The following is a 114,307-nucleotide window of genomic DNA, read 5'->3' as shown; positions in this document are numbered from 1 at the left end:
AGCTGGCTGGCCTGAATACCGATCGTTTCAGTACAGTCCCCCTTTCTCCAGCCGATCCTCAGCAATGGCTCAGTATTGCTGAAGAAAATAACTTTGAGCTTCAGGCGCAGCGCATTGGCCTGGAGATCGCCCGCATCGACATCGACCGGGCTCGCGCAGGTCACTTACCGACAGTCAGCCTGGAAGCCAATTTAAATAGCAGCAAAACCCGTGGTTACTTCGACAATACCTTTACCGACCGTGGCACCGGCCCCAGACAAGACAGCAGCTCCATTGGTGTCACACTGAGCGTGCCACTCTACAGCGGTGGCGCCATCAACGCCGGTGTCAATGTGGCCCAGGCCAACTTTGTCGAAACCAGCGAGCTGGTCGAGCAAACCTACCGCAGCACTGTGCGCCAGGTCCGCAGTTCCTTTAACAATGTGCGTGCGACCAAATCCTCCATTCGGGCCCTTGAGCAAGCCGTGGTCTCGGCAGAAAGCGCGCTTAAAGCCACCGAAGCCGGTTTTGAAGTCGGTACCCGCACCATTGTCGATGTGCTGCAAAGCACCCGCAACCTGTTCGATGCCCGCCGCAACCTGTCGCGGGCTCGTTACGATTACATTTTATCGGTGCTTGATCTGAAGCTGGCATCCGGCAATCTAACCGAGCAGGATCTGGTGGACATCAACCGCGCGCTAAGCAGTTAAAGCTGTTCGCAGGCATCGCCCAAAGCGATGCCTGCTGCATTCCCTTCCTTGCCTTTTGTCTGAAGCTTTTTTTCCGTTACAATAGCCTTTTCCCCCTGATGTATGAGGTTCCGGTGGTTAAAGCCCCGCAGTTTCAATGGTCTTTTTTGCATCCACGCTACTGGCCGATCTGGCTCGGCTGTGCTTTGCTCTGGCTGATCAGCTGGTTGCCCTACCCGGTGCTGATGAAGCTGGGAGATGGCATTGGTCTGCTGCTGTTAAAATTGCTGAAATCCAGGGCCAAAGTCGCCAGACGCAATCTGGAGCTGTGCTTCCCGGATAAAACAGCCACCGAGCGGGAAGCCTTGCTGCGAGCTAATTTTAAGGAAAGCGGCCGCGCTTTGTTTGATACCATCATTGCCTGGTGGTGGCCAGCCTGGCGACTGCAACGTTTTGGCGTCGTCAAAGGTTTTGAGCACATTCAGGCGGCGCGTGATGCGGGCCAGGGTGTGCTGTTGCTGGCATCGCACATGTTGCACCTGGAAACCGCAGGCCGGATTTTTGGCTTTAAGCTGCCAAGCGTTGGCTTTTACCGCCCCCACAACAATCCCTTGATGGATTGGCTGCAATACCGCGGGCGCATTAAGGCCAACAAATACATGATTGGCAAACGCGAAGTGAAAGCACTGCTGCAGGCGCTGGATCAAGGCGAAGTCTGTTTCTACCTGCCAGATCAGGATTATGGCCGCAAGAAAGCCGAATTTGTGCCGTTTTTTGCGGTCAAAGAAACGGCAACCACCACGGGAACCTTGTTGTTTGCCGCCGGCGCCAATTGTCAGGTGATCCCGGTTTACACCCGGCGACTCCCCGGCTTCAAAGGCTATGAAGTGGAGTGCCTGCCAGCACTGGAGAACTTTCCGTCCGGCGATGATGCGGCCGATGTCCGCCGCGTTAATGCCTGGGTGGAGCAAGCTGTACTGCGGGCTCCGGAACAGTACATGTGGCTGCACCGCCGTTTTAAAACCCGTCCGGACCCGGACTCACCTGGCCTTTACTGAGGAGCATGCCAGATGGCAAAGAAAAAAAGCAACTCTAGCTGGTTTTGGTTCCGCAACCTGTTGCTCTTGGTGGTGCTGTCAGGCGTAGTATTTCTGCTGCTGTTTCGCCCATCCACCTTTCAGTTTGATAGTACCCAGCGTAACCCGGCGGCCGAAGGCTTTACCAGCTTTTACGAGCGGATCCGTGGCACCTTGGCCGATCTGGAGCTCAGTGACTTTGTGATTAGTCTGCCCGATACCAGCGGGCGCCTGACCCAGCAGCTGGAGCAACGCTCACGCCAGGTTTCCCCGTTGGCAGAAAACTGGCAGGGACAACACCGGGACCGGCGCTTTCGGGCCGGCGACACCGTTAAAACCAAGCTGGAAGAATACAGCCAGGCGGAAGGTTTGGAACTTTACTGGACGCTGCCACGTGATTACGTCGTCAAACACTATTTTCAAACCGATGGCAGCCTGACTGCCGCAGTCAAAGAGATTTCCGCGGCTATCGCTCCCAACTTCCCCAGCCCGATCCTGAGTTACCTCTGTCCAAATGAGCGGGCTTTGGTGATCACCGATCAGCCCAACAGCTACCTGCACCAGAACTGCCAGCGGCTTTAGAGCACAGCCTGCCAGGTTCGCTGCACAGCGGCTCTGGCTTCGGCCAGGCCCGCCAACTCCGGCGGCAGCACCGGTTGCAAGGTCAGCCGATGCTGTACCGCCCGCATCAGCTGATACGCCTGCTGCAACCGTGCCACCTCGTCCATCGGCAGCAGCCCGGCTTGACCAAGCTGCTCCAGAATACGAATGTTGTCGCTGTACTGATACAGCGACGGGTGCGCCGCAGCATGCGCCAAAACCAAATACTGGCTGATAAACTCCAAATCAATCAGTCCACCACTGGCGTGCTTGAGCTGTTCATCGTCCGAGCCATGATGCTGCCGCAGCTTATCCCGCATGGCCAGCACATCCTGCTGCAATGCCTGCAGATCCCGCGGCCGGCTTAAAATGGCAGCCCGGATCTGACGAAAACGCTCCGCAATAGCAGTGTCGCCGTACACCAAACGGGCACGAACCAATGCCTGATGCTCCCAGGTCCAGGCCTCATTGGCCAGATAATCCTGATAGGTATCGGCATGGATCGCCAGCAAGCCGGCGTTGCCAGAAGGCCGCAGCCGCGTATCGACATCGTACAACACACCACTGGCGGTGCGGGTGGTACACAAATGCAAAATCCGCTGCACCAGTTTCAGATAAAACTGGCGGGAGTCGATGGCTTTCTCGCCCGAGGTCGCAGCCAGGCTGTCGCAGTGATGGATAAACACCAGATCCAGATCCGAGCCATAGCCCAGCTCCAATCCCCCCATTTTGCCATAGGCGATGACGGCAAAGCCTTTGTCACTGCCGACGGCGAGCCCCGCCGGGTAACCATACCGTGCCACCATTTGCTGCCAGGCCAGCTCGACGACTTGTTCCATAATGGCTTCAGCCAGCCAGGTCAGGTGATCGCTCACCTGCATCACTGGCAAGGCACCACTGATGTCGGCTGCAGCAATGCGCAGTTGCTGGGCCTGTTTGTGTTGCCGCAGGCTTTCCATCAACAGCTCCAGATCGTCCTCTGGCACCCGCAGCAAACGCTGCCGCACCCGGTCCTGATAATCTGCTTTGGTCTGCACCTGGTACAGTTGTGCCGGATCAATCAGTTCATCCAGCAAAATCGGATAACGCGCCAGCTGCTCGGTCAGCCACTGGCTTTGGCTGCACAGCAGCACCAGCTGCTGCAAAGCGGGTGGATTTTCAAACAACAGCTCCAGATAAGCAGTCCGGGTCATAATGCTGCGAAATACCAACAAGATACGCTGCAACACCGGCACCCCGGCTTGATTGGACGCCAGCAAATGCAGCACTTGCGGAATAAGCCGGGCCAGATAATCCCGCCCTCGCGGGCCCACCGCCCGCTTTTGCGACTCCTGGCGAAAAGCAAGCACCAGCTCAACCAGTTGGCCGGCTTGCTCGGCGGCCAACCAGTCCACCTGCTCAGTCAGCTCGGCCGGACTTTGGTCACTGTCCCACAGCAGCTTGCCCACCAAAAGCTCATCGGGCTCGGCACTGTCTTCCGGCTCGATGACCTGCAAAAACTCCTGATGGATCCGCGCCATGCAATCACTGATTTGCTGCCGCAGCGCCGCCCAGTCGTGCTGATTGAGCATTTGCAACAAGCGTTGTTGCTGCTCAGGGGCATCCGGCAGTGTTTGGGTTTGCTGATCGTCCATGCCCTGCAGCAATTGCTCAATCCGGCGTAAAAACAGATAGTCTTCGCCAAGCTGCTTTTGCTGCGCTTCGGTTAAGAGCCCATGCTCTGTCAGCAAAGGCAAAGCCTGCAAAATTGAAGGAGTTTGCAGCTGAGGAATGCGCCCGCCCCGGATCAGCTGCAGCGTCTGAACGATAAACTCCACCTCGCGGATCCCACCGGCACCCAGCTTAATGTTGTCGCTGCGGTTGCGGCGACGGTTTTCCTGCTCAATCAGCTGTTTCATCCGGCGCAGCGATTCGATGGCCGAAAAATCAATGTAACGTCGATAAACAAAAGGTCGCAACAGCTGAGTCAATTCCTTGCTGTAATGGCCATCAGGGTTCATCACCCGGGCTTTGAGCATGGCGTAACGCTCCCAGTCCCGTCCCTGCTCCTGGTAATAGTCCTCCATGGCGGCAAAACTCAGCACCAGAGGCCCACTGTCACCAAAAGGACGCAGCCGCATATCCACCCGGTAGGCAAAGCCATCGGCAGTAGCCTGATGCAGAGCCGCAATCAGCTTTTGCGCCAGCTTGATAAAGAATTGATGGTGCTCGGTACTGCGCCGCCCTCCTTGAGTTTCGCCATTGAAGGGGTAGGTAAAAATCAGATCGATGTCCGACGAAAAATTCAGCTCTTTGCCACCCAGCTTACCCATGCCCAACACCAGCAGTGGCATTGGTTGCCCCTGAGCGTCCAGCGGCGTGCCCCATTGAGGCGTCAACTGCTGATAAGCCCAGTTGCAAGCACTTTGGATGCAGCACTCTGCAAGGGCGGAGACTTCACGTAAGGATTGGGGTAAAGGTTTTACTGCCAGCAAGTCTGCCGCCAACAGCAGCGCCAGACTGCGATGCCGAAACAAGCGAAGGGCTTGAAAGACCTGGGCTTCCTCCTGCTCGGTCAAGGCAGACAGCGGATCGGTCAGATCCAGAGGAGCAGCCAGTGTCGCATCCTCCAACAGATGCATCAGCTCAGGCTGCTGCTGCACACAGCGGCTGAAAAACGGGCTGCACTGGCAGAGCCAGCACAGGCGTTGCTGCTGCGCCTGCGTCAAGGCGCTATAGCCCGGCAACTGCTGGCACAGCTCCAGCACCCGGCTCTCGCTACTCATACCGACGCTGTCGTATCCAGCAACTGCTCGGACAGTGCCAACAGCAACAAATTGTAATCAGAGCCAAAGAACAGCTGCTGATCGGCCTTGCTTTGTGCAGCTTTTGCCGACAACTGAGTGCAGATAGGCTGCCAACGCTGCAAGGTTGGAACCGTTTTTAGCCATTGCGCCAGCCGGTTTAGTGCCAACGACACGGTCAGCATGGCATCCGGGCTTCCATCTTGCAGGTAGCAAGCTTCATTATGCTGCACTAAACGCAGCAACAGCGCCGGACTGGCTTCGGGTGGTAAAGCTTTGACTTGCAGAGGAGTATTGCCGCTCAGCCGGTAGCCCCGCTCGGCTTTGGATTGAATGCCAAGTCGCAGCGGTAAAGCCGTTACCAGTTGACGGGCCAGCGCAAACACGGCGGCAACTTGTCCTGACTTAAGCTCCAGCTCCAATTCACAGATGGTTGCTTGCTGCTGGGCGGTCTGAATATGGCCTTCATCCTGCACCAGCTCAACCAAAGTGCCATCCTGCAGTGTCAGCAGCCAGGGTTGGCGGCAAAAGTCAGTGCGAAACAGCTCAGTCAATTGCTGCTGCAACACCGGTAAATCGGTCGACTCAGGCCAGATGTCGGCTGGAAAGTCAGCCAGTTGCGGCACCAGTTGACTGGCAACCACATTGTATTCCTGTCGCGCATGCAAGGCGCCATGCTGTTTGCCTGCCAATTTAATGGTGTGTTCAATCTGACCATCCTGCTGCCGGCTGCGTAGCCCCATGCCATGTTTTTGAAACCAATGATCCGGGGTGTCGTAATAGCCATTTAACAGGTGCAGGGCGGCTGAGGGCTGCAGCGCTGCAACCATAGGTTGCAGCAGCGCCTCCAGCCCTTTGACGGGGCCCGACCGCAGTAAAAACTTTAATTCAATTTCCATCGCCATCGTTGTCTTCCCGCCAACTTTGATGCTGTTACCTTAAAATAACCACGGCAGTGCAACAAGTCTTTTCCCACCAGACTTGTCAATTCCGCCACAACTCCCTATCATCCTGATACAACCGCTGAAAATCAGACTCCATCACGGGATACCCATGTTCAGAACCATCACCAGCTGCTTTGCATTCCTCTTGAGTGTAGCTTTCTTTTTTCCATCGCACAGCGCGGCCGAAACGGCCGAGCCCGCTTTTATCAGTGACGCTTTGTTTGTCTATGTGCATTCGGGCCCGAGCAATCAGTTCCGCATCATTGGTACTGTCAATGCTGGCGATGCGGTGCAGCGGCTGGACAGAGACAGCGACACTGGTTATGTGCAAATCCAGTTTGATGGCAACCGCCGTGGCTGGCTGCCTGGTCAGTATGTATCCGATCAACCGGGCTTGGCCGTGCAAATGCAGCAATTGAATGAGCAATTGGCCAATCAGCAAACCGAGCTGAACCAACTGCAACAACAAAATGAGCAGCTCAGCAACGAGCTGGCCAGCCGAACGGACGATTACAGTCGGGTTCGGGAGCAACTGCAAGTCGCTAACAATGCCTATGAGCAACTGAAACGCCAGGTCGACGCCAGCCAAAACAGCGTTTGGCAAAATCCGAAAGTACTGGGCGCTGCCATTCTTGGCTTTGGGCTGCTGCTGGGGCTGCTGCTGCCGCTGCTGATCCCCAAGCGCAAGCAAAGTGATCGCTGGATGTAACCAGCTGAAGTAACATAAACAAAGGGCCATCCGGCCCTTTGTTCGTACTACAACTGCTCGTTGGCTTTCAGTGGCAAGCCATCGTCTTTTTTGACCTGCTCAATCACCACATAGGTATGATTTTTAATCACACCTGGCAAGTCGACGATTTCTGCCAAAATGATGCGGTAAGCATCCATATTGGGCAGCCGCAGCTTGAGCAGGTAATCAAACCCTCCGGCGACCATATGGCACTCCACCACATGGGGGATTTTCAGCACATCGTCCTTGAAACGGTCAAATACATCGCTGGTGGTGTTATCCAGAGTGATCTGAATAAAAACGGTGGTGCCAAAGCCTAACCGGCTGGCGTTGAGCTGAGCCCCATAACGCTCAATGTAGCCTTCTTGCTCCAGCCGTTTGACCCGATCGATGCAAGGACTGGCACTTAAATTCACCCGCCTGGCCAGCTCTACGTTGGAAATCCGCCCTTCCCGCTGCAGGGTTTCCAATATATTCATATCGATACGATCAAGGGGTCGGGCTTTGACCATGGACTGGGCTCGCAGTTGATTTTGGGTGGTTATGCAATTTTTGCCGAATTATATACCCAAGTAACCTTCAGATGCGAGCTTCAGAGCCTCAGGTTTTTTGACTGCAAAGCACCCGACTCGCTACTTACTGTATTTTTGATACCACTTGCGGCAAACTACTGTTAATTTAGCGTTACTAAGCTACACTAAAGCGGAAGCGTATCAGTTTGAGGTACCCAGAGGTTATGGCGTTACAGGAAGTATCTTTGCAGCAATTGCAACCAGGTGATTTTGTAGTGCGCGTGAGCCAACAGACCGGCTCTGTCCTAATCAAAGAAGCTGGGCTGGTACGCAGTCAAAAAACCATTGAGCTGCTGCGTAAAAAAGGCGTGTTGCAGGTCTGGATTGATCCTGAGCTGGCGGACCCTAGCCTGCGATCATCCCTGTCCGACGATGATCAGCCTGCAGAGCATTCATCATCCGATGAAAGCAAACAACCACGAACTGACTTTGCTGCCGAGCTTCCAAAAGCCGAGCGTACCTTGCAGCAGCTGCAACGCAAACAGCATCGCTTGCTGGAAAGCTGTCGGCGGCAAGATCCCATTGATCTGGCACTGGTACAAGAGGTGAGCTGTGGTCTGGCTGACTCAGTGAGCCGCAATCAGGATGTGCTGCTGTGCCTTAGCCGAATTGCGCAAAGCAGTGACAATCTGCTGCAACACGCCATTCATTGCGCTGTCTACATTGCTGCCTTCGGCCATCATTTGCAGCTACCCAAAGGGCAAATCCAGGATCTGATCATGGCAGCACTGCTGCACGATCTGGGAAAAGTGACGCTGGGCGATGACTGCAGCGATGCCAGGGCCATTCCAACCAGCCTTAAGCTGCTGGCAGAGATGCAGCGCCTGCCAGCAGAGCTCACATTATGGGTCGCTCAGCACTGTGCCCATATGGACGGCAGTGGTCATCCGGCAGGCTTGCATGGTCAACAGCTGCATCTGGGCAGCCGGATCCTGGCCATCGTCAATCAGTACGACAAGCTGTCGCACCCCGCAGAGCATAAGCCGGTTAACCCTCAACTGGCCAGTAAACGACTGCTGGAGAAAACACCCCACCAGTTGGATAACGAGCTGACCCAGCGTTTTATTCGCTGCATCGGCATCTACCCACCCGGCAGCGTGGTCAAATTGCACAGCGGTAAATTAGGCCTGGTATTGGAAAACAATCCGAAAAAGCCCACTCAGCCCAAAGTGAAAATTTTCTATCACAGCCAGCATCAACACCATTTGCCAATGAAAGTGCTCGATTTAGCTAAGCATCAAGAGGAAAGTATCGACTACTGCATCGATCTGGAGCAGTACGGCCTGCAAGCAGCAAATTACCTCTAATGGCCAGGCCCTAGCCCGGCCACTCGCTAAGCGCTGCCATGCTGAACTCCAGTTGGCGGTAACGCAAGACCACATGGTTCTGGTGGATCTCGACCAATTGAATATCGGTGGTAAGCCACTGACCTTGTTGCAAGGTACGCCCATTCACCTTGACCCAACGCCTCGATGGCATAGTGGCAAACACATGGGCTTCAAAACGCATCGGCGGCAATTGCCGCTGTACCTGAGGTGCCAACTCGGTAATATCACGGGCCGGTGCGTCGTGCACCCGGACCTGACTGCGGCCAGAGCCTTCTTGCTCCAGCTCATCCATTGCCTGGGCAAATCGCTGCTGCAACTCCGCCGAGACCTCGGTATCTTCCAGCTCATCCAACGATGGCATCGCTGGTTGCGCTGGCCTGGTCACTGGCTCAGCAGCGACTTGGACTGTTTCAGTCTCTGGCATGGCTCTGACGGGATCCACCGACTCAACTGTCGTTGCTTGCTCTTGCGCTTGCAGTTGCGCTGACTCTGCCGGCTTCAGCTCGGTGGTTAGCGCAGCCAGAATTTGCTGCTGACTGGCCAGCTCAGGCTGGGTACTTGCCGTCTGCTCTGCTTTGGCTTCAATCACTGGCTGTTGTTGACTGCCCAACCAGTAACCTGCAGCCAGTGCCACAGCAAGCAAACTTGCACCGGCCAATACGCCCAACCAAAACACAGCCGACCGACTGGCTGCAGGCGCACTGCTGATTGCTTGTTGCTGTTTTAACGCATCCATCAAAATGGACATCCAATACTCCTGAAAAAAGCGAAACCAAGGGGCTGCTGCTTAAACCTTAATGGAGCCAGCGCGCCAATAGATACCCCAAAGCGGCCATTAAAGGGACCAAAGCCAATAACCAAAGCCAGACACCGGGCTGTACCAACTGAGCAGAGGCGACACTGGCAGGCAAAACTTCTTTCGCCGCCTGCTGCACCTCCGCTTTACCGACCAGCGGTTTTTGCCTGGCATAAGCGGCCAACATGGCTCTATCGGCCAACAGGTTCAGCAAACGCGGGATCCCCTGACTGCGCTGGTACAATTGACGCCTGGCAGCTGCATCAAACACCGGCCTTTCCGAGCCGGCAATCTTAAGGCGATACGCCAGGTACTGCTGCACTTCCGCTTCGGTGAGTGGCATCAGATGATACCGCGCTGTGATGCGTTGCGCCAGCTGACGTAAATCCGAGCGCTGCAAGAGTTGTTGCAACTCGGGCTGCCCAATCAAAATCACTTGCAACAACTTTTGGCTGTTGGTTTCCAGGTTGGTCAGTAGCCGCAGCTGCTCCAGCACCACCGGCTGCAAATGCTGGGCTTCATCAATAATCAGCAAGGTTTGCTTGCCCTGCTGGTGGTTTTTCAGCAAACGATTTTTAATTTTATCGCCCAGCATTTTCAGACTGGCGTCCGATTTTTTGTAGCGGATGCGCAGCTCGTCGCAAATGGTCGCCAACAGCTCCAGCTCCGACAAAGTTGGGTTGAGAATAAAAGCCAACTCAGTCGTTTCATCCAATTCCTGCAACAAAGCACGGGAAACGGTGGTTTTGCCAGTCCCCACCTCACCGGTCAACAACACAAAACCGCCTGCATCGCCAAGGCCATAGCGAAGATGTGCCAGAGCCTCGGCGTGACGCCCACTCAGGTAGAGGAAGTCCGGGTTTGGAGCAATCGAAAAAGGCTGGCTGTGCAGGCCAAAAAAGCCGGTGTACATGCGCGCTTCCTGTGCTAATCGCTGAAAAGTTTCAGTGGATGGGTATAATGGCAAAAAAACACTCAAGGTAAAAGCCTGTGCAGATATATCTTGTTGGCGGTGCTGTTCGCGATGAATTGCTTGCTTACCCCTTTCATGAGCGGGATTGGGTGGTGGTGGGCGCGCACCCGCAACAACTGCTGGATTTAGGCTACCAGCAAGTAGGCAAAGACTTCCCGGTTTTTTTGCACCCCAAAACCAAAGAAGAATATGCGCTGGCCCGTACCGAACGCAAACAAGGCTCGGGGTACACCGGCTTTGTGACTTACGCGGCGCCCGATGTCACGCTGGAGCAGGATTTAGCCCGGCGTGATCTGACCATCAATGCCATCGCCAAAGCCGAGGATGGCAGCCTGGTCGACCCTTATGGCGGCGTGGCGGATCTGAAAGCACGGCTGCTGCGCCATGTCTCACCGGCTTTTGCTGAAGATCCGCTCCGGGTACTGCGAGTGGCCCGTTTTTATGCCCGCTATTACCACCTGGGTTTTCAAGTGGCCGACGACACCCTTGCCCTGATGCAGCAACTGAGTGACAGCGGTGAGCTGCAGGCATTAAGCGCAGAGCGCGTCTGGCAGGAACTCAGTAAAGCGCTCAGCACCCAGCACCCGGAAGCCTTTATTGAATTGCTAAGACGCTGCGGTGCTTTAAAGCAGCTGATGCCAGAGATCGATGCCCTTTGGGGTGTGCCCCAGCCAGCCAAATGGCACCCGGAAATTGATACCGGTGTGCATACCTTGCTGGTACTGCAGCATGCAGCACAACTGTCCGAGCGTATCGACATTCGTTTTGCTGCCCTGGTGCATGATTTGGGTAAAGGCGTTAGCCCGCCAGAGCACTGGCCCTCGCATCATGGCCATGAGCACACTGGCTTACCGCTGATCCGTCAGCTGTGTCAGCGTTTAAAAGTCCCGAACGATTGCCGGGATCTGGCGCTCTTGGTCTGCCAGTACCATCAACTGATCCATCGAGCGACAGAGCTCAAAGCCAGCACCGTGTTAAAACTGTTTGATGGCATTGACCTCTGGCGCAAACCCGAGCGACTGGATGCCATTATCCGCTGCTGTATCGCCGATTTACGCGGCCGTACCGGCTTTGAAAAGGCCGACTACCCGGGCGAGCAGTTATTACCGAAGCTCGCCGCCGCCGCTCAGGCCGTTGATATCAAAGCTCTGATTCAGCCAGGTATGAAAGGCGATGCCATCAAGCAAGCACTGCAGCAGGCACGGTTGGAGGCGATTCAGCAGGCAAAGCGCCTACAGAGTATGGATTGATACCGATCGGCTGCAATGTCGAAAAGGGCTCTGCACAGCACAACCCCAGCATAAAAACAATAAATTTGCATTTTTGCATCATAAAGTCTAACTTTTGGCTAGGATACCACTCGAACAGCAAGGACGACAACGCATGGCACAGACCCCAGTCTCAACCATCAACGAGCCGCTGCAGCTGGCCAGAGAGCTGCTAGAGCATACCGGCCGCAACCTGTTTCTAACCGGCAAAGCCGGGACCGGCAAGACCAGCTTTCTGCGTGAGCTGAAGCAGCACTCGCCCAAACGCATGGTGGTGACGGCGCCTACCGGCGTGGCTGCGGTGAATGCCGGTGGTGTTACCCTGCACTCATTCTTTCAGTTGCCCTTTGGTCCCTGGCTGCCGGGCAGCAGCTTGGTGCAACCACAGCGCTTTAGTCAGGAAAAAATCAATCTGCTCCGTAGTCTGAACCTGTTGGTCATTGATGAAATCAGTATGGTCCGGGCCGATACGCTGGATGCGGTCGATGCCGTGCTTAGACGTTACCGGCGCAACAACCAGCCTTTTGGCGGGGTGCAATTGCTGATGATTGGCGATCTGCATCAGCTGGCGCCGGTGGTCAAAGCGCAGGATTGGGAGCTGCTAAAAAGCAGCTACGACAACGGCTACTTTTTCTCAAGCAAGGCGCTGCAACAAACGCCCTGGCTGACCATTGAATTGCAGCGGGTCTACCGCCAGTCCGATCCGCGCTTTATTGAGCTGCTGAACAAAGTGCGCGACAACCAGTTGGATGAAGCCACCCTCGCCCTGCTAAACAGCCGCTATCAACCCGACTTTCAACCCGCATCGGGGGAAGATTACATTACCCTGACCACCCACAATCACAGTGCCGATGCCATCAATGAGCAGCAATTGGCCAGGCTGCCAGGGCCCGGACTGGAGTTTACCGCCGTGATTGAAGGCGATTATCCGTCGCAAAACTATCCGGTCGCCGAAACACTGCTGCTAAAAGTAGGGGCTCAGGTGATGTTTATGCGAAATGATAATGCCGAGCAGCGCTATTACAACGGCAAAACCGGTGTCATTACCCAACTGGATAAAGAGTCGGTATCGGTGCGCTGCCCCGGCGAAGCGCAAGATATTCAGCTGTCGCCCGTCAGCTGGGAAAATATCAAGTATGGCTTGGACAAGGCATCAGGCGCTATCCAAGAGCAGGTGATTGGCAGCTTTAAGCAGATCCCACTGCGACTTGCCTGGGCGGTCACCATTCACAAGAGTCAGGGCCTGACGTTCGAGCGGGCTATCATCGACGGCGAAGCGGCCTTCTCCCATGGCCAGATCTATGTCGCCCTCAGTCGCTGCAAACGCTTTGACGGCCTGGTATTAAAGACGCCGCTCTCGGCACGCTCTGTGCTGACCGACCAGGCCGTCAGCCAGTTTAGCCGAGAGCAAGCGCTGCCAGACCAAGCTCAGGTGCAGCAGGCCAAAATTGACTACCAGCAAGCGCTGCTACTGGATGCATTCGACTTTAGCCAATTGGGCCACCAACTTAGGAGCCTCAGTACTCTGCTGCACCAGCAGCAGTCACTGATCCGCAGCAGCAGCGCCGACCAGCTGGCGGCTATCCGCCAGCGTCTGGATACGGAGGTGCTGGCGGTAGCCAGCAGCTTTGAGCGTCAACTCAAGTCGCTCTTCCATCCGCAGCAGGAGCCACAGCAGCAAGCCCCCCTGCTGGAGCGACTGAACAAGGCCGGCGATTATTTCAAGGATAAGCTCTCTGCCTTGCAAGCCTGGCTGGATGCATTTGCTTTTGACACGGACAACCAGGCCATCCGCAAACAACTGACCAAAACCATCGAGCAGCTGCGCCAGCAGCTTGCCATCAAACAGGCAGCACTTCACTGCATGCAGCAGGGCTTTACCAGCAGCCACTACCTGGATGCCGTGGCGCGGGCACAAATCGATACCAGCAATCAAAATGCAGCCAAAAAAGCCGTCGCAAAGATTGAGCTTGATGATCTACAACACCCAGAGCTGTTTGAGGCGCTCAAGCGTTGGCGCGCTGACAAGGCCAGCAGCGAGCAGGTGGCGCACTTTCGAGTTCTGCATCAACAGGTGCTGCTGCATATTGCCAATGCCCTGCCAGGCAACAAGCCCGCCTTGCTGGCCCTGCCCAAAGTAGGCCCTGCTACGGTGGAGAAATACGGCGATGCACTGCTGCAGCTGGTGGCCGATTATTGCCAACAGCAGGATCTGCAGCCCAACCTGGCGACAGCCAACCCCACCAAAGCCACGGCGCGCAGCAACAAAGTTGATAGCCGACTGGAGAGCTTTACTTTGTTTAAGCAGGGGCTCAGCCTGGAGCAGATTGCCGAGCGTCGCGGCCTGGTCCGGGGCACCATCGAAAACCATCTGGCGCATTACGTGGCACAGGGAGAGCTGGAGCTGACCGAGCTGGTCTCAGCGGATAAGCTAGCCGCCGTTCGCCAGGCAGCTGAACGGCTGGGAGCAGATAGCCTGAAGGTCCTGAAAGAAGAACTTGGCGAGCAGTACTCCTACGGCGAGATTAAACTGGCTTTGCTGGCCTGATAGCGAGCTTAACTGCCATGCAGCGTCAGCACCAAGCTTCTGCCGCTGGCGTGATCGCGGTGTTCGCCCAGATAAATACCCTGCCAGGTGCCTAAATTCAACCGCCCTGCCGTCACTGGCACCGTCACACTGCTGCCGAGCAAACTGGCTTTCAGGTGGGCCGGCATATCGTCCGGGCCTTCGTCTGTATGTTGGTAGTAAGGCTCGTTTTCCGGCACCGCCCGATTGAAAAAGCGCTCAAAATCGCCGCGCACGGTCGGATCGGCATTTTCATTGATGGTCAGCGACGCCGAGCTGTGTTTAATAAACACATGCAGCAGCCCCTGCTGCACCATCGTCAATTCCGGTAGCGCACGGATAACATCCTGCGTGATCAAATGAAAGCCACGCCGATACGGGGATAACCGAAGCTCTCGTTGAATGTAGTGCATTATTGTGTTGCCTATGGTAACTAGCTGGTTCGATTTTAAGTCAAAAAAAGACCTGCCGCGGCAGGTCTTTTTAGGATTGCAGGTGCTGATTACACCGCTTGCTGAATAATCACATTATCCGCTTTTTTGGTGTACTGCGGCATTTTGTGGAAGTTCAGGTAGCGGTAAGTATCGGCCGCTGTCGCATCAATCTGCTTGGCGTACTCCAGGTACTCGGCAACGGTTGGCAGACGACCAATGATGGAGCTGACCGCAGCCAGTTCGGCCGAGGCGAGGTAGACGTTTGCGCCCTGACCCAAGCGGTTCGGGAAGTTCCGGGTAGAAGTAGAGACCACGGTGGAGTTCTCAGCCACCCGTGCCTGGTTGCCCATACACAGCGAGCAACCTGGCATTTCGGTGCGGGCACCGACTTTGCCGTAGATGCTGTAATAGCCTTCATCGGTCAGCTGCGCCTGGTCCATCTTGGTTGGCGGAGCAATCCACAAACGGGTTGGCAGCTGGCCTTTGTGTTTGTCCAGCAGCTTACCGGCGGCGCGGAAGTGACCGATGTTGGTCATGCAGGAGCCGATAAAGACTTCATCAATCTTATCGCCAGCCACTTCCGACAACAGACGGGCATCGTCCGGATCGTTCGGTGCACAGAGGATCGGCTCTTTGATTTCGCTCAGGTCGATTTCAATCACTTCGCTGTACTCGGCATCGGCATCGGCTTCCATCAGCTCTGGCTTGGCCAGCCATTCCTGCATCGCCTGAATACGACGCTCGATGGTGCGGCGATCGCCATAGCCTTCGGCAATCATCCACTTCAGCATTACAATATTGGACTCAAGGTACTCAGCAATGGAAGCTTCCGACAGCTTGATGGTACAACCGGCAGCAGAGCGCTCGGCCGAGGCATCGGACAGCTCAAACGCCTGCTCAACAGTCAGGTTCGGCAAGCCTTCGATTTCCAGAATACGGCCAGAGAAGATGTTCTTCTTGCCTTTTTTCTCCACCGTCAGCAAACCTTGCTGAATGGCGTAGTACGGGATCGCATGCACCAGGTCACGCAGGGTAATACCCGGCTGCATCTCACCTTTAAAGCGCACCAGCACCGACTCTGGCATATCCAGCGGCATCACGCCGGTTGCCGCAGCAAAAGCGACCAAACCAGAACCTGCCGGGAAAGAAATACCGATCGGGAAGCGGGTGTGTGAATCACCACCGGTACCGACGGTATCAGGCATCAGCATGCGGTTTAACCAGGAGTGGATAATGCCATCGGCCGGACGCAGGGACACACCGCCACGGTTCATAATAAAATCAGGCAGGGTGTGGTGGGTATCGACATCGACCGGCTTTGGATAGGCGGCGGTATGGCAGAACGACTGCATTACCAGATCGGCCGAGAAACCGAGACAGGCCAGATCTTTTAGCTCGTCACGGGTCATCGGGCCAGTGGTATCCTGGGAGCCGACCGTAGTCATCTTAGGCTCGCAGTAAGTACCAGGACGCACACCCGCCACGCCACAGGCTTTACCCACCATTTTCTGCGCCAGAGTGAAGCCTTTACCACTGTCGTCTTTGGCACTTGGGCGACGGAACACCGTGGATGGTTCCAGCTTCAGAAACTCACGGGCACGGTCGGTTAAACCACGGCCAATGATCAGTGGAATACGGCCGCCAGCCTGCACTTCATCCAGCAACACTTCGGTCGCCAGGCTGAATTCAGCCACCACCTCGTCACTGTCATGACGGCACACTTTGCCCTGATACGGATAGATATCAATCACATCACCCATGTTCAGGTTGGAGACATCCACTTCAATCGGCAGCGCGCCAGAGTCTTCCATGGTGTTGAAGAAAATCGGTGCAATCTTGCCACCCAGTACGAAACCACCACCGCGCTTGTTGGGCACGTAGGGGATGTCGTCGCCCATAAACCACAGCACCGAGTTGGTGGCAGATTTACGCGACGAGCCGGTACCGACCACATCGCCGACATAGGCTAATGGGAAACCTTTTTCTTTCAGGGCTTCCAATTGCTTGATCGGGCCACGCACGCCCTGCTCATCCGGCTCAATGCCTTCACGGCTGTTTTTCAGCATCGCCAGCGCGTGCAGTGGGATATCCGGCCGTGACCAGGCATCCGGTGCCGGTGACAGGTCGTCGGTGTTGGTTTCACCGGTGACTTTAAACACCGTCAGGGTAATCTTTTCTGCCAGCGCTGGTTTGGCTTTGAACCATTCGGCTTCGGCCCAGGATTCCACCACTTGCTTGGCAAAGGCATTGCCCGCATCGGCCTTTTCGGTCACATCGTGGAAAGCATCAAAAATCAGCAGCGTGTGTGACAGGGCTTTGGCAGCCAAAGGCGCCAAGGTCGCATGATCCAGCAGACTGACCAAAGGCTCAATGTTGTAACCGCCCATCATGGTGCCCAGCAGTTCGGTAGCACGCTCCGGGGTCACTAAAGGACATTGGGTCTCACCTTTGGCAACCGCGGCTAAAAAGCCGGCTTTGACATAAGCCGCCTCGTCCACGCCTGGTGGAATACGGTTTTCCAGCAAATCGACCAGAAAGGCTTCTTCGCCCTGAGGTGGGTTTTTCAGCAGCTCGACTAAGGCCGCCACTTGTTCGGCATTCAGCGGCTTGGCCGGGATGCCTTCTGCCGCGCGCTCGGCGACGTGATCACGATATTCTTGTAGCACTGTAGTGTCCTCTTGGTCGTTGGTGACGCTTAGCGGCTCTGTGCTGGGATGCACTGCCGGCAAGCGCCGACTCTGGAATTGTACCTGCGTGATTATAAGAAATTACGTGCCGGAAAAACATTGGCCTGTGGTCGCATCCGGTTATAACCGGTATAAACCGGCTGAATAAAATGGTAAGACCAGTTGAATGTCAAACAGGCAATATCGGCACGCAAACAGGCAGCCGCACTGCGACTGCCTGTTAACCGGTGGAAGTATAACAGAAAATGATTACCAGATCTTGACGCGCTCTTCCTCCGGTAAATACATAGCATCGCCTGGCTGCACATCAAAGGCCTGGTAAAACTCCGGAATATTCGGCAGCACACCAATCACCCGGTAGTAGGGGGGTGAGTGCGGCCCGGTGCTTAACTGACGGCGCAGGGCTTCTTCGCGGAAATTGGCACGCCAAATCTGCGCCCAACCAATAAAGAAACGCTGCAAGCCGGTAAAGCCATCCAACACCGGAGCTTCTTCGCCGCCAAGCGACAACTTATAAGCGCGCAGTGCCACCGTCATGCCGCCCAGATCGCCAATGTTCTCACCTAGCGCCACATCGCCATCGACAAAAACACCAGGGAAAGGCTCAAACTGGCTGTACTGGGCACTTAAACGGGCACCCAGTTGCTGGAAGCGCTCCAGGTCTTCGGCAGTCCACCAGTCGCGCAGATTGCCATCGCCATCGTACTTAGCGCCCTGATCGTCAAAACCATGACCAATTTCATGGCCAATCACAGCGCCTATGGCACCGTAATTGACCGCATCATCGGCATTCATATCGAAGAAAGGCGGTTGCAAAATCGCAGCCGGAAAGACAATTTCGTTCATCACCGGGTTGTAGTAAGCATTGACGGTTTGCGGGGTCATAAACCATTCGTGACGCTGGATAGGGCCACCCAGTTTACCGACCATCTGATCATAAGCCCGCTGACTGGCCCGAATGCTGTTGCCGACCAGATCACCGGCTTTAATGGTCAAATCCGAGTAATCCTGCCACTTATCCGGATAGCCAATTTTGGTGGTAAAGGTGCTGAGCTTTGCCAGTGCTGCCTCTTTGGTGGCATCCGACATCCATTCCAGCTCTTTGATCGACTCGCCAAACGCCAGCAGCACGTTCTCAACCAGCTCCTCCATCCGCGCTTTGGCCGCTTCGTTAAAGTGCCGCTCGACATAGAGCTGCCCGACCAGCTCGCCCAACACAGAGTTGGTGGTATCTACTGCACGGCGCCAGCGCGGTTGTTGCTCTTCGACCCCTTGCAAGGTCTGGCTGTAAAAGGCAAAACGGCGATCGGCCACGGTTTCGCTCAGTTGCGGGGCAAAGCTGTGGATGGTGCGGTAGGTCAGATAGGCCTGCCAGGTTGCCAGGTCGGTGCTGGCAATGATGTCCGACAAGCCCGAGAAGTAGGATGGCTGTGCCACAATCACATCTTGCTCGGCGGGTACACCAAACACAGTGGCGTAAGCCGCCCAATCAAAATTGCCAAACAAGGCACTGAGCTCTGCCGGTGTTTTCTTGTTGTAGGTTTTGTCAGCGTTGCGGCTGTCCAGCCGGGTCCAGTGGTGCTCGGCCAGTGCATGCTCCAGAGCCAGGATCTGTTCAGCTGCGTCAGTCGAGTCAGCTACGCCGGCCAGTGCCAACATATCTGCGACATAGTCCTGATATGCGGCTTTTAACCGCAATGAATCGTCATCCTCGTTGAAGTAATAATCGCGATCCGGCAAGCCCAGCCCGCCCTGAAACAAATAGACCGCGTACTGCGTCGACTCACGGGCATCGTTGTTGACGTACCAGCCAAACAAGCCCGCCACGCCATCGCGCTGCAATTCCGCTTGGACCTGACCGAGCTGTTCGGTCGATTCCATGGCAGCGATACGCTGAAGCAAAGGCTGAATGGGCTCAATGCCCAGCAGATTCAGCTTATCCTGATCCATAAAGCTGTTGTAGAAGCTGGCCAGCTTGTGCTCATTGGAGCCTTCAACCAAATCGGTACGGGCCGCTACCTCTTCAATAATATCCAGCACTGCCTGCTGGGCTTGCTGATGCAAGATATCGAAAGAGCCGATGCGGGAGCGATCGGCCGGGATGGGGTTGTTCTCAATCCAGTTGCCATTGACGGCGTAATAAAAGTCATCCTGAAAGCGTACGCTGCTGTCAAAGTTTTCCAACTCCACACCCGAGGTCAATGCCACCTCCGCCGGGGCTGTTTGCGCAGACGTTGGGGATGACGAGGGTTGTTCCGTTTGGCTTTGACGGTTATCGCAGGCCGTGAGGCCGAGGGCCATCGCGACACTCACAGCCAAGACACTGAGTTTTTTCATGGTGAAATCCTTGATGGCTAAAAATGCATCCCAGCATAGTACGAAGCTGCTGCAAGCAGTGCAAATCTGTTTTGTAACAAAAGCTGACAACAGCCTGACAACCTTGTCAGCATTGCCTGACAGGTAATGCTCCGTTACAGTACAAGCTGGATAAAAAGCATCGACCGATGCACTTAGAATGAGAACACAACCACCATGAATCCAACACACCCGGCCCTGCCCCGGCCTACCCCTTTGCACCGCTGGCTGGTGCTGCTGTTTGTTAGCCTGGCGATGTTTGGCAATTACTATGTCTACGACTCGCTTGGCCCGGTAATTGACTTGCTGCAAAGCGATCTGGGCTTTAGCAATCAGCAAACCGGCTTTTTAATCTCCATCTACAACCTGGGAGCCATCGTCGCTCTGCTGATTGGCGGTATTATTATCGACCGCTACGGCACCAAACGTGCTTTGCTGCTGTTTGCCAGCATTTGTTTGGTTGGCGCCATTGTCACCGCCATCAGCCCCCGCTACGAAATCATTGCCAGTGGCCGCTTGCTGCTGGGTCTTGGCTCCGAGCCTTTGATTGTGGCTGCCACCACGGTGCTGGCCAAGTGGTTTAAAGGCAAAGAGCTGAGTTTTGCTTTTGGCATCAATTTATCGCTATCCCGTTTAGGCTCGGCTTCGGCCGATTGGTCGACCAGCTTTGCCAGCCCGCTGTACAGCAACTGGCAAGATCCCTTGTGGCTGGCGACCGCCTTCGCCGGTATTTCGGTGACGGCTGCCATGCTGTATTGGCTGCAGGAAAAACGCTGTGAAGGACGCTTTGATCTGGGCGCCACTGGCCAGACCGATAAACTGAAGTTCAAAGAGTTGTTCTTATTCGGTCAGCGCTACTGGTTTATTGTGGCACTCTGCGTGGTGTTTTACTCCACCATTTTCCCGTTCCGTACCTTTGCCATTATGTACTTTCAGGAAGCCCATGGCCTGGCGCGAGAGGCGGCCGGTATGCTCAACAGCATGATGATGGTATCGGCTATTATCGCCACCCCGCTGTTCGGTTTGCTAATCGATAAAGTTGGCCGGCGCGGTCTTTTTATGACGGTTGGCTGTTTGTTGATGCTGCCGCTGTTTCTGGCGGTCACCTACCTGCCGGCCGGCGTGCCGGTGATGGTGTTTGGCAGCAGCATTCCACTGACCTTGTTGCTGGTGATGCTGCTGCTAGGCTGCGTCTTTTCGCTGGTACCAGCAGCAATGTGGCCTTCGGTGGCATACACCGTTGATCAGCGCCGCTTAGGCACCGCCTACGCCACCATGACCTTGTGCCAGCAAATCGGCTGGTCCATCGTGCCCCCGGTGATTGGTTATCTGAATGATCTGAATCAAGCCAGTGCCGACAATGTCGCCGGTTATGCGCCTGGCATGTGGTTTTACACCGGCCTTGCCGTCACCGGCCTGGTGTTTGCGCTGTTGTTGTGGCGCCATGAAAACAAACCGATGGCTGCACCGGGGCATCATCAGGAAACCGCCGCCGAGCACCAGCATCCGGGCTAAAAGGGATGAAAATAACCAGCAGGCTTTGCCTGCTGGTTAACCATTCAGTACCAAAGCAGCCAGCAAGCCCAACAGGCCGCCAAAGAAACCACCCCACACCACCAGCCAGCCCAGGTGCTCTTTGATCATCTGTTGCAGCATCTGCTTCACCAGCTCAGGCGTGAGTTCATCCAGCCGGGCCTCGACAATGGTTTCAATGTGCTGCTGAATTTGCTGCATCTGCTCTGGGCGCTCCAACTGCAATAAGACCTGCTGCTGGAAGGCATCGGAGTCAGCAATCTCGGTCAGAGCAGCTTTGAGTTCTTGTATAAAGGGCTCACGCAGTGGCAGCAGCACCTTTTTGCCACCCACCATCATCAGCATGGAGCCAAAGGAGGACTCTTCCACCACCTTTAACAGCGCATCAAAAGCAGGATCCAGCTCCACCTGCTCGATGACCGGGCCAAGCTCCAGCTTCATCGGCTCGCCGTATTCATCTTGCTGATGCAAAAAGCGGTCGATGTTGTCGCTGCTAAAAAACTGTGTCATCAACAGCTGCTGCAGGCTTTGTTTGAGCTGCTCAAAGCGGACCGGGATCACGCCGGAGCCATAAAGGCCGGGTACTTTTTCAAACAACATATGCACCGCCAGCCAGTTGGTCAAACCGCCGGACAAGGCAAATAAGCCGGTGGTGAGCAACCAGGGCTGCGCCAGGCCAAAACCAGCGATAGTCAATGCCAGTGCCACGCCATTGGTGAGCATACTTTTGTTCATGCAAAACTCCTTCACTTCGAGCAACTAAGCAACTAGTGGCGCTGATCCTGCCAGCGTCCCCATTGATAATAAAGCCACTGGCCAAGCCGGCGCCAGCGGGCCATCGGAAAGCGCCTCAATGGCTGGCGGTAGCACGGCAAATCCGGAATGGATTGCCCCATCGCAAGCTCCGCCAGCCGTTGCCCGGCCAGCGCAGAAAACGACAAGCCACTGCCGCAATAGCCAGCGGCGTAACTGACACCGGCATAGCGACTGTCCTTTGGCGCCTGATGCAGGTGCGGTAGATCGTCCAGCGACACCGCCACCCAACCGCTCCACTGATAATCAACGGCAATGCCAGCCAGAGCCGGAAAACTGCGCTGCAAAGCGCTTAGTAAAGCCTTGGTGTAACGGGGTTTATCGGCATGTCGGCCCTGAATAGCCCCGCGGCCACCAAACAACAAACGGCCATCCGGCAATAAGCGGTAGTAGTATTTCAGCGATCGGGTATCCATCACAATGGGCTGACCACGAAAACCACAAGCCTTTCGCTCAGCCTCCGTCAGCGGCCGGGTGACAAGGATGCTGCTGAGTACCGGCAGGATGCGCCCATTGAGCAGCGGATGAAAATCTTTCGGCGTATAGCCATTGGTGGCGATCAGCACTTTTTTGGCCGTTACCGAGCCTTGAGGGGTTTGCAACCGGTGCTGGCCTAGAAGCTGCTGCCAACCCAGCACGGGTGAGCCGCCATAGAGGGTCGCACCGGCCTGCTCAGCCAACTGGCTGTAACCCAGCGCCAGTTGCAGCGGGTTGACCCCAAAGCAGTCCGGGTCGAGCAAAGCACCACAGGCCTGCTGATCAGCCAGATGCTCTTGCTGCAACTCGGCCTGGCTCAGGCATTGCAATCGTTCCCCAAAATGCTGATTGAGTAGCTGTTGCTGCTGTTCAAATACAGCTAAAAAGCGCGGCTGATGCGCCAGTTTGTAGTACCCAGGCGGCTGAGCCTGACAAGCGATCGCACCCTGTTGGCAAAGTGCCGCCACTTGCTCAAAAGCCAGCCGGTATTCGCGGTAACAGGCCTGAGCCGTTTTCAGGCCAAAGCGCTCGGTCAGCTGCACCGCCCCGAGCCGGCCGGAGCCTTTTAGTACAAAGCCGGCGTTACGTCCGCTGCAGCCCCAACCGGGCTGGTGCGCCTCCAACACCACCACCTGCTGTGAAAAGCGCTCGGCCAGCACCCGGGCAGCATTCAGGCCAGTATAACCAGCCCCTATTACCACCACATCGGCAGTGCAGTCGTGCTGCAAAGCCGGATAACCAGGCCCGGCTTGCTGCTGCCCTGCCCAGTAAGATGTCGGGTAAGGGACATTGCAACCGGGTGTCTTATCCAGCAAGGGGTCGTACATCGGGCCTTAGCCGGCGAACCAGGTTAAAAAGATCACCAGGCCAATGCCCAGTGCCAACCGGTAAATGACAAAGGGCAGCATGCCCATCCGGCTGATGATTTTTAAAAACAAATGAATGCACACCAGTGCACTGAAAAAGGACAGCAGCATGCCCAAACCAAGCGCTGGAATATCGTAAATCTCCGGGTTTTTTATCAACTTGCTGGTTTGATAGAGCCCTATCAGCACAATGATCGGAATCGACATTAAGAACGAAAAACGGGCGGCACTGGCGCGATCCAGCCCCATCATCAGGCCGGCCGTCATGGTCACACCAGAGCGTGAGGTGCCCGGAATCAGCGACACGGCCTGGGCCACCCCAATCACCAGCACCTGGCGCCAGCTTAAATGCATCACATCGGTTTGCTGTTTGGCGGTTCGGTCGGCGTACCAGAGCAAGCTACCAAAAATCAGCGTGGTGCAGGCGATCACCCAGGGCGAACGCAGTACCGTTTCAATCAGGCCGGCGAACAGCAAGCCGGCCAAACCCGCCGGTATGGTGGCCACAATCAGCATCCAGCCCAGAGTGCCATGGGTGCTTTGTTGCCCCCGTAGGGAGTGCATCCAGCCCACCAAAATCCGCCCCACATCGCGACGAAAATACAGCACTACTGCAGCCAGGGTGCCGACATGCACCGCCACATCAAAGGCAACGCCTTGATCCTCCCAGCCCAAAATGGCCGAGGGCAAGATCAAATGTGCCGAGGAAGATATAGGAAGAAATTCAGTAATGCCCTGAATAATCGATAAAATAAGAATTTCGATGGTACTCACTTAGCTTTCACTCCATGAAAAAGGCACCGTCCACAACTTTTGCTGTTTCGGGTAGTCTTGCCATAATTGACGATACGTCAGGCCACTGGGTGGGTGGATCTGCTCTGGAACCAGCTCTGCCAGCGGCAACAATACAAAGGCATTTTTGGTGATTTCATCACGTGGAAGTTCAATCGGCTGCTGGCACATCATCTGATCGTAGGTCAGCAAGTCCAAATCCAGCGTCCGGCCGGAAAAACGTGCCACATCGCGTTTGCGGCCATGACGATCTTCAATGGCTTTAAACAACTCAACGCAGGCTTCAACCGATAACTCGGTGTTGGCGCCCACCACCAGGTTGTAAAAGGGATCGCCGTCAAAACCAACCGCTTCACTTTCGTAGACAGAGGATACCTGCAAGGCGCCAAAGGCGGCTTTGAGCTCTGCAATGGCGGCCCGGATGTGTTTTTCCCGTTCGATATTGCTGCCAATGCTGATCAGTATCAAGGCCATCAGCTGGCCTCCCGCACAATGCGCACACCGACGGTTTCGGCGGTGGGTACCGCACCGGGTTTGCTTACGCTGACCTGCACACGGTCGGTAACAAAGTTTTGCAACAACAAGGCCGCCACCCGCTCAGCCACAGTTTCGATCAGCTCAATGGGTTCGCGCTGCACCAGCTCGGTCACCTGGGTCGCTATCACACTGTAATCCAGCGCCTGACGGATATCGTCACTGGCAGCAGCCTGACGGGTATCGCACTGCAGCTCCAAATCCAACTCCAGCCGCTGCTGAATGGATTTTTCCCATTCGTACACACCAATCACCGTATCGATGCACAACTTTTTAATAAAAACAGTATCCATCAGTTCATTCCACTGCAGGTTCAGGGTAAGATGCGAAGACAGGCCGATTGGATAGGTTGTCACCACCTTGACCAGGCGACGCCGATCTTAACGTAAAAATCCAGGCTGAGGAACCGCATTGATGACACCCTTGATCCTGACTCTGATGCTGCTGGCGTATTTGCTGGGATCCATCTCGTCGGCGGTGCTGATTAGCAAGCTGTTTCGCTTGCCCGATCCCAGAACCACTGGATCCAACAACCCCGGTGCCACCAATGTGCTGCGCAGCGGCGGTAAGCTGCCAGCAGCACTGGTGCTGTTGTTTGATATTTTAAAAGGCACCATTCCGGTCTGGGGATCCTACTTTTTGGGCGTGGAGCCCCTTTACCTGGGGCTGATTGGTATTTGCGCCTGCCTGGGCCACATCTACCCGCTGTTTTTTGGTTTTAAAGGGGGGAAGGCGGTAGCCACCGCCCTTGGCACCATGATGCCGATAGGGCTGGATTTAACCGGCCTGTTGCTGGCCAGCTGGGTGCTGGTGCTGGCCATTACCGGCTACTCGTCGTTGGCCGCCATTATTACCGTCGGCCTGGCGCCGGTCTTTACCTGGTTTATCAAGCCGATGTACACCCTGCCGGTGCTGATGCTCAGCGTATTGATTATTGCCCGCCATCATCAGAATATTGCCCGGCTTTTACGTGGTACTGAAAGCCGGGTTTGGGATAAAGATAAAAATCTGAAAGAATAGCCCGGCTTACAGAGCTGACAGCTGCTCCATCGGCCAACGCGGTTGCACCGCAATCGCCAGATCCTGCTGCTGCCCAGCCAGCAAACGTTGATGACCGGCAAAGGCAATCATGGCACCATTGTCGGTGCAAAACTCTTTCCGCGGATAAAAAACGGCACCGCCGCGTTTTTTCAACAAAGCAGCCAGCTGTTCACGCAGCGAACTATTGGCACTGACACCACCGGCCACCACCAAACGACTCAGACCCGTTTGCTCCAGCGCCCGCTCGCACTTGGCGACCAGAGTATCCACCACCGCTTGTTGAAATGAAGCCGCGATATCGGCCCGGCTTTGCGCATCGCTGCCAGCTTTGGCAATGACTTGTGAGGCCGCGGTTTTCAGGCCACTGAAACTAAAGTCCAGTCCGGGCCTGTCCAGCATGGGCCGCGGAAAACGGTGCGCCGCCGGGTTGCCTGCAACCGCCATTTTGGCCAGCAAAGGTCCACCGGGGTAATCCAGCCCCATTAATTTGGCTGTTTTATCAAAGGCTTCACCGGCGGCATCGTCGATGGACTCGCCCAACAGTTGGTACTGGCCAATGCCGGCCACCGCCACCAGTTGGGTGTGGCCACCGGATACCAGCAAGGCTAAAAAAGGAAAGGCCGGCGGCTCAGCTTCCAGCATCGGTGCCAGCAAGTGGCCTTCCATATGATGCACGCCGATAGCCGGTTTTTGCCAGGCAAAGGCTAGACTACGGCCAATGGAGGCACCTACCAGCAAGGCACCGGCCAGGCCGGGTCCTGCGGTATAGGCCACGCCTTCAATATCAGCGGCATTGCTGTTGGCTTCTTTTAGCGCAGCTCGGATCAACGGCAGGGTTTTACGCACATGGTCACGCGATGCCAGCTCCGGTACCACCCCGCCGTAATCGGCATGCAACTTGACCTGGCTGTACAGCTGATGGCTTAATAAGCCCAGTTTGGTGTCGTAAATGGCAATGCCTGTTTCATCACAGGACGTCTCAATTCCCAGTACCCGCATCGTTACCTCCGGCCGAAAACCCGCGAATTGTACTGGGATCCGAGCTAAATCACCAGCGATCCACAGAATCCCTTTACAAGCCCCCTGGCTTTTGAGTAAAATGCCGCACCATTTTTAATCGTATTGGTCGCTGACTGACCGGATAAACCGAGGTGAGAATTTAATGCCTGTTGTTAAAGTAAAAGAAAACGAACCCTTTGACGTAGCTCTGCGTCGTTTCAAGCGCTCTTGTGAAAAAGCCGGTATCCTGGCTGACGTGCGCGCAAAAGAATTCTACGAGAAGCCTACCTGGATTCGTAAGCTCAAGAAAGCGGCAGCGGTTAAACGCCATGCCAAGAAGCTTTCTCGCGAAAATGCACGCCGCATCCGTCTGTACTAATCTGTACTAGACCGAAGCGCTGCAACTGCGTTTTATTGCCCGGCATGCAGCGGCTGTGCAAGCAGCTCACAAAGCAATAAAGCGTCATACTGTCGACCGGCTGTGAATACGGCCGGCACAGACAACAGCCTGGCTGACCACACCGTGCTTTTGGCACGGTTTGTCTTTTTCTGAGCAAAGTGAAACTATCCAGTGGCAGGACAGATCCCGCGACAGTTTATTGATGATTTGCTGGCTCGAACCGACATCGTCGAGCTGATTGATCAGCGTGTGCCTTTGAAAAAAAAAGGCCGCAATCATTCGGCTTGCTGCCCTTTTCATAACGAAAAAACGCCCTCCTTCACTGTCAGTCAGGACAAACAGTTTTACCATTGTTTTGGCTGTGGCGCCCATGGCAATGCCATTACCTTCTTAATGGAATACGAGCAACTGGAGTTTCCGGAGGCCATTGAAGAACTGGCGGCCATGCACCATCTGGAAGTGCCGCGTGAAGGTGGTGGCCCGGCCCGGCCCACAGGTCAGGCCGATGACTATCAGTTGATGCAAAAAGCCAGCACCCTCTGGCAACAACAATTGCAGCAAGGCCCAGCCAGTGCAGAAGCACAGGCCTACCTGAAGCGGCGCGGTTTAAGTCCGGCCACAGTGCAAAAATTTGGCATCGGGGTCGCGCCAGATAGCTGGGATTTCTTGCTGCGTCAGCTTGGCTCGGACAAAAAGACACGCGATCAGTTGTTTGAACTCAAGCTCACCAACCGCAATGACCAGGGCCGCGAGTACGATTTTTTCCGTCATCGTTTGATGTTTCCCATTCGCGATCGCCGTGGTCGGGTCATCGCCTTTGGCGGTCGGGTGTTTGATGACGGCACGCCCAAATACCTGAACTCGCCGGAAACCCGGCTGTTTCATAAAGGGCGTGAGCTCTATGGGTTGTTCGAAGCCCGTCAGCAGCAAGAACGGCTGGATCAGGTACTGGTGGTTGAAGGCTACATGGATGTGGTGGCTTTGTCGGAGCAAGGCATCGATTTTGCCGTGGCAAGCCTCGGCACCGCCACCACCAGCGATCACATGCAAACCCTGTTTCGTTACTGCCGCTCGGTAGTCTGCTGTTACGATGGCGATCGGGCCGGTCGCGATGCAGCCTGGCGTGCCTTGCAAAATGCCTTGCCACAACTAAAAGATGGGGTGGAGCTCAAGTTCGTATTTTTACCCGATGGCGAAGATCCGGACAGCATGGTGCAGCAAGAAGGCAAAACCGCTTTTTTACAGCGCATCGCCAACGCCAGCAGTTTGCAACAGTACTTTTTTGAACACTTGCTGTCGCTGCACGATGTCCGCAGCGATGCCGGCAAGTCGGCCTTGCTGGCAGAGGGCAAAGCCTTGCTGGGCCAGATCCCCAGCGAATTTTATCGCGAACAGCTCAGCGATAAGCTGCACAACCTGATAGGCAAAGCCAAGGCGCCAACAGCGGCCCCAGCCAAAGGCAGCAGCGCACGCTTTTTGCCAAAAGCTCAGGCGATGACACCGATGCGCCGCGCCATTGCTTTGCTGTTGCAATACCCGATGCTGGCCAACGCCATTGTGCAAGCCAGGGATTTGGCTGGCGCCAGTTTGCCCGGTATTGAGTTGCTGCTGGCCCTGCAACAAAAAATCATCGACAGCCCAGGCATCCGCACCGCGCAATTGTTGGAGCACTGGCGCGATAGCCCAGAGTACACAATACTCAATAAGCTGGCAGTCTGGGATCCGCAACTGGAGCCAGAGCAAATTGAACCAGAGTTTATCGACACCTTTGCAGCGATTGAAGATCAATACCTGCAACAGCGACTGGAAGCGCTGGAACGTACCGCCAAGCTGCAAAAGCTGACCCCGGCTGAGCAGCAAGAATACCTGTTGTTGTTAACCGCGCTGAAAAGCAGAAAACCGCGAACGGCCCCCAGCTAATTGCTGGCTAGAAATGCCGCAGTTTGCTATAATTGAAAGTTCGCAATTCGTTTAATCATTAACTTGAGTGGAAGAACAGCCTCTATGGAGCAAAGTCCTCAGTCGCAACTCAAACTCCTAATCTTGAAAGGTAAAGAGCAAGGGTACCTCACCTTTGCCGAAGTCAATGACCACCTTCCACAAGACATTATCGACTCGGAGCAAATTGAAGATATCATCCGCATGATCAACGACATGGGGATTCAGGTGTTTGAATCTGCCCCCGATGCCGATGATTTGATTATGGCGGATGCTGCCGCCGATGACGATGCAGCAGAAGAAGCCGCCCAAGCCTTGGTCAGCGTCGACAAAGAACTGGGCCGTACCACCGATCCGGTGCGGATGTACATGCGGGAAATGGGCACCGTCGAGCTGTTGACCCGCGACGGCGAAATTGAAATCGCCAAACGCATTGAAGACGGCATCAATCAGGTGCAAACCTCGGTCGCCGAGTACCCCGAAGCCATCACTTACCTGCTGGAATTATGGGACAAATACGAAGCCGACCAAATGCGACTGAGCGATATCGTTACCGCTTTTGTCGATCCGAATGAGCTGGAAGAAGCGCCGGTCATCGGCACCAACATTGGTTCGGATGTGCCAGAGTCCAACAACGATGACGACGATGACAGCGACGATGACGACGACAGCGATGACTCCGATGATGGCGACAGCGGTCCGGATCCGGAGGTTGCACGGGTCAAATTTGCTGAGCTACGCGATCAGTACGACATCACCCGCAACTCCATTGTTAACAATGGCCGTGAGCACGCCACCACCAAAGAAGAAATTCTGAAGCTGAGCGAAGTGTTCCGCTGCTTCCGTCTGGTACCGAAGCAATTTGACCGCCTGGTCAAAAACATGCGGGAAATGATGGATCGGGTGCGGGTGCAAGAACGCTTGATCATGAAACACAGCGTCGAGCACGCCAAAATGCCCAAGAAGGCCTTCGTTAAAGCCTTTACTGGCAATGAAACCTCTTCGGCCTGGATCGACGCTGAAATTGCAGCCAAGAAACCACACTCTGAGAAACTTGCTGATTTCAAAGATGATTTATTCCGCTGCATTGAAAAGCTGAAAAAAGTCGAAGAAGAAACCGGCCTTAGCATCGCCAAAATCAAAGACATCAACCGTCGGATGTCGATTGGTGAAGCCAAAGCACGCCGGGCCAAGAAAGAAATGGTCGAGGCCAACCTGCGTCTGGTTATCTCGATTGCCAAGAAATACACCAACCGTGGTTTGCAATTCCTTGATTTGATCCAGGAAGGCAACATCGGTCTGATGAAAGCGGTGGATAAGTTTGAATACCGTCGTGGCTACAAGTTTTCCACCTACGCCACCTGGTGGATCCGTCAGGCCATTACCCGTTCGATTGCCGATCAGGCCCGCACCATCCGTATTCCAGTGCACATGATCGAAACCATCAACAAGCTGAACCGGATCTCCCGGCAGATGCTGCAGGAAATGGGCCGCGAACCGACACCGGAAGAATTGTCCGAGCGCATGCAAATGCCGGAAGACAAAATCCGCAAGGTGCTGAAAATCGCCAAAGAGCCGATTTCAATGGAAACTCCGATCGGTGATGATGAAGATTCGCATCTGGGCGACTTTATCGAGGATACCAGCGGCGAATCGCCACTGGACTCAGCCACCATGGAAAGCCTGAAAAACGCCACCAACGAAGTACTGGCCGGCCTCACCGCCCGTGAAGCCAAGGTTCTTCGGATGCGGTTTGGCATCGATATGAACACCGATCACACCCTGGAAGAAGTCGGCAAGCAGTTCGACGTCACCCGGGAGCGGATCCGGCAGATCGAAGCCAAGGCGTTGCGCAAACTGCGCCACCCATCGCGCTCGGAAGTGCTAAAAAGCTTCCTCGACGAGTAAATACCAAAAGGCGCCTCCCCGGCGCCTTTTACTTAGCAAGATCTCCGATTAGAAAGTAGCGGCAACCCGAACCGAATCATCGACTTTATCCAGAGCAACATAGCCAATAATATTGGGGTTATTCGCAACCAAGGCCATCACTTCAGACTCGGAGCTCACCTCTTTGGGTGGGGTGCCTTTGCCGGTGAACACCAAACGAGACCAATAGGCTTTAATCTGACTGGAAGAACGCCCCAGCACCACCTCATCAAACTGTCCCTTTAGTGGATGTGCATCTGTCAGGTTAAGCGGTACGAGAGGAACACCGGCAATCTCCCCTGCACGCCCCATAAACAAACGGGACACTTCATCCTGCCCCAGTTCAAGGCTCTGAGAAGGGTGGACAATCACCGCCAGGTTGGCATAAACCGAAAGGTGTGTAAGCAGCAGTAGCACCAGGCTAAGATACTTCAACATAGATACCTCCAAGAACCATCAGAAAACCAAATTGTAATTGGCGCTCAACAAGGTTGAAGAGCCAACGAATTCAAACTCAGAGCGATCTGAGAATCGGTTAACCTGCAATTTAAACGCGCTGGATGAGGTGATGTCATAACGTAGGGTTGCAGACAAATCAATAAAGCGTTCATTCTCGTACCCACTGCTGGTCGATTTCTCCCAAAAGCGTGCATAGTTGACAAAGGGTGTCCAGGCACCAAAGCGCCGCCCGACGCCAAAACTCATGGCCGGAGCCGGTACCCGCAGATCCTCATCACGGCTTTTACGGATGTTGGTATTGAACTCCGATAAAATCAGCCAGTCGTTAAAGTCAGCATTCAGCGCCAGGCCGAAAACTTGCTGTTTATCAGCGGGACTTAAGAAGTCAGCGGAGTCCGGTCTGTCGGTAATACTGTTGTCCGATTGCAAGTACACCACTCGGGCAGTAAACCAGTTTCTGGTCACTTCCAGATCCGCTCCAAGAATATTTCGCCAACGGATGTCCTGTGCTACCTCATCGTAAATTCGGGCAAAGCCGGATTTCTTCACCTTGGCATTGCCGACAAAGGCACTGGCCTGAATCTCCCAGTCCCGGTGAAAGCTGGAGTAGCGCAGGCTGGCACCGTCGTAATTGCTGGCTTCCCAACCATACAATGCCTGCGTTGGACGAGCCCAGATATAGGCCAATCCTACATCCTGAAAATCTGAATAGTAATAGAGGGGGATCCGCTTTCTACCCAATTGCAGCGTCCAATCGTTGCTGAGGTCATAACTGAGATAGAGCCACTCCAGATTCACGCTGGAGTCAGCTCCTCTGGCAACAGCCTGAGCTGTTAAAGAAAGACCAGGCTGAAATCGGGCAGTCCCCTGCAGCCCCAAGCGGCTGTCTTGCTTCCAACCAATTTCACCTCGCTCATACAAGCCAGCCGTATTAAAGTCGGTAATAAAACAAGGGCAATCAAAGCCCTCATAACCATACCGCTGCTCTTTGCTGTCGATAATGGCCCCAACACCCACCGTTACAAAACCACCGTACTGAAAATCCACAGCCTGCACTGGTGATACCAGCATCAACATTGGCGTCAAACAGAGTAGTCGCTTCACCATAATGCCCACCTTTATTAGACAGTTATCAAATAAAGTGTAGCCGCAGCTGGTAAAGCCGCCAGCTTAACAAAGACATTTATTAACAATTAGACGGGTATGATGCCGAAAAAATCGGCAATCACATGCAACTGGACACAATCGCCGGATGACAAGGCTCGCAAAACTTTCTATACTGCAAGCCGTTTTTGCGTGGCAAAAGCGCTTTGTGTGGCCCTATAGCTCAGTTGGTTAGAGCACTCGACTCATAATCGATCGGTCGCTGGTTCGAGTCCAGCTGGGGCCACCATTTCTCCGGTTCATTGCCGCACTCTCCCCTTACAAACCATCACTGTCACTCAAGCCCTTCTGTCTGTTAGCACTGGCTTTGACTTCTATAGTGCTGGTATGCTGCTCAGTAGTTTCGTTCTCAACCATAAAAACTTTATGAAAATCATCGCTAAAAGCCTGGCCAAGGGTCTGGCCATTATTCTGCCCATTGTCATTACCATCGAGCTGATCCGCTGGCTGCTGGTGACCATTGAGTCCAGGCTGGCCCCGCTGCTGGAGCTGGTGTTACCGACTAGCTGGTATCTGCCAGGCATGGCGATTGCCGCCTTTGTGCTGCTGTGTGTGGTGATTGGCTTCAGCGCACGCTGGCGTGGTTTTGACTGGTTGTGGCAGTTGCCCGGCAAGCTGCTGCTCAAACTGCCAGGTACCAAACAAATCTACGGCATGCTGCAGGATTTGATGGATGTGATGTCGGGTAAAAACTTTGCCGATGAGTCGGTGGTGATGGTCAAGCTGCCGGGCACGGATATAGAGCTGATTGGAATTGTGACCAAAAAAGGTGGCATTGATGGCGATCGCATGTCCTCTTTAATGAATGACGAACAACTGGCGGTGTTTATCCCAATGGCCTACAACGTCGGCGGCTACACCATCATCGTGCCACGCAGCTGTACCCGGAATCTGGAGATGAAACCAGCCGAAGCGCTGCAGCTGGTGTTAAGCGGTGGCCTGGGTTCGAATGGCAGCAGTAAGAAGTCCTAAGCATCCTTTAAAAAGCGCTGCCGGATAGCCCCGCTGACGGCGGTCAGTGGCACGATGATGCTAAGCTCATAGGCCTGGCCAAAATCCTCATCCAGTGCAGTATCATCAAACCAGATGCCGTTGCCCACACTTAAATACGACTGCAAAATGGGCGGCAGACGGCAGCCATAGGGTTTGAGCAGTTGCTGCAGGTGCCGGATACGCCCGTCTGGGCCCAACTCTACCCAGCCGCGGCACTCCAGCGTGTGTGCTGCCGCGTAATTCAGGCCAGTTTTTGCCATCATCATCGGCTCTGGCGGGGGATACAACTGCTGGCAAAACTGCACCATGCAGGCAATGGCTTGCTGGCCCAGGCTTTGATAGAGCGAAACATTACCAAAAAAGAACTGCAGCTGCGGGTGGATGCGGGCCAAGGCACCCAGCCCGGCCCATAACGCAAAGAAACCCAGGGTACGGGCCTTAGCACTGGTATTGACCACCGAGCGGCCCAGTTCGATGCCATAGGGCAACACCTGGCTGCAAAAAGCCTTGCTGTAATCAAACAGCTGGCTGGTACGCAGCAAGGCATGGCCATGCTGAGCTGCTTGCCAGCCTAACTGGTAGCGGTAAATGGCCACTAACTCCAACCTGGCCGGATCCCATACCAGCAACTGGTGATAGGCATGCTCGCCATAATCCAGTGCATCCAGATCACGCGCCATATTACGGCCGGCACCGGCACTGCGAAACATCAATTCGCGTAAACGGCCAATCTCCAGCATGGTCACTGGGATCCTGTCTGCCTGAGCGCTGAATACCAGCAAACCGCGAATGCTGGCAATGGGCTTTAACTGTGCCAGCTCCTGTGCAATCAACTCAGCCGGCTCGGCGGCTGCAACTGGGCTTAGCATCGGCATCGGGTTCCTCCTGATAAATAGTGGGTAGTTGATAGCAACGGCGTTTCAACCAAGCGATACGCTGCCGATCGGTATCGGCCAGAGCGTCCAGCTCAACGGCATGCATCGGAATATCGACATACAGCCGTGGTGTGCGATTGGCGGGCTTTAGCATTTCCCGCACCAGCAACAGCATTTCCAGATTGGCCTGGATGCCCAGTCTGGTTCGCAGCCAGGCCAACCTATAGAACCAAGTCGAATTCTGACTTTGCAGATGCAGCACGGTCAGGCTGCGCTGCTGCCGCCTGGCCAATGTCACCGTCAATTTGGCCCAGTTGCCATCGTCCAACTGACCTTTGCCGCTCTTTCTGGCGGTACGACCAGCCGGAAAAATCAACAGGGGTGCGTCGCTGGCAAAAGCAGCCTGCACCCATGGCAGCGCATCTTTAGGCTTAGCAAATACCGGGATCGACACCATGCGCCCGGCCAGCTGCTGCACTTCGGTCAGCGCTTCGTTGGCCAGCACCTGCAAATTTGGATAGCGCTTTTGCAACACACTGAGCAGCAGCAAACCATCAATGCCGCCGGTGGGGTGGTTGCAGACAAATACCGGCCGACTGCTGCTCACAGGCCAGCGGCAGGCAATGATGTCCGGGCGAAGCCGCAGGCACTGCAGCGCCACATCGCAAAAGCGCTCGGCAGGCTGCTGATTCAAAGGCTGCAGCCCCTGATTGAATGGTTTTTCCGCCAACAGCCAGCGCAGTAACGCCCACTGCCAACCGGTGAGCTGGTCAGCCAGCGCCGGGCTGTAACGGCGAACCAAAGCCTCTGCATCCAACCGGCTGCTAAAGGAGAGTTCTGCCAGCAACAGCTTACGCAGTGGCAGCTCCAGACAATGGCTGTCACCAGCCTGATGCATGGACGGATGCCCATCCCAATACTGCATGCGGATGCTGCCCGCTTCGATGGTCACTTGCGTCATGCTGACCGTTTGCACCTGGCTGCGCTGCATGGCGATGCCGCTAAAAGCGCCGAAAGGTGCGGCTTTACGATGCAATCGCTGCAGGGTTTGCAGGGACGGCGAGCGGGCCATCACCCGTTGCCAGTGCCAGGCTCTGAGCCTTGGGATCAGCCCGGATAAAGCACTGGAGCTGGATAAAGGCGAGCTTGGTGCCAGTTGCTGGCGAAGCTGGCTGCCATCCCAATGCCACAGCAGCGGCTCCTGTTGCCCAACAAAGAGCAGCAAGCGAAAAGGTGCATAGCAGCCTAGTTGCTCTGGCTGCAACATAGCATCCAGCGCCTGCCAATCAAGGCTGTGCGCCAGTGCCTTTAGCAGCAACCCCCGACTGCGGCGAATGCCAGCTGCCGGCTGATAAGCGGCGGCATAATCGTTGAGCAGGCAAAAGACCTGGCCCCGGTCGTTGGCGGCCACCCAGCTGCCACCACCGTCTGGATCGATGGGCATGATGGCGTCCACACCCTGCTGGCTAATACGCTGGGGTGCATGCGCCCGGGCGCGGTTTTTTCGCTCATCCCGGTTGAACAGGATATGCAGCTGTCCTTGCTGGTACCACCAGCTTAGGGTGCACATCGTTTGTAATACTCCCGGGTCGAGCTATGTACGCCGGCTTCTGTGGGCCAGCTGTAGCCCCAGGGCTCCAGCAACGCATGGATCAAGGCCAGATGATGCACCGCATGACTGGCAACAAAATCCAGCTCACGTTGCAAGCTGGTGTAGGTGGTGCCTTCGGCAAATTGATAGCTCAGCTGGGTATCCAGCTCATCGGCTTCCAGGCACTGCAGCCAGGTTTGCAAGCGTTCTATCCAGTGCAGCGCTTTTCGCGGATCGCTTTGTGCGCCTTCATCGCGCAGCCGCAGCCGGTAATCCAGCTGATGACTGTCGGATGCCAGCCACAGCTGCTGATAATGGTCCAGCACATGACGGATATGCTTACCGACTGAAGGCTCACCGGGCCAGTCTTTGACCTGCCGGTAATGTTCAGGCTGCACCTGCCGTAGAATAAGACGGATTAAGTCCAACTGATGCAGGTTTTGTTCAATCACCGTCATGCGATTCTGTCCTTTGAATGGTTAAATCGTTTAGCCGCTGTTTGGCGGCGCTGTAGCTGGCGACCGAGAAGGGCACCAGATAATTAAGCAGGGCCAGTCCAAAGCGCCAGGGCGCTTCTCCGGTAATAGCATCCCATTGATTGATCAGGTTCAGCAAAGTCCCTACTACCAGCGCCACCTTGATGGCATTTTTGCACACATCGGGGTGGCGCAGTTGTTTCAGCAAGGCTGTCATCAGCGTTCAAACCTTACCAACTGCTCCAGCGGGATATGCGATACCGACTCTTCAATCAACCGTTTAATTAATAGCTTATCCGCTTTAGGTTGCAGTTGTTCGGCCGAAGCTTTGCGACCGGTCGGTTTGACCGTCCAGTGGTCGTGCTCAGCACACAACGCCATCTCGCTGTGACAGACACCACAAGCCAACAGATCACCCGGCTTGTCCTCGCTCTGTTGCAGTACCGTCGGGCCACAATGCGGGCAGATATGCAAGGGAATGCCATCATCACTGTGCCCCATAATGGCATCCAGTTCACCTCGTTCAGCCAACACCAGCAACTGGTTGCACCAGAACTGGTTAAACTGTCGGCCGGACTCGTCACGCAAGATACCAAGCACTTTCTCCAGCGGCATCGGCTTGCGGTAGGAGCGTAAACTGGTCATCGCATCAAAGGCATCACAGACCCCAATGATGGCCGCATCGGTTGGGATCATGCTGGCAGTCAGTCCATGCGGATAACCACGGCCATCCGGCCGCTCATGGTGCAACTCGACTGCAGCGGCCACCAGATGCCCCAGCGGATGCCCCGCCAGCATGCGGCCACCAGCCTCCGGGTGCGTTTGGATCACAGCAAACTCACTGTCATTCAACTTGCCGGTCTTATTTAAAATTGCATCCGGGATGGCGACTTTGCCCAAATCATGCAAAAAGCCGCCCAGGGTCACCCGGGCGATATCGGCCTCGGGCAAACCACCGGCTCTGGACAAGAGATTGGCATAACGTGACACCCGCCATAAGTGTCCGCCGGTGTAGGGATCCTTGGCTTCGACAAACCAGGCCATCACCATCAGACTGGCCAACAGATCTTTGCTTAACTGACCGGCATCCGCCGGTAACGCTTTTTCTGCTTGAAACTGTTGAAACCATCTGAGCATGATAGCCCCCTGTTAAGTGAACCCTGCTTATCTTTTGGCGTGAATCTTCAAAAGCTTAGCAAAAGACTCCCGCTTGACTGCATCGGCCAGATCATCTTTGCAAAAATACAGCACTGTACCAGCCTGTCCGGGCTGGGCTGAACCAATCACCTGGCCAGCGGCAGCAATGGCTGCCGCTGCGTGATGCTGCTGCATCAGATGCAAAATAGTCTTTTGCACCCGCTCCAGTGGCAACAAACTGGCAAACACAATCGGCAGGCTTGGCTTAAGCTGACGTATTGCCAACAGAATGTCTTCGGCCGACTGCGGCAGTGGCGACGACAAAGCCAAAGAAATAACGGCAACATCGGCTTTGGCCAGTTCGTCATTCAGCGCATCCAGCTGTGGCAGACGATTAAAACTAAAGCCCTGCTGTTGTAGGAAAGGTGCCATTTCACTGACGATAAATGGATGCGGTCTGGCAAGTAAAATATGTGGCATGCTGTTTCCTAAGGTTAATTTGTAGTTGCAATGTCCGGCCAAGGCCTTAGACTGTTTTCACAATAAGCTTAGGAAGTTCTACGGCTGCCAACAATGACCAAAACACCGGCCTTATCTACCGAAACACCAGAGCCACTGGAGCAGCTGCTGGCTCAGCTCGCTTTTGGCTCTGAGCTGCATTTTGAATCCGGCTTTTGTGATCACTGGAACCTCTTAACCACTAAATCCAGCAAAGCAGCCCTGCATGTGGTGACGCAGGGCCAACTTTGGATGGCGATTCCTGGTCGGCTTCAGGAACAAGTGCTACTGGAAGCCGGCGATGCTATTTTTTTCAGCCACAGTTTCCGGCATTGGCTAAGCGACGAGCCAGTGGATGAACACACCAACGAAGTCGACTTTGCCAACTTCTGTGTGCCCGATCATGTTGAACGTGGTCTGGTCTGCTACGACATCGCGGTCGAATCACCACTCACCGCCAATCTGTTTCAGGTGATGCCAGACTACATTCATCTGCCTGCCAACCAGCAATCCGGCCGGCTCAGTCCATTAATTCAGCTGATCCGGCAGGAAGCCCAAGCCCGTCAGCCTGGTTATCAGGCCGCCATCAGCCGATTAAGTGATGTGGTGGTGTTGCACTTGTTGCGCCAGGTGCTCAGTGACGACAGCATGCAACAAGGCCTGCTGGCAGCACTAAAAGATCCGGCGCTGCGCCGGGTGGTGCTGGCCATCATGGATGAACCGGGCGCTGACTGGACGGTAGAGACCATGGCCGCACTGGCATTTCTGTCCAAAAGCGCCTTTGCCGAGCGCTGCCATAAAGTGATGGCTATGACGGCCAAGTCCTTGCTGGATGAACTGCGACTGCAGCGCTGTCGTTATCTGTTGATCCATAGCGAATTGAGCCTGGAACTCATAGCAGAACAGATCGGTTATCAATCTGCCACCGCCTTCATTCGATTTTTTAAGCAACATGAAACACTCTCCCCAGGAGAGTTCAGAGCCCTGCATCATTAACCCGCAGTAAAATTCCGATACGGTGTTTTGGTTGATTGCGCCGTTGTATTCGCTGATGTGCTTCCTTTCTGGCCTCTTTACACTGAAATGGTATTCACCCACTCATCTAACGAGGTTCACTATGAAAATCATCACTACGGTTGTTATCTCAGTCCTTGTCCTGGCTGTAGCGGCATTTATGCTGCTAGCCCCCGCCAATGCGTCCAACGAGTACCTGACCAAACATAAACAAGCCTTTACCGAAACCGAGTTCCGGCAAGCCCAAGCCGATAACCGACTGATTTTGATTGATGTGTATGCGCCCTGGTGCCCGACCTGTCGCCGTCAGCACAGCGTATTGAATGACTATTTTGCGCAAAACCCCAACAGCGACATTCTGGTGCTGCAAGTGGATTTTGATAACCAGAAAGACTGGGTCAGTTACTTCAAGGCGCCACGTCAGTCGACCTTGGCGCTGTATCGTGGTGAAGAGCAGCTTTGGTTTAGTGTGGCCCAAACCCGTGAAAACACCATCTTTGCCGAGCTGAAAAAACACGACCAGGGCGCTGACTGATTATGGAGTTTACCGCCATCCCACTGGCCCTGATAGCAGGCGTGCTGAGCCTGTTATCACCTTGTGTGCTGCCGATGATACCGGCGGTTACGGCATCGGCCATGCGGGCATCCAAAACCGGTGTCTGGTTTTTAGCGGCAGGTTTAGCCTTTACCTTTGCGCTGGGGGGCTCCTTGCTGACCTACCTGCTGCTTAGCGCCGGCTTATCGCCCGATATTATGCGCACCTTTGCCGCAGTCTTTATGTTGTTGATGGGGCTGGTGCTGGTGGTTGGCTGGCTGAATCAGCAATTTAGTCTGCTGTTGTCACGCCTGACCAGCCGGTTGCCTGCTGGCGGCCAGTTGGCAGACTCCTCAGACCGCCCAGCCTTTCAGTTTGTGATCGGTGGCTCTTTGGGTCTGGTCTGGTTGCCATGCGTAGGCCCTACCCTGGGTGCCGCTATCGCTCTGGCCTCAACCGGGGAAAGCCTGATGATGTCGTTTAGCGTGATGTTGGCATTTGGCCTTGGTACCGCTTTGCCATTGGTGGGTCTGGGGTACGCCGCCGGTACCCGACTGAACACCCTGCGCGCCTCCGGCAAAATCGGTCGTCTGCTGCTGGGCTATGCCCTGCTACTGATAGCCCTGATGATCTTTACCGGTTTTGACAAGGTGATGGAGCTGTGGGCCATTGAGTACCTGCCAGATTGGGTGACAACCCTTTAGTCATTGAGCACACCAAGCAGTTGTCGGGCTATGCCAGGCAGCTGCTTTACTACTTCCTAAACGTTCGCCAAGCGTATCTGGCCGTGAAAAAAGCAAAGCCAAGGTGCAGCACAATGGAAAACCAGAAAATAGAGGGATCATCCTGCAGCGTATGGACAGGCCCGGTAAGCGCAGCATGGTGCAGTCCCGGTGCCACGCCTGTAATCAAACCTTTCGCGGCCCGGTAAACAAGCATCAGCGACAGCACGGCACAAAGCGCAGCAATAATGTAAGGGTCCAGCGCGGATTCACGGTATCTTTTGGGCATAGCAACTCACGGTTTTAAAGTGGCTTGGGTACTGCGCTATTTTACAGCCAGTCTATACCCAAGTAACCTCAAAATACCGATTTCAGTTCGGGGCAGCAGCCTGCTACACTGAGCACAGAATAACAATATGCTGTCAACAGCTCGAGGTTGTGTGTGCGCTGGTTGATCTTGTCTCCTGTGTTGCTGTTAGCCGTGATGCTGATAGGCTGGCCTGAGCATGCCTTGTTCGCGGCCCTCCCCTTCCCGCTCGCTGCCTGGCTGGCTTTGGCCTTTGTTGCCTCGCTGGCGCTTTTAATGCGTCAAACCGACTGGCTGTATTGGCTGGCTTTTCTGGCCGGGCATTATTTTACCGTGCAGCAGGGTCTGCAGCGCCCCATCAGCGAGCCTGACGTTGATCTGCTGTACAGTTATCTTCCTCTGGTGAGCGCCCTTTGGCTTGGCTTGCTGGTTCTGTTGCCCCGCCCGCCACTGCTGACCAAAGGTGGCATTGGCTTGTTGCTGGCCTCGGCGATGGTTCCAATTGCTTTGCTGTATTTGCCGCTGCCAAACTGGCAAGCTTCCTTGCCCGATTACCACTGGCTGCTGCAGCCAGTTCGGGCAGAAAACCCTCTGAACTGGTTGCAGGCCAGTGTGCTGCTGTTGGTCATCGCAGGCTGGCTGGCCCAGCTGAGCTACCGCAACTGGCCCAAGCCCATGCTGGGGCAACTGGCGGTGCTGCTTAGTCTTGCACTGTTTTATCTGTGGCTGGCTCAACCTGAACTCTCCGGTTGGGCGACCCTGATTGCCAGCAGTTGTTTGCTGCTGACGCTGGCGTTGCAAATGCTGCAACTGGCATACATCGATGAGCTGACTCAGTTACCGCAGCGCCGGGCACTGATGGGGCACTTAAACCGCTTGGGTAAGAAAAGCGCCGTGACCATGCTGGATGTCGATCACTTTAAAAAATTCAACGACACCTATGGCCATGACGTGGGCGATCAGGTGTTGCGACTGCTGGGTGCCATCTTGGCCAAACAACGCGGTATGACCGCCTATCGCTACGGCGGTGAGGAGTTTACCCTGGTGTTTCACCATGCCAACCCGAAAAAACTGAAAGAACAACTGGAGCAGGTCCGCCAGCAAGTGGCCGACTACCCCTTAGTCGTTCGCCAGGGCGGCCGGCCCAAAGACCACGAAACCGGTAAAAAGCAGCGCTCGGCCAAGCACAACAGCGGCAGTAAAACCGTGCAAATTACCATTAGCCTGGGCTGCGCTATCCGGCAGGGCAGCGAAAAGCCCGAGTCTTTGCTGAAGCGTGCCGATGAGGCCTTGTACAAAGCCAAGAAAAAAGGCCGCAACTGTGTGGTACTGGCCTCCAGCTAACAACAAGCCAGGCATAAGCCTGGCTGAAAACGTTTGTATGCCTTGCCGATCAGCTGGTTCTAAAGCGGGCTACCTGCTGCCCTAAGCCTGTGGCAACCCGCTGCAGCGCCGCAACAGCACCACGGTTTTGCTGCATCACTACGGCATTATCCCGCGACATACTGGCAATTTGTTCAATGTGTTTGGCAAGCTCGGTGACAGCCGTCGATTGTTCATTGGTTGAGCGGGCGACATCACGCACATTGTTCAGCGAGTCCATCGCCTGACTGCGAATTTGCTGCAGCATACTGGCAGCTTCATTGGCTCGGGATAACCCTTCTGCCACTCTGGGCGCTGCCGTTTCCATCGAGGCAACCGCCAACTGAGTCTCATCCTGCACCAGCTGAATCATACCGGCGATCTCCGTAGTGGCTTTGCTGGTGCGCTCTGCCAGCTGCCGTACTTCATCGGCAACCACCGCAAAACCGCGGCCAGACTCACCGGCTCTGGCTGCTTCGATAGCCGCGTTCAGGGCCAGTAAATTGGTTTGTTCCGCAATGCTTTTAATCACATTGGCGATACCAGCAATTTCCTTAGAGCGCTGTTGCAACTCACCTATTTTGCTTGCTGACTGCTCAACCGTCTCAGCAACGACTGCAATCTCAGTGGCGGCATCTTGTACCAGGCGCGCACCCTGATCAGACAAATCTGCAGTTATTTGTGAGTTTTGTTCGGTCAAATCGACCACGCTGGCTACCTGTTTCAGGCTCACCGTCATTTGTTCAATGCTGGCAGCTGATGCTGTGGATGAATGCGCCTGCCGCTCGGTCGCTTCCAAAGCTTCCAGGGCGGCCTGATCCAGCTCGTCGGCCTGAGCTTTGACCGTTTTTGCCGCATCAACCACTTCGCTCAGGGTCTGACCTAATTGCAGCTGCATATTCGCCACCGCCGCCAACATGCTGTTTGGCAGGCTGTCACGGATTTGGGTTGTGAGATCACCTGCTGCAATCTGGCTCACCAGATCGGCAGCCTCATCCGGCTCGCCTCCCAGTGCCTGACGTAAGTAACGCAGAATCCAAACCGCCATGGCAATGCCAATGATAATGGCCACTGCTGTCAGCAATACCATGGTCAGGGCAAAAGCTCCCGCGACCCCTTGAGCGTTGTCGGTGGCTTGTTGATTTTTCGCTTCCTGATAATCAATAAAGGCATTGATGCTGGCCAACCAATCGACAAAGACAGGGCCGACTTGTGCCAGCAACAACCGCTGTGCCTCGCTTTGCTGGCCTTGCTGGCGTAATTGAATCACCTGATTTGCCAGCGGCAAGGCTCTCGCCTCCACAGCATCGATTGACTGCAACAATTGCCGCTCGGTTGTGCTAACGCCATTGCGCTGCTGGAAGATATCATCCATCAGGCGACGGGAGTTCAGATAAAATGATTCCAGTTGTTCAATATCACGCAATAACGCAGGGATATCACGCGGATTGTCGACCAAGGTGACATCGCGCAGCGAAATAGCCCTATCGTGCACACTGCCACGAAAGTTAATGGCGTAGCGTTGTTTGACTGAGTTCAGCTCAGTCATCTCAGTTAATGTTTGATTAATTCGCTGAACCCGCTCCACCCCAATCAGGGTAAGGCCCACCATCAGGAGCAACACGATGCCAAAACCCAAACCTAGCCGCTTGGCCACCGTCATCGATTGTTTTTTTTGCATCACACACCTCATTACAACTTCAAGGCGACATGCCTGTAATAGCGTGCACAATACATGCTTAGTTAAAACTTCTCTAATGAAATAAACACGTCCTTACTATCGAATAAATTTGTTGATCCAGACTAATGGCTTTGTCGTAGAGCTGCATTTTTTAAGCTAACATGGGGACTAAGGCCTCGGCCAGAACCGGCGCCATACTGATGGCATTGCTGTCGTGCGCAATGCAGTCGGTGCTCCAGATATGCCGCACGCCTGCCTGCTTGATGGTCGCTAGTGCATCGCCGGCAAAGAGCGCATGGGTCACCGCCACATCCACCGAAGCGGCACCTGCCGCCAGCAACTGCTCGGCGGCTCTGGCCATGGTGCGCCCAGAGCTGGCGACATCGTCCATCAGCACCACCTGGCGCCCGCTAACCGGCACATCTGGTAAGGCTATTACCACCTCTGTATCGCCATGCCGTACCTTGCTGCAGACACCATAATCGCAACCAATGCGAGCTGCGGCCAGTTCGACCCATTGCCGCGACTCTGCATCCGGCCCAATCAGCAAAGGCTGCTGACATTTTTCCGCGATTAAATCTGCCAGTCTGGGAGCACCACTCAGCGCAATGGCGTCGCCTTTGGGGATGGCTTCACGCAAATGTTCGATGCGATGCAAATGGGGATCGACCGTGATCACCGCATCAAATAAATCCGCCAGTAAACCGCCAATAATTGTCTGGCTGACAATTTCTCCAGGGTAAAACGCAATGTCCTGCCGCATATAAGCCAGATAAGGTGCGACCAACAGCAGCCGCTTTACACCGCAGCCTCGCAAGTGCTTTGCCAGCAGAATCAGTTCGACCAGCTTGTCGTTTGGCCGGTCCAGGCTGCGATACAGCACCAGTTGTGTGGGTGCATCGCCATCAGCAAACGGCAGGGTCAGCTTCAGCTCTTCGTCCGGGAACTGATGGCGTTGATAGCAACTTAGTGACAGGCCGGCAGCTTGCGCAAGCCGCCCGGCAGCTTCGGTTTCCTCAGGAGAACACAGTAGATAGTTCGACATCAGCGGTTAATACTCCACATGCAATGACACCAGCTGGTCAGCCTGACCCAGCTGGTAACCAATACAACGCTCACAGGCCTGGCGGGCAAAAGCCAGCTCGGTTGGGTAAGCGGCATACACCTTGTACAGCGGTTGACCCGCTTCGACCGGATCGCCCAGCTTTACCAGTAAATCCACGCCAGAACCTTTGGCCCGGGGGGCACCGGCAGAGCGCGCAATTCGCGCCAGCTGCACATTATCAATGGCAATCACGGTGCCACTAACGGGTGCTGTCACCTCAAAGGATAAAGGCGATAATGGCGGGTGCTCTGGATCAAAATCACGCTGGCCCTGAGCCGAAATAATCGCCTGCATCTTTTCCAGCGCCCGGCCCGAGTCCAGGATATCACGGGCAATGCCAAACCCATCGCCACCACGCACATCGGGGTCAAACTCCAGCATGCGGCCAGCCAAGCGTAAGGATTTTTGCCGCAAATCATTGGGAGCTTTGGGGTGATTTTGCAGCACCCGCATCACATCACGCGCTTCCAGTGCCGGGCCAATGCCATTGCCAATCGGCTGACGGCCATCGGTAATCACCACATCGATGGTGAGCCCCATGCGCTTGGCCACGAACTCAAAGAGTTTACGCAGCCGCTGGGCTTCCGGCATGCTACGCACCTTAGCGGTTGGACCAATCGGAATATCCAGCAGCAAGTGGCTGGAACCTGCGGCTACTTTTTTCGATAAAATAGAAGCCACCATCTGGCCTGGCGAGTCAATCGACAAGGGCCGCTCCACTGAAATCAGCACATCATCGGCCGGTGATAAATCGCTGGTACCGCCCCAGGCCAGGCAGCCGCGGTGCCGGTGCACAATCTCAGTCAGCTGTTCAAACGGCATCTCAACGGCGGCCAGCAGCTCCATGGTATCGGCTGTGCCAGCCGGCGAGGTAATGGCGCGGGATGATGTCTTGGGGCATAGCATGCCATGGGCGGCCACAATGGGTACCAACAGCATCGAGGTGCGGTTGCCGGGAATGCCGCCAATGCAGTGCTTGTCCACCACCGGGTGCTCCTGCCAATCCAGCCTGCGGCCTACCTTGCTCATGGCATCGCTTAAAAAGAACACTTCTTCGCGGTCCAGCTCGCCCTGATTGCAAGCCACCACAAAGGCCGTCAGCTCAATTTTGGAATACCGGTGCGCCGCAATGTCCTGCACAATGCTGGTAAAATCGTCCCGGATTAACCGTTCACCGGCAATTTTACGGTGCAGGGCCGGAATAGAACGCGGCGGCTCGGCCGGCCCCACCGTCACCGCATCGCCATCCGGCGCGCCCAGCATGGCAAAAGCCTCTTCCGATAAACCCAGTTGCTGCTCATCAACAATACCGGCATCGTCCACCACATTCAAACTGGCCAGAATGCGCTTGCCTTTGGTACTGACTTCCACCTTGGCCAGGGCCTGAAAACCTTCGGCCCGGTAAATTTCGCAGTCGCGGTGCAGATACGCCACGTTCTCATGGTAGGTATCAATGCCTACGCGTTTTATAATCAGCGCTTTGGAAGTAGCCGTTGTGGCATTGGCGTCGGATGATTTCATAACAAAGCTCATTAACAGAATACTGTTACTCTAGCTGGCATGGACGCCACTGCCAAGATTTTAGCCGCTTCGCACTTTGATGCAGATCTGGTTTGCAGCAATAAAAACAGCATGCACTCTGCTCCAAACCGGCTGATGCCACGTATCAGCTCTTACCCGGTTTATTTGTCTGAGGATTTTCCATGCTGCGTATGCTTCCCATCTTGCTCCTGCTAACGGCTTGCACTGGTACACCAAGTACCGTCCAGCCCGTTACTCCCTTCGAGCTCGAACCCTATTTGGGCCAGTGGCACGAGATAGCCCGGCTCGATCACCGCTTCGAGCGGGGCCTTAGCGAAGTTACCGCTCATTACAGCATGCGTGACGATGGTGGTGTGCGGGTGCTGAACCGTGGCTACCATGCTGGAAAAGACCGCTGGCGCGAATCCGAAGGACGAGCCTATTTCCAGGGAGACAACAACACCGGTCAGTTAAAGGTATCTTTCTTCGGGCCTTTTTTTGCCAGTTACAACATTGCCAAGCTGGAACCCGACTACAGCATGGCGCTGGTGGTCGGCCATAATCTTAATTACGCCTGGATTTTAGCCAGAACCCCCACCCCTTCTGCCGATAACTGCCTGCGTTACCAGCAAAAAGCCGCTGCCATCGGGGTGGAGACTGAAGATTTGATCTGGCTTAGCGACTGCTTGCCCACAGCAAGCCATTAGTTTCCATCCTGAAACAGTATCCCTACCGTTTCACGGATCCATCAGGGAAAGCTGCACGTTTTGAGGTTGTTAGAAACGCTTACAATTTTACCCTTTCGCTAAACGCTACCCTGAGCCAAAATGATTAAAAAACAGCCAGCCTGGCTGGCGTATGGAGATAGAGGGGGACCTATGGCGATAGATACCACAGGGGTGAAACTGGAAGACAGGCCCATCGCCCAAGTGCGCGAAGCTGTTATCGATCAACTGATCATGAACTACAGCCACAGTGTGATTTCCGAGCAGGCCTTTGAACGCCGGCTTGATATTGCCACCAACTCCGATGATCCCAATGTGCTGATCGAGCAAGTGGCGGATCTGACCTTAGAGCCGGATGCCAAATACCGGGCCATGTGGTCACAAAACTTTGATGCCAGCAAGACAGCAACCAGCTCAGCCAATGCCATGAATGCTGTCGAACCGACTGATAAAGACCGCCTGGTCTCTATTCTCAGCAGTGATGAGCGCTCCGGGCCCTGGCGGGTGCCACAGCAACTGACCATTATCAATGCATTGTCTTCGGTAGAGCTGGACTTTTCCGAAGCTGTTTTTGAGCACCGGCAAGTGACCCTGCAACTGACAAACTGGCTGGGCAGTGTCAGCATTCAGGTGCCGGAGCATGTGGCGGTAATCAGTGAACTGAATAACATTGCCGCATCCAGCGATAACACCGTCGGTCAGGGTGGGCCAGGTAGCCGAAAAACCCATTGCATCCGGATTGAAGGCTATTCAGTGCTGGGCTCGCTGGATGTGTCCATCAAACGCAGCTTAAAACAACGCTTTACCGACTTTGCCAACAGCATCCGGGCAGCACTGGGGCTGGATAAAGCCTGAACAGCGCAACGCTCATTACTGCCACAATGCAGGGTTAAGCCGGTAAAACAGCTGCATCTGCTGGTACAGCGCAGGCTCTTGCTGCTGCAACGCCAAAGGTTGTTCGAAAAACACCTCGCTGGCCACAGCAAAAAATTCCGCTGGGTTGGTGGCGGCATAAGGGTCGAACACACTGGCCTGCCCATGACTTAACTGCTGTTGCAGCCGCTGAAAAGCCTGCAGGAACACCTGACTCCAGCGCTTGGCACTGCCGTCGGGACCAAGCACAGGGGCGCCATTGGCATAGCCTTTTTGCTGGTCAAGCTGATGGGCAAACTCGTGGATCACCACATTGTGGCCATCGAAAGGATCGGCTGCCCCATGCAGCGAATCCTGCCAGGATAAAATTACCTGGCCCTGCCCCCAGGACTCACCCAGCAAAACACCAGCCCCCTCATGCATCACACCAGCGGCATCGGTCTGCCGGTTTGGTACCACAAAAGCCGCCGGGTACACCAGCACTTGCCGCAAGCCCGGATAAATCCCCTGATCGCGGCCCAGTAACAACAAGCAAGCCTGCGCGGCTATGGTCACCCGAATGTCATCATTCATCTCCAGGCCAGCACAACCCACAAAGTCTTTCTCTGCCACAAACAGCTGAATCAGCTTTTTCAGCCTGAGCTGCAAGTCGGTTGGCAAGGTCCGAAAGTACGGTAGCCGGCGTTTTAAGATCTGCCGCCAGGCTTTGGGAAAAGGCTGCTTTAGAATGCGTTGCCGTTGCCACTGTCGCCAGTAGGGCTGGCCCAACAAGGCAACCAGAATCAGCAGAGTAAGAGCAGCCAGCAGAACCATCGCCATAAAAAGGACTCAAACAAGCATCGATTGATCTGTACAATTGGGTAAGGCAGTAAAAAAATCAAGCCATTCAGGTCGTGTTGACCTGTAAAGAATAGGAGTTGCCATGTTTCAACTGTTTAAACAATTGCTGGCACAAAGCGGCAGTGAGCCTGTTGCCGACTGCCCGGCGCTTAAGCTGGTGAACGAGGCGCAATTGATGTCGGTGGTGTTAATGCTGGAAGTAGCAGCCGCCGATTTTAAGGATGCCAGCGCCGAGCACGATGAAGTACTAAGTTACCTGACCAGTGAGTATCGCTTAACCCCGGTTGATGCCGAAGTTGTCTTTCGCCGGGCGAAGGAGCTGAGCAGCGACTCCGTCTGCCTGCATCGCTTCACCTCGAAAATGAAAGATGTAAGCTATCCTGAGCGGCTGGATTTAATGGAGCAACTGTGGCGCATCGCCTACCACGATGGTCAGCTGGATCCACACGAAGAAGCCATGCTTCGCAAGATTGCGGATCTGCTGTTTATCCGTCACAGCGATTACATTCAGTCCAAACTTGCGGTGCAGCCTTAGACTTACTCTTCTTTTTTGCCCACCACTTCGCCTTCAATGACCCGATGGCCAGCTGGACTCTGCTGCCCGGTCTGCTGCTGATACTCTTGGTGTGCCTGACGCTGTGCCTGTTGAGCAGCCTGCTGAAAAGCCCGCATTTTCTTGCGATAGCGCCAGTAAAACAGCGGGATAAGCAACCAGCTCAGCAGCAACATCACCAGCAGCAGTACAAAACCAGCCACCAGCAACACGCCCATCACCAGCCAGGCCAAGATGCGCTGCAGCGGCCCTGCCGCCTGTTGCTGACGCCACAGTTTTTGCCACTGGCCATTTTGCCGCGAAAAAGAAAACATCATTCACCTTTATCCTTCTAACCCGCCAACCGAGCGGCCTGTTGCATCATGATAGCAGCTTTGGCTGAGCAGAAACTGAACCATGGCCTGAAAGCAGTTGATATGGGCGCCTCACCCAAAAAACAACACATCACCGATTAACAACGGGTACGCAGCAACTGACCCAACTGCTGTACCGCCAGCTCCACCTCCGGTTGCCAGCGTACGCCAAAGCTCAGCCGCAAGCAGTTGCGAAACTTCTGCGACGGCGAAAACAAGGTGCCAGGCGCTATGCTGATGCCATGCTGCAGTGCCTGTTGAAACAACAGGCTGCAGTCTGCCGATTTGGCCAGTTCAATCCAAAGCACAGCACCGCCTTGTGGATTGCTTACCCTGGTGCCAGCAGGAAAGTGCTGCTGTACCAGCGCCATCATCCGCTCTTTATTCAACTTGAGAGCCAGTCGCAGCTTTTTTAAGTTGCGATCATACTCGCCGCTGGCGATAAACTCCGATAGGGTCCATTGATTCAGCAACGAAGAAGCAAAAGATAAAGCACGCTTCAACCGCCAGACTTGCCGCCCGTAGCGTCCCGGCAACAACCAGCCCACCCGGTAACTTGGCGCCACGGTTTTAGAAAATGAGCTGCAGGTCAGCACCAGCCCCTTGCGGCTGAAACACTGCGCTGGCCGGCCGCGGGCAGCGCCAAAGTAGAGCTCACCATAGACATCGTCTTCAATCAGTGGAATACCGCGCTGCTCCAGCATTTGCACCAGCTCTGCACGCTGCGCATCCGGCATAAAGGAGCCCATTGGATTGCTGATGGCGGTGGAAAAGATACACGCCTTGATGGGCTGACTGCCAAGAGCCTGCTCCAGATCGGCCAGCCAGATGCCATCATCCGGGCACACCGGAATTTCCACCGCCAACATGCCGAGCGTTTCAATCAGCTCCAACACACCAAAGTAGGTTGGGGATTCCACCGCAATCACATCACCGGCTTTGGCCACCGCCTGCAAGGCAATGGCCAGTGCTTCCTGGCCGCCATTGGTAATCAACAACTCATCCGGCTGCAAGGATAGCCCCACATCCAGATAGCGCAGGGCCAACTGACGCTTGAGCGGAGCAAAGCCATCAATGGGTCCATAATGCATCACCTGCTGGCCGGCTAGGGTCGTAACCCGACGCATGGTGCGTAGCAATGCTTTTTCCGACGGTTGCGCCATGCTGGGCTGGGCAATACCAAGCGGTAAAATACCAGGCTGATGCACCGCTTGGTAAAATTGCTCCAGCAAGCTTTGCTGGCGCACCGGCACCGGCGTATTGCTTAGCGGTAATCGACCTGGCCGGCACTCCGGCTGGCGCTGCACTTTCAGGTAATAACCTGAGCGATCCCGCGCTTCAATCAAGCCCAGACGTTCCAGCTCTTCATAACCCTGGCGCACCGTTGGAATGCTGATACCCAGTTGGCTGCTAAGCTGACGCAAGGACGGCAAACGCTCACCGGTCCGCAGCAGCTGTTGCTGTTGCATTTGCCGAATAAGCCGCACCACCTGCTGGTACAAAAACTCATCCAGCTCACGCTGAATCACTGCCGACATCTCGCCCCCAACTGTACAGGTCACATTTCTTATTTTCTGTGTATGGTGAGTATACAGAAAAACGCTAGCATAGCAGCACAAACTTCTGCCGGCCGGAGCCTGCCATGCAAAACGCCTTGCTGTACCTTGTTACTGTCTTGATTTGGGGCTCTACCTGGCTGGCAATAGAGTTTCAGCTGGGCGAGGTACCCATTGCCGTTTCGCTGGTGTACCGTTTTGGGCTGGCGGCTCTGCTGCTCTGGGCCTGGTGCCTGCTGCGGCGCCTCCCAATGCGACTGCCAGGCTCGATGCACCTGAGTGTCGCCCTGATGGCGGTGCTGAACTTCGCGCTGAACTACTTCCTGCTTTACCAGGCCCAGCTTTACTTAACCTCGGCCATGGCAGCCATTGCCTTTTCCACCTTGTTGCTGATGAACATCGTCAATACCCGCTTGTTCTTTGGTCAACCGGTTGCCAAACGCATTTATGTTGGAGCCGCTCTAGGCATAGGAGGCATCGCGGTGTTGTTTGCACCGGATCTGACGGGTCTGAGCCTGGCCAATACCAGCCTGCTTGGCTTGTTGCTGGTGCTGTCCGGCACCTTAAGTGCTTCTTTTGGCAATATGCTAAGTGTGCGCAACTCTCGGCGGGGGATTGGTATTCTAGCCATGAATGCCTGGGGCATGTTGTACGGGACTTTGGCGCTGCTGGCGCTCGCATTGCTCAGCGGGCACTCCTTTGTCTTTAGCAGCCAGCCGGCTTACCTGTGGTCCCTGCTTTACTTATCGCTGTTTGGCACCGTGATCGCCTTTGGCACTTACTTCGCGCTACTCAAACGGATGGGGCCGGAAAAAGCCAGCTATACCATCGTGCTGTTTCCTTTGGTGGCGGTGCTTCTCAGCAGCTGGTACGAAGGCTTTCAGTGGCAATTAAGCACCCTGTTCGGCTTTGCACTGGTGTTGGCCGGTAATGCTCTGGTGCTGACCCCTTTTCACAAAATTCGACAACTTTTACCGCATCAAAAACCCGCGACCGTTACAGCCCCTTACAAAGGTTCATAAATTGAACGCTTGATCGATTTTTGAATCTGGTTCAAAATATGCCACCTTATCAAAAGAGGTGGTTATGGGAACATCGGAACGCAAACAGCGGGAACGGGAAGAACGTGAGCAGCTGTTTCTGGATACAGCAGAGCAGTTGATTGCTGAAGAAGGCTTTTTGCAGCTGCAAATGGCCAAGCTGGCCAAAGCCTGCGATTACGCCACCGGCACCCTGTACCAACACTTTAGTTCAAAAGAAGACTTGCTGATGGCGCTGATGGCCCGTCAGTCCGCGCTGCATTTGGCCCTGTTTGAACGCATTGAGCAATGGCAGGCGCCGTCGCGGATGCGCATCTTCGCCATCTGCGTAGCCGAGCAGGACTTCAACCGTCGTCAAGCCAATTACGTCAAGCTATCGCAGTACGTGATGACCGAAGCGGTGTGGGAAAATGCCTCCGAAGCCAGACGGCAGCAGTTGCTGCAGTGTGGTCAGCCGATTTGTCGTATCGTCAGTGGCATTGTGCAGCAAGCCATCGACGACGGTGATCTGGATCCGCAAGGCGCCAGTACCATGGAGTTGGCTTATGGCACCTGGGCACTCTGTCAGGGCAGCCATACGCTGGAGCACACCCAGGGGTTGCTGGAAGCATTTTCGATTCCTCGCAGCCCCATGACCATGTACCGCAACATGAACCGGTTGCTGAATGGCATGCAGTGGCAGCCGCTGCAGGACCTCAGTCAGCCGGAGCAATTAACCCGCTTGGTGCTGCAAATTGAGCAGCAGCTGGACATTGCATAACACCGAACTTTTTTATCTAGAATCAGTGGCTGCCAGCCAGCCCAGCAAGGAGTCATCATGTTTAAGCGCATGAGTCTGATGTTAGTCGCCGTCTTTATTATCTTTGGCGGCATTTTTGGCTACAAAGCCATTGGCAATTACTTCATGAATCAGTTTTTTGACAACATGCCGATGCCCACAGCCAGCATCACGGCCGCCACAGCCAAGCCGGATCGCTGGGAAGGCGCCATGGCTGCAGTAGGGAATTTTGTGGCCACACAGGGCACCGAGTTAACCAGCGAAGCCAGCGGCATCGTGCGGGAGATTTTGTTCGAAAGTGGTGCTACCGTCGAACAGGGTCAGCTGCTGGTGAAGCTGGACGACAGCATCGACCAACCTGAGCTGGCCCGGTTAAAAGCAGCTGAACGATTGGCTTACATTGAGCTGGAGCGGACCAAGCGGCTGTATCAGGACAATAGCGTTGCCGAGCTGGATCTGCGTCGTCGCGAAAGTGAAGCCGAGCAAGCCAAAGCCGCGGTTCGGATGCAGCAGGCCCGTATTGCGCAAAAAGAAATTCGTGCGCCCTTTAGTGGCATCGTCGGCATTCGTCAGGTCAATTTAGGCCAGCTGGTATCGCCGGGGAGTAAGGTGGTCAGCATTGAAGCGCTGGATCCGATTTACTTGAATTTCACCCTGCCAGAGCAGCAGCTGGCCCGCTTGCACACCGAGCAGCAGGTGCGGGTGCGGATAGACGCCTTCCCCGAGCAGTCGTTCAAAGGTCAGATCACCGCCATCGCCCCGGCGGTGCGCGCTTCCAGTCGTAGCATCGAAATTCAGGCGACCTTAGCCAACCCGGAGCAACAACTGCGCCCGGGTATGTTTGGCCGGGTTGAAGTGCTGACCGGTGACGTGCAAGAAGTGTTGCTGGTGCCGCAAACCGCCATTCAGTTCAATACCTTTGGCAACTCGGTGTTCGTGCTGCGGGAAGAAGATGGCCAGCTCAAAGCCTTCCAGCGCTTTGTGCAAACCGGTGAGCGCCGCGGCGATCTGATCAACATCACTGGCGGACTGGAAACCGGCGATCAGGTGGCAACCTCTGGGCTATTGAAGCTACGGAATGGTGCCGCGGTAAAAGTTAGCGAGAATGGCAATGCCCAGCCCAGTGCCGAGCTGACGCCGCAACCAGCCAATCAATAAGGAAGCCAAAGATGCGCTTTACCGACGTCTTTATTCGTAAGCCCGTGCTGGCAACGGTGGTCAGCCTCTTTATTGTGTTGCTGGGGCTGCGCTCTTTATTCGATATGAATGTGCGCCAGTTCCCGGAAATAAAAAATGCCGTGGTGACGGTTTCCACCGTCTATGTCGGTGCCGATGCCGATTTGATTCAGGGCTTTATCACCAGCCCCTTGGAGCGGGAAATTGCCGCCGCCGAAGGCATTGATTACATTGTATCCACCTCCGTCGCTGGCATGAGCTCCATCGAAGCCTACCTGCGACTGGATTACGATCCGAACGAAGCCCTGACCCAGATTGCCGCTCAGGTGAACAAAGTCCGCTCCGAGTTGCCGGAAAATGCCCGCGATCCTGTGGTCAACCTGAAAGTAGGTCAGGATGTCGCCGCCATGTACCTGTCGTTTTTCAGCGAGGTACTGGGCAACAACCAGATCACCGACTATCTGGTGCGGGTGGTGGAACCACAACTGGCCACCATACCGGGCGTGCAACGGGCGGAAATTCTCGGTGCTCGCACCTACGCGATGCGGATCTGGCTGGATCCAAACCGCATGGCGGCTCTGGGGGTCACCGGCAGCGATGTCACCCAGGCGCTGCGCAGCAACAATGTGCTGGCTGCCCTTGGCCGTACCAAAGGCCAGATGGTGGCAGTGGATCTCAATGCCGCCACCGATCTGCAAAGTGTGGCCGAATTTGAGCAGCTGGTAATTCGTTCCGACAGCGATGCCCTGGTGCGCTTAATGGACATCGCGGAAGTCGAACTGGGCGCTGAAAGCTACGAAAGCTCGGTCAGTTTCAACGGTCTGGCGGCCACCTTTATGGGCATTGAAATCGCACCGGATGCCAATGCGCTGGATGTGATTGCTGAAGTGCGGCGGGTTTGGGACCGCGACATCATTCCACAGTTGCCGGAAGGCTTAGGTGCCGATATTCCGTACGACTCGACCGAATACATCGAAAGTGCCATCAACGAAGTGGTGGTGTCCATTGTGCTGGCGCTGCTGATTGTGGTGTTGGTGATCTACGCCTTTCTGGGCTCGATGCGCAGTGTCATTATTCCAGCCGTGGCCATTCCGGTGTCCCTGGTTGGTACCTTCTTTTTAATGTGGCTGCTGGGCTTTTCCATTAACCTGCTCACCTTGCTGGCCATGGTGCTTGCCATCGGCATTGTGGTGGATGACGCCATCATTATGCTGGAAAACATTCACCGCTTTATGGAAGAAGGCAAATCCCGCACCGAGGCCGCGATCTTAGGCGCCCGCCAACTGGCCTGGCCCATTATTTCCATGTCCACCACCTTAGTAGCGGTTTTTATTCCAATTGGTTTTGTCGGCGGACTAACCGGGGTCCTCTTTGTAGAATTTGCCTTTACCCTGGCAGCCACGGTGATTTTATCCGGTGTGGTGGCATTGACGCTGTCGCCGGTGATGTGCGCCTACATCTTAAAAGCACATAAATCCGAGGCCGATAAACCGCGTTTGGAAGCCTGGCTGGATCGGCGCTTTGCCAGTCTGCGCCGCGGTTACCAGAAACAGCTGCATGGTGCCCTGAACTACTTGCCAGTGCTGCTGACCTTTGGTGGTATCGTGCTGGTGTCCTGCTACTTCTTGTTTGTAACCAGCCCATCGGAGCTGGAGCCGGCTGAAGATCAGGGCTTTGTGTTCTCCATTCTAAATGCCGACAGCTTTGCCACCCTGGATTATCTGGAGCGCAACACCAAAGAGCTGAACCGCTTGCTGGATGAGATTCCAGAGCTGGAAAATGTATTTATTATCAATGGCATGGGCGGCACCAATACCGCCATTGCTGGCCTGGTGTTATCCCCTTGGGATCAGCGCAGCCGCAGCACTCAGCAGGTACTGGAAACGCAAATTCAACCATTTCTGGATGGCTTACCAGGCCTGAACAGCTTTGCGCTGGTGCCGCCTTCTTTGCCCTCACCTGGTGGCGGCTTGCCGGTAGAGTTTGTTATTGGCTCTACGCAGCCGTTCGAAGCCTTGCAGGAGGTTGCACAGCAAATCATGGGCCGCGCCATGGCCAGTGGTCGCTTTATTTTTGTCGATAACGACCTGAAGATTGACCGGCCACGGCAAACCGTGCATGTCGACCGGGACAAAGCAGCTCTGATGGGTGTTAGCATGCAACAAGTCGCCGCCGATCTGGGCAGCTTGCTGGCGGGTGCCGATGCCGGTCGTTTCGCCATGGACAACCGCTCGTACCGAGTGATCCCACAGGTCGAGCGACTGGAACGCTTAAACCCCGAGCAGCTGAAAAATTACTACACCCGCAATCGCGATGGTGAGCTAGTGCCGTTATCCACCTTAGTCACGCTGGAAGAGAGTGTGCAACCGCAGGCGCTGAAAGGATTTCAGCAGCTCAATGCGGTCACCATCTCCGGGCTGCCTCGCCCTGGCGTCCCTCTGGGTGAAGCCCTGGCGGTGCTGGATGAGATTGCCGCAGAAGTGCTGCCCGCCGGCTTCACCGTCGATTACGCCGGTCAATCGCGGCAGTTCAAAGCCGAAGGCCAGCAATTGGTGATCACCTTCTTCTTTGCTTTGATTGTGATTTTCCTGGTGCTGGCGGCGCAGTTTGAGTCGTTCAAAAATGCCGTCATTATTCTGGTCACCGTACCGATGAGTGTTTGCGGTGCGCTGATCTTTATCAGTCTGGGCTTTACCAGTTTGAATATCTACACCCAGGTTGGCTTGCTGACTCTGGTAGGGCTGATTGCCAAGCACGGTATTTTGATTGTCGAGTTTGCCAACCAGTTGCAGCAGGAAGGTCGTAGTAAACGCGAAGCCATTGAAGAAGCCACTGCCGTGCGGCTGCGGCCGATCTTAATGACCACCGCCGCCACCGTGCTGGCGATGATCCCACTGCTGGTCGCCAGTGGCGCCGGAGCCGCCTCCCGCTATGCAATGGGCTTGGTGATCGCCAGCGGCATGACCATTGGCACCGCCTTTACCTTGTTTGTGGTGCCAGCGATGTACCTGTTGCTGGCGCGTGATCTGAGCAGCGATCCGGATAAGCTGGAGCCGGTGAGCGAGCAGTAAAGGCTTTACCCGTTAGCGCTTTTGGCCGGGGTTTTGCCCGGCCCTGCCCACACCAGCGTAGTGCTGTTACAGGTACGCTGGTTTTTTTTATCCGTCACCTTGCTGCTGAAGCGCACGGCTTAAACTGCCCGACTGCTTTGCCAGCAAGGCCCTGGCGTCTTCCTTGCCAAGGCCGCTCAGCAAACGCAGAATGGCCAGCTTGGCCTGGTAGTCGCTGTCCTCCAGCATCTGTCGTGCTTGCTGATGACTGCACCCGGTCGCTTCCACCACGATACGGGCCGCCCGCACCACTAACTTTTGGTTGCTGGCATGCAAGTCCACCATCAGGTTCTGATAGACCTTGCCACTGCGTACCATGCTGGCAGTTGACAACATATTCAGCAGCAGCTTTTGCGCCGTGCCGGATTTCATCCGGGTCGAGCCGGTCAGCACCTCGGGCCCAACCGGGGCGCAAAGTGGAATATCGGCGCTTTGCAGCACGGCCGTGCCCGGGTTGCAGCTGATACCAACCGTGGTGCAGCCCAGTGTCTGAGCATACTGCATCGCGGCCACCACATAGGGGGTGCGGCCACTGGCAGCGATACCAACCAGCACATCGGCCGCGCTGAGCCCCAGGGCTTTCACATCCAGTACCCCTTGAGCGGCGTTGTCTTCGGCTCCTTCCACCGCTTGTAAAATGGCCGCTGGCCCCCCGGCAATCAAGGCCTGAACCTGCTCGGGTGGCGTGCTGAAGGTTGGCGGGCATTCGGCTGCATCCAGAATCCCCAAGCGGCCGCTGGTACCGGCACCGATGTAAATCAGCCGGCCGCCGCCAGCGAAAGCTGCGACAATGGCATCCACCGCTCTGGCGACATCCGGCAAGATGCCGGCTATCACCGCAGGCACCTGCTGATCGGCCTGATTGATGCGTTGCAGCAGCTCCAGCGTATCCAGCTGATCCAAATCCATCGTCTCTGGATTGCGGCTTTCGGATAAAAAGCCCGTTAACTGCTGCAGCAGTTGCTGTTCGCTGGTCGCGTCCAGTGGCGGCGCTTTGCTCATACCCGTGGCTCCGTTTTTTCCAATTCGCCCTGGCGCCAACGCTCGGCCAGCAGCAAGGCACCGTCCACCGAGGTTCCCGCCGCCGGAATCACCTGACGGCGGATCCGTTCAGGCAAATGCGGCAAGGTGCCTTCGGCCAGACCGCCCAGGATCACCACAGGCAGGGTGACATCCAGACAGGTCAGATCAATCAGTGCCACCACATCGGCAACATAGCGCTCAAAGACTTTGGCCGCTTGCGGGCACTGCTCCGCCAAAGGCAGTACCAGCGGGGCCAGCCGCGAAAAGTCATTGACCACCGCATGCTTGAGCCACCCCAAAATATTTGCCGGATCCGTGCCAATGACGGCGGTGACGGCTTTGGCCAGCCGGGAGTCAAAACTGCGGCGCCGGTCAAACTCATCCAGCACCTGGCGCACCGCCATCTTGCCAAGAATAGCGCCACTGCCTTCATCGCCTATGTTAAAGCCCCAGCCACCAAACTGGCGCTCCTCGCCATTGGCTTCCAGCCGCATGCCGACCGAGCCGGTCCCAAGCGCCACCACCGCCACAGGCTGGCCGGCGTTGGCACCCCAAACCGAGGTTTTGGCGTCGGTGGTGACCCACAACTGTGGGCAAAGCTCAGCCAGATGCAGCTCCAGTGAGGTACGCAACTGGACATTACCGGCACCCGGCACGCCGGCTACTACTGTGACCTGCTCGCCCCGGCACTGCGCCAGCTCGAACAAGTTGCTGATCAGTTGGTACAAGGTGGCAGCGGCATTGTTGTAATCGTTGGTCAGGGATGCCGAGCCCATTTTCAATTGCCAGCTGCGACCCGTCGCCGGATGCAGCAAACGTCCCAGTGTTTTGGTTCCTCCGGCATCAATGCCGAGAATGTAGTCGGTCACACACTTTCTCCTGTGACTTCAGATGATAAGGAAGGCTGCTGCGCAGGAGCGCGTCCCAAACAACACACACAAGTAGCTACTAAAGTACCCAGACAAAGCTGCCAGGTAAAGCCCAAATCCCACTGACTGAGCCTGGGGCCAACAAATTGCAGCACATACGGCTGAAACAGCAAGGGCACCAGGAAACCGCAGAGCAGCGCGGCGGCGACACTGCTGGCATTGCCACGGCGGGTAAATAGCACGGTAAAGTACACGCCCAACAGACCGCTGTACGAAAACACCATCACGCTCAGTGCAAAGGGCAGCAGCGGCATGTCACTGAACTGCTGCCAGTAAAAGCACAGCACAGCCATCGCCGACAAAGCCGTTGCAGTTAGCAGCATGCCAACACGACCGGCCCGAACAAAATGCAGCTCAGAGGTCGCCGGTTGCCGTCGCTGCCGCCAGGGCCGATAGAGATCGGTCACCAGCACCGAAGCCATGGAGTTCAAACCGGATGTCATGGTCGACAAAGCGGCGGCAACCACCCCCACAGTCACCAGCCCCCGCAAACCTGCCGGCATTTCATTCAACACAAAATACATAAAGACCGTCACGGTTTCACCGCCAAAGGTCGTGCCCAGCTCGCTGCTGCCCTGCAGCATCAAGTCCGGGCGCTGGTAAAACACATAGAGCAACATGCCGATGGCAATAAACAGCAGCATCACCGGAATGATCATCAGCACCGACAACAGCATAGCGCCAGCGCCCTGCCGCGCTGTTTTGCAGGTCAATACCCGTTGAGTCATGTCTTGATCCAACCCAAAGGCAGCGATATTCAGCAGCACAAAGCCGGTAATCGCCGACCAAAAGGTAAAAACGCCGGCAGAGCTGAAGTCCAGTGAAAAGTCGAGCAACTGCAATTTGGAACCGCTGCCGTCGACAGGCTGACGCAAGGCCTGAAGCACGGCTCCGCTATCAGCCGGGATCAACCACCACAGATAAAACAGCACGGCCAGTGCCGCGACCACATAGACTGCACACTGGAATGCATCGGTATAAATGACCGAGCGAATGCCGCCAACCACCGAGTACGCCAAAGCGCCAAAGGCCAAGAGCCCAATCGACATCACCACACTGCTGGCTTCAATGTTATGAAACACCACCATGGCAACCGCAATGGCCGCCATGTACAGCCGGGCCCCGCTGGCAAACACCCGGCCAAACAGATACATACTGCCGGCCTGACGCTTGGCCCCGGCGCCAAAACGCTGCTCCAGCAAGCCATAGACGGTGGTGACTCTGGCCTGGTAATAACGCGGGATCAGATACGCCATCACCAGCAAGGCTGCGATCAAGGCCCCAATATTGGTGGCAAGATAACTTAAATCACCACGAAAACCCTGATCCGGCCCGCCGAGGAAAGTCGCTGCCGACTGCGAAGTGGCCATCACCGAAATCGCAACCGCCCACAATGGCATTTGATTGCCGGCCAAGAAAAAGTCGCTGGCATTGCCCTGTCGGCGTTGGCTGAGCACCCAGCCCAAGGCTGCCAACAGCAGGAAATAACCGCCAAACACTACCCAGTCCAGCGCTGTCAATTTAATGTCCATGGTACTCCTTTTTCTTCGCCGCCCGGGCTGGTTGTTTACAAGCCCAGCATGGCTTCGTACACCAGGCTCATGATGCTGCCATAACGCCCGGTTTCGAATCGATCGCCACTGAATTCATAGCCCGCCCCCTGAGGCAGAATGGGCGAATGTTTTTTATTGGTCAACAACACCACCAGCAAATCGTAATAGGGGTCGACCAAGGTCGCAGTCCCGGTCCAGCCGGTGTGACCAAAGGCATATCGGCTGGCATAAGGACCAAAGTGCCAGGCCAGCTCACCACCCACGGCGGTGCGCCAACCCAAGCCAAAGCGGTGATCCTGCACCGAGGGCCGGACAAACTGCTGGATCACGGCTTGACTGAACAGTGGCACATCGCCATAACCGCCATGCTGAGCCAGCAGCATCAGTTTGGCCAACTCGCGTGCGGTGCTGAACAACCCCGCATGACCGGCCACCCCGGCCATCGAATGAAATGCTTTTTCATCATGCACTTCGCCCCGAATCACCCCGCGGCGCATGCCCGGAAAAGGCCGGGCCATGCCTGCCCGGTAATTGCCGTCCAGCTCGGTGGCCGCGATCTCAGCCGCTGGAACCCCCTTCTGTAAAGGGTTGAACAGAGTGCGCTTCAACCCCAGTGGTTGATACAACTCTTGTTCCAGATAGCGGTCTAATGACAACCCAGTCAGTTGCTCAACCAAAACGCCCAACAGCATAAAGCCGGTATCGCTGTAGCGGCTTTGCTGGCCGCGCGGCCGCTCAAAGGGCACCTGTTCAACCAGCAACCGGCGGGTGCGCTCGGGCTCCACCGAGTAAAAGTCCGCTCCCAGCGGATTGTCAGGCCGGAAAAAGTGCAGCTCGGGGCTGTAGCCGGCACTGTGATCCAACAGGTCCCGCACCAAACGCTGCTCCCGGCCATCGCCCCGATAATCAGGCAGATAACGCTGAACCGGGGCATTGATATCCAGTTTGCCCTCGCTGACCAGCTTCATCACCGCATAGAGGGTTCCGTACATCTTGCTGTTCGATGCCAGGTCAAACAGGGTGTCGGTCCGCATCGGCACCGGCTGCTCCAGCAGCTGGCCATGGCGGTCGTAGCGCTTGGCATAACCGTAGGCGCTTTCTTTGACCACCCGGCCATTTTTCGCAATCAACAACACAGCACCGGGAAAACCGGCGGCAACCTCCTGCTCAATCAGCGCATCCAGTTCGGCCAGGCGCTTAGCTGAAAAGCCAGCCTCGGTTGCCGAGCCATCTTTCAGTCTGGGGTAATCCAGTCGAAGCTGGATACTGGCCCCGGCCGGCTTTACCTCGGCCACCCGCAACTGATTCAGACCATCGCGGGTAACCCCCGCCAGCGACAACACCATCGGATGCTTGCTCAGCTCGGCTGGCAGCGTCAGCACCTGGCCATTGACCAAAATACGGGCCGAACTGGCCTGCTGCATATCCAGCCAGAGTGCGCCCTGGCCCTGATAGCTGTAAAAAATTCGCCGGTCGTTCACCCAAGCCCGCTGGCTTCGCTGCTCAGGAAGCGTCAGGCTAAGCTGAGCCGGCTCGCGCACCGGCACCGGCCAGTCGGCCGCTCCCGCCTGGCGGGGTTCAGCGCTAAGCCCGGGACTGAGCCACAAAGCAGCCGTCACGGCCAAAAAAAGCAGCGTCTTGCCGGTCATCCCAAATCTCCTGTTGTTGTTAAGTCTGACAGGCTTGCACCTGCCGGATCGATAAACGGGTCTGTCGATGTTACGCACATCGTTTCAGCCTGAAAGCTGGGTTCTGGTCAGGCTGATATTTTGCCTGGCGACGGCCAAACACTGCGATTTCACATGCAAATAGCGGCCAATTGCCGTACACTACGCGCCGATTTCTGGTCTGGCTTTACAGGAAAAGGTTATGGAACTGCTGTTATCATCCTCGTTGTTCGCTGTCACCATCATCAGCCTGGTGCTGGGTTTAAGCTGCCTGCTCTATGCCTGCACCTTACCGTCCACGCAAACTCCCGAGCAAAAAGCCGAGGCCCGCATTGAGTTCGGCGTCTTTAGCGCTGGCGCTTTTGCAATATTGGCGGTGATGCTGTTCGCACTCTGCTACGGTTAGGTTGCCGCTAGCCAGCCGGTTCAGAGCGCTGTTCGCCTGAGCCCGGATGCAACTCCAGCCGGGCTTTTTCTACCAGTTCGGCATCCAGCTCACTGGTGACCGCCACGCCGAGCTCTTTAAACTCGGCGGCTTGTTTAATCAGGTTGCCACGACCGCTGTACAGCTGACTAAAGGCTTTGTCGTAACTGTCGCGCGCCTTATCCAACTGCTTGCCCACCCCTTGCATGCTTTCCAGAAAGAGTTTCAACTTGCTGTAAAACTTTTCGGCCCGGCTGGCCAGCTCCGCACTGTGCTTGCTTTGGTCCTCAAAACGCCACAGCTGCCGGACAATATTCAAACTGGTCAGTAAGGTGGTCGGCGTGGCCACCAACACATTGCGCTGCAAGGCTCTTTGGTACAAATCCGGGTCGAACTTCAGGGCTTCGACATAGGCCGACTCAATCGGAATAAACAAGAACACCACTTCGGGCGAATTGAGGCCATTGAGCTGATAATAACTTTTATCGGCCAACTCGGCGATGCGATCTTTCACCGCCTGACAGTGCTCCCGCAGGGCCAGACTGCGGCTGTTTTCATCCTCGGCATTGACATATCGGGTATACGCCGCCAGAGAGGTCTTGGCATCGATCACCAAATGGCGCTGCTGCGGTAAGTAGACAATGGCATCCGGTCGACGCTTGCCGTCCTCGCTGTCAAAGCTGACTTCGCGCTGATAATCCACCCCGGCGCGTAAACCCGAGTTATCCAGCACATTTTCCAGCATCAATTCCCCCCAATTGCCCTGCACTTTTTTCTGCCCTTGCAGTGCCTTGGTCAATTGCTCCGCCTGCTCGGTAATGCGATTATTCAGCTGCTGCAGATTGATCAGCTCGGTTTTCAGCGCACTGCGTTGTTGCAGTTCATCGCTGTGGATGCGTTCCATTTTATCGCGAAAGCCTTTCATATCCTGTTGCAGCGGTGACAACAGCTGCTGCAACTGCTGCTGGCTTAACGCACTGAAGGCTTTGCCTTTGCGCTCCAACACCTCCTGCGCCAACAACTCAAACTCTTTTTTCAGCTGCTCACGGCTATCCGTCATCAACTTAAGCTGTTCCGTAAAATGCTGCTCTTTGGCTGCCAGGGTACTGTGCAGCCGGTCGTGCTGCTCCTTGATTGCCAGGTAATCTGCTTGCTGCTGTTGCTGCTGCTGCCGGCTCTCGGCCAATTGCAAATCCCGTTCACGCAATTCGGTTTGCCGCACCTGCAACTGCTCACGGTAACGCAGCGCCAACTCCGTCTGCGCCTGCAATTCTTGCTGCAGTTGCTGCACTTGCAGCCGGGTCTGCTGCAGTTCTTGTTGCAGCAAGGCCTGGGCCAGACGCTGCCTCTGCCATAGCAGCAGCATGGCAAGCAGCGACACCAGCGCGACCGCAGCCGTCGCTGCCAGTGCGTAAAACTGAGTTTCGTTCATCGCATTCAATCTCAGAGCTATTCATACGCCTATGCTGACGGATCCAGCGCTGTGGCTCAAGTGGAAATCCCTGAAGATGGCTTCATTCAAGGATCGATTCGTACTAGACTACAGCTTTAAAAATCGTTGCCGGAGACTGGGATGCCACCCATTATTATGATTCTTGGGCTGCTTTTTGTGGCCCTCTTTGTGTTGGTCACTGTACTGGAAAAGTACGGCAAAAAACGCAGTGATGAAGAGCTGAGTCAAATTAGCCGTTTTATTTTTCCTTTGGTGGGCATTGTGCTGCTGGCCCAACTGCTGTACATGTTGTTTCGCTAATAAATACCCATCTCAAAAGGTGGGCACTGCGAAACGGCTGGAATGCCGTTTCAGGATAACAACGAATTATCTCAGCCAGGGTGCAGGCAAACGGTTTTGCCTTGTCACCAGCCAGCATTTAAGCTGAAATCTGCCGCGACCCATTCAGGAGTATACCGATGATCCGCTTGTTGCTTGCTTGTACTTTGCTGTTTTCTTTGGCGCTTCAGGCCGCTCCCCGCGGCATGGAACCGGACGATTATTACCGTTTCGTTTTCGTAGCCGATCCACAGTTGGCGCCGGATGGCAGCCAGGTTGCCTTTGTGCACAGCACCATTGCCAACGACAAGCGCAAACGCCGCAGCAACCTGTGGCTGGTGGCGACCGACGGCAGTTCGGAGCCGCGCCAGCTGACTTTTAGCGACGGGGATCGCAGCCCACGCTGGTCACCCGATGGCCGGAAGCTGGCCTTTATCTCGGGTCGAGGTGAAGGGCAGCAACTGCACCTGCTGCCCCTTGATGGCGGTGAAGCGCGTGCCATCACCCGATTGCAACAAGCCGGGATCCGCGACTTTAGCTGGTCTCCCGATGGCAAGCAGTTGCTGCTGACCTTGTCGGTTGATCCCGAGCTCCCTGATCCAAATCAGCAACCAGCCAAAGCAGAACAGCCCGAAGCCGACATCGTGGTCATTCGCCATGCCTTGTACAAAAGCGATGGGGCTGGCTACCTGAATGAGCGACGTTCAGGACTCTGGCTACTGGACCTGGCCAGCGAAGAACTGACCCGCTTAACCGGTGATGCGCGCTGGCACGATCACTCGGCGCAATTCTCCCCCGATGGCCGCCAGATTGTGTTCGCCTCAGACCGCAGCGCCGATGCGCTGGAAGGCAGCATGCAGCAAGATCTCTTTGTACTGGAGCTAAGCAACCAGCAGCTGACCCGGCTGCAAACCCTACCTGGCCAGGCCAGCACCCCCCACTGGTCACCGGATGGTCGTGAGCTGTTGTACCGCCATCAGGCCGACTACTTTGAGCCAGAACACCTGGTCATTCACCGGCTGCGCGATGGTCACAACAGACGCATTGCCAACGATTGGGATCGTTCAGCCTCCAGCCTGCACTGGCCTGAACGCGGCCGGGTCTTGATGGGTGCCGATCACCTGGGATCACGCCCGTTGTTTGAGCTGAATTTGCGCCGCGACCGTACCAGCATTCGCTTGAGCGAACACGGCAGTGCCGGCAGCTTTAGTTTTGCTGCCAATGGCAAAGCCCTGAGCTACCTGTGGCAAGACGAGCAACAGCTGCCGGAGGTCTGGTTTCAGCAGGGCAACCGGGCGCCACGGCAACTGACATTTTTCAATCAAGATCTGCTAAGTGAGCTGGCCCTGCAACCACTGCAGCCGTTTTGGTTTGAGCACGACCAGGGCCAAAGTCAGGGCTTTTTACTCAAACCTGTTGGTTGGCAAGCGGGCCAGTCTTACCCGCTAATTTTAAACATCAAGGGTGGCCCGGGCGGCATGTGGGGCCATCAGTGGTTCCATGAATTCCAGATGATGGCCGCTGCTGGTTATGCGGTAGTCTTTACCAACTACCGTGGCAGCACTGGCTATGGCTATGAGCACCAAAATGCCGTCCATGCCGATTACGGCGGTGTCGATTACCGCGACAATATGGCGGTGCTTGATGCCGTGCTGCAGGCCAATGACTGGCTGGACCCGGCGCGGCTTTACATTACCGGCGGCAGCCATGGTGGCTTTCTGACCAACTGGATCACCACACAAACCGACCGCTTTACCGCCGCCGTCACCCAACGCAGTGTTAGCAACTGGTTGTCGGAAGCCGGCACTCAGCAGTACCCGCCGAACTCCATGCGCCGCGAATTTGCTGGCACCCTCTGGCAAAATTTCGAGCTGTACTGGGGGCGCTCGCCGCTGAAATACGCCGATCGGGTGCAAACACCGACGCTGATTATTCACAGCACCGACGATCACATCACCCCAATAGGCCAGGGCGAAGAGTGGTTTTTTGCCTTAAAAGCCAATGAGGTACCGGTTGAGATGGTGGTGTTTAAAGGCGAAGGCCACAGCCTGTCGCGCAATGGCACCCCGGTCAATCTGGTCGAGCGGCTCAAGCGCATTCTGGACTGGTTCGAACGCCACCCAGGAACCTGAACAGGCCGGCGCGAACAAGGGCGCTAGAAAGAGTGGCCTAAGGACAAATACCAGGAATCAATTTGGCTACGGTCGTCGCTTTCAGCGCGGCCATAGCCAAAAAACAATGGCCCCAGCGGGCTGTCCCAGCCCAAAAACACCGAGCCCGCCCACAACCAGGTATCGGTTTGCTGGGCCTGATTTACCCCCAGCAAGTCGTCCTGCACCCGACCTCGTTCAATGGAGCCACCGAGGTACCAGGGCATGTTCAAAAATGACATCTGCGGCTGAGTCAGTTGGTACTGATACACCAAACTGCCAAAGCTGACGGTACTGCCATACAAGTACTGATGCGGGTAACCGGACAAATTTAAAAAACCGCCCAGACTGAACTGCTCCAGAATAAGATCCGGATCGGTATTGCGGTAACGCTGCCAGCGCCAGCGGCTGTGCAGGCGATGCCTTTGCCAGCTTTTGGCTGCCAACAGATCCAACTGCCAGCTGCGACTGCTGCCCCGCTCAGCGCCAGAGCGGTCATCCAGCCATTGCCATTCGCTATTCAGCAGAATACCTCGCCCCGGAAAACTGATGTTGTCCAGCGTATCCCAGCGGCCTTGCAGCACAGGGCCGTGCCGCTGATAGGACAGCCGCATGCCGGCATCGGCCTCGCGCAACGAGCCGGGAGCCCGATAGCGGCCTACCCGACGGGTCCAGCCGCTGGCCAGCGTCAGGTGATCACTGAGATTCCAGCCCGCCAGCGCCGTGCTGTTGAACTCACTGTGATTGAGATCGCCCAGTGAACGACGGCTTTCATCCTCCAGCACCTGGCGCTCACTAAAAGCAGCCAGGCGGCCACTGACAAAGGTTGCCGGGCTTAGCAGTGGCCAGTACAGCTCGGTACTGAGCAGCTTGTCACTGCCAATGGCCAGCTCGGAGTACCACTCAGCCCCCAACGGGCTGAGGTTGGTGTACACATAACTGGCCGCCAACTGGTAATGATGCTTATTCTGAAAATCGTCTTCAAACCGCAGACGGAAATTCAAATAACCCGGTCCCCAGCTTTTTTCCTGCACCTGCACCCTCAACTCGGTCTGGTCGTCTGGCAGCAAACTCAGCTGCTGCGAGACCCGCTCAAACACATCCAGGCCATAAAGACGACGCATGCCCTGAGAAACCAAACCGCTGTCGTAGGGATCGCCAGGCTGAATGCCCAACCGCGCCAACAGCAGTGAGTCGGCCAGTGCGGACTGATTCTGCAACACGACATGGTCAATCTGCTGCTCGGCTGCTTCGGGTAACCGGTGGCTTTGCAGCCAGTGCTGATAGCGCCTGGAGTCAACCGACCAGCTGGGCAAGGCTTCGGCCGCAGCTGCCGTCTGATAGCCAATGGCACTGGTTTCCATCAAGCGCTCGAACTCCAGGGTCCCGATCCCGCTCAGCTCTGGTTGCAGTAGAATGTCCTGCTCACGCAATAAGGCCAACTGAGCAGCCAGGCCCCGTCGCACCAAAAAACTGGTCAGCTGCTCGGACACACTAAAGGCATCGGTCAGGTCTTCTTTATTTAACAAGGGCGCATCAATGCTAACGGCAATGATCCGCTCAGCACCAAGCGACAAGGCCACATCCACCGGCAAGTTGTTGGCAACGCCCCCATCCACCAAAATACGCTGGTCAATTTCCATCGGACTAACCACTCCGGGAATGGACATCGACGCCTGCACCGCTTGCAACAAACTGCCCTGCCCCAAAATCACCGCATCACCGGTCACCAGGTCTGCCGCCACCGCCCGAAACGGAATGGCCAGCGCATCAAAGTCCAGCTGATTGGCCTGGACCCCATAGGCGCGCTGCAACAGCTCGGCCATGGCCTGACCATGCAAGACGCCTTTGGGCAGATGCACGCCATCCAGGCGTACCCCAAGCTCCAGTTGGATGGGGTAGGCATCGCGCTGTTGTTTGCGCCGGGCCGGCATCTCATGCCGTTGTACCCGATCCTGAAAGCCTTCGCCCCAGGGCAGGTTGCTCAGAATGGCTTCTATGTGCTCGGGGCTCTTGCCACTGGCATAAAGCCCCCCGACAAAAGCACCGATGCTGGTACCTATCACCATGTCGACCGGGATCTGCTGCTCTTCCAGATAACGAATCACGCCAAGGTGGGCGCCACCCCGCGCGCCCCCACCGCCCAAAACCAAGGCCGTGCAAGGCCGGTCGGTCACGGTGTCACAAGGGCCCTGCGACTCTCCAAAGGACAGCGGCTCGGCGGCAGCAACGGCACAACCAAGCAAGCTACCCAGCGTAATCAGTCGTTTGATGTCGATGCCTTTGCCGTATCCCATGCTCTTTCTCCCGATGGCGATAAAATAGAGTTTGTTATCCAAGGCAAAACCTTGCTAAGGTTAGACTAACTTAGCTGTTCACCAGTTGCCCTGACTGCGAGGCTGCGCGATGACATTAAGCGGTACGCTTTTTATCGGTACTTTGTTGGTGAGCACTCTGATTGCTAGCATAGTGCAGAGTGCCGCCCATGCCAACCAATGGCAGCTACAACTCTTTGATCAAGATGGCAAACCTTTGGATGATGCGGTGGTTGAACTCACCGCACTGAACCCCGCCCAGGCTGTCGAACAAAGTGGCCCTTTGGAAGCTACCATCACACAACAGCAGCTCAATTTTGTTCCCTTTGTGTCGGCCATTCAAACCGGCACCCTGGTCGATTTCCCCAACCTGGATCGCACCCGCCATCATGTCTACTCTTTTTCCGCTGCCAAGGTTTTTGAGATCCAGCTTTACCATGACCGGCCGGAAGCGCCCATCCTGTTTGACCAGGCGGGTATTGTGGCCCTGGGCTGCAACATTCACGATTACATGGAAGCCTATTTGTTTATCAGCGATAGTCCCTGGCTGACGGTTACTGATAGCACCGGACAGGCCCGTTTTGATGCGTTGCCGGCAGGCCGCTACCAACTCAAACTCTGGCACCCCTTTCAGCAAGCAGAAAAGGCGCCAATTGAGATCAGCATTCCCGATGACGCTATCCCCCATCGCTTCCAGCTTCAGATTGAGCACAGACCCAAACAACCAACACCGCAACGCGGTTTTGGTGGTTAAGTCATGCTGATGCCAGGTTCACTGCGTCATCGCCTGCTGCTGGTGATCGTGGCTTTGCTGGCAGGCCTGGCATTGGCCACAGCACTGGCCAGCCTGACCGCAATGAAACAAGACAGCCGGCAACAGGCGCATGAAGTGTTGGCGGTTGCCGCCAATGTGTTTGAGCAATTGCTGGACGACCGGGCTCAGCAATTGGGTCAGTCGGTGCAAATCCTGGCAGCGGATTTTGGCTTTCGTCAGGCGGTGGCTACCTCGGAGTCCGCCACCATTCAATCGGTGCTGGAAAATCACGGCGCTCGCATTGATGCGCAGCTGGTGCTGCTAATGAGCCCTCAGGGTGAACTTTTATCAAGCAGCCGACTGGAACTCGACCAGGCACAATTAGCTCCCTTACTGCAAGACATCGACTGGCGCAGCAGCCAGTACAGCAGTCTGTTGATGCTATCGGAGCAGGCTTATCAGCTGGTGCTGGTACCTGTGCGGGCTCCAAATATCATTGCCTGGGTCGGCATGGGCTTTCAGCTCGATGCCGCATTAGCAACGCAACTGAAGGGCATTACCGGCCTGGAGATCAGCTTTGTGCTGGCCAACGATCGGTTGCAAGTCATCACCAGCACATTGCAAAACGAGCAGGCTCTGAGCATTTTCCCAACCTCGGATTTTCTGGCATCCGCCAGTCAGCAGCCGGTCCGCAGTGAGGATCAACGTTATCTGACACTTAGTCAGCCATTGGATGGGCAGGCATTGTGGGCCCTGCTGCATTTACCCAACAGTCGCTGGCTGCAAAACTATCAGCAAATGCGCAGTCAGCTGTTGGCTATCTTTGGCATCGCACTAACCGCATCTTTGCTGGTGGCATTTTGGCTAGGGCGCAGCATTACCGAACCACTGGCACAGCTAACCCGCTTTGCCAGACAGCTGGGGGAAGGCAAGGCCACCAGCGAGTTGCCTCGTGCCAAAGGCGAGGTCGGCGTGTTAAGCAAAACGCTCAGTACCATGCAGCAGCAACTGGCCGAGCGGCAACGCTTGCTGCTGGAGCAAGCCGAGCGCGACGCCCTGACCGGACTCTACAACAGGGCTAAGGCCGAACAATGGCTGGGGCAGTACGCCGGACAAAAATCCGGCGTACTGCTGCTGCTCAATATCCGTAATTTCCGGCATCTAAACGATGCCTTTGGTCTGGAAACCGGTGATCAGCTGCTGCACCGTCTGGCGGGACGTTTGCAACAACTCACCCCCACTCCCTTGTTTTGTGCCAGAGTGGGCGGCGATGAGTTTTTACTGTTGTACCCCGAGCTGCCGAAACCCTTAGCACCTTTGCTGCAATGGCTGCAAAAGCCCTTTGCCCTGCAACAAAGCAGCATCAGTTTGCAGCTGACGCTAGGTTACTATCCTTTTACCCACACCGATCCCGAATCGGCCAATGTCAGCACCCTGCTGCGCAGGGCGGACATAGCCAATGCCAATGCCAAACAGCAGCTCGATGGCATCGCGGCCTATCAGCAGGGGCAAGATGAACGCCACCTGCGCGATCTGACCATCATTCAGGATTTGCCCGGGGCCTTGGCTGCCAATGCACTGAGCGTGCATTACCAACCCAAGGTGCTGTTGGCCAATCAACGCTGTGAAGCGGCTGAAGCCCTGATCCGCTGGCAGCACCCCAGCCTGGGCTTTATTCCACCGGATGAGTTTATTCGGCTGGCAGAGCATGCTGGCCTGATTCAGGAAGTTACCGACTGGATGCTGCGACAGGTGATCCGTCAGGCGGCTGAATGGCATACCCAGCACCCCAGACTCCGGCTGGCAGTCAATTTATCGCCGGTAGATCTGATCGATGAGCAGCTGCCGGCCCGTATTGCAGAAGAATTAGAGCTGGCAAGCGTCAGCGCTGAAATGCTGGCGCTGGAGGTGACCGAAGGCGCTGTGATGCAAAATCCACAGCGCGTGATTCAGGTGTTGCAGCAGCTGGCCGCTTTAGGCATTGAGTTGGCGATTGATGATTTTGGCACTGGCCACTCATCCCTGGCCTACTTAAAACAACTGCCGGTGCATGAAGTCAAAATCGATCGAGCTTTTATCAAAGAGATTGAGCACAATACTCAGGATGAGCTGATCGTGCAGGCTACGGCGCAGCTGGCAAAAGGTCTTGGCTTTAAAGTCACGGCCGAAGGGCTGGAGAACGAAGCCGGCTTGCTTAAATTAACCCAGCTTGGCTGCGATACCGTGCAAGGCTACTATTATTCCAGGCCTTTACCAGCCAGTGACTTTGCCAGCTGGCTGCAACAGTTTCATAGCCAACATCAAGTTGAGTCCAGGGAGCGTCCATGATAAGAACATCCTTAGTGCTTCTGTGCTGTTTACTCACCCTGCCAGCACTCGCCAGCAGCCGGGTGCTGGCTACCGGCGGCGCGACCAGCATTGAAGGCAGTGCCGGCGGAGGCATTGTGCCCTGGGCGGTCATCAATGGCTACGGCAGCGATGATGAGTGGTCGATTCAGGCCTTTGGTACCCGGGTAGCGGTCGATGATTTTACCTTGCATGCAGCCGGCCTTGGTTACAGTTGGGACAATCGCTGGGAGCTGTCCTACGCCCGCCAGCAGTTTAAGCTCGACACCATAGGTGGTCAGCTGCGCCAGGATATCCTCGGCATCAAATACCGTGTTACTGGCCAGCTGCTTTACACCGCCCTGCCGCAAATCAGCTTAGGCCTGCAGTACAAACGTCATCTGGATTTCGACTTACCCGCTCTGGTCGGGGCCCGCTCCCGCAGCGGTGTCGACCTGTACCTGGCAGCCAGTAAAGTCTGGCTGGATGCCATTGCAGGGCGCAATCTGCTGCTCAACGGAACCGTGCGTGCCACCCAGGCCAATCAAACCGGGCTGCTGGGTTTTGGCAATGAGCACAGCAACCGGCATCGGTTGATGTTTGAAGGCTCGGCGGCTTTGTTGCTGACCCACCAACTGGCAGTCGGAGTGGAGTTTCGGCAAAAGCCCAATCGACTGGCGTTTGCCGATGAGCAGCACTGGCGCGATATTTTTGTTGCCTGGTTTGTCAACCGAAAGCTGTCAGTCACCGCGGCCTATGCCGACTTGGGCGATATCGCAGGCCTGCCATCGCAACAAGGTTGGTATCTCTCTGTAGAAGGAAGCTGGTAATGAAAACACGACTCCTTGTTGCATGCGCCCTGCTGCTCGCTCTGGGCTGCAGCCAGACCCCAAGCCAAAGCCTGTACCAACAACTGGGTGAAGAAGCCGGCATCGCTGCCATCACCGATGGTCTCTTGCATCAGATTGAGCATGATCCCTTGATTGTCGGCCATTTTCGCGACACCGACATTCCTCGCTTTCGCCGGCTCTTGATCGAGCAGCTCTGCGAGTTATCGGGCGGCCCCTGCCAGTACAGCGGTGCCACCATGGAAGAAAGCCACACCGGCCTGCATCTGACCACCCGCGACTTTGATCGCCTGGTCAATCATTTGATCACCGCCATGCAGCAACAAAAGGTGCCCTACGGCGCGCAAAATCGGTTGCTGGCGATGCTGGCGCCGATGTACCCGGAGGTCATCGACCGCTGATCAGCCAGTTTTAATCAGGCGGGCTGTTATTTTTCGGCTTAGGGGTGCGAAAATAAGCACCAATGGGAAAGCGCAGGCATGGGCAACCAGATAGGCTTTTAGCCAGGTAAGGACAAAACCACTGAACCAGCCCAGATTCAGCAGCGTGAGAATGCCGGACATTAAAAAAGCCATAAAACCCGACATAATAAATGCAAAAATAAGGGCCTGAAACTTTGCTGGAAACATCGAATCTTCCGGATAAAAAAAAAGATACTATACCGCAGGTCCGCTCGAACACAAGCCATGCCAGGCTTGTCAGCCAACTCAGGAGCCTGAAGTGATCCCTAACGCCGCTTTTCTTGATGCCGGTTCCACCGGTGATGCCGATTTAACCCCATTGCATCGTTTACCCATGGCGTTATCGCTGTATCCAAGCACAGCGCCCGATCAGGTGGTAAGTCGTCTGCAGCAGCACCAGATTGCCATCGTCAATAAAGTGGTGCTGGATGCCGCCATCATCCGGCAGCTGCCACAGTTGCGCTACATCGCCGTCACTGCCACCGGCACCAACAATGTCGATCTGATAGCCGCGAGCCATGCCGGCATCACAGTGCAAAATGTCAGCGACTACGCGACCGCCGCCGTTGCCCAGCATGTGTTTGCCCTGCTGCTGCACCTGACCAATCAATGTGCCGCCTATCAGCAGGCAGTGCAGCAGGGCAAGTGGAGCCAGAGTCCGCACTTTTGTCTGCTGGAGCATCCGATTCAGGAGCTTGCCGGCCAAACCATGACCATCGTCGGCTACGGGGTCCTGGGGCAGGCCACCGCAAAACTGGCTCAGGCGTTTGGCATGACGGTCTGTGTTGCCGAGCGGCCCGGAGCAACCCTCTGCCGTCCCGGACGCACACCCTTTCGTGATGCATTGACCCAGGCCGATGTGCTGTCATTGCACTGCCCACTGACCTCCGACAACCAGCAGCTGATAGGTGCAGAACAGCTTAGCTGGCTTAAGCCCAGCGCAATTTTAATCAATACCGCCCGCGGTGGCCTGGTGGATAGCACCGCCTTGCTGAAGGCATTGCAACAGCAACAGCTGCAGGCGGCCGCTTTGGACGTGTTGGAACTAGAACCGCCCCCGGCAGAGCATCCTTTACTGCAAAGACCTCATCCACGTCTGCTGCTGACCCCGCATGTGGCCTGGGCCAGTCGAGCAGCCCGTAATCGGCTGATAGCCACGGTCGCCAGGCAGTTAACGCACTGGCTACAACAGCGAAGCGAAAGCAACGGGCCAACAACAAGCTGTACAGCCCGGCCAAAGTGACGCACAATACCGCTATCCAATGATTCAGTTTCACGAACTATGCGCTTTGTTTCATTCCTGCTGTTCACTCTGTTCGCTCAGGCCTCCTCTGCTTTGGCTGATGAGCCGGAGTTTCGCTCCGATCTGATTCGGCAAAACCCGGAACATTTTTTGGAGCAAGCCCTGGCTAGTCCGGCAGAAGGCTCCAGCAGTTACTGGCTTGAGCTTGCTTTTGCGCATCTTCGTCTGAGCCAAAGAGAGCCGGCACTAAACAGCATTGAGCGCGCCATTGGACTGGCTAGTTTACTGGGCGATCACCCCTTGCATCAGGCCAGGCTTTATCATACCAAAGCTGAAATCTATGGCCGGCTTTACCGCAATACCGATTTGGGGATCGAGGCATTGCTTCAAGCCGTGCAATGGCTGGAACCTTTACAGCATGACCAAGCCCGCTTGCTGAAAACCGAAGTGTACGAAAGTCTGGCCCAGGCTTACCTGCAACAAAGTAACTACCAGGCGGCCATTCATTATGCGGAAAAAAGCCTGCAACAAGCGAACAACCCAGGCCAGCAGTTGAATTCACACTTCTTATTGGGTCGCTTGTTGCTGCAATTAAACCGCGTTGCCGAGGCTTTTGCCCATTTCAACCAAAGCCTGCAACTGGCAACCGAACTGGAAGCTGAGCATGCTTTTCCGCTGATTCAATTGCGCTATGGCATGGGTTACCAGCGTTTGGGATTACCAGACCAGGCGCTGGCGGCCTTTCATCAGGCCCGGCAAGGCTTTCTGCAGCACAGTATGGAGCGGCCTTACATCAACAGCCTGCTGCGCATTGCTGCCGTCGAACTGGAGCAAAGTCAACCCGATCCGGAACTCGAGTCCTCCTTACTGGAAGCCCTGCAGCGCAGCCGGCAACTCAACGACAACTACCTGATATCGAAAAGTAAACTGCATCTGGCTACCTGGGCACAGCAACAGCAGCAATTAGAGCGCTCCGAACAGCTGTTGCGTCAGGCCCTGGTGCTCACCACCCAAATGGGCAATCGAGAGCTGACACATCGCACCCAACTGTCCTTGGCTGACCTGATGCGGACTCAAGACAACATTGAGCAAGCACAACAGCAACTGCAACTGATGCAGATGGATGCAACGGACACCAATCAGGCGATGCACATTCGCTACCGGTACAGCGAACTGGCCGCTGAGTTAGCAGCCCAAAGCCAGAATTGGCAGCAGGCATACCACTACAGCCAGCTTGCCCGCGCCTTGCGCTTTGAAGAGCTGCAGGAGCAGTATCGACTGCGGTTGGATTACTTTCAGCCTTCATCACCCGAGGGACCTACTCAGCCACAACAGACAGCTAACTACTGGCTAGTCTGGCTCTTAGCCAGCATCAGCCTGCTGTTAGCAATCACAGTCTTGTGGAGTCGACGACAGGTCAAAGCATTGCAACGCCAACGTTCGCCGGCGCAGCTGGTGTACTCCCAGCAATGGGGCCAGTTCTCGGACAAGCTTACCGCACATCAACGTCAGAAATTACCGCTGCACCTGATGGCCATCACCGTACGTGGCTGCCAAGATTACAAACAACGCCACGGTGAACTTCAGCTGCGTCAGGCCTTGGTCAGTCTATTGCAGTACATGAAGATGCCCGAAGTCATACAACTTACCATTCACAGCGATGTACTCTGGCTGGGTTTGCAATGCTCCGAAGCCCAAGCTGCTGAAGTGGAACAAGCCATTTTGCTGCATCTGCTGCAGCAACGAAAACAATTGCAACCGGCACCATTGTTGCAGAGCCTGCTACTGCCGCTGCATCCCTTGCTGGGTGATAACTTTGCCGCTTCGCACCTGCAGGCATTGCGGGAAGCGGTGTGGCTGAGCTGGTACTTGGCAGAGCAGCTTTGTCACCGTGACAAGCATTTGCACCTGCAACTCAAAGTTCAGGAGAGCAGCCCTTGCGAGTGGTTAACAGAAAACCCCCGCCAGGATTTACTCAACGCTCTGCAGCTGGGCAGTATTGAGCTTTGGCAGCAGGATCGGTTACTCAACCCCGCCATTACCGAGCTGCTGGATTAATTGCAAGTGGTTTGGCAGCGCAAAAGAGCGGCGCTGTCTGCTCTGTGGGCATTGCCACTCCAGCGCTACCGCCTGCAATGCCAGAGTCTCTGCCATAGAAGCTTTGTTGCCATAGCGTGGGTCGCCCATCACCGGGTGTCCCAACCCGGCAAAATGTCGTCGTATTTGGTGCTTGCGCCCCGTCAGTAATTGCACTTGCAACCAGCTTTGCTCTGGTTGCTGCAGCGATGACAGCAAAGAAAACCGGGTGATGCAGCTCTTGCCATCCAAAGACGATGTTATCTCGCCCCTTTGCAGCACCTCATCAGCCAGAGTTCCCTGCACCGCCACATGGTAGGTTTTCCCCAGAGTACTTTGTTGAAATTGCTGACTTAAAGCCGCTGCCGCTTTCGACTGATGGGCCAGCAGTACCAAGCCACTGGCCTCTCTGTCGAGCCGGTGCACCAGAAAAACCGGCCGCTTGGTTGCGAGCTCAGCCTGGCGCAGCAAAGACAAATGATCGCCCCACAAGCTACCCTGCGACAGCACGCCGGCCGGCTTCCACCACAGCGAGTAAGCACCGAAGTCTTGCAGCAATGCACTGGCAGCCACTTGCCGTTGCAAAATAGCTGCATCGTAGTGCAGCGACAGCTGTTGCCCCGGCAGCAGTAAGGTTTGCGCGCGGCGTAGTCGCTTCTGCTTTTTCCCTTGTTGCAACCAGACACAGCCCTTCACCATGGCGTCTTTCAGACGGCTTTTTGATAATTCCGGTACCTGCTCTGACAAAAAACGAATGGCTTCGATTTCTTCGGTCACAGGCCAACTGCGGCTTAGCTTCGTCACTTCAAGGCTTCCAATTCAGCAGGGATTCATGCCCTTCCACTATACCTTGTATTGTATACCCAAGTGACTTCAAGATGCAGGCTTCAGCGGGATCATCTTGAGGTCACTTGGGTATATAGCAAGCAGAAAAGGAAGGACTAGCGATGAAGTATCTATTCAGTATTTTGCTGCTGATGGCCGCAATGGAGCTGGATGCTCAAGCAGCCAGCAGCACCACCCTGGAGCATCGTGGCTCGGATGCGCCTGACAGTCAGATGCAAGACGGTACCTTGGTGACAGCTCAGAGCCACAGCACCGATGTTTGGTTTCACCGCATTGAGTTGGAGTTAAGTGGGGATCACAACAACAATGGCTTTTACCATCAGTTGTACCTGAAGTTTGATGCCGACACCAACCGCTCACGTCAGGCCGTCTGGGCTGAGTTCAGCCTGCAGCGCCCCGGACAAGCAGAACAGATCTTTCATGTCAGTTCTATTTTTACCCTGCACCGGCAAAGCCGGCAGGACTGGTTTGCCATTGAAACGGTGCTGGAAGACAACTACCCGACCGATTACTACGATCTGACCATCCGCTTATTCGACGCGAACGACGGCTGGTTGCTGGCAGAGATTTCCGCCTGGGATGAACCCATCCTGGCCGATTTACCGCTGGAAGACTATCGACGGGATCAGCAAGTCATTGCTGTGGTTGAAAGCTATGGTGGCAGTTTTGGTATTCTGTCGCTGAGCGGGCTATGCTTAGTCCTTTACCGCTTACGACAACGCCGATGCCAGCTCAGCACCACCTGACCGTCATTCTGTTACTTGTCGGCTGCCTGACTGCCTGGTCAGTGGCAGCTAACAACCTTCAGCTTCAGCGCAGCTCAGTTGATAATGAACTGCGCTTTCACTACCACTGGCAACAACAAGGGCAGCCGGTGGAGTTTTCATTTCAACTGCCCAAGCAGAGCATGCAACAGCACCTTCGCACCTATCGACGATACTCCCCTGCGCTGGCCAACACCTACATGCGTCAAGCATTGCAACGAGCGCTAGCGCAACAGACAACATCCGGCTTTGAAATCCGACTTCCCAGCAGTGGATTTCCGCTGCCTGTAACCGTCGAAGGCACCGATACCAGTGAAGCCCGTGCGTTGCAGCATGCTTTAACCCAACAGATGCTGGAAGCCCGGCAAAGGTACCTGAGCAGTATCTATCATACCGAGCAGCGCCTGCAGCCGGGACGTCAGGTGATCATGGTCGATCATCCACGAATCGTGCAGGAAAGCTTGCAGGACTTGCTGCCGGTAGCCAGCGCCTTGCAGCAAAAGTTTCCCTACACCACCAGTCGCGAGCTGAGTCAGTTCTTACTTGATTGGCTGCAGCGCATTCCTTATCAGCGACAGGATGATCGCAGTCAGAGCAGCGGCAGTGGTTATTTACCGCCGCTGCAGGTCATTCAACAGCACCGGGGCGACTGCGACAGCAAGGTGGTTTTAATGGCAGCCTTGTTGCGTTTGCTGCTGCCGGATCTAGAGCTGGCCATTGTCTATTTGCCCGAGCATGCGGTGTTGGCAATTGCAATGTCGGCAACCCCTGAAGACCAACAGGTACAGTTGCAGGGCAGACGTTTTGTGTTGGCCGACCCGACCGGGCCGGCTTTTTTGTCTGTCGGTCAGGTTGCAGCACGTTATCAGCTGTATCTGCAACCTGGCACCGTCAATTACCGTTTGCTATAGGTTTTCCTCGGCAAACGAAGCCAAGCGGCTGCGCACCACACCATTAAGGTTGATGGTGGCACTGCCCGGAAAGTTTTTAAAGCGCTCCACAATGTAGGTGAGCCCCGACGTCACCGCGGTCAGGTAGTTGCTGTCTATCTGGCTCAGGTTGCCCGAACAAATCAGTTTGGTGCCCTCACCGCAGCGGGTAATGATGGTTTTGAGCTGGGCAGCACTTAAGTTCTGACACTCATCCAAAATCACAATGGCATTTTGAATGCTGCGGCCCCGCATAAAATTGACCGACTTAAACTGGATATTGGCTTTATCCATAATGTAGCCAACACTGGCATGCGGGTGTTCATCCGTCTTGTGCAAGACTTCCAACGAGTCGGTAATAGCAGCCAGCCAGGGGGCCATTTTCTCTTCTTCCGTGCCCGGCAAAAACCCGATGGACTCGGCTATCTCCGGGGTGTTGCGCGTGACGATCACTTTGTCGTAAATCCCCTTTTCAATCACCAGCTCCAAGGCTGCCGCCAAGGCAATCAAGGTCTTGCCACAGCCGGCCGGCCCGGTCAGAATCACCAGATCCATCTCCGGGTCCAACAAGGCTTCAAGCGCCATCGCCTGATAAATATTTTTCGGCGTAATGCCCCAGGCATGTCGGTGCATCATCCGCTCATACCCCAGATCCCGCACCCGGATCTGCTGCTCATCCAGTGCCACTACCTGACCGGCAAAAGAAGCCGCATCATCAATTAAAAATTCATTGATGTAGGCATCGGGCAGCAACTTGCGCTCCAGCAAATGCAGAATATGGCGATCCTTTTGCTCGGTCTGGCATTCTTTGACCTGAGACCAGAATTCGCCGGGGAAACGGTAATAGCCTTTGTACAAAAAGCGCACATCGTCAATCAGCTGGTCGGTACGATAGTCTTCCACCAGCTTCAAGCCTGCACCTTTGGCTTTAAGACGCATGTTGATGTCTTTGGTGACTAAAATCACTTTTTGTGGGCTGCGTTCGCGCTGCAAGTAGAGCGCGGTATTGATGATCAGATGGTCATTTTCACCGCCGGGCAAGCCTGGCAGCTCATCTTTTAAATGATGATCGTTGATGATGGTCAGGTGACCCGCGACTTTTTGCTCACCATGGGCAGGCAAAGCAACCCCATGCAGCATTTGCTCCGGGCTGGCATCGCGCAGCACATCTTCCAAGGCGCGAATGGCGACCCGCGCATCGCGACTGACATCTTTGTTGCGGTCTTTGATGTGGTCTAACTCTTCGAGCACCGTCATCGGTATCACGACGTCATGCTCCTGAAAGTTTAAAAATGCGAAGGGTTCATGCAGCAGGATATTGGTGTCGAGCACGTAGATTTTCTTACTTCGCTTTCTCGCCATGGAGCTCTCCTTAACAAGGCACAGTGCAGCACAGTGGTCACTCAGTGTTGATACCAAAAGCTGATTTTAGTTTCAGCATTCTGTTGTAAGCATAGTGGATGATAACGGCCAGCAGGATCATTTAGCGTTCAACCGAACAAAAAAACAGCAACACACCCATGACAAGCTTATACCTAAGTAACTCGCATCTTGAAGTTACTTAGGTATAAGTCAGTTGGATGACCAATGGATGACAGCCGATGAAATCAGGATGCAGAAAAAGCCGTTTCGCTGTACCATAACGCCCCTTTGGTTCGATGGGATATGGCATGTCGTTTGGGTTAGGTCAGCGCTGGATAAGCGAGAGTGAATCGGATTTAGGCTTGGGCACCATCATCGCGCTGGATGCGCGCTCGGTGACGGTGTTGTTCCCAGCCAGTGGCGAACAGCGTTGCTACGCCAGACAGCAGGCGCCCTTGTCCCGCATTCGCTTTGTAGCCGGAGACAAGATCCGCAGCGCCGAAGGCTTTGAGCTGGATGTGACCGAGGTCGAGGAAGTCGGCGAGACTTTGCTGTATCACGGCAAGCGCCTGGATACTGGCCAACACACCTCGGTCCGGGAGATTCTGCTCGATCATTTCCTCAGTTTCAGTCAACCTCAGGACAGGTTGTACGCTGGTCAGATAGATCGACTGGAAGCCTTCAGCTTGCGCTACCAAAGCCAGTTGCAACTGCATCAGCTGCAGCAAAATCCTTTGCGGGGCCTGAGCGGTGCCCGCGTTAGCTTGATTCCTCACCAGCTCTACATCGCTGAGGAAGTTGCCAAACGCCATGCTCCCCGTGTGATGCTGGCGGATGAAGTCGGGCTGGGCAAAACCATCGAAGCCGGGTTGATTTTGCACCAGCAATTGATCAGTGGCCGAGCTAAGCGCGCCTTGATCCTGGTACCGGAATCACTGCAGCACCAGTGGCTGGTTGAAATGCTACGACGCTTTAACCTTTCGGTGGCCATCTTTGATCAGGAGCGCTGCGAGCAAAGCGCGCAGGATCAAAGCAACCCCTTTGAAACTGAGCAACTGGTGTTGTGCAGTCTGGAGTTTCTGGCGCAATCACCCCAGTGGCAGCAGCAGGCCGCAACCGCCAGTTGGGACCTGCTGGTGGTGGATGAAGCACACCACCTGACCTGGGATGAAACTGCACCAAGCCTGGCCTACCAATGCGTGGCGGACCTTGCTCAGCAGATCCCGGGGGTTCTGCTGCTGACCGCCACACCAGACCAGCTTGGCCATCGCAGCCATTTCGCACGTCTGCAATTGCTGGATAGCGATCGCTTTTACGACTACGACAGCTTTGTCCAGCAAGAACAACAATTTCAGCACATTGCCAGCCTCACCGAGCACCTGCTGCAAGCAAAACCATTGAGCAAGGCCATTGCAACTGAACTAAAAACCCTGCTGCATGAGCCGAATCTGCACAAGATACTGGCACAGTTGCAACAAACAGAATTGGATGCCACCGAGCGACAAAAGTTACAACAACAAATCATCCAGCCGTTGCTCGACCGCCATGGCACCGGCCGGTTGTTATTTCGTAACAGCCGCCGCACCATTGCTGGTTTTCCCAAACGAATTCCACACTTTATCGAGTTGGAGCTGCCTGAGCCCTATCGTCAGAGTGCGGCCCTGTGGCAAGCAGAGGCAAGTGCCGACGCTTCTTTGCAGGCCCTGCTCACCCCAGAGCGCCTCTACAGCCAGCAAAGTGCTGAGCCGGGCTGGCAGCAGTTCGACCCCAGGGTCGATGCCTTAATCCAACTGCTCAAACAGCATAAAACCGAGAAGTTTTTGTTGATTTGCAGCCACGCCAGCACGGCTGCTGAACTGGAAAAAGTGCTGATGCAACGTGAAGGCATTCGTGCCGCCGTGTTCCATGAAGGCATGAGCATTCTGGAGCGGGACAAAGCCGCCGCCTATTTTGCCCAGCAGGATTACAGTGCTCAGGTGTTGTTGTGCTCAGAGATTGGCAGTGAAGGACGGAACTTTCAATTCGCCCACCATTTGGTGTTGTTCGATCTGCCATTAAACCCGGATTTGCTGGAGCAGCGCATCGGACGGCTCGACCGGATTGGGCAGCAGCAGGATATTCAGCTGCACATACTGTACTTCCGCCATGCAGCGCAGCATTACCAGGTGCAGTGGTACCATCAGGTACTTAATGCCTTTGCCCACACCTGCCAAACCGGAGCGACGGTTTTCCAACAAACGGCGTCGATGTTCTGGTCTTTGTTGCATCAAAACCAATGGTCTGATGACGGCCTTGTGCAGTGGCTAGCGGCCAGCCATCAGTTGCAGCAGCAACTGGAGCAACAACTGGAGCAAGGACGCGACCAACTGCTGGAGCTCAACTCAGCCGGAGGACAGCGTGCCATCGCCTTGCAGCAACAATTAGCAGAGCTCGATGCACAGCCCGAGCTGGCGCACTTTATGGAGCAAAGTTGGGACCAGCTGGGCGTGCAACAAGAAAACCGCTCCGACACTTGTCTGGTACTTAAACCGACGGAACAGCTGGAAGGCAGTTACTTGCCAGGTTTAACCGAGGACGGTGTCAGCGTCACCTTTGACCGCGCCACCGCCCTGGCGCAGGAAGATATCCAGTTTTTAAGCTGGGATCACCCCTTGGTGTTAAGCACACTGGATTACCTGACCGAACAACAGCGCGGCAACAACGCGGTAGCGCTGCTGCACAACCGGGCCTTGCCTGCCGGCAGCTGGTTTTTAGAGCTGATTTATCTGGTCGAGGCCAGTGCGCCAGCCCAGCTGCAATTGGGACGCTACTTGCCGGTAACACCGATTCGGTTGCTGATGGATCCGCAAGGGCGAGATCTGGCCAGTGCAGTGTCTTTTCAGCAACTGGAAAAACAACTCTCGCCACTGCCAAAAGCTGCAGCCACCAAGGTCGTCAAGGCATTGCGTACGCAGCTTGATCACAGCATCGCGCAAGCGGAGCAGTTGGCACAACAACAGCTGCCAGCCCTGCAACAGCAGGCCACACAGCAGATGCAGCAAGCCTTAGGGGAAGAAGCACGTCGATTGCAGCAATTGCGCGAGGTAAATCCCTCCGTGCGGCAGGAGGAAATTAACCACCTGTTGCAACAACAACAAGAGCTGGCCAGCTACATTGCAAAAGCCCGCCTGAAGCCTGATGCCATTCGTCTGGTGGTGGTGTCGCATGACAAACAGTAAAGTGCCATGCTGATCGACTACCGCCCACCACAATCGCCCTGGCTGGAAATCCTGCATCAGGACGAGGACATTCTGGTGCTGAACAAGCCCAGCGGCTTGCTGTCAGTACCAGGCAAAGCACCAGAGCATCAGGACAGCCTGAGCCTGCGGGTCCAGCGTGTATTCCCGACTGCACGAGTCGTGCATCGTCTGGATATGGCGACCTCGGGCTTGCTGGTGATGGCATTGCATCTGGAAAGTCAGCGCCATTTGAATCGGCAATTTGCTGAACGGCAAGTCACCAAGCGCTATCTTGCCTGGGTAGAAGGTAAGCTGGCCGTGCAGCAAGGCAGCATTGAAGTTCCTCTCATTTGTGACTGGCCCAAGCGCCCCCAACAAAAAGTCTGCTTTACCAGCGGCAAACAGGCCTGCACGCACTTTAAACTTTTGCAGCAAACTGAAAGCAGCAGCAAAGTAGGGCTCTACCCCGTGACCGGACGCTCGCATCAACTTCGAGTCCACATGCAGTGGTTGGGGCATCCGATTCTTGGCGACAAATTTTACGGGAGAGGACAAAAAAGTGCAGATCGTCTCATGCTGCATGCTGAGCACATCGCATTCAGTCACCCGGGCTCTGGACTCAAAGTCAGCTTTGAGCAAGCTGCCGGATTCTAGGCCCCCTGTTTAGCGACTTTACTTTTAGCCCCGAATGGACAAAAATAGCCTCATTTTGTTAACCTAGCGTTCAGCTTGCAGCTTTATGATATGGGTAAAGCTGTGCTCATGTTGTTTTTTAGGGTTTTATGGCCATTTATCGTGGTTTTGGTTTGTTAAATAAGCAATTTCCCTATAAAATTGGCCTGTTGGACTTCACCTCAAGGAGAAATGGATGAAACGTAAAATTTGTTCTTTGGCTGTGGCTTTAGCCTTGCCAATGATGGCAGGTACCGCGCATGCCTCTGCCCCTTCAGCAGCTGAGTTAAAAGAGCGTGCTTTTGGCTCTGTGTTTGCTGAATACTATTTACCAGCTCGCAAAAAAACCACCAGTGCTGAGTGGAATTACCTGGATGATGGTGCTGGCTTAGGCATTGAGCTTGGCTATCGCATTGATGAGAATTGGGCCATTCGTGGTGAACTGGCTCGTCAACGCCTGAAAAACAAACTGACCGGTGACCGTATCTCTGGCAACCGCTTTGGTGTTGATGCCATGTACCACCTGGATAACAGCAATCTGTACCTGGTTGGTGGTGTTAAACACTTTGATACTTTCAACAGCATTGCTGCCAACGTTGGTGTGGGCTACCGCTTCTTCGTCAATGAAAGTGTTGCCCTGTTTGCAGAAGCCAATCGTTACCAAGGTCTGAACAAGCGGAATTGGGCCGATGCTGGCATCAAAGCAGGTGTTAGCTATGTATTTGGTGCATCTTCAGCACCAGCTCCTACACCAGCGCCGGCTCCAGCACCTACCCAACCTGCAGTGGTTGACTCCGATGGCGATGGTGTACCAGATCACCTGGACCAGTGCCCGAACACCCCACGTGGCCACAAAGTAGACGAGCGCGGTTGCACCGTCTATCAAGAAGTTGAGCAACGTGTAGGCAGCGCCGAAATTCGCGTATTGTTTGGCTTTGACTCTGCCGAGGTTTCTCGTGAGCAGCGCGCTGACGTCGCTCGTCTGGCTGACTACCTGAAGCGCTACCCAACTGCGACTGTTGAAATCGAAGGCCATGCTTCACGCATTGGTGCTGCCGATTACAACCAGCGCCTGTCTGAGCGTCGTGCTCGTGCCGTTGCTGACCTGCTGGTCAACACTCACGGCATTGATCGTTCACGCATCAGCACCGTCGGTTATGGCTTTACCCGTCCACGGATGGAAGGCACCAGCCGCGAAGCGCATCGTGCCAACCAGCGCATTGAAGCTCTGGTCACTGCACGCATCAAAGAGCCAGTGATGCGTTAATTGCCTGACGGCTTAGAAAAACCGCTGCTTGCCAGCGGTTTTTTTTTACTTTTTTGGCGACCGGCCGATACTAAAGAATAATGCGGTAACCGGAGCGTCTGATGCCTTTGAATCTCTACAAAGTTTTGCTGCTGGTATTCAGCCTGTCAGCCATGCCCTGTTCTGCCAACGACTGGCTATCACAAGACTTACAGCGATTCTTACCTGAGTGGGAGCAACAAGTCCTCACCCAGGGACAACAGTCCTTGCTGGTGGCGCACCGTCAGGCCATGACACCTTATCAACAAGGCACTTTGTTGCTGATTCCAGACCCAACTCAACACCCGGCCTCCCCCAGACACATTAATTTTCTACGCCAGCACATGAACCAACATGGCTGGAAAACCTTAGCCATCCTCTCAAATCATTGGCAGCAGCAAAGCAGCGAGATGGCAAAGCAGCAACTCGAGCAGGATCTGATGCTGGTATTAACGGAGCCCGAGTGGCAAAGTGGTCACCTGGTGGTCCTTGCGCAAGGTCGAAGTGGCAGCTTGGTCAGTCAGTTGGACTGGTCCAGGCAACCTCGCCAACCAGATGCGATGGTCTTGCTAAGCAGTTATGAATCGGAGCCGACACAGAATCGTGCACTGGCCAAGCGCATTGCACAACTGTCGATGCCGGTGCTTGATCTGGCGCATCATCAGGACCACCAACACATCGCCGCAACCTTTGAGCTTCGCCAGCAGTGGAGCCGGCAGCAAGCGAACTTATTGTACCGACAACGCATGTTAACGGGCAAACCAGAGCTGGAAACCACCCAGCAACTGTTGTATAAAGAGCTTTATGGCTGGCTGACCTATCTCGGACTATAATAAATAGCTGGCTTCGTCCTAAGCGCTTATCTGGTATTTTGCTATGAACACTACAACTCGAATTTTATTCTCTGTGGCAGGTTTTGGCTTGCTGCAAGCCTGCTCATCCCCCCCACCTGTCGTTTTTGAAGAGCCCGTCGCTGTCATTGAGGAGCCGGTCAGTTATGTCGGCACCGTAATGACACTGATGGAGCAAGCGCATATCTGTCATGATGAAGCAGAAACACGACGCCTGGCTGCCAGCAGCCAACTGCGTGCCATGGCACGCTATCTGGCAGAGTTACTGCCAACTGACCAATGCAGCATCCACAACGTCAGCAGCAACGTCACCGTACTTGAAGAAGGACCTGGCTACCATAAAGTGACACTGGACAATAGCGAAGTGTACACCTTTGACAACTACTTACTTCCTGGGACAGCAACGGCTGCTCAACCCTCACCAGCCTTACCGGCAGTGTCCTGCTGCTGAGTCAGCCTCTGGTTTAGCTGCGTTACTTGCTGCTGCAACATCGCCAGTTGCTGCAGCAGCTCCGTATGATGATCTTCTTGTTGCTGGTGATCTTCTTTGCGGGTTTCATTGGTCATAATTTCCAGAATCACCCCGACCATCATGTTCAGGAAAATAAAGGTCGTCAAAAATATAAACACCAGGTAGTAGATCCAGCTCAGTGGATACACAGCCATGGTGTCGTACATCACATCGGTCCAATCTTCGAAGGTGGCAACCCGAAACAGCGTCAGCATCGAAATAGCAATATCACCCCACAAAAACTCATCAATGTCTGCGAAGAAAATAGAACCGATAGCTGCAAAAATATAGAAAATAATAAACATTAACAGCGCGATGTAGCCCATTTTAGGAATGGCTTTAAGTAAGGCATTGATAAGAAAACGTAACTCCGGCACGATGGACACCAAACGCAGTACCCGCAGTACCCGCAGTAAGCGCCCAATCACCACCATCTCGCTGTCTGGCAGTGGCACAAGACTTGCCAGAACAATCAAGGTATCAAACAGGTTCCAGCCATTATGGAAAAAACGTGCCTTTTGCTCGGCAGATAAAAATCGAATGCTAATTTCTATCAGAAAAAACAGCGTAATTGCGACATCCAACAGACCGATACTTTGTTCAAGCCATGCCGGTAGACGATAGGTTTTAGCCCCCACAGCCAGGGCTGCAATCACGATGACCGCGATTACAAACCCCTGAAAAGCCCGGCTTTGTTCAATTTCTTTCAGCCGCTGCGACCAGGTTGCATCCATCTGCATGATTTGACCTCTTGTACTGGATATCTAGTGGGGATTAGCGTGCTCGTTGCTCTTTAATCAACGTGTAAGCAGCCTGAATGTCTTGAGTTTTCTGCTTGGCCAGTTCCAGCATTTCTGCTGGCAAGCCCTGTGCAGCCAGTTTATCCGGGTGATGCTGAGCCATCAGCCGCTTGTAAGCTTTTTTCAATGAGGCTTCTGTGCAACCGGCAGTCACGCCCAGCAGTGCATAAGCATCCGCCAATCGATGGGGCTGCGGCTGCATCCGCCCTTGCTGCCGGCGGTGGCTAAAGCGTGCTTCTGCTTCATAGCGCCCCAAAATCTGTTCAAACTCCAACGCCGAAAAATCCAGCATTTCAGCCATTTGACCTAAGATTGTGCGCTGCACAGGGGTGACCTGACCATCCACCAGGGCAATGCCCAATTGGATCTCCAGAAACAACAACAGCACATCAGGTCGGTTCCGATAGGCACCCTTTAATTCCTGCAACTGCTCACGCCAGGGAAACTGGCTGGCTTTCCCTTCACGAAAAGCACCCTGAGCTTCTTTTTGCTGCGCCGCACTTAGCCCAAGCTGCTCCATAAAATGCTGCGCCTGTCGGATATGAGCTGGCGTGACTACACCGGTGGACTTCGCCAAGTGCCCCATCACCGCAAAGGTACTGAACATAAAAACACCTTGCGCTTCTCCCTGCGCGCGGAAAAAGCGCTGAAAGCCGCCCCTATGCTCAAATTGCCGACTTAACGCACGATCAAACCAATGCCCCAACAGTAAACCAATGACAAGACCAGGCAAGCGCAAAATAGCCATGCCGAACAGCGCACCTAAGATTTTTCCCCACATCCACGGACTCCTTCAGCTTCCCGAGCTTCAGCCCTTCCCACTTTAGTGGAGCAAGTTCAGGTTTAAATGCTGCATTATACCAAGACTTGTCTCAGGTAACAGCCTCAAGCTCAACGCTTGCAAGGCGTTGCTATAAATCAGCATGGCAGCTTGCCGGGAATTGCTTTATCATAGGCAAGTGCGCTTTCTTTGTTTAACAACCCAAGGTGTAACTCACAGATGACGTTTTGGTTGACCCCTGTGGCACTCATCAGCCTGATGGTCTTTTTTTGTATTCAGCACCCAGGTTTTGCCACCGAGTCAGCTGGCATCGAAAGCCCGGCAGAAAGCATTGACCACTGTTACCCTCCGTTGGTCCAACCTGAAGTCTGGACTCATTTAACCCGGGTCAACAATCAGGTTCAAATAGAATCCGATGATGTCAAACTTTCTAACAACCAACTGGCCAGCTTCGATGGTGCTGTGCAAGTAAGTTATCGGGATACCCTACTGCAAGCCCCAAGAGCCAGTTTTAACCAGGGGACGCAGCAAATTCTGGCTGAAGGGGGCATCGACTACTTCAGCGCTATGCTGGCAGTGCGTAGTCAACAGTTTCAGGCAGATCTTGCCAACAACCAGGTTCAGCTCACCGAGGCCGATTACCAGCTGGTTAGTCAGGCTGGTCGTGGTGCCGCCAGCGTATTAACCGCCAGTGAGCAACACATTCAATTGTCACGGGCCAGCTTTACCGCTTGTCCGGACGGGGATAACAGTTGGGCCTTGCATGCCAATCGCATTGACTTGCATGCCAATGATGGCTGGGGCAGCGCCTGGCATACTGTATTTCGAGTCAAAGATGTCCCGGTTCTCTATTTGCCTTATATCTCCTTTCCAGTCACCGAGGAGCGCCGCTCCGGCTTACTGCTCCCGAAGGTGGGTAGCTCCCAACGGCTGGGGGTGGATCTCGAGCTGCCCTACTATCTGAACCTGGCACCCAACTATGATATGACGTTGACACCTCGCTTAATGACCAATCGGGGAGCCCAGCTTAAAACCGAGTTTCGCTACCTGACCGAAGCGCATCAGGGGTTGCTGCACCTGGAGTACATGCCTAAAGATCAGGATAGGCCCGAGCTAAACCATCGCTACTTCGGCCACTATCAGCAACTCAGTGACTTTAATCCGCGCTGGCGGGCAACGATCGATGTCACCGAGCTCAGCGACGATGCCTATCTGACCGATCTCGGATCGGACTTTGTCAATCCAACCGACACCCAACTCCTGCAACAAGCCAACCTGACGTACTTTGGCGATCAGCTGCAAGCCAGACTGCAGTTGCAAGGCTTCTCAGTACTGGGTGATTACGACAAAGCCTACATGGCTGTGCCGCAACTCGACCTTCGGGCTGCACAACCTGGCCAGTGGTCGCTGCTCGAGTTCGACTGGCAGGCGAGCTATGCGCACTTCCAGAATAATGCTGCTTTGATAGACTCCGCCCACCGGTTGCATCTGGAACCTGAATTGCGCCTGCCTTTAATCACACCAGGCGCTGAATTGGTGGCAGAAACCAGTTTGATGCATACCCGCTATCAACAGAACAGTCAGCAGCCATTGCCTGATCATCAGCGACGAGTGCAACGGACCCTGCCCAAATTTCGTCTCCGTGCCCAGCTCAATTTTGAGCGGCCTCTCCGTTCAGGCTTATCTGAGGGCATCCAAACGTTTGAGCCTCAGGTGCAGTACTTGTTTGTTCCCTATCGTGATCAAAGTGCCATCGGTTTGTTCGACACCACCCGTTTGCAAGACGACTACTTCGGCCTGTTCCGACAAAACCGTTTCTCAGGTCTGGACCGGATCAATGAAGCCAATCAAGTGACCTTAGGTGCCACCAGCCGAATCTTCGATGCAACCGATCGCGAGCAATTTCGCTTCAGCTTGGGACAAATCATTTTTCTGCGCCCGCCCACTGAGCAAACGGATCCACACCAGCAGAACCTGGCAGGTGTAGAGTCGATGCTAGCTGCTGAAGCGATGTGGCAATGGCATCATCGTTGGTTCGTTAGTGGAGGCGTGCAGTACGACAGCGATAACCGCGACTTGATCAAAAGCAATGCTACCCTCGATTACCGTGGCAGCGACAAAAAACTCTTCCAGTTGAACCATCGATACAGTCAGGCAGTCTCAGACTACGAAATCAGTCAGCTTGGTTTGCTGGGTACCATGCCGGTTGCCGATGACTGGCAGTTGGTTGCAAGTTATTATTACGACTTAAAACGCAGCCAGACTCTGGACGTGAATCTTGGGCTACAATTCGAATCCTGCTGCTGGGCAGTCCGGCTCGTGGCCAGACGACAAATTGTGGCTGAGCTAGGAAGAACGGAGACGGATTTGGTCGCACCGAGCCGTTTTGATCACGGTCTGTCGTTGCAATTTGTCTTAAAAGGCTTTGGCGATAATGCTGGTTTTGCCGTGTCAGACATGTTATCTAATGGCATCTTCAGCTATCGCCGTCCATATTTATTGAATAATTAGTGTAGGGGTTTATGAGATTATTGTCCTGTATTTTACTTGCCGGTTGCCTGCTGTGCTGGCAACAGGCAGCTGCAAATGAACGTGAAATTGATCGCATTGCGGCCGTTGTTGACACTGGCGTAGTGCTGGAATCTGAAGTCCGGGAAATAGTGGACCGCGTCAAGCGCAATGCAGCAGCACAAGGACAGGGCTTGCCCTCTGACCAGGTATTACGGGTGCAGGCGTTAGAGCGGCTGATTCAAACAAGTCTGCAAATGCAAATGGCCAACCGGATGGGACTGCAGATCAGCGATGCCCAGTTGGATCAGACCATTCAGCGCATCGCCAGCAGTGAAAACATGACGCTGGATCAGTTTCGGCTGCAAGTCGAACAGGAGGAAGGCAGCTACCAACAGTTCCGTGAACGTTTGCGCGAAGAAATTACCACCAATGAAGTCATGCGAAATGCCGTCCAGCGTCGTATCTACATCAGCCCGCAAGAAGTCGAAAGTCTGCTACGGGTGATGCAGGAGCAAGGTGCCAGCTCAGAGCAATACAACGTCGGCCATATTTTGATTGGCCTGCCTAGCCAGGCCAGCACGGAAGATATTGAGCGTGCCCGCAACCAGGCCGATCGTGTGTTGCAGCTGTTGCGAGATGGCGCCGACTTCCGTCAACAAGCCATTACCTCGTCATCTGGCAGCCAGGCTCTGGAAGGGGGCGATATGGGCTGGATGAACATCAATGAAATGCCAACACTTTTCGCAGAAGCCATTCGTGGTAAACGGCGTGGAGATTTGATTGGTCCATTACGTTCTGGTGCAGGCTTTCATATCCTGACCATCTTCGATATCCGTGGCGAAAATGTCGCAGAGTTGTTGGAAGTCAAGTCGCGTCATGTGCTGATCCGTCCTTCCATTATTTTGAGTGAAGAACGGGCACGGGACCGCCTGGCCCGCTTTGTCAATGACTTCCGAAATGGTGAAGCCGACTTTGCTGAGTTTGCCCGGGAGCACTCCGAAGATCCAGGATCGCGCAATGCTGGCGGAGAGCTGGGGTGGGCGGAGCCAGAGATGTATGTGCCTGAGTTCCGTGACACCCTGCTTAGCCTTGAACTCAACGAAATCAGTGAGCCTTTTCGGACCGAGCATGGCTGGCACGTGGTGCAACTGCTGGAGCGCCGCACTGTCGATGCCACTGCAGACCGGCAACGCGAGCAAATCTACCGGATGATTTTTAACCGTCGTTTTAATGAAGAATCCGCCAACTTCCTGCGGGAGCTGCGTGATGAAGCCTACATCGAGGTGATGGACTAAGTCATGACACACCGTTTGGGGGTTACCCCCGGAGAGCCTGCCGGCATTGGGCCTGATTTAGTGCTGCAACTTGCACAGCGCGATTGGCCGGTCGAGCTGGTGGTCTGTGCTGATGGCGACATGCTGCAGCAGCGTGCCAAGCTGCTCGGCCTTCCTTTGTCGCTGCGACCCTATCAACCAGAGGCACCGGCTCAACCTCAAGCAGCAGGGACTTTAACTCTGGCTCCCTTTGCAACAGCAGCACCTGTCATACCGGGAGAGTTAAACGAAGCCAATGGACCTTATGTGGTGGATACCCTGCGCTTTGCTGGCGACCAAACCATTCAAGGGACTTTCGCTGCCATTGTTACTGGTCCTGTGCACAAAGGCATTATCAACCAGGCGGGCATCCCCTTTAGCGGCCATACCGAGTTTTTTGCCCACCAATGCAACAGCAGTCATGTGGTGATGATGCTGGCGACGGAAGGTTTGCGGGTAGCGCTGGCCACCACCCACATTCCATTAGCTTATGTCGCCAAAGCCATCACACCCGAGCGACTGCAAGTGGTACTGCAAGTCTTGCATCAGGATCTGCAGCAGAAATTTGGTATTGCCAAGCCCCGTATTTATGTCTGTGGCCTGAACCCGCACGCCGGCGAAAATGGCCACCTAGGACGCGAAGAAATTGATATTATTATTCCCACGCTGGACCAGCTCAGACAACACGGCATGGATTTGGTTGGGCCTCTACCGGCCGATACGTTGTTTCAACCCAAATACTTAAACGATGCCGATGCCGTCCTGGCCATGTACCATGATCAGGGCTTGCCCGTGCTGAAACACATGGGTTTTGGCAAATCTGTCAATATCAGCCTGGGACTGCCGTTAATCCGTACCTCCGTCGATCATGGCACGGCTCTGGATCTGGCGGGCAGTGGCAAAGCCGATCCCGGTAGCCTGTTGCACGCCGTCGAGCAGGCCATTCAACTTATCCAGCGTGCTACCAACCCTACTGCCGGAGTAAACACAAGCAGATGAATCAAGTGGAACACAAAGCCAGAAAACGCTTTGGCCAGAATTTTTTGCACGACCCAGTCGTGATTGAACGCATCGTCAAAGCCATCCGGCCAAAAGTAGGTGAGACTCTGATAGAGATTGGCCCTGGCTTGGGTGCCATTACCGAGCCAGTAGCAGAGCTGACGGATCGCTTAACCGTGATCGAGCTTGACCGGGATCTGGCTGCCCGGCTGGAACAACACCCGACACTGGCAGATAAACTCCATATTATCCAAACCGATGCAATGAAGTTTGACTTTGCCACTTTGGCCAAACCTGGTCAAAAACTGAAAATCTTTGGCAATTTGCCCTACAATATTTCAACGCCTTTGCTGTTTCATCTGTTTCGTTATTGTCCGCTGATCGAAAACATGCACTTTATGTTGCAAAAAGAAGTGGTACAGCGCATGACCGCAGCCCCAGGCAGCAAAGCCTTTGGCCGCTTGAGCGTGATGACACAATACTACTGCGACGCTCTGCCGGTGGTCGAGGTCGGTCCCGGTGCTTTTAAGCCTGCCCCAAAGGTCGATTCAGCAGTGGTACGCTTGCTGCCCAAAGTAAGGGCAGAAGCTGATCAGGTGCCGGTACAGCTGTTGAACCAGGTATGCCTTGAAGCCTTCAATCAGCGTCGCAAAACACTGCGTAACTGCCTGAGTAATCTGGCCAGTGCCGAGCAAATTGCCGCTCTTGGCCTGGATCCCAGCCAGCGCCCGGAGCAACTGTCGGTAGATGACTTTATCGGTATTGCACGCTGGCTAGCAAGCCAACAGGATAATCAACCCCATGAGCCTAGCTGAAATCACCGTCCATGCGGATACCTTTTACATTGCTGCCCAGTCTGTACCGGAGCAGCACAAATATGTGTTCGCTTACAGCATTCAGATTGATAATCGGAGCGGCCAGAGTGTCCAGCTGCTCCGTCGCCACTGGCTGATCACCGATGCCAATGGCAAGCAAGTTGAAGTCGATGGTGAAGGGGTGGTGGGCGAGCAACCCAAGCTGGCACCGGGTGAAAGTTACAGCTATACCAGTGGCGCCGTGCTGGAGACCCCTGTCGGTACCATGCAAGGCCACTATGTGATGCTGGACGAGCAGCAACAGGAGTTTCTGGTCGAAATCCCACTGTTCCGTCTGGCCCAACCCAATATTCTGCATTAGTCCTAAACGACATGGCAACCTATGTAATTGGCGATGTTCAGGGCTGCTACGATCAGTTGCAACACTTGCTGGATGCCATCGCATTTAATCAGAAACAGGATCAACTCTGGTTTTGCGGGGATCTGGTTGCACGAGGTCCGAAATCACTTGAAACCTTACGCTTTATCAAAGCACTAGGCTCCTCAGCCATCACTGTGCTTGGCAATCATGACCTGAATTTAATTGCCAGCTTTTATGGTCATGGCGTCATCAAAAACAGCGATCAACTCAATGCGCTGCAACAAGCCCCCGATTTCGCAGAGCTGGTCCACTGGTTGCAACAACAACCCCTGCTCTACAGCCCCTGCGAGCAATCTCTGTTGGTCCATGCAGGCATTCCACCTGGCTGGGATCGCGCTACCGCCATCCAGCAAGCGCAACGAGTCTCTCAGGCACTGCAACACGATGCAGCACAGCTTACCGCAGCCATGTATGGCAATGAGCCTGACAGCTGGCAGCATGCACAGAGCGCGACAGAACAACTGCGCTTTACCATCAATGCACTGACCCGAATGCGCTTTTGCCAGTTGGATGGCCGACTTGAGTTAAAAGAAAAAGGCGAGCCCGGCAGCGCACACCTGAAACCCTGGTTTGATTTCTGGCCAAGCGACAATTCGACCACCATATATTTTGGCCATTGGGCAGCACTCAATGGTGCCTGTGCTCATCCCAAGGCCATTGCGCTTGATACCGGCTGTGTCTGGGGGAATCTGTTAACCGCCTATTGTATTCAAACAAAACAGCGGTATAGTGTTACTGGGTATCAGAAAAAAACCATGTGATCATCCGGCACTTGCAGCTGACAGGCTGCCTGCCTTTTTGGTGTTCGTAATAAATTTGGCTAAACTTAGGTCTGATTCAGCAGAGTTTCAGCTCATTTGATCTGACTGACCAGTCCATCGGGAGTTTTTATGAAGTTAACTGTAGCGCTCAGAGTCATTGGTGGCTTCGGCATCATCTCCTTGTTGCTGCTGATCATCGGTATCTCCGCGTACCTTAGCCTGAACAGCATTAATCGCTCGACCAACCAGGTCAATGAAGTCTCTATCCCGGCGCTGGAAAACAGCTCAGCCTTGCAAAGTCAGTTTGTGATTATGAGCAAGATCAGCTTGCAGGCTTTTTATGCGGAAGAACTAGAGCTTATTCAACGCTTACAACGTGACTTTGAGCAACAAAGAGCCATCTATGAGCGAGCCTCTAATGATTTGGAGCTCGCATTGCAGCGTGAGCCCGAACTTCGAAATGCCTACAATCAAGTCAGTGCCGTTTATGGCGACTTTTTACCAGCGAACAACCGCTTATTTGAGCAGCTGACCAACCGGCTGACATTGCGCAACACCATGAACCAGCAAATGGAAGCCCTGGAGATGGCATCGGATGATGCTGCCATGTACATTCTGGATTTTACCGATGTTCGTGATGTCCAAAACCGCTTCCCGGCGGCCTATGAAGCGGCTACTCAGATAGAGATGGGATTGAATACGCTGATTAGCACTGCTGTAGACCTGATTCGGACCGAAAACCCGGTCATCGCCAATACCGTAGCGAATGAATTGAACTTCCGTTTGAGTGAGCTGACACAAAACTTTGCCACTGTGCAGCAGCAGGCCGGAAGCCTCGATTTAGTCGCCGATTTGGCCGATAAGGTGGCTGAAATTGAGCAACTGCTATCCGGCAATCGTGGTCTGACACGCATTAAAGAGCAGCATTTGCAATCGACCGCAGCCGCGGAAGTTCTGCTGGAAGAAACCGACCAACACGCCAACGCCGGCCTAACGCAATTGAATGCTTTGTTAGCACTGGCTCGCTCTGCAGCCGATGATATTCAGCAACGCTCGGCCGCCAATGTCAGCAACGCCGTCATCTTTAACTTCATCGTAATGTTTATTTCAGTCGTGCTGGCAGCCGGTATTACCATCTGGACGGTACGCAGCATTACTCAGCCTTTGCACAAGGTGAATGAGATCCTCGGCGTCGTGGCCTCCGGTGACTTGACCCGCAAACTCGAGGTCAAGGGCCATGACGAATTTGCCGAGCTGTCGCGCAACTGCAACAAGGTGATTGACAGTTTGCAGCAACTGATTAAAGGCATTATTTCCCGCTCAACCCAACTGGCCGCGGCTTCAGAGCAAACATCAGCCATTACGGTACAAACCAGTGGAGCCATCAAAGAGCAGAAGTCCCAGGTCACTCAGGCTGCGACAGCCACCACAGAGATGAGCAGCACGTCGCAGGGCGTCATGCAAAGCGCCGGTGATGCGCTGGCTGAAATCAAAAATGCCGATAGCGAAGCCGAGCGGGTCAAAGGTATTTCGCATACCAACAAACAAATCATTACCGAGCTGTCGCACGAAGTAGAGCAGGCGTCCCAGGTTATCAACAAGCTGCACCAGGACAGCGCCTCCATTGGCAGTATTTTGGATGTGATCCGGGGCATTGCTGAACAAACCAACCTGTTGGCGCTGAATGCAGCCATCGAAGCAGCCCGTGCTGGCGAACAGGGCCGTGGCTTTGCGGTGGTGGCCGATGAAGTCCGCTCACTGGCCAGCAAAACACAGGCCTCGACCCAGGAAATCCAAGCCATGATCGAGGTGCTGCAAAAAGGTGCACAGAATGCAGTAGAAGCGATGAAAAAAGGCAAGAAGCAAGCCGAAAACTGTGTTGAGCAAACCGATATTCAGGACAAAGCTCTGGATTCGATTACCCATGCAGTGCACCAGGCCCGGGATATGAGTGAGCAAATCGCCCATGCTGCCGAAGAACAGAACCAGGTAGCCAGCGAAATCAGCCAGCTGCTCGAGTCCATCGTCTCCATTGCTGAAGAAACAGCATCGGGTGCTGAACAAACCTCCGACTCAAGTCATGAGGTAGCTCGACTGGCTGAAGAGTTGCGCCAATCGGTCGATCAATTCAAAGTCTGAGTGGATTGCGCAGCCATAAAAAAATCCGCCTGTTAGGCGGATTTTTTTATTCACGAAAAAGAGGGAGTTAACTACCAGCCCTATCTTGCAGTGAAGCAAATAAAGCGGTATCGCCAAAACCATTGGCTTGAGCCCACTCTACATCGCCTGAATCCGCGATCTGAGAGCCAGGCAGCTGACGGATAATAAACTCGCCGACGTCATTGGCATCATTACGAAACGCATGACGAATCAAACTTTCCCCATTACAAACCACTCCATCGTAGATATTGCGCAAGCGCAAACGGTAGTCGCTCAACACTTTGCGAAAGCGGTTCCGATCATCCGCAGCCACAAAGTCACACATGGACGCGGCCAATTGCTGATCGGCTGATGCAACCGGTGAAAATAACATGGCCCCTGCGACCATGGCACTACAGACAATGGAAGGCAACAACTTCATCGACGTCTCCTCAAATACATCGTGCAATGATTTCATAGTAGCAACATGTAGCACTATGCGCAAATGTTCGGCAGCTATCCCAGCCGCTCTAAGATAATAAACTGATACGAAAACGGATTTTTGGCATCTGCCGGGTGCGACTCCGAGGCCAACACCCGCCAGTCAGCAACCGCTTGGTAATCCGGAAACCAGGTATCACCTGTCAGTTCAGCATCAATTTGAGTCAGGTAAAGGCGCTTTGCTTTCGCCAGGCATTGGCGGTAAATTTCAGCACCGCCCATGACCATCACTTCCTCATCCGGACGGGTAGCCGCTAAGGCCTGCTCCAGGCTGCTGAACCACTCTGCTTCCGTGTTGGCAGGCGCTGGCTGCCTACTGACCACCAGATTGCGGCGATTTGGCAGCGCCCGACCAATGGAATCGTAGGTTTTGCGCCCCATCAATACGGTTTTACCGGTCGTCAATCGCTTAAAGTGCTGCAAATCGGCCGGCATATGCCAGGGCATGCTGTTGTTCAGGCCAATCACTCTGTCCTTGGCCATCGCCGCAATCATTGAAATCATCCGGACTCCTTAACGCTGGTAAATCACTTCGACATCATAATCATCGTCATCAAAGTCATCGTCATCTTCATCGACAGGATGGGGTTGTTCGAGTGCAGCAGGCTCGTCATCGTGCCACTTAAAGGCTTCCGGATCTGCAGCTGGCTGAGAGTCCTGTTCACGCGGTAATTCATCCAAATAGTCAAACACCGCTTTCGCCAGCTCTTTGGTCCCGGTACTGCTGGCTGCAGCAATGCTGTACACCGGCTGTTGCCAGCCCAGCTCGGCAATCACCCGTTGCTGGATCTCTGCCAACTCGTCTTCGAGCACCAGGTCGGTTTTATTAAATACCAGCCAGCGTGGCTTAGCAGCCAGCTTCTCGCTGTACTTGGCCAGCTCCTGCACAATCACGCGGGCGTTATCGGCCGGATCCGAACCATCTGCTGGCAACACATCCACTAAGTGAATCAACAGCCGGCAGCGCTCCAGGTGGCGCAAAAACTGAATACCCAGACCAGCACCTTCTGCGGCCCCTTCAATCAGCCCCGGTATGTCGGCAATCACAAAGGAGCGATGCGCATCGACCCGTACCACACCCAGATTGGGCACCAGGGTGGTAAAAGGATAATCCGCTACTTTCGGTTTCGCGGCCGACACAGAGCGGATCAGGGTGGATTTGCCAGCATTGGGCAGTCCCAACAAACCGACATCAGCCAGCAACATCAATTCCAATTGCAGGTTACGGATTTCACCAGGGGTACCATTGGTCTTTTTGCGCGGCGCACGGTTGGTGCTGCTGGCAAAACGTGCATTGCCAAGGCCATGCCAGCCACCTTTGGCAACCCGCAACCGCTGTCCTGCTTTGGTCAGGTCACCAATCACCTCGTTGGTATCGACATCGATGGCACGGGTGCCTACCGGTACCCGCAACTCCAAATCATCACCGCGTTTACCGGTGCAGTTTTTACTCATACCATTCTGGCCACGCTCAGCCCGGTGAAAGCGTTCAAACTGATAATCCACCAAAGTGTTCAGATTGGTATCGGCCACCAAATAGACATCACCGCCATCGCCGCCATCGCCGCCATTGGGACCGCCTTTGGCAATAAATTTTTCGCGCAGAAAACTGATTATTCCGTTCCCGCCATCGCCGGCTTCGACCCGGATTACGGCTTCATCAACAAATTTCATTTGTGGTTACCTGATTCCATCACTCGCTGATCCATTACTGGATGACCAGCCACTAGTATATACCAAAGTGCCCTTGGACAAAGGCGGCTTAAAAACAAAAAACCCCGCAACAAGGCGGGGTTTTCGTGCAGTAAGAAGCTTACTCAGCAACAATGCTGATGTATTTGCGATTGTGCTCGCCTTTCACTTCAAACTGGACTTTGCCGTCGGTCAGGGCAAACAAGGTATGGTCACGGCCCATGCCTACGTTATTACCGGCGTGGAACTTGGTTCCACGCTGACGGACAATGATGTTACCCGCTAAAACAGACTCACCACCGAAGCGCTTAACACCTAAGCGTTTAGCTTCTGAATCGCGACCGTTACGGGTACTACCTACACCTTTTTTACTTGCCATGGTTCAGTACTCCTCGATTACGCGCTGATGCTGGTAATTTTCACTTCAGTGAACCACTGACGGTGGCCCATCTGCTTACGTGAATGCTTACGACGACGGAACTTCACGATTTTGATTTTATCGTGACGGCCATGACTGACCACTTCCGCAACCACTTTGCTGCCTTCAACAACAGGGGTACCGATGCTGATGTTCTCACCATTCGCTACCATCAAAGGGGTAAATTCAACTGTGGCGCCGGCATCTAAATCCAGCTTTTCCAGACGCAGGGTCTGACCTTCAGTCACACGGTGCTGTTTACCACCACTTTGGAAAACCGCGTACATAGTTAACTCCGTACAAAGCACGCCTGTGCATAAAAGAAGAGGCGTGTTAATTCAATTCACAGGGCGCGAATTGTACGCAATTTCCCCTGAGCTCGCAAGTGCAATTTCGAAAAAGATCCCTGTACCGGCAAAAGGATCCCGTTTCACTTGGTGTCCCTTCGCACCATGGTGTAGAATTGCCGCAATTTCATCACTTTCATGAAGCGGTTTTTTGATGTTACCAGAGCAGATCCGGCAGTTGTCTCAGGACGATATGACAGCAGTCAACCATCATATTTTTTCCCAGCTGACATCGGATGTAGCGTTAATTAACCAGCTAGGCATTTACATTGTCAACAGTGGCGGCAAACGCTTACGCCCCTTACTGGCTACACTGGCTGCGCGCGCTGTTGGCTATCAGGGCAAGGATCACATTACCCTGGCCACCATCATCGAGTTTATTCACACCGCAACACTGCTGCATGACGACGTGGTGGACGAATCCACCTTACGCAGGGGCAAGGAAACAGCCAATGCCGTCTTTGGCAACCAGGCCAGTGTGCTGGTCGGGGACTTCCTTTACACCCGCGCTTTCCAGCTGATGGTGTCGCTCAAGCGGATGGAGGTGATGGCCATTTTAGCTGATGCCACCAATAAAATTGCTGAAGGCGAAGTCTTGCAGTTGATGAATGTGCACGATGCCGACACCAGCGAAGCCAACTACCTGCAAGTCATTTATTGCAAAACCGCCAAACTGTTTGAAGCCGCCACCGAACTGGCTGCTATTTTGGCCGATCAGCCTGAACCGGTGGTGAACGCCATGCGTGCCTATGGCGTGCATTTGGGCACCGCTTTCCAACTGATTGATGACGTGCTGGATTACCAGGCAGACCAAGCCGAGTTGGGTAAGAACATCGGTGATGATTTGGCCGAGGGCAAACCGACACTGCCATTAATTCACGCCTTACAGCATGGCAACAGCGAGCAGCAAGCCTTGATCCGAAGTGTCATTACTGAGGGGAATGGCTTGCAGCATTTGGATGCCATTATGGCCGCAATGCAGCAGACCGGTGCCTTTGACTACACCCGGCAAAAAGCCGAGCAGGAAGCAGAAAAAGCCAAAGCCGCCCTGACGGTTCTGCCTGACAGCCCCTACAAAGCAGCCTTACTGCAGCTGGCTGATTTATCAGTCGGACGCTCCAGCTGAACGCTTCCATCTGATGCAAAAAAGCCCGGCTGGGAGTCCAGCCGGGCTTTGCTGAAAGACTAAGCTATTACTTCGTTTCTGGCCGCATGTGCGGGAACAGAATCACATCCCGAATCGAAGCCGCATCGGCCAACAGCATCACCAGGCGGTCTATCCCAATGCCCTGACCAGCCGTTGGCGGCAAGCCGTGCTCAAGTGCAGTCACAAAGTCTTCGTCGTAGAACATGGCCTCATCGTCACCGGCATCTTTTTGTTTCACTTGCTCCAAAAAGCGCTCGGCCTGATCTTCGGCATCGTTGAGCTCGCTAAAACCATTCCCCAGCTCGCGGCCACCAATAAAGAATTCAAAGCGGTCGGTAATCTCCGGGTTATGGTCATTACGACGCGCCAGCGGTGATACCTCGGCCGGGTACTCAGTGATAAAGGTAGGATGACGCAACTTGGTTTCCACCAACTCGTCAAACACCTCCATCAGAATACGGCCATGGCCGTAGTTGGCTTTGACTTCAATCCCCAGACTTTTCGCCAGTTCAGCCACGGCTTCACGCGTTGCCAGCTGCTCTTTGGTTACCGTCGGGTTGTAATGCAAAATCGACTCGGTGACCGACATCCGGGCAAAGGGCTTGCCAAAATCAAACACCTCGCCCTGATAGGGCACTTCGGTGCTGCCCAGCACTTCCAGCGCCAGACCACGAAACAACTTCTCCGTTAAGTCCATTAAGTCGTTGTAATCGGCATAGGCCCAGTAAAACTCCAACATGGTAAATTCCGGGTTATGACGAGTCGAGACCCCTTCATTGCGGAAGTTACGATTGAGCTCAAATACTTTTTCAAAGCCACCGACCACCAGCCGCTTTAAATACAGCTCGGGCGCAATACGCAAAAACATCTGCATATCCAGCGCATTGTGGCGGGTTTCAAACGGGCGTGCCGAGGCACCGCCTGGAATGCCTTGCAGCATGGGCGTTTCGACTTCTAAAAAGCCTTCATCATTGAAAAAGCGACGGATATAGGCCACGGTTTTGCTGCGCACCAAAAAAGTTTTGCGCGATTGCTCGTTGGAAATTAAATCCAGATAACGCTGGCGATACCGTGCTTCGTTATCGGTTAAGCCATGGAACTTATCCGGCAGGGGGCGCAGCGCTTTGGTCAGCAAGCGAATGTCCGTCAGCCAGACCGTTAATTCACCGGTCTGGGTTTTAAATAAGTGGCCGCGGGCACCAATGATATCGCCCAGGTCCCACTTTTTGAATTGCTCGTTGTACACGCCTTCTGGTAGGCTGTCCCGGGCAACATAGAGCTGAATTTTACCGCCCATATCCGCAATGGTGGTAAAGCTGGCTTTGCCCATGATGCGCCGGGTCATAATACGGCCACCCAGACTGACAGTGATTTTCTGCTCTTCCAGCTCTTCCTTGCTAAGGTGCCCATATTTGGCAATCAAATCGCTGGAAATGCTGTCACGCCGAAAATCGTTCGGGAACAGAAAACCGTCTTCGCGCAGTGCCGCCAATTTATGCTTTCGCTCAGCAATCAGCTTATTAACGTCCTGAATTTCGTTATCTTGGTTCTGCTGTTCGGCCATGTTTGATTCCTGAGTGTTGTAAGTAAAAGCGTGTTGTCAGTTATAAGCCGGCTTTCAAGCTGGCTTCGATAAATTTATCCAGATCGCCATCCAGCACCGATTGGGTGTTGCGGGTCTCAACGCCGGTGCGCAAATCCTTGATGCGGGAGTCGTCCAGCACGTAGGAACGGATCTGACTGCCCCAGCCGATGTCGGACTTGCTGTCTTCCAGCGCCTGCTTTTCCGCATTTTGCTTTTGCAGCTCCAGCTCGTACAACTTGGCACGCAGCTGTTTGAAGGCGTTATCGCGGTTTTTGTGCTGAGAGCGATCATTCTGGCACTGCACCACCGTATTGGTTGGCAAGTGGGTGATCCGGATGGCTGAGTCGGTCCGGTTGACGTGCTGACCACCGGCGCCAGACGCGCGGTAAGTGTCAATGCGCAAATCCGCCGGATTGATGTCGATTTCAATGTCGTCGTCCACTTCCGGTGCCACAAACACCGAGGCAAAAGAGGTATGACGGCGATTGCCGGAGTCGAACGGGCTTTTGCGCACCAGCCGGTGCACACCGGTCTCAGTGCGCAACCAGCCGTAGGCGTACTCACCACTGAACTTGATGGTGCAACCTTTGATGCCGGCAACATCGCCATCGGTGACTTCGTACAACTCGGGGTTAAAGCCTTTTTCCTCGCCCCAGCGCAAATACATCCGCATCAGCATGCTGGCCCAATCCTGTGCCTCGGTTCCACCGGAGCCAGATTGAATATCCAGATAGCAATCGGACGCATCGTGCTTGCCGGAGAACATCCGGCGAAACTCCAGCAGCTCCAGCTGCTGCACCAGCTCAGCCAATTCGGCTTTGGCTTCTTCGAAGGTATCTTCGTCGTCCGCTTCAACGGCCAATTCCAGCAAGCCGGCAACGTCTTCTACGCCCTGCTCCAGCTTTTGAATGGTACTAACCACCTGCTCCAACGCCGAGCGCTCTTTGCCAAGCGCCTGGGCTTTTTCCGGTTCATTCCAAATGGCCGGGTCTTCCAGCTCGCGGCTGACTTCCTCTAAGCGCTCTTGCTTGGTATCGAAGTCAAAGATACCCCCGAAGCACAGCAGTGCGCTCGGTAACATCTTTGATACTCTGGTGAATGGGGTTGACTTCAAACATGACGGAAAACCTTGCTGCGCTCATAAAAAATTGGCGTGGATTGTAGCAAATTTCCACGCCAAGGGCAGCAGTTTTCGCCGTTTATACGGCCATCATGTGCCGCACCAGCAATTGCAGGTTTTGCTGCTGGCGGTACTCATTGATGTCCAGCTGATAGGCCAGCCGGACTTGCTGCACATTGACATCCGGCCAGTTGCGACGGTCGGCATTAAACCAGATGGCATCCAGCAATTGGCCAGAGCTGTGCTGCAGCATCAGTTTTAAATGCTTATCAGCCAGCACCTTTTGCTGCACCAGCCTGAACTCACCTTCAAACACCGGCTCTGGGAAGGCCTGGCCCCAGGGGCCGCTTTGTTGCAGCAAGTTGGCAAACTCCAGTGCCATGCAATCCTGCGGCAGTTCGCCATCGGTCAATAGCTCGGCTTGCAGCATGTCCTCACTTACCCAGCGGCTGGCGATAAAATCGAGTGCCAACTGGAAGGTATCGAACCGATCCGCATCAATGGTCAAACCGGCCGCCATCGCATGGCCACCAAATTTTTTCAGCAAGCCCGGATACTGGCTGGCAATGGCTTCCAGCATGTCGCGGATGTGCAGGCCTGGAATGGAACGGGCCGAGCCTTTGAGCTCACCAGCATCGCCCTCGGCAAAGACAATCACCGGCCGGTGGTATTGCTCTTTGATGCGTCCGGCCAGTATGCCAATCACACCCTGATGCCAATCGGCCCGATAGAGGCACAAACAAGCCGGCAGCTCGCTTTGCTGCAACGACAGCTGCCGCAAAAACTGCTGGGCCTCTGCTTGCATGCTCTGCTCAATAGCCCGCCGCTCCACATTGAGCTCATCGAGCCTGGACGCCAGCTCGCGGGCCTGGCCAAGCTCCGGTGCCAACAAACAGCTGATGCCCAGTGACATGTCATCCAACCGGCCAGCCGCATTCAGCCTGGGTGCCAACGCAAAGCCAAAATCGCTGGCGGTTAAGCGGCTGGCACTGCGGTTGGCCACATCGATCAATGCCTGAATGCCAGGCCGGCAACGCCCAGAACGAATACGCTGCAAGCCCTGATGCACCAAAATACGGTTGTTGCTGTCCAATGGCACCACATCGGCCACTGTGCCCAGAGCCACCAGATCCAGCAGCTCGGCCAGATTGGGTTCTGTCAGCTGCTTGCTCTGAAACCAGCCCTGCTCACGCAAACGGGCCCGCAGCGCTAACAGCAGGTAAAAGGCTACCCCGACCCCTGCCAGCGCTTTGCTGGGGAATTCGCAGCCCGGCTGATTGGGATTGACAATGGCGTCGGCCGCAGGCAACTCGCTGCCGGCCAGGTGATGATCGGTGACCAGCACTTTCACCCCGGCGGCCTTGGCAACCGCCACGCCCTCGATGGCCGAAATACCGTTATCCACGGTGATGATAAGCTCAGCCCCTTGCGCCACCGCCAGCTCGGCGATTTCCGGGCTTAACCCGTAGCCGTACTCGAAACGATTCGGCACCAGGTATTCCAGGTACTTAAAACCAAAAGCTTTCAGCCCCGCCATCAAAACGGCCGTGCTGGTCGCGCCATCGGCATCAAAGTCCCCGACAATGACAATGTGTTGCTGCTGCTCAAGCGCTGCTTGCAGCAGCTCGGTGGCCGCATCAATGCCCTTTAATTGCTGCCAGTCGGCCAGATCGGCCGCCGCACGACTCAAGGCTTTGACATCCTGGATGCCACGGCTTAAATAGAGCCGCTGCAATACCGGGTGTAAATCGGCGCTCAACGACTGCGCCGGCACCGGACGTTGTTTTAACTGCTTGGTCAGCATCGGTTAATTGGCCAGTTGCTGCGCCAGCGCCTCGGCCGGCTGATAGCCGGGGATCATCTGTCCACTCGGCAGCACGATGGCAGGCGTGCCGGTCACACCAAAAGCCTGACCCAGCTGGTAATGCTGCGCCACCGGGTTGCGGCATTCGACAGCACTGACCGAACGACCGGCTTTGGCTCTGTCCATGGCACTGTTTTTATCCCGTGAGCACCAGATCGCCTCCAGGTCTTTACCGGTATCGGAGTTCATACCGCCACGGGGAAAGGCCAGGTAGCGCACTGTGATGCCTGCCTTGTAGTACTCGGTCATTTCCTGATGCAGCCGACGGCAAAAACCACAGCTTGGATCGGTAAAAATGGTGACTACATAGCGCTCATTTGGGGCTTTGAACTCAATGTAGTCCGTCAGCTCTGCCAGCTTTTGCTGGCGCATCGGCCGAATCAGCTGCTCATTGACCAGTTCGCGGTTTTGAATATCAAACAGGTTGCCTTCAAAGAAAAAGTTACCGTCGTTGCTGACAAAGAACAAGCCGCGGTTGGTAAACACCTGAGCCAGACCTTCGACCGGCGAGGGTCCTACCGAGTCAACCTTGAGGCCAAGCTGCGTCAGTTGACGCTGAATGGCCGCTTCATCGTAGGCGGTTGCTGTCTCGGCAGCGAGCTGGGTGGCGGCTAAGCCGAATGCAAATACAAGCATGGAAAGTCGAAGCATTGTCATGACATGGTTCCTGATTAACCCCGAGGGTGGTGTTGTTGATGCAAGTCCTGCAAGCGGGCCTGCGCAATGTGTGTGTAAATCTGTGTTGTGGATAAATCGCTGTGGCCAAGCAGCAGCTGGACCACCCGCAAGTCGGCGCCATGATTCAATAAATGCGTGGCAAAAGCATGGCGCAAGGTATGCGGTGACAGCGGACTCTGAATGCCCGCTACCTTAGCGTAAAACTTAATCCGATGCCAGAAGGTCTGACGGGTCATCTGCTGCCCACGGCTGCTGGGAAACAAGACCTCGCCCGGCTGACGCAGCAGCTCTGGCCTTGCTTCGCGTAAATAGCGCTGCAGCCAGTCCATCGCTTCTTCACCAATGGGCACCAACCGCTCTTTGCGCCCTTTGCCCTGCACCAGCAGCACCCCCTGACGCAAATTGAGTTGACGCAATGTCAGGCCCACCAGCTCACTGACCCGCAGCCCTGCTGCATACAAGACTTCCAGCATGGCTTTATCCCTGAGCCCAATGGCTTCGCTCAGATCCGGCGCCTGCAACAAGGCTTCCACTTCCGCTTCCGACAAGGTTTTTGGCAAGCTTCGTCCCAACTTGGGGTTTAACGTCTGCGCCAGCGGGTGATCCTGACGCTGACCACTTTGTTGCAGCCAGTTGTAAAAGCGCCGCAAGGCGCTAAGCAGCCGCGAGGTGCTGCGTGCACTGTAATGGTGGTCGACCCGCTCGGCAAGATAAGCTTCAACATGCTGAGGCTGGGCTTGCAGCAAGCCAAGGCCTGTTCCTTCTTTGGTTAAAAATAAAGCAAAATGCCGCAAATCGCTGCCATAGGCGCTGAGCGTATGGCGACTGGTCGCCGACTCTTGCCAGAGCTGCTGCAGAAAATCTTCAATGAGCGGGCTTTCAGTGGTAGGCACAAGGAGCATCGTCTTAGGTTCAATGACCTTAGTTTAACGCGATGCCGCTTGCGGACAAAGTGTTCGTGCAGCTTTTGCCACTGCGGCAGTTTTGCTACACTGCGCCTTTGCACAACGCCTGGAGAAACAGCCCATGCAGATAGGGCTCTTTTATGGTTCCACCACTTGTTACACCGAAATGGTGGCCGAGAAAATTCAGCAGCTGTTGGGGCCTGAGCTGGTGGCCCTGCACAACTTGAAAGATACCCCGCTTGGCAAAATGCAGGATTACGACATTCTAATCCTGGGCATTTCCACCTGGGACTTTGGCGAACTGCAGGAAGACTGGGAAGCATGCTGGGCCGATATTGCCGACTTGGATCTCAATGACAAAGTGATCGCACTGTATGGCATGGGCGATCAAATTGGCTACACCGAATGGTTTCAGGATGCATTGGGCATGTTGCATCATGCCATCAGCCACAACCGTTGCGATCGCATTGGATTCTGGCCCAATCAGGGCTACGAGTTTGAAGCGTCCAAAGCTTTAACGGACGATGGTCAGTGGTTTTTCGGTCTGGCACTGGATGACGAAAACCAGTACGAACAAACCGATGCACGCTTAAAGCAATGGGTGGACCAGTTGCTGGCGGAGCTGGAAGCGCTTTAATTAAAAATTCAGATAAAAGTGCTGCAAGAGCTCCCGGTAGTTTTGGCTGTAATGGCCCGGCGCTGTCGCAATGCACAGCTCAGTGAGCTCGGCCACCACCGGCTGACGCACCAGCTGCACCAAGGCCCGGCCCGGAGCTTTATCCGGCAAGGCTTTCACCCGGCACAGCCGCTGCAGCTGCCAACCGGAATCGGCCGCCAGCGCCAACAACAGGGTCAGGTTGTCTGTCGGCACCACCAGGGCCAGGCTACCGTCCGCCTCGCTCAGTTGCGCTGTTTTTTGCAGCAAAGCCGGCCAGGGCAAACTGCTGCTGTGGCGTGCGCGCTGCCTTGCCTGGTCTTGACTTGGCAGTGCCTGATGAAAATAAGGTGGATTGCAGATCTGCAAAGAGTAACGCTCTGGCGGCTGATGGGTTAGAATATCCTGTTGCAGCACTTGTATGGCTGATGGCCAGGGGCTGGCCGCCACATTAACACGGCTTTGCTGCACGGCACCGGCATCGAGATCCAGCGCAGTAACAGGCCGCAGGCCCTGGCTGCGCTGTGCCAGCATCAGACTAAGAATGCCACTGCCGCAGCCAATATCGAGCACAGCACCACGCTCGGGCAGAACCGCCCAGGCGCCCAGCAAGAAGGCATCTGTGCCGACTTTCATTGCGCAATGCTGGTGACCGATAAAAAATTGTTTACACTGAAAACCTGCTGCCATGACGCCTCCGGGGCACAGTATACCCTGACCGCCAGGGAAAACGCACAGGCCGACCACCACCAAGAGAGTTTTGCATGCAATTTGATGAATTTGATCTGCACCCGGCCCTAAACCGGGCCTTGCACAAATGTGGTTTTAAACAAGCCACCCAGATCCAGCAACAGGTGCTGCCTTTTGCACTGGAAGCACGCGATATTCTGGCCTCGGCCCCGACCGGCACCGGCAAAACCCTGGCATTTTTGATTCCGGCCATTCAGTACCTGCTGGATTTCCCGCGCCGCTCGCCCGGTTTTGCCAGGGTGCTGATTATGACGCCAACCCGTGAGCTCGCCTACCAAATCCATCAGGAAATTCAGAAGCTGATTCAGTTTACCGAACTCAACGCCGGTGTGATTACCGGCGGCATTAATTACGGCAGCCACACCGAGGTGCTGACCAAGAACAACGATCTGCTGGTTGCTACCCCAGGGCGCTTAACCGAGTACCTCGACAACGAAAAGTTTCAGGCCGATCAGGTTGAAGTGCTGATCCTCGATGAAGCCGACCGCATGCTGGATATGGGCTTTATTGGTGAAATGAACCGCATTGTGCTCGAAGCGCGGCAACGCAAGCAAAGCATGCTGTTTTCCGCCACCCTGGAAGGCGCTAATCTGGAGCGTTTTGCCGGTCACTCCCTGCATGAACCCGAGCGAATTGAAGCCGAGCCCCCACGGCGTGAACGCGGCAAGATCACCCAGTGGATCCATCTGGCGGACGACAACACCCACAAACTGGCGCTGCTGACCCACATTTTGCAGCAAGATGAGGTGCAAAAGGCCATCGTATTCGTAAAAACCCGGGAGCGACTGGCGCAACTGACCGGTCAGCTGCAAACCGCTGGCATTCGCAATGCCTGGCTGCAGGGCGAAATGGCGCTCGATAAGCGTCAGCAAGCTATCTTCCGTTTTCAGCAAGGTCAGGTGCCGGTGTTGCTGGCCACCGACGTCGCCGCCCGCGGCCTGGACATCGACGACATCAGCCATGTCATCAACTACGATATGCCGCGCACCGCCGACATCTATGTCCACCGCATTGGCCGCACCGGCCGGGCCGGCAAAAAAGGCACTGCCATCTCGCTGGTCGAAGCGCACGATATGGCGATTTTAAGCAAAATTGAGCGCTACACCGAGCAAAAGCTGAAACGGCGTTTTATTGAAGGCCTACGACCAAAACACAAAGAAGCCCGGGTGCCGGTGAAAAAGAAAAAGCCAACGGGCAAGAAAAAAGCATCAACAGCTGGCAAATCGAAAAAGTAAGTTGTGATAACAAACACTGAGCAGTCCCGGCAAATGTGCCGGGCTTACTGTAAGCTCGCAACTACAGGCACAAAAAAAGCACCCGCAGGTGCTTTTTTTGTCGGTGCAAAGCGCGATTAACGCTTGCTGCCCATGCTGAAACGCTTCTTGAAGCGATCAACACGACCACCAACGTCCAGTACTTTTTGCTTGCCGGTGTAGAATGGGTGGCAGGCAGAGCAGACGTCCAAATGGATGTCTTTGCACAGGGCTGAACGGGTTTTAAACGTATTACCGCAAGTACAGGTTGCCGTAATTTCTTGGTATTCTGGGTGAATTCCTGGTTTCATGGGTTACCTCAGTTTAAGGCCGTATCGCCACCTGGTCGCTAAACGCCGGGCACCATACGCGGTTACAGTTCAATTAGGGCGCGTAGTTTATTCGATCTGCCATGGCCATGCAAGCGCCGACTGCAGGATTCTCCGTGCTTTTTCGGTTGCGAAGCCAGGGCCCCTGTCGATACACTAATAGCTTCATTCATCGGTGGCCCAGGCCACAGTCAGAGGTAACCTTAGCCGTGCCAGTGATCCGGGTTGCTTTGCCAGTCCCTTTGCGTCAATCCTTCGATTACCTGCTTGCTGCCGGCATGCAGGTGCAGGTGGGCTGTCGGGTGCGGGTGCCTTTTGGCAAGCGCGAACTGATTGGCATTGCCTGGCAGCTGGAACCCAGCGATGGCTTTAGCTCCGATGCCTTAAAAGAGGTGCTGGAGGTGCTGGACCCCAGCCCGGTGCTGTCCGCAGCCTTGTGCCAACTGCTTTCTTTTGCCGCCGATTATTACCACCATCCACTGGGCGAAGTGCTGGTGGCCGCCATCCCGGCCTTGTTGCGCGAAGGCAAAGCCCTGCCGGCCCATCAAAGCATCCACTACCAGCTGAGCGACGCAGGCCAGGCACTAAGCGCAGGCGATTTAGCCCGGGCCCCCAAACAGCAGGCACTGTGGCAACAACTGCAGCAGCAGGCGCTGGATGAGACGGCCATCCAAAGCGAACAACGGCCGGCACTCAAGGCCCTGCGGCAAAAAGGCCTGGTCAGCCAGAAAGAAAAGCCCTTTGCCCCCTACCAGCCGCTGTTAACGCCGCAATCCGGGCTGACGCTCACCACCGATCAGGCATTGGCGGTCTCTGCCATCGTGCAGGCTCAGGGACGCTTTCAGCCTTTTTTGCTGGAAGGGATCACCGGCTCTGGCAAAACCGAAGTCTATCTGCAAAGCATCGCCCCGCTGCTGACACAAGGCAAGCAGGTACTGGTGCTGGTACCAGAAATCGGCCTGACGCCGCAAACCCTGGCGCGCTTCTCCCGCCGCTTTGCCGTGCCGGTACTTAGCTGGCATTCCGGGCTTACCGATACCGAGCGATTGGCCTGCTGGCAGCATGCCGCCACCGGCAGTGCGGCCATTGTCATTGGCACCCGCTCGGCTTTGTTTTTGCGTTTTGCCAAACTGGGCATGATCGTGGTGGATGAAGAGCACGATCCTTCGCTGAAGCAACAGGATGGCTTTCGCTACCACGCCCGCGATCTGGCAGTAAAACGAGCAGCACTGGAGCAATGCCCGGTGGTGTTAGGCTCGGCCACGCCCAGCCTGGAAAGCCTGCACAATGCACTGCAAGGCCGCTTCCAACTGCTGCAACTGCACAACCGGGCCAGTGGCCAACAGTTGCCTGGCCTGGAGCTGATTGATCTGCAGCAACAACCGGTCCACTTTGGCCTGGCCGAAAGCACCATTCAGCAAATCAAACAGACCCTGCAACAAGGCTTTCAGGTGATGCTGTTTTTAAACCGGCGTGGCTTCGCCCCGGCTTTGTCGTGCGATGAATGCGGCTGGGTGGCCGATTGCCAGCGCTGCGATGCCAGCATGACCTGGCACAAGCAGGATCGCCAGCTCAACTGCCACCACTGCGGCAGCAGCCGACCGGTCCCCCGCCAATGTGGCCACTGCGGCAGTACCCGGCTGGTGCCACTGGGTCAGGGCACCGAGCAACTGGAAGCTCAGCTGCAACCGATGTTTCCGGATGTTCCGGTGGTGCGGCTGGATCGCGACAGCACCCGGCGCAAAGGCAGTCTGGCCGAAGCCCTGCAACACATTACCGAAGGCGGCCCCCAGCTGATTGTTGGCACCCAGATGCTGGCCAAAGGCCATCACTTTCCCAAAGTCACCCTGGTGGTGATTGTGGATGTCGATGGTGCTCTGTTTAGCAGCGATTTTCGGGCACCGGAGCAGCTGGCGCAATTAATCACCCAGGTGGCTGGCCGCGCCGGCCGGGCGCAACATGCCGGCAAGGTGCTGCTGCAAAGCCGTTACCCGGACCATGGCATCTTGCAGGACATCATTCACAACGGCTACCCGTCCTTTGCCCGACTGGCACTGAGCGAGCGCGAACAAACCCAACTGCCCCCTTACCAGTTTTTGGCGCTGCTGCGGGCCGAGGCTCATCAGGATGAGCTGCCACAGCAGTGGCTGCACCAGTTGGTTGCACTGGCAAAGGTCCAGGCGCCGCAGGTGCAGTTGCTGGGCCCAATCCGAGCGCCATTGGAGCGCAAAGCCGGCAAGTACCGCTGGCAACTTCATTGTTACAGCGCCAGCCGCGCAGGCCTGCACCAACTGCTTGATCAACTGATTGACGCCAGTCAAAGCTGGTCACTGACACGCAAGCTGCGCTGGCAACTGGATGTGGATCCGATTGATCTGTCTTAGATCCAGCTCCATATCGCTTTTGGACCAAACACAAAAAACCGGCTCGCACAGACCCGTTAAAACACAAGCAAGTAGGGTGAAGTTATGTGCTATGCTTATGTTTAGCTGTTAGCTTAAATTCTGCCAACTACTAAATATTAGACGCTTTTAACGCGCTGGTCGTAAGCTAACTTTAATGAGCATCACCAACAGATAAGGTATTGTCTATGACATTAGAAACTATTCGTTTCGGCGGCGATGACATCGAAAACTCACTGGCAAAGATGGATGACCAAAGCCTCGATAAGCTCGCCTTTGGTGCCATCCAACTCGATGCTAGTGGTAAAATCCTGCAATACAATGCTGCCGAAGGCGATATTACCGGTCGTGACCCGAAAAGCGTCATTGGTAAGAACTTTTTTACCAGCGTGGCGCCATGTACCCAAAGCAAAGAGTTTCAGGGGCGTTTTAAAGAAGGGGTTCAAAACGGCAATCTGAACACCATGTTTGAATACGTCTTTGATTACCAGATGAAACCCACCAAAGTAAAAGTCCACATGAAAAAAGCGATGGCTGGTGATAGCTACTGGATTTTTGTCAAACGACTGTAAATCAACTCAAAGCTGCTGACCTGGCTACC

The 114,307-nt window shown here is 54.9% G+C and carries 104 protein-coding genes and 1 tRNA gene (1 of these 105 running past the window's edge); 53 read left to right on the top strand and 52 right to left on the bottom strand.

Annotated features, from left to right (window positions below):
- From tolC to Q3O59_RS01565, 3 genes are all read left to right on the top strand, one after another.
- Positions 1-689, top strand: the 3' portion of a protein-coding gene (gene tolC, locus Q3O59_RS01575; RefSeq protein WP_305943934.1) for an outer membrane channel protein TolC. Its footprint begins 643 nt before the window's first position; 689 of the gene's 1,332 nt are visible here — the last part of the coding sequence; its start codon lies beyond the left edge, outside the window; it ends in the stop codon at positions 687-689.
- A gap of 113 nt (positions 690-802) precedes the next feature.
- Positions 803-1,726, top strand: coding sequence for an LpxL/LpxP family Kdo(2)-lipid IV(A) lauroyl/palmitoleoyl acyltransferase (lpxL, locus tag Q3O59_RS01570; protein WP_305943933.1), 924 nt, complete (start codon positions 803-805; stop codon positions 1,724-1,726).
- 12 nt (positions 1,727-1,738) lie between these two features.
- Complete coding sequence (locus tag Q3O59_RS01565; RefSeq protein WP_305943932.1) at positions 1,739-2,326, top strand: TcpQ domain-containing protein; 588 nt, start codon at positions 1,739-1,741, stop codon at positions 2,324-2,326.
- Here the strand turns inward: Q3O59_RS01565 and glnE are convergent.
- Both glnE and Q3O59_RS01555 read right to left on the bottom strand, forming a co-directional pair.
- Positions 2,323-5,109: a bifunctional [glutamate--ammonia ligase]-adenylyl-L-tyrosine phosphorylase/[glutamate--ammonia-ligase] adenylyltransferase gene (gene glnE, locus Q3O59_RS01560; protein WP_305943931.1), complete on the bottom strand. Its 2,787-nt coding sequence runs from the start codon at positions 5,107-5,109 to the stop codon at positions 2,323-2,325. The genes Q3O59_RS01565 and glnE overlap by 4 nt on opposite strands.
- Positions 5,106-6,032: a CYTH domain-containing protein gene (locus tag Q3O59_RS01555; protein WP_305943930.1), complete on the bottom strand. Its 927-nt coding sequence runs from the start codon at positions 6,030-6,032 to the stop codon at positions 5,106-5,108. The genes glnE and Q3O59_RS01555 overlap by 4 nt, the downstream gene beginning before the upstream one ends.
- A gap of 148 nt (positions 6,033-6,180) precedes the next feature.
- Between Q3O59_RS01555 and Q3O59_RS01550 the strand changes: the two genes are divergently transcribed.
- The gene (locus Q3O59_RS01550; RefSeq protein ID WP_305943929.1) at positions 6,181-6,780 is read left to right on the top strand and encodes a TIGR04211 family SH3 domain-containing protein; all 600 of its coding nucleotides are present in this window, start codon (positions 6,181-6,183) and stop codon (positions 6,778-6,780) included.
- Between the two features lie 47 nt (positions 6,781-6,827).
- Here the strand turns inward: Q3O59_RS01550 and Q3O59_RS01545 are convergent, their stop codons facing one another.
- Positions 6,828-7,313 (bottom strand): Lrp/AsnC ligand binding domain-containing protein, encoded by a 486-nt coding sequence (locus tag Q3O59_RS01545; RefSeq protein ID WP_228591771.1) that lies wholly within the window; start codon positions 7,311-7,313, stop codon positions 6,828-6,830.
- Between the two features lie 224 nt (positions 7,314-7,537).
- Between Q3O59_RS01545 and Q3O59_RS01540 the strand changes: the two genes are divergently transcribed.
- Positions 7,538-8,680: a cyclic di-GMP phosphodiesterase gene (locus Q3O59_RS01540; RefSeq protein WP_305943928.1), complete on the top strand. Its 1,143-nt coding sequence runs from the start codon at positions 7,538-7,540 to the stop codon at positions 8,678-8,680.
- A 10-nt stretch (positions 8,681-8,690) separates the two neighbouring features.
- On the opposite strand, the gene Q3O59_RS01535 is transcribed toward Q3O59_RS01540, so the two are convergent.
- Both Q3O59_RS01535 and Q3O59_RS01530 read right to left on the bottom strand, forming a co-directional pair.
- Positions 8,691-9,449: a general secretion pathway protein GspB gene (locus Q3O59_RS01535; protein ID WP_305943927.1), complete on the bottom strand. Its 759-nt coding sequence runs from the start codon at positions 9,447-9,449 to the stop codon at positions 8,691-8,693.
- Between the two features lie 46 nt (positions 9,450-9,495).
- Positions 9,496-10,410, bottom strand: a complete 915-nt coding sequence (locus Q3O59_RS01530) for an ExeA family protein (RefSeq protein WP_305943926.1) — start codon at positions 10,408-10,410, stop codon at positions 9,496-9,498.
- Between the two features lie 77 nt (positions 10,411-10,487).
- Here Q3O59_RS01530 and Q3O59_RS01525 point away from each other — a divergent pair, with 77 nt between their 5' ends.
- Both Q3O59_RS01525 and Q3O59_RS01520 read left to right on the top strand, forming a co-directional pair.
- Positions 10,488-11,720: a multifunctional CCA addition/repair protein gene (locus Q3O59_RS01525; RefSeq protein ID WP_305943925.1), complete on the top strand. Its 1,233-nt coding sequence runs from the start codon at positions 10,488-10,490 to the stop codon at positions 11,718-11,720.
- Positions 11,721-11,853: 133 nt separating this feature from the next.
- Positions 11,854-14,286 (top strand): helix-turn-helix domain-containing protein, encoded by a 2,433-nt coding sequence (locus Q3O59_RS01520; protein ID WP_305943924.1) that lies wholly within the window; start codon positions 11,854-11,856, stop codon positions 14,284-14,286.
- 8 nt (positions 14,287-14,294) lie between these two features.
- Here the strand turns inward: Q3O59_RS01520 and Q3O59_RS01515 are convergent, their stop codons facing one another.
- From Q3O59_RS01515 to Q3O59_RS01505, 3 genes are all read right to left on the bottom strand, one after another.
- A complete protein-coding gene (locus Q3O59_RS01515) occupies positions 14,295-14,717 on the bottom strand; it encodes a secondary thiamine-phosphate synthase enzyme YjbQ (RefSeq protein WP_305943923.1) in 423 nt (140 codons plus the stop codon).
- A gap of 89 nt (positions 14,718-14,806) precedes the next feature.
- Positions 14,807-17,404, bottom strand: a complete 2,598-nt coding sequence (gene acnB / locus Q3O59_RS01510) for a bifunctional aconitate hydratase 2/2-methylisocitrate dehydratase (protein WP_305943922.1) — start codon at positions 17,402-17,404, stop codon at positions 14,807-14,809.
- 270 nt (positions 17,405-17,674) lie between these two features.
- Positions 17,675-19,762, bottom strand: coding sequence for a M13 family metallopeptidase (locus tag Q3O59_RS01505; protein WP_305943921.1), 2,088 nt, complete (start codon positions 19,760-19,762; stop codon positions 17,675-17,677).
- A gap of 195 nt (positions 19,763-19,957) precedes the next feature.
- Here Q3O59_RS01505 and Q3O59_RS01500 point away from each other — a divergent pair, with 195 nt between their 5' ends.
- Positions 19,958-21,295 carry an MFS transporter gene (locus Q3O59_RS01500; RefSeq protein WP_305943920.1) on the top strand — a complete coding sequence of 446 codons (1,338 nt, stop codon included), beginning with the start codon at positions 19,958-19,960 and terminating at the stop codon, positions 21,293-21,295.
- A gap of 36 nt (positions 21,296-21,331) precedes the next feature.
- Here the strand turns inward: Q3O59_RS01500 and Q3O59_RS01495 are convergent, their stop codons facing one another.
- The 5 genes from Q3O59_RS01495 to folB are packed head-to-tail and all read right to left on the bottom strand — an operon-like array spanning position 21,332 to position 25,088.
- Positions 21,332-22,048 (bottom strand): DUF445 domain-containing protein, encoded by a 717-nt coding sequence (locus tag Q3O59_RS01495; RefSeq protein ID WP_305943919.1) that lies wholly within the window; start codon positions 22,046-22,048, stop codon positions 21,332-21,334.
- A 32-nt stretch (positions 22,049-22,080) separates the two neighbouring features.
- Complete coding sequence (locus tag Q3O59_RS01490) at positions 22,081-23,430, bottom strand: NAD(P)/FAD-dependent oxidoreductase (protein ID WP_305943918.1); 1,350 nt, start codon at positions 23,428-23,430, stop codon at positions 22,081-22,083.
- A 6-nt stretch (positions 23,431-23,436) separates the two neighbouring features.
- The gene (locus Q3O59_RS01485) at positions 23,437-24,243 is read right to left on the bottom strand and encodes an undecaprenyl-diphosphate phosphatase (RefSeq protein ID WP_305943917.1); all 807 of its coding nucleotides are present in this window, start codon (positions 24,241-24,243) and stop codon (positions 23,437-23,439) included.
- Positions 24,244-24,735, bottom strand: coding sequence for a 2-amino-4-hydroxy-6-hydroxymethyldihydropteridine diphosphokinase (gene folK, locus Q3O59_RS01480; protein WP_305943916.1), 492 nt, complete (start codon positions 24,733-24,735; stop codon positions 24,244-24,246).
- Complete coding sequence (folB, locus tag Q3O59_RS01475) at positions 24,735-25,088, bottom strand: dihydroneopterin aldolase (RefSeq protein ID WP_305944433.1); 354 nt, start codon at positions 25,086-25,088, stop codon at positions 24,735-24,737. The genes folK and folB overlap by 1 nt, the downstream gene beginning before the upstream one ends.
- A gap of 121 nt (positions 25,089-25,209) precedes the next feature.
- On the opposite strand from folB, the gene plsY reads away from it, so the two are divergent.
- The gene (gene plsY / locus Q3O59_RS01470; protein ID WP_305943915.1) at positions 25,210-25,815 is read left to right on the top strand and encodes a glycerol-3-phosphate 1-O-acyltransferase PlsY; all 606 of its coding nucleotides are present in this window, start codon (positions 25,210-25,212) and stop codon (positions 25,813-25,815) included.
- Between the two features lie 6 nt (positions 25,816-25,821).
- Here plsY and tsaD read toward each other — a convergent pair whose 3' ends face one another.
- Complete coding sequence (gene tsaD / locus Q3O59_RS01465) at positions 25,822-26,835, bottom strand: tRNA (adenosine(37)-N6)-threonylcarbamoyltransferase complex transferase subunit TsaD (protein WP_305943914.1); 1,014 nt, start codon at positions 26,833-26,835, stop codon at positions 25,822-25,824.
- 163 nt (positions 26,836-26,998) lie between these two features.
- Here tsaD and rpsU point away from each other — a divergent pair, with 163 nt between their 5' ends.
- From rpsU to rpoD, 3 genes are all read left to right on the top strand, one after another.
- Positions 26,999-27,214 (top strand): 30S ribosomal protein S21, encoded by a 216-nt coding sequence (rpsU, locus tag Q3O59_RS01460; RefSeq protein ID WP_305943913.1) that lies wholly within the window; start codon positions 26,999-27,001, stop codon positions 27,212-27,214.
- A gap of 192 nt (positions 27,215-27,406) precedes the next feature.
- Positions 27,407-29,155, top strand: a complete 1,749-nt coding sequence (dnaG, locus tag Q3O59_RS01455) for a DNA primase (protein WP_305943912.1) — start codon at positions 27,407-27,409, stop codon at positions 29,153-29,155.
- Between the two features lie 84 nt (positions 29,156-29,239).
- Positions 29,240-31,081 (top strand): RNA polymerase sigma factor RpoD, encoded by a 1,842-nt coding sequence (rpoD, locus tag Q3O59_RS01450; RefSeq protein ID WP_305943911.1) that lies wholly within the window; start codon positions 29,240-29,242, stop codon positions 31,079-31,081.
- A 48-nt stretch (positions 31,082-31,129) separates the two neighbouring features.
- Here the strand turns inward: rpoD and Q3O59_RS01445 are convergent, their stop codons facing one another.
- Complete coding sequence (locus Q3O59_RS01445) at positions 31,130-31,537, bottom strand: type 2 periplasmic-binding domain-containing protein (RefSeq protein WP_305943910.1); 408 nt, start codon at positions 31,535-31,537, stop codon at positions 31,130-31,132.
- Between the two features lie 18 nt (positions 31,538-31,555).
- On the bottom strand, positions 31,556-32,665 hold the full coding sequence (locus Q3O59_RS01440; RefSeq protein ID WP_305943909.1) for a TonB-dependent receptor: 1,110 nt from the start codon (positions 32,663-32,665) through the stop codon (positions 31,556-31,558).
- Positions 32,666-32,874: 209 nt separating this feature from the next.
- On the opposite strand from Q3O59_RS01440, the gene Q3O59_RS01435 reads away from it, so the two are divergent.
- Together Q3O59_RS01435 and Q3O59_RS01430 are read left to right on the top strand one after the other, a co-directional pair.
- Positions 32,875-32,951 (top strand) — tRNA-Ile (locus Q3O59_RS01435).
- A 137-nt stretch (positions 32,952-33,088) separates the two neighbouring features.
- Entirely contained in the window at positions 33,089-33,694 is a 606-nt protein-coding gene (locus tag Q3O59_RS01430) for a DUF502 domain-containing protein (RefSeq protein ID WP_305943908.1), read from the top strand.
- Here the strand turns inward: Q3O59_RS01430 and Q3O59_RS01425 are convergent.
- From Q3O59_RS01425 to Q3O59_RS01400, 6 genes are read right to left on the bottom strand one after another with little or no spacing between them, the layout of a single operon-like run.
- The gene (locus Q3O59_RS01425) at positions 33,691-34,590 is read right to left on the bottom strand and encodes a GNAT family N-acetyltransferase (RefSeq protein ID WP_305943907.1); all 900 of its coding nucleotides are present in this window, start codon (positions 34,588-34,590) and stop codon (positions 33,691-33,693) included. The two genes, Q3O59_RS01430 and Q3O59_RS01425, sit on opposite strands and share 4 nt — an antisense overlap.
- The gene (locus Q3O59_RS01420) at positions 34,550-36,160 is read right to left on the bottom strand and encodes an NRDE family protein (protein WP_305943906.1); all 1,611 of its coding nucleotides are present in this window, start codon (positions 36,158-36,160) and stop codon (positions 34,550-34,552) included. Before Q3O59_RS01420 ends, Q3O59_RS01425 begins: the two co-directional genes overlap by 41 nt.
- Positions 36,148-36,639 (bottom strand): DinB family protein, encoded by a 492-nt coding sequence (locus Q3O59_RS01415; protein WP_305943905.1) that lies wholly within the window; start codon positions 36,637-36,639, stop codon positions 36,148-36,150. The genes Q3O59_RS01420 and Q3O59_RS01415 overlap by 13 nt, the downstream gene beginning before the upstream one ends.
- On the bottom strand, positions 36,626-36,874 hold the full coding sequence (gene nrtS / locus Q3O59_RS01410; protein WP_305943904.1) for a nitrate/nitrite transporter NrtS: 249 nt from the start codon (positions 36,872-36,874) through the stop codon (positions 36,626-36,628). Before nrtS ends, Q3O59_RS01415 begins: the two co-directional genes overlap by 14 nt.
- Positions 36,874-37,794, bottom strand: a complete 921-nt coding sequence (locus Q3O59_RS01405) for an HD-GYP domain-containing protein (protein ID WP_305943903.1) — start codon at positions 37,792-37,794, stop codon at positions 36,874-36,876. Before Q3O59_RS01405 ends, nrtS begins: the two co-directional genes overlap by 1 nt.
- A gap of 27 nt (positions 37,795-37,821) precedes the next feature.
- Positions 37,822-38,274 carry a hypothetical protein gene (locus tag Q3O59_RS01400; RefSeq protein WP_305943902.1) on the bottom strand — a complete coding sequence of 151 codons (453 nt, stop codon included), beginning with the start codon at positions 38,272-38,274 and terminating at the stop codon, positions 37,822-37,824.
- Positions 38,275-38,367: 93 nt separating this feature from the next.
- Between Q3O59_RS01400 and Q3O59_RS01395 the strand changes: the two genes are divergently transcribed.
- The 3 genes from Q3O59_RS01395 (at position 38,368) to Q3O59_RS01385 (ending at position 40,545) form a co-directional block, all read left to right on the top strand.
- Positions 38,368-39,288: an AraC family transcriptional regulator gene (locus Q3O59_RS01395; protein ID WP_305943901.1), complete on the top strand. Its 921-nt coding sequence runs from the start codon at positions 38,368-38,370 to the stop codon at positions 39,286-39,288.
- Between the two features lie 178 nt (positions 39,289-39,466).
- Entirely contained in the window at positions 39,467-39,841 is a 375-nt protein-coding gene (locus Q3O59_RS01390; RefSeq protein WP_305943900.1) for a thioredoxin family protein, read from the top strand.
- Positions 39,842-39,843: 2 nt separating this feature from the next.
- Positions 39,844-40,545, top strand: a complete 702-nt coding sequence (locus tag Q3O59_RS01385) for a cytochrome c biogenesis CcdA family protein (protein WP_305943899.1) — start codon at positions 39,844-39,846, stop codon at positions 40,543-40,545.
- A gap of 49 nt (positions 40,546-40,594) precedes the next feature.
- On the opposite strand, the gene Q3O59_RS01380 is transcribed toward Q3O59_RS01385, so the two are convergent.
- Positions 40,595-40,852: a hypothetical protein gene (locus Q3O59_RS01380; protein WP_305943898.1), complete on the bottom strand. Its 258-nt coding sequence runs from the start codon at positions 40,850-40,852 to the stop codon at positions 40,595-40,597.
- Positions 40,853-41,005: 153 nt separating this feature from the next.
- On the opposite strand from Q3O59_RS01380, the gene Q3O59_RS01375 reads away from it, so the two are divergent.
- A complete protein-coding gene (locus Q3O59_RS01375; RefSeq protein ID WP_305943897.1) occupies positions 41,006-42,214 on the top strand; it encodes a GGDEF domain-containing protein in 1,209 nt (402 codons plus the stop codon).
- A 49-nt stretch (positions 42,215-42,263) separates the two neighbouring features.
- Here Q3O59_RS01375 and Q3O59_RS01370 read toward each other — a convergent pair whose 3' ends face one another.
- The 3 genes from Q3O59_RS01370 to Q3O59_RS01360 form a co-directional block, all read right to left on the bottom strand.
- Positions 42,264-43,913, bottom strand: a complete 1,650-nt coding sequence (locus tag Q3O59_RS01370; RefSeq protein ID WP_305943896.1) for a methyl-accepting chemotaxis protein — start codon at positions 43,911-43,913, stop codon at positions 42,264-42,266.
- 151 nt (positions 43,914-44,064) lie between these two features.
- Entirely contained in the window at positions 44,065-44,958 is an 894-nt protein-coding gene (locus Q3O59_RS01365) for a ribose-phosphate diphosphokinase (protein ID WP_305943895.1), read from the bottom strand.
- Positions 44,959-44,964: 6 nt separating this feature from the next.
- Positions 44,965-46,539: a thymidine phosphorylase family protein gene (locus Q3O59_RS01360; RefSeq protein WP_305943894.1), complete on the bottom strand. Its 1,575-nt coding sequence runs from the start codon at positions 46,537-46,539 to the stop codon at positions 44,965-44,967.
- 182 nt (positions 46,540-46,721) lie between these two features.
- On the opposite strand from Q3O59_RS01360, the gene Q3O59_RS01355 reads away from it, so the two are divergent.
- Complete coding sequence (locus Q3O59_RS01355; protein WP_305943893.1) at positions 46,722-47,246, top strand: lipocalin family protein; 525 nt, start codon at positions 46,722-46,724, stop codon at positions 47,244-47,246.
- A 120-nt stretch (positions 47,247-47,366) separates the two neighbouring features.
- Positions 47,367-48,119, top strand: coding sequence for a LiaF domain-containing protein (locus Q3O59_RS01350; protein ID WP_305943892.1), 753 nt, complete (start codon positions 47,367-47,369; stop codon positions 48,117-48,119).
- Between the two features lie 15 nt (positions 48,120-48,134).
- On the opposite strand, the gene Q3O59_RS01345 is transcribed toward Q3O59_RS01350, so the two are convergent.
- Positions 48,135-48,956 carry a M90 family metallopeptidase gene (locus tag Q3O59_RS01345; RefSeq protein WP_305943891.1) on the bottom strand — a complete coding sequence of 274 codons (822 nt, stop codon included), beginning with the start codon at positions 48,954-48,956 and terminating at the stop codon, positions 48,135-48,137.
- Between the two features lie 103 nt (positions 48,957-49,059).
- Here Q3O59_RS01345 and Q3O59_RS01340 point away from each other — a divergent pair, with 103 nt between their 5' ends.
- On the top strand, positions 49,060-49,512 hold the full coding sequence (locus Q3O59_RS01340) for a tellurite resistance TerB family protein (protein ID WP_305943890.1): 453 nt from the start codon (positions 49,060-49,062) through the stop codon (positions 49,510-49,512).
- Positions 49,513-49,514: 2 nt separating this feature from the next.
- Here Q3O59_RS01340 and Q3O59_RS01335 read toward each other — a convergent pair whose 3' ends face one another.
- Positions 49,515-49,847 (bottom strand): hypothetical protein, encoded by a 333-nt coding sequence (locus tag Q3O59_RS01335; RefSeq protein ID WP_305943889.1) that lies wholly within the window; start codon positions 49,845-49,847, stop codon positions 49,515-49,517.
- Positions 49,848-49,981: 134 nt separating this feature from the next.
- Positions 49,982-51,421, bottom strand: a complete 1,440-nt coding sequence (locus tag Q3O59_RS01330) for an aminotransferase-like domain-containing protein (RefSeq protein ID WP_305943888.1) — start codon at positions 51,419-51,421, stop codon at positions 49,982-49,984.
- A 104-nt stretch (positions 51,422-51,525) separates the two neighbouring features.
- Here Q3O59_RS01330 and Q3O59_RS01325 point away from each other — a divergent pair, with 104 nt between their 5' ends.
- The 4 genes from Q3O59_RS01325 to Q3O59_RS01310 all read left to right on the top strand — a co-directional run bounded on the left by Q3O59_RS01325 (position 51,526) and on the right by Q3O59_RS01310 (position 57,504).
- Positions 51,526-52,461, top strand: a complete 936-nt coding sequence (locus tag Q3O59_RS01325) for a DMT family transporter (RefSeq protein WP_305943887.1) — start codon at positions 51,526-51,528, stop codon at positions 52,459-52,461.
- Positions 52,462-52,525: 64 nt separating this feature from the next.
- Positions 52,526-53,239 (top strand): TetR/AcrR family transcriptional regulator, encoded by a 714-nt coding sequence (locus Q3O59_RS01320; protein ID WP_305943886.1) that lies wholly within the window; start codon positions 52,526-52,528, stop codon positions 53,237-53,239.
- Between the two features lie 57 nt (positions 53,240-53,296).
- A complete protein-coding gene (locus Q3O59_RS01315) occupies positions 53,297-54,415 on the top strand; it encodes an efflux RND transporter periplasmic adaptor subunit (RefSeq protein WP_305943885.1) in 1,119 nt (372 codons plus the stop codon).
- An 11-nt stretch (positions 54,416-54,426) separates the two neighbouring features.
- Positions 54,427-57,504 (top strand): efflux RND transporter permease subunit, encoded by a 3,078-nt coding sequence (locus Q3O59_RS01310; protein ID WP_305943884.1) that lies wholly within the window; start codon positions 54,427-54,429, stop codon positions 57,502-57,504.
- A gap of 87 nt (positions 57,505-57,591) precedes the next feature.
- Here Q3O59_RS01310 and murQ read toward each other — a convergent pair whose 3' ends face one another.
- From murQ to pbp4b, 4 genes are read right to left on the bottom strand one after another with little or no spacing between them, the layout of a single operon-like run.
- The gene (murQ, locus tag Q3O59_RS01305) at positions 57,592-58,545 is read right to left on the bottom strand and encodes an N-acetylmuramic acid 6-phosphate etherase (protein ID WP_305943883.1); all 954 of its coding nucleotides are present in this window, start codon (positions 58,543-58,545) and stop codon (positions 57,592-57,594) included.
- Positions 58,542-59,435 carry a glucosamine kinase nucleotide-binding domain-containing protein gene (locus tag Q3O59_RS01300; protein ID WP_305943882.1) on the bottom strand — a complete coding sequence of 298 codons (894 nt, stop codon included), beginning with the start codon at positions 59,433-59,435 and terminating at the stop codon, positions 58,542-58,544. The genes murQ and Q3O59_RS01300 overlap by 4 nt, the downstream gene beginning before the upstream one ends.
- On the bottom strand, positions 59,432-61,027 hold the full coding sequence (locus Q3O59_RS01295; RefSeq protein ID WP_305943881.1) for a sodium:solute symporter: 1,596 nt from the start codon (positions 61,025-61,027) through the stop codon (positions 59,432-59,434). Before Q3O59_RS01295 ends, Q3O59_RS01300 begins: the two co-directional genes overlap by 4 nt.
- Before the next feature lie 35 nt (positions 61,028-61,062).
- The gene (gene pbp4b / locus Q3O59_RS01290) at positions 61,063-62,697 is read right to left on the bottom strand and encodes a penicillin binding protein PBP4B (RefSeq protein ID WP_305943880.1); all 1,635 of its coding nucleotides are present in this window, start codon (positions 62,695-62,697) and stop codon (positions 61,063-61,065) included.
- A 220-nt stretch (positions 62,698-62,917) separates the two neighbouring features.
- Here pbp4b and Q3O59_RS01285 point away from each other — a divergent pair, with 220 nt between their 5' ends.
- The gene (locus Q3O59_RS01285; protein WP_305943879.1) at positions 62,918-63,121 is read left to right on the top strand and encodes a hypothetical protein; all 204 of its coding nucleotides are present in this window, start codon (positions 62,918-62,920) and stop codon (positions 63,119-63,121) included.
- Between the two features lie 7 nt (positions 63,122-63,128).
- On the opposite strand, the gene Q3O59_RS01280 is transcribed toward Q3O59_RS01285, so the two are convergent.
- On the bottom strand, positions 63,129-64,571 hold the full coding sequence (locus Q3O59_RS01280) for a DNA recombination protein RmuC (protein WP_369812337.1): 1,443 nt from the start codon (positions 64,569-64,571) through the stop codon (positions 63,129-63,131).
- Between the two features lie 141 nt (positions 64,572-64,712).
- Between Q3O59_RS01280 and Q3O59_RS01275 the strand changes: the two genes are divergently transcribed.
- Together Q3O59_RS01275 and Q3O59_RS01270 are read left to right on the top strand one after the other, a co-directional pair.
- On the top strand, positions 64,713-64,892 hold the full coding sequence (locus Q3O59_RS01275) for a hypothetical protein (RefSeq protein WP_305943878.1): 180 nt from the start codon (positions 64,713-64,715) through the stop codon (positions 64,890-64,892).
- A gap of 158 nt (positions 64,893-65,050) precedes the next feature.
- The gene (locus Q3O59_RS01270) at positions 65,051-67,042 is read left to right on the top strand and encodes a S9 family peptidase (protein ID WP_305943877.1); all 1,992 of its coding nucleotides are present in this window, start codon (positions 65,051-65,053) and stop codon (positions 67,040-67,042) included.
- 23 nt (positions 67,043-67,065) lie between these two features.
- Here the strand turns inward: Q3O59_RS01270 and Q3O59_RS01265 are convergent, their stop codons facing one another.
- Positions 67,066-69,357, bottom strand: coding sequence for a patatin-like phospholipase family protein (locus tag Q3O59_RS01265; RefSeq protein ID WP_305943876.1), 2,292 nt, complete (start codon positions 69,355-69,357; stop codon positions 67,066-67,068).
- A 109-nt stretch (positions 69,358-69,466) separates the two neighbouring features.
- Here Q3O59_RS01265 and Q3O59_RS01260 point away from each other — a divergent pair, with 109 nt between their 5' ends.
- The 4 genes from Q3O59_RS01260 to Q3O59_RS01245 are packed head-to-tail and all read left to right on the top strand — an operon-like array spanning position 69,467 to position 73,703.
- Positions 69,467-70,129 (top strand): carboxypeptidase regulatory-like domain-containing protein, encoded by a 663-nt coding sequence (locus tag Q3O59_RS01260; protein ID WP_305943875.1) that lies wholly within the window; start codon positions 69,467-69,469, stop codon positions 70,127-70,129.
- 3 nt (positions 70,130-70,132) lie between these two features.
- Positions 70,133-72,457 (top strand): putative bifunctional diguanylate cyclase/phosphodiesterase, encoded by a 2,325-nt coding sequence (locus tag Q3O59_RS01255; RefSeq protein ID WP_305943874.1) that lies wholly within the window; start codon positions 70,133-70,135, stop codon positions 72,455-72,457.
- The gene (locus tag Q3O59_RS01250; protein WP_305943873.1) at positions 72,454-73,284 is read left to right on the top strand and encodes a DUF3034 family protein; all 831 of its coding nucleotides are present in this window, start codon (positions 72,454-72,456) and stop codon (positions 73,282-73,284) included. Before Q3O59_RS01255 ends, Q3O59_RS01250 begins: the two co-directional genes overlap by 4 nt.
- Positions 73,284-73,703: a group I truncated hemoglobin gene (locus Q3O59_RS01245; protein WP_305943872.1), complete on the top strand. Its 420-nt coding sequence runs from the start codon at positions 73,284-73,286 to the stop codon at positions 73,701-73,703. The genes Q3O59_RS01250 and Q3O59_RS01245 overlap by 1 nt, the downstream gene beginning before the upstream one ends.
- On the opposite strand, the gene Q3O59_RS01240 is transcribed toward Q3O59_RS01245, so the two are convergent.
- The gene (locus Q3O59_RS01240) at positions 73,704-73,931 is read right to left on the bottom strand and encodes a DUF2798 domain-containing protein (RefSeq protein ID WP_228589397.1); all 228 of its coding nucleotides are present in this window, start codon (positions 73,929-73,931) and stop codon (positions 73,704-73,706) included. It abuts the gene before it with no gap.
- A 91-nt stretch (positions 73,932-74,022) separates the two neighbouring features.
- Here Q3O59_RS01240 and Q3O59_RS01235 point away from each other — a divergent pair, with 91 nt between their 5' ends.
- Positions 74,023-75,006: a D-2-hydroxyacid dehydrogenase gene (locus Q3O59_RS01235; RefSeq protein ID WP_305943871.1), complete on the top strand. Its 984-nt coding sequence runs from the start codon at positions 74,023-74,025 to the stop codon at positions 75,004-75,006.
- 39 nt (positions 75,007-75,045) lie between these two features.
- On the top strand, positions 75,046-77,064 hold the full coding sequence (locus tag Q3O59_RS01230) for a tetratricopeptide repeat protein (RefSeq protein WP_305943870.1): 2,019 nt from the start codon (positions 75,046-75,048) through the stop codon (positions 77,062-77,064).
- Here the strand turns inward: Q3O59_RS01230 and Q3O59_RS01225 are convergent.
- Positions 77,029-77,886 (bottom strand): RluA family pseudouridine synthase, encoded by an 858-nt coding sequence (locus tag Q3O59_RS01225; protein ID WP_305943869.1) that lies wholly within the window; start codon positions 77,884-77,886, stop codon positions 77,029-77,031. The genes Q3O59_RS01230 and Q3O59_RS01225 overlap by 36 nt on opposite strands.
- Before the next feature lie 143 nt (positions 77,887-78,029).
- Here Q3O59_RS01225 and Q3O59_RS01220 point away from each other — a divergent pair, with 143 nt between their 5' ends.
- Both Q3O59_RS01220 and Q3O59_RS01215 read left to right on the top strand, forming a co-directional pair.
- Positions 78,030-78,674, top strand: a complete 645-nt coding sequence (locus Q3O59_RS01220) for a choice-of-anchor H family protein (RefSeq protein WP_305943868.1) — start codon at positions 78,030-78,032, stop codon at positions 78,672-78,674.
- Positions 78,620-79,603, top strand: a complete 984-nt coding sequence (locus tag Q3O59_RS01215; protein ID WP_305943867.1) for a hypothetical protein — start codon at positions 78,620-78,622, stop codon at positions 79,601-79,603. The genes Q3O59_RS01220 and Q3O59_RS01215 overlap by 55 nt, the downstream gene beginning before the upstream one ends.
- On the opposite strand, the gene Q3O59_RS01210 is transcribed toward Q3O59_RS01215, so the two are convergent.
- A complete protein-coding gene (locus Q3O59_RS01210) occupies positions 79,598-80,983 on the bottom strand; it encodes a PhoH family protein (protein WP_228589391.1) in 1,386 nt (461 codons plus the stop codon). The two genes, Q3O59_RS01215 and Q3O59_RS01210, sit on opposite strands and share 6 nt — an antisense overlap.
- Before the next feature lie 308 nt (positions 80,984-81,291).
- Between Q3O59_RS01210 and rapA the strand changes: the two genes are divergently transcribed.
- The 5 genes from rapA to Q3O59_RS01185 all read left to right on the top strand — a co-directional run bounded on the left by rapA (position 81,292) and on the right by Q3O59_RS01185 (position 87,460).
- Positions 81,292-84,201 (top strand): RNA polymerase-associated protein RapA, encoded by a 2,910-nt coding sequence (gene rapA, locus Q3O59_RS01205; protein WP_305943866.1) that lies wholly within the window; start codon positions 81,292-81,294, stop codon positions 84,199-84,201.
- A 6-nt stretch (positions 84,202-84,207) separates the two neighbouring features.
- The gene (locus Q3O59_RS01200; RefSeq protein ID WP_305943865.1) at positions 84,208-84,855 is read left to right on the top strand and encodes an RluA family pseudouridine synthase; all 648 of its coding nucleotides are present in this window, start codon (positions 84,208-84,210) and stop codon (positions 84,853-84,855) included.
- A 214-nt stretch (positions 84,856-85,069) separates the two neighbouring features.
- Positions 85,070-86,140, top strand: a complete 1,071-nt coding sequence (locus tag Q3O59_RS01195; protein WP_305943864.1) for an OmpA family protein — start codon at positions 85,070-85,072, stop codon at positions 86,138-86,140.
- A 101-nt stretch (positions 86,141-86,241) separates the two neighbouring features.
- A complete protein-coding gene (locus Q3O59_RS01190) occupies positions 86,242-86,991 on the top strand; it encodes a DUF3530 family protein (protein WP_305943863.1) in 750 nt (249 codons plus the stop codon).
- A 43-nt stretch (positions 86,992-87,034) separates the two neighbouring features.
- Positions 87,035-87,460, top strand: a complete 426-nt coding sequence (locus Q3O59_RS01185; RefSeq protein ID WP_305943862.1) for a hypothetical protein — start codon at positions 87,035-87,037, stop codon at positions 87,458-87,460.
- Here the strand turns inward: Q3O59_RS01185 and Q3O59_RS01180 are convergent.
- Together Q3O59_RS01180 and djlA are read right to left on the bottom strand one after the other, a co-directional pair.
- Complete coding sequence (locus Q3O59_RS01180; protein ID WP_228589385.1) at positions 87,421-88,260, bottom strand: ion transporter; 840 nt, start codon at positions 88,258-88,260, stop codon at positions 87,421-87,423. The genes Q3O59_RS01185 and Q3O59_RS01180 overlap by 40 nt on opposite strands.
- 34 nt (positions 88,261-88,294) lie before the next feature.
- A complete protein-coding gene (djlA, locus tag Q3O59_RS01175; RefSeq protein ID WP_305943861.1) occupies positions 88,295-89,101 on the bottom strand; it encodes a co-chaperone DjlA in 807 nt (268 codons plus the stop codon).
- Positions 89,102-89,320: 219 nt separating this feature from the next.
- On the opposite strand from djlA, the gene Q3O59_RS01170 reads away from it, so the two are divergent.
- From Q3O59_RS01170 to Q3O59_RS01140, 7 genes are all read left to right on the top strand, one after another.
- On the top strand, positions 89,321-91,612 hold the full coding sequence (locus tag Q3O59_RS01170; RefSeq protein WP_305943860.1) for an LPS-assembly protein LptD: 2,292 nt from the start codon (positions 89,321-89,323) through the stop codon (positions 91,610-91,612).
- 11 nt (positions 91,613-91,623) lie between these two features.
- Positions 91,624-92,907, top strand: coding sequence for a peptidylprolyl isomerase SurA (gene surA, locus Q3O59_RS01165; protein ID WP_305943859.1), 1,284 nt, complete (start codon positions 91,624-91,626; stop codon positions 92,905-92,907).
- A 3-nt stretch (positions 92,908-92,910) separates the two neighbouring features.
- Positions 92,911-93,924, top strand: coding sequence for a 4-hydroxythreonine-4-phosphate dehydrogenase PdxA (gene pdxA, locus Q3O59_RS01160; protein ID WP_305943858.1), 1,014 nt, complete (start codon positions 92,911-92,913; stop codon positions 93,922-93,924).
- Positions 93,921-94,739, top strand: a complete 819-nt coding sequence (gene rsmA / locus Q3O59_RS01155; RefSeq protein WP_305943857.1) for a 16S rRNA (adenine(1518)-N(6)/adenine(1519)-N(6))-dimethyltransferase RsmA — start codon at positions 93,921-93,923, stop codon at positions 94,737-94,739. The genes pdxA and rsmA overlap by 4 nt, the downstream gene beginning before the upstream one ends.
- A complete protein-coding gene (gene apaG / locus Q3O59_RS01150; protein WP_305943856.1) occupies positions 94,726-95,100 on the top strand; it encodes a Co2+/Mg2+ efflux facilitator ApaG/CorD in 375 nt (124 codons plus the stop codon). The genes rsmA and apaG overlap by 14 nt, the downstream gene beginning before the upstream one ends.
- An 11-nt stretch (positions 95,101-95,111) precedes the next feature.
- Positions 95,112-95,921, top strand: a complete 810-nt coding sequence (locus tag Q3O59_RS01145; RefSeq protein WP_305943855.1) for a symmetrical bis(5'-nucleosyl)-tetraphosphatase — start codon at positions 95,112-95,114, stop codon at positions 95,919-95,921.
- Positions 95,922-96,050: 129 nt separating this feature from the next.
- Positions 96,051-98,060, top strand: coding sequence for a methyl-accepting chemotaxis protein (locus tag Q3O59_RS01140; protein ID WP_305943854.1), 2,010 nt, complete (start codon positions 96,051-96,053; stop codon positions 98,058-98,060).
- 67 nt (positions 98,061-98,127) lie between these two features.
- Here the strand turns inward: Q3O59_RS01140 and Q3O59_RS01135 are convergent, their stop codons facing one another.
- The 5 genes from Q3O59_RS01135 to rplU all read right to left on the bottom strand — a co-directional run bounded on the left by Q3O59_RS01135 (position 98,128) and on the right by rplU (position 100,958).
- Positions 98,128-98,502 carry a DUF3718 domain-containing protein gene (locus tag Q3O59_RS01135; RefSeq protein ID WP_305943853.1) on the bottom strand — a complete coding sequence of 125 codons (375 nt, stop codon included), beginning with the start codon at positions 98,500-98,502 and terminating at the stop codon, positions 98,128-98,130.
- Between the two features lie 74 nt (positions 98,503-98,576).
- Complete coding sequence (gene folA / locus Q3O59_RS01130) at positions 98,577-99,065, bottom strand: type 3 dihydrofolate reductase (RefSeq protein ID WP_305943852.1); 489 nt, start codon at positions 99,063-99,065, stop codon at positions 98,577-98,579.
- 9 nt (positions 99,066-99,074) lie between these two features.
- A complete protein-coding gene (gene cgtA / locus Q3O59_RS01125) occupies positions 99,075-100,235 on the bottom strand; it encodes an Obg family GTPase CgtA (protein WP_305943851.1) in 1,161 nt (386 codons plus the stop codon).
- A gap of 139 nt (positions 100,236-100,374) precedes the next feature.
- Positions 100,375-100,632, bottom strand: a complete 258-nt coding sequence (gene rpmA, locus Q3O59_RS01120) for a 50S ribosomal protein L27 (protein WP_305943850.1) — start codon at positions 100,630-100,632, stop codon at positions 100,375-100,377.
- A 17-nt stretch (positions 100,633-100,649) separates the two neighbouring features.
- Complete coding sequence (rplU, locus tag Q3O59_RS01115; protein WP_091338772.1) at positions 100,650-100,958, bottom strand: 50S ribosomal protein L21; 309 nt, start codon at positions 100,956-100,958, stop codon at positions 100,650-100,652.
- Between the two features lie 214 nt (positions 100,959-101,172).
- On the opposite strand from rplU, the gene ispB reads away from it, so the two are divergent.
- Positions 101,173-102,144, top strand: a complete 972-nt coding sequence (gene ispB, locus Q3O59_RS01110; protein ID WP_305943849.1) for an octaprenyl diphosphate synthase — start codon at positions 101,173-101,175, stop codon at positions 102,142-102,144.
- A 67-nt stretch (positions 102,145-102,211) separates the two neighbouring features.
- Here the strand turns inward: ispB and lysS are convergent, their stop codons facing one another.
- The 5 genes from lysS to xerD form a co-directional block, all read right to left on the bottom strand.
- Positions 102,212-103,729, bottom strand: a complete 1,518-nt coding sequence (gene lysS / locus Q3O59_RS01105) for a lysine--tRNA ligase (protein ID WP_305943848.1) — start codon at positions 103,727-103,729, stop codon at positions 102,212-102,214.
- A gap of 40 nt (positions 103,730-103,769) precedes the next feature.
- A protein-coding gene (gene prfB / locus Q3O59_RS01100) for a peptide chain release factor 2 (RefSeq protein WP_305943847.1) occupies positions 103,770-104,868 on the bottom strand; the annotation gives its coding sequence in 2 pieces (ribosomal slippage) (positions 103,770-104,792 and positions 104,794-104,868; 1,098 coding nt in all).
- Between the two features lie 81 nt (positions 104,869-104,949).
- Complete coding sequence (gene recJ / locus Q3O59_RS01095) at positions 104,950-106,674, bottom strand: single-stranded-DNA-specific exonuclease RecJ (RefSeq protein ID WP_305943846.1); 1,725 nt, start codon at positions 106,672-106,674, stop codon at positions 104,950-104,952.
- Between the two features lie 3 nt (positions 106,675-106,677).
- Positions 106,678-107,391: a bifunctional protein-disulfide isomerase/oxidoreductase DsbC gene (dsbC, locus tag Q3O59_RS01090; protein ID WP_305943845.1), complete on the bottom strand. Its 714-nt coding sequence runs from the start codon at positions 107,389-107,391 to the stop codon at positions 106,678-106,680.
- A 14-nt stretch (positions 107,392-107,405) separates the two neighbouring features.
- A complete protein-coding gene (gene xerD, locus Q3O59_RS01085; RefSeq protein ID WP_369812336.1) occupies positions 107,406-108,305 on the bottom strand; it encodes a site-specific tyrosine recombinase XerD in 900 nt (299 codons plus the stop codon).
- A 133-nt stretch (positions 108,306-108,438) separates the two neighbouring features.
- On the opposite strand from xerD, the gene fldB reads away from it, so the two are divergent.
- Complete coding sequence (gene fldB, locus Q3O59_RS01080; protein WP_305943843.1) at positions 108,439-108,954, top strand: flavodoxin FldB; 516 nt, start codon at positions 108,439-108,441, stop codon at positions 108,952-108,954.
- Here fldB and Q3O59_RS01075 read toward each other — a convergent pair whose 3' ends face one another.
- The gene (locus Q3O59_RS01075) at positions 108,955-109,608 is read right to left on the bottom strand and encodes a tRNA1(Val) (adenine(37)-N6)-methyltransferase (RefSeq protein WP_305943842.1); all 654 of its coding nucleotides are present in this window, start codon (positions 109,606-109,608) and stop codon (positions 108,955-108,957) included.
- 128 nt (positions 109,609-109,736) lie between these two features.
- Between Q3O59_RS01075 and srmB the strand changes: the two genes are divergently transcribed.
- A complete protein-coding gene (gene srmB, locus Q3O59_RS01070; RefSeq protein ID WP_305943841.1) occupies positions 109,737-110,957 on the top strand; it encodes an ATP-dependent RNA helicase SrmB in 1,221 nt (406 codons plus the stop codon).
- Positions 110,958-111,073: 116 nt separating this feature from the next.
- Here srmB and rpmE read toward each other — a convergent pair whose 3' ends face one another.
- Entirely contained in the window at positions 111,074-111,286 is a 213-nt protein-coding gene (rpmE, locus tag Q3O59_RS01065; protein WP_305943840.1) for a 50S ribosomal protein L31, read from the bottom strand.
- A gap of 227 nt (positions 111,287-111,513) precedes the next feature.
- On the opposite strand from rpmE, the gene priA reads away from it, so the two are divergent.
- Positions 111,514-113,688 carry a primosomal protein N' gene (priA, locus tag Q3O59_RS01060; protein WP_305943839.1) on the top strand — a complete coding sequence of 725 codons (2,175 nt, stop codon included), beginning with the start codon at positions 111,514-111,516 and terminating at the stop codon, positions 113,686-113,688.
- 206 nt (positions 113,689-113,894) lie between these two features.
- A complete protein-coding gene (gene pyp / locus Q3O59_RS01055) occupies positions 113,895-114,278 on the top strand; it encodes a photoactive yellow protein (protein ID WP_305943838.1) in 384 nt (127 codons plus the stop codon).
- Positions 114,279-114,307: the final 29 nt, after the last annotated feature.

The sequence above is a fragment of the Alkalimonas delamerensis genome (genome assembly GCF_030717955.1).
Taxonomy (GTDB): Bacteria; Pseudomonadota; Gammaproteobacteria; order Enterobacterales; family Alteromonadaceae; genus Alkalimonas; species Alkalimonas delamerensis.
The sequence above is the reverse complement of the archived record's forward strand: the minus strand, read 5'-3'. Positions and strand labels throughout refer to the sequence as shown.

Bases quoted from the DNA above. Each gene is read 5' to 3' on its own strand.
- Q3O59_RS01565 (WP_305943932.1), top strand. From the start codon at position 1,739: ATGGCAAAGAAAAAAAGCAACTCTAGCTGGTTTTGGTTCCGCAACCTG.
- glnE (WP_305943931.1), bottom strand. From the start codon at position 5,109: ATGAGTAGCGAGAGCCGGGTGCTGGAGCTGTGCCAGCAGTTGCCGGGC.
- Q3O59_RS01555 (WP_305943930.1), bottom strand. From the start codon at position 6,032: ATGGCGATGGAAATTGAATTAAAGTTTTTACTGCGGTCGGGCCCCGTC.
- Q3O59_RS01550 (WP_305943929.1), top strand. From the start codon at position 6,181: ATGTTCAGAACCATCACCAGCTGCTTTGCATTCCTCTTGAGTGTAGCT.
- Q3O59_RS01545 (WP_228591771.1), bottom strand. From the start codon at position 7,313: ATGGTCAAAGCCCGACCCCTTGATCGTATCGATATGAATATATTGGAA.
- Q3O59_RS01540 (WP_305943928.1), top strand. From the start codon at position 7,538: ATGGCGTTACAGGAAGTATCTTTGCAGCAATTGCAACCAGGTGATTTT.
- Q3O59_RS01535 (WP_305943927.1), bottom strand. From the start codon at position 9,449: ATGTCCATTTTGATGGATGCGTTAAAACAGCAACAAGCAATCAGCAGT.
- Q3O59_RS01530 (WP_305943926.1), bottom strand. From the start codon at position 10,410: ATGTACACCGGCTTTTTTGGCCTGCACAGCCAGCCTTTTTCGATTGCT.
- Q3O59_RS01520 (WP_305943924.1), top strand. From the start codon at position 11,854: ATGGCACAGACCCCAGTCTCAACCATCAACGAGCCGCTGCAGCTGGCC.
- Q3O59_RS01515 (WP_305943923.1), bottom strand. From the start codon at position 14,717: ATGCACTACATTCAACGAGAGCTTCGGTTATCCCCGTATCGGCGTGGC.
- Q3O59_RS01505 (WP_305943921.1), bottom strand. From the start codon at position 19,762: ATGAAAAAACTCAGTGTCTTGGCTGTGAGTGTCGCGATGGCCCTCGGC.
- Q3O59_RS01500 (WP_305943920.1), top strand. From the start codon at position 19,958: ATGAATCCAACACACCCGGCCCTGCCCCGGCCTACCCCTTTGCACCGC.
- Q3O59_RS01495 (WP_305943919.1), bottom strand. From the start codon at position 22,048: ATGAACAAAAGTATGCTCACCAATGGCGTGGCACTGGCATTGACTATC.
- Q3O59_RS01490 (WP_305943918.1), bottom strand. From the start codon at position 23,430: ATGTACGACCCCTTGCTGGATAAGACACCCGGTTGCAATGTCCCTTAC.
- folK (WP_305943916.1), bottom strand. From the start codon at position 24,735: ATGGCCTTGATACTGATCAGCATTGGCAGCAATATCGAACGGGAAAAA.
- folB (WP_305944433.1), bottom strand. From the start codon at position 25,088: ATGGATACTGTTTTTATTAAAAAGTTGTGCATCGATACGGTGATTGGT.
- plsY (WP_305943915.1), top strand. From the start codon at position 25,210: ATGACACCCTTGATCCTGACTCTGATGCTGCTGGCGTATTTGCTGGGA.
- tsaD (WP_305943914.1), bottom strand. From the start codon at position 26,835: ATGCGGGTACTGGGAATTGAGACGTCCTGTGATGAAACAGGCATTGCC.
- rpsU (WP_305943913.1), top strand. From the start codon at position 26,999: ATGCCTGTTGTTAAAGTAAAAGAAAACGAACCCTTTGACGTAGCTCTG.
- rpoD (WP_305943911.1), top strand. From the start codon at position 29,240: ATGGAGCAAAGTCCTCAGTCGCAACTCAAACTCCTAATCTTGAAAGGT.
- Q3O59_RS01445 (WP_305943910.1), bottom strand. From the start codon at position 31,537: ATGTTGAAGTATCTTAGCCTGGTGCTACTGCTGCTTACACACCTTTCG.
- Q3O59_RS01440 (WP_305943909.1), bottom strand. From the start codon at position 32,665: ATGGTGAAGCGACTACTCTGTTTGACGCCAATGTTGATGCTGGTATCA.
- Q3O59_RS01430 (WP_305943908.1), top strand. From the start codon at position 33,089: ATGAAAATCATCGCTAAAAGCCTGGCCAAGGGTCTGGCCATTATTCTG.
- Q3O59_RS01425 (WP_305943907.1), bottom strand. From the start codon at position 34,590: ATGCCGATGCTAAGCCCAGTTGCAGCCGCCGAGCCGGCTGAGTTGATT.
- Q3O59_RS01420 (WP_305943906.1), bottom strand. From the start codon at position 36,160: ATGTGCACCCTAAGCTGGTGGTACCAGCAAGGACAGCTGCATATCCTG.
- Q3O59_RS01415 (WP_305943905.1), bottom strand. From the start codon at position 36,639: ATGACGGTGATTGAACAAAACCTGCATCAGTTGGACTTAATCCGTCTT.
- nrtS (WP_305943904.1), bottom strand. From the start codon at position 36,874: ATGACAGCCTTGCTGAAACAACTGCGCCACCCCGATGTGTGCAAAAAT.
- Q3O59_RS01405 (WP_305943903.1), bottom strand. From the start codon at position 37,794: ATGCTCAGATGGTTTCAACAGTTTCAAGCAGAAAAAGCGTTACCGGCG.
- Q3O59_RS01400 (WP_305943902.1), bottom strand. From the start codon at position 38,274: ATGCCACATATTTTACTTGCCAGACCGCATCCATTTATCGTCAGTGAA.
- Q3O59_RS01395 (WP_305943901.1), top strand. From the start codon at position 38,368: ATGACCAAAACACCGGCCTTATCTACCGAAACACCAGAGCCACTGGAG.
- Q3O59_RS01390 (WP_305943900.1), top strand. From the start codon at position 39,467: ATGCTGCTAGCCCCCGCCAATGCGTCCAACGAGTACCTGACCAAACAT.
- Q3O59_RS01385 (WP_305943899.1), top strand. From the start codon at position 39,844: ATGGAGTTTACCGCCATCCCACTGGCCCTGATAGCAGGCGTGCTGAGC.
- Q3O59_RS01380 (WP_305943898.1), bottom strand. From the start codon at position 40,852: ATGCCCAAAAGATACCGTGAATCCGCGCTGGACCCTTACATTATTGCT.
- Q3O59_RS01370 (WP_305943896.1), bottom strand. From the start codon at position 43,913: ATGCAAAAAAAACAATCGATGACGGTGGCCAAGCGGCTAGGTTTGGGT.
- Q3O59_RS01365 (WP_305943895.1), bottom strand. From the start codon at position 44,958: ATGTCGAACTATCTACTGTGTTCTCCTGAGGAAACCGAAGCTGCCGGG.
- Q3O59_RS01360 (WP_305943894.1), bottom strand. From the start codon at position 46,539: ATGAAATCATCCGACGCCAATGCCACAACGGCTACTTCCAAAGCGCTG.
- Q3O59_RS01355 (WP_305943893.1), top strand. From the start codon at position 46,722: ATGCTGCGTATGCTTCCCATCTTGCTCCTGCTAACGGCTTGCACTGGT.
- Q3O59_RS01350 (WP_305943892.1), top strand. From the start codon at position 47,367: ATGATTAAAAAACAGCCAGCCTGGCTGGCGTATGGAGATAGAGGGGGA.
- Q3O59_RS01345 (WP_305943891.1), bottom strand. From the start codon at position 48,956: ATGGCGATGGTTCTGCTGGCTGCTCTTACTCTGCTGATTCTGGTTGCC.
- Q3O59_RS01340 (WP_305943890.1), top strand. From the start codon at position 49,060: ATGTTTCAACTGTTTAAACAATTGCTGGCACAAAGCGGCAGTGAGCCT.
- Q3O59_RS01335 (WP_305943889.1), bottom strand. From the start codon at position 49,847: ATGATGTTTTCTTTTTCGCGGCAAAATGGCCAGTGGCAAAAACTGTGG.
- Q3O59_RS01330 (WP_305943888.1), bottom strand. From the start codon at position 51,421: ATGTCGGCAGTGATTCAGCGTGAGCTGGATGAGTTTTTGTACCAGCAG.
- Q3O59_RS01325 (WP_305943887.1), top strand. From the start codon at position 51,526: ATGCAAAACGCCTTGCTGTACCTTGTTACTGTCTTGATTTGGGGCTCT.
- Q3O59_RS01320 (WP_305943886.1), top strand. From the start codon at position 52,526: ATGGGAACATCGGAACGCAAACAGCGGGAACGGGAAGAACGTGAGCAG.
- Q3O59_RS01315 (WP_305943885.1), top strand. From the start codon at position 53,297: ATGTTTAAGCGCATGAGTCTGATGTTAGTCGCCGTCTTTATTATCTTT.
- Q3O59_RS01310 (WP_305943884.1), top strand. From the start codon at position 54,427: ATGCGCTTTACCGACGTCTTTATTCGTAAGCCCGTGCTGGCAACGGTG.
- murQ (WP_305943883.1), bottom strand. From the start codon at position 58,545: ATGAGCAAAGCGCCGCCACTGGACGCGACCAGCGAACAGCAACTGCTG.
- Q3O59_RS01295 (WP_305943881.1), bottom strand. From the start codon at position 61,027: ATGGACATTAAATTGACAGCGCTGGACTGGGTAGTGTTTGGCGGTTAT.
- pbp4b (WP_305943880.1), bottom strand. From the start codon at position 62,697: ATGACCGGCAAGACGCTGCTTTTTTTGGCCGTGACGGCTGCTTTGTGG.
- Q3O59_RS01285 (WP_305943879.1), top strand. From the start codon at position 62,918: ATGGAACTGCTGTTATCATCCTCGTTGTTCGCTGTCACCATCATCAGC.
- Q3O59_RS01280 (WP_369812337.1), bottom strand. From the start codon at position 64,571: ATGAACGAAACTCAGTTTTACGCACTGGCAGCGACGGCTGCGGTCGCG.
- Q3O59_RS01275 (WP_305943878.1), top strand. From the start codon at position 64,713: ATGCCACCCATTATTATGATTCTTGGGCTGCTTTTTGTGGCCCTCTTT.
- Q3O59_RS01270 (WP_305943877.1), top strand. From the start codon at position 65,051: ATGATCCGCTTGTTGCTTGCTTGTACTTTGCTGTTTTCTTTGGCGCTT.
- Q3O59_RS01265 (WP_305943876.1), bottom strand. From the start codon at position 69,357: ATGGGATACGGCAAAGGCATCGACATCAAACGACTGATTACGCTGGGT.
- Q3O59_RS01260 (WP_305943875.1), top strand. From the start codon at position 69,467: ATGACATTAAGCGGTACGCTTTTTATCGGTACTTTGTTGGTGAGCACT.
- Q3O59_RS01255 (WP_305943874.1), top strand. From the start codon at position 70,133: ATGCTGATGCCAGGTTCACTGCGTCATCGCCTGCTGCTGGTGATCGTG.
- Q3O59_RS01250 (WP_305943873.1), top strand. From the start codon at position 72,454: ATGATAAGAACATCCTTAGTGCTTCTGTGCTGTTTACTCACCCTGCCA.
- Q3O59_RS01245 (WP_305943872.1), top strand. From the start codon at position 73,284: ATGAAAACACGACTCCTTGTTGCATGCGCCCTGCTGCTCGCTCTGGGC.
- Q3O59_RS01240 (WP_228589397.1), bottom strand. From the start codon at position 73,931: ATGTTTCCAGCAAAGTTTCAGGCCCTTATTTTTGCATTTATTATGTCG.
- Q3O59_RS01230 (WP_305943870.1), top strand. From the start codon at position 75,046: ATGCGCTTTGTTTCATTCCTGCTGTTCACTCTGTTCGCTCAGGCCTCC.
- Q3O59_RS01220 (WP_305943868.1), top strand. From the start codon at position 78,030: ATGAAGTATCTATTCAGTATTTTGCTGCTGATGGCCGCAATGGAGCTG.
- Q3O59_RS01215 (WP_305943867.1), top strand. From the start codon at position 78,620: ATGCTTAGTCCTTTACCGCTTACGACAACGCCGATGCCAGCTCAGCAC.
- Q3O59_RS01210 (WP_228589391.1), bottom strand. From the start codon at position 80,983: ATGGCGAGAAAGCGAAGTAAGAAAATCTACGTGCTCGACACCAATATC.
- rapA (WP_305943866.1), top strand. From the start codon at position 81,292: ATGTCGTTTGGGTTAGGTCAGCGCTGGATAAGCGAGAGTGAATCGGAT.
- Q3O59_RS01200 (WP_305943865.1), top strand. From the start codon at position 84,208: ATGCTGATCGACTACCGCCCACCACAATCGCCCTGGCTGGAAATCCTG.
- Q3O59_RS01195 (WP_305943864.1), top strand. From the start codon at position 85,070: ATGAAACGTAAAATTTGTTCTTTGGCTGTGGCTTTAGCCTTGCCAATG.
- Q3O59_RS01190 (WP_305943863.1), top strand. From the start codon at position 86,242: ATGCCTTTGAATCTCTACAAAGTTTTGCTGCTGGTATTCAGCCTGTCA.
- Q3O59_RS01185 (WP_305943862.1), top strand. From the start codon at position 87,035: ATGAACACTACAACTCGAATTTTATTCTCTGTGGCAGGTTTTGGCTTG.
- Q3O59_RS01180 (WP_228589385.1), bottom strand. From the start codon at position 88,260: ATGCAGATGGATGCAACCTGGTCGCAGCGGCTGAAAGAAATTGAACAA.
- djlA (WP_305943861.1), bottom strand. From the start codon at position 89,101: ATGTGGGGAAAAATCTTAGGTGCGCTGTTCGGCATGGCTATTTTGCGC.
- Q3O59_RS01170 (WP_305943860.1), top strand. From the start codon at position 89,321: ATGACGTTTTGGTTGACCCCTGTGGCACTCATCAGCCTGATGGTCTTT.
- surA (WP_305943859.1), top strand. From the start codon at position 91,624: ATGAGATTATTGTCCTGTATTTTACTTGCCGGTTGCCTGCTGTGCTGG.
- pdxA (WP_305943858.1), top strand. From the start codon at position 92,911: ATGACACACCGTTTGGGGGTTACCCCCGGAGAGCCTGCCGGCATTGGG.
- rsmA (WP_305943857.1), top strand. From the start codon at position 93,921: ATGAATCAAGTGGAACACAAAGCCAGAAAACGCTTTGGCCAGAATTTT.
- apaG (WP_305943856.1), top strand. From the start codon at position 94,726: ATGAGCCTAGCTGAAATCACCGTCCATGCGGATACCTTTTACATTGCT.
- Q3O59_RS01145 (WP_305943855.1), top strand. From the start codon at position 95,112: ATGGCAACCTATGTAATTGGCGATGTTCAGGGCTGCTACGATCAGTTG.
- Q3O59_RS01140 (WP_305943854.1), top strand. From the start codon at position 96,051: ATGAAGTTAACTGTAGCGCTCAGAGTCATTGGTGGCTTCGGCATCATC.
- Q3O59_RS01135 (WP_305943853.1), bottom strand. From the start codon at position 98,502: ATGAAGTTGTTGCCTTCCATTGTCTGTAGTGCCATGGTCGCAGGGGCC.
- folA (WP_305943852.1), bottom strand. From the start codon at position 99,065: ATGATTTCAATGATTGCGGCGATGGCCAAGGACAGAGTGATTGGCCTG.
- cgtA (WP_305943851.1), bottom strand. From the start codon at position 100,235: ATGAAATTTGTTGATGAAGCCGTAATCCGGGTCGAAGCCGGCGATGGC.
- rpmA (WP_305943850.1), bottom strand. From the start codon at position 100,632: ATGGCAAGTAAAAAAGGTGTAGGTAGTACCCGTAACGGTCGCGATTCA.
- rplU (WP_091338772.1), bottom strand. From the start codon at position 100,958: ATGTACGCGGTTTTCCAAAGTGGTGGTAAACAGCACCGTGTGACTGAA.
- ispB (WP_305943849.1), top strand. From the start codon at position 101,173: ATGTTACCAGAGCAGATCCGGCAGTTGTCTCAGGACGATATGACAGCA.
- lysS (WP_305943848.1), bottom strand. From the start codon at position 103,729: ATGGCCGAACAGCAGAACCAAGATAACGAAATTCAGGACGTTAATAAG.
- recJ (WP_305943846.1), bottom strand. From the start codon at position 106,674: ATGCTGACCAAGCAGTTAAAACAACGTCCGGTGCCGGCGCAGTCGTTG.
- dsbC (WP_305943845.1), bottom strand. From the start codon at position 107,391: ATGACAATGCTTCGACTTTCCATGCTTGTATTTGCATTCGGCTTAGCC.
- fldB (WP_305943843.1), top strand. From the start codon at position 108,439: ATGCAGATAGGGCTCTTTTATGGTTCCACCACTTGTTACACCGAAATG.
- Q3O59_RS01075 (WP_305943842.1), bottom strand. From the start codon at position 109,608: ATGAAAGTCGGCACAGATGCCTTCTTGCTGGGCGCCTGGGCGGTTCTG.
- srmB (WP_305943841.1), top strand. From the start codon at position 109,737: ATGCAATTTGATGAATTTGATCTGCACCCGGCCCTAAACCGGGCCTTG.
- rpmE (WP_305943840.1), bottom strand. From the start codon at position 111,286: ATGAAACCAGGAATTCACCCAGAATACCAAGAAATTACGGCAACCTGT.
- pyp (WP_305943838.1), top strand. From the start codon at position 113,895: ATGACATTAGAAACTATTCGTTTCGGCGGCGATGACATCGAAAACTCA.